The sequence below is a fragment of the Arthrobacter sp. MYb227 genome (assembly GCF_002975435.1).
GTDB lineage: Bacteria > Actinomycetota > Actinomycetes > Actinomycetales > Micrococcaceae > Paeniglutamicibacter.
Genome location: NZ_PCPT01000006.1, coordinates 115,112 through 213,158, shown reverse-complemented (window position 1 = coordinate 213,158; position 98,047 = coordinate 115,112). Strand labels below are relative to the sequence as shown.

Below are 98,047 nucleotides of genomic sequence, written 5' to 3'. Positions count from 1 at the left end.
GAGCGGGGAGGGGGAGAAGCGAGCACGCGGGGAGCCTCCGGCTGGGCGGGCCTAGAGATTAAACCCGCCCCTCCCCTCGGAGGCGGTTGGTCCGGCCGCCGGTTGAAAGGGGCAAAGCCACGGCGACCGGACCGGTCTGTTATTCCGCTACGGTGTTAACCTGGCGGATGTGGAAGGCATTGGCGCGCTCCACGCCGATGTCCACACGAGCGGTGACCTTCAAGGCAATGGCGTTGCGGTCGAAGGCGAAACCCTCGGAAAGCTTCACCGTGATTTGTGAACGCCAACCGATGATGAGGCGGCCGAAGTCACCCATAACGATGTGTGACTTATCCTCAGTGGTGGCCACCTTGCTGGTCGTAAGCATCGGCAGGTTATCGAGGGATGCCGGCGGCCGAATGAATTGGCCAAGAGTGTCGGCCTGCAGTGCCAGGAACTCCTCTACCAATGGGTTGGTGATAGTCGCTGTGGGCTCGTGGTTGGCATTGCGGATGATGGTCTGGGACCTCACCAGGTCAGCCCACCCTGGTGTGCCTGTTGCAGGCGCTGCGAGGATGGTGACACCTGGTGTGTTGAATAGGCCTGTGGGTTCCTCGGCGTTGGTGGCTGAGGAACCGAACAGGGCCACACGGTCGATCTCTGCAGCGATAGCCTGGGCAACTGCTTGGGAGACGAATCCCTCGAGGCTTTCCACGTCTTCAATGATCTCCTCGGAGAGCAGTGCGAAAGCGCGAACGGTGCGGGCCTTGAGCTTGATGGATCCGAAGGTGTTGGAGGAATCATCCTGCTTCTCGAGCTCGGCTTTCCATTCCACCGCCATATCCGATTCAAGGCGTGGAACGGTGACCTCCCGGGTATCCATGGGAACGGTCTGCGCCCCTGCCTGAGTGACCAAGGATTTGGAGCGTGCCAGGTCGATGATGCTGGTGCTGAGCTCTTCTGGCAGCAAGATTCCGCCGTCTGGTTGCGAAATTCCAGCAAAGGCCCGCTTTTCGGCCTCGTAGCCGCTCCATCCCTTCCCGGCCATGCCTCGGACGAACCCATCAAAGGAAAGTGCCGAGTCGGCCTTGTTGAAGGTGCCGCGGCTGCGGTAGACCTCTGCCAGGGACTCTGTGGGCTTGAGACGGGCAGGCCCGTTGTCCCTAGTCTGGTTACGTTGGTGGCCACCGCCTACAGGAGTGTCTCCGCTGGGAATACCAGCGTTGTTCATGGAGCGGGCGGTTATGGCCCCGCGCTGTTCACTGGTTTCTGCCTCGGAAATGGCGCGGGTCAGGTTGGTGAACCGCTGTTCCATGGCTCCGTATTGCTGCAGCTCATCTGCGAAGAGGTTGCGGTTCTCGCGTTCTGCCTTGCCGTTGATTTCTTTGAGGCTGTCGACGCACCGTGAGCGTTCCTGACGGAGCTCAATGGAGGTGCTGATGCCGTCCCACGGTTCTGCGGAGGTACTTACAGGGAAATCGCCGCTGCTTGCAGAGAGGGAGCGTTGAAGGATGTTATCGATGTTCTGCAGCACGAGTTTGTTGGCGTTTGCGTCGCGGGTACCGGCGGGCATGGAGATATTTTTGTTCATGAGAGTGATCCCTTTGAGGAAAGGTGGGTACACCGACTAGAGCGGTGTGATTATCTGATCGATCGGGAGGAACTGTGTCCGCTGGCGTGCCGCGTTGGCTTTGTCAGGGTGCCTCTACCGAACCGAAACCGTGAGTGGATGGCGTGCCGCTGTGGCTTGGCCGTTCCCCCGTGGTTGGGATCGATGCAAGCCTAACAGAAACCCGTTCTGTGATGGCACCGTGGGTGCCGGCGGTGCGTCGGTCCCTTGCCCAGGTAATTGCCTTGGGCCACATTTCCCGATCCGGAGTGCCTGGGAACCGTGCACGGCCCTCTTCTCGGAGTAAGAGCCGGCAGGAAATGGAACACCAAGGCTTAGTCCTGGCTTTATTGGATCCACATACCAGGCATTCATCCATTGGAAGCTTCCCAGCTCAGTAACAAGGCGTTGAGTCGGTTTAGTTCGGCCAGCGGCCCGTCTGGGGCGTTGTCTAGTGCTCCACGGAGCAGGGAAAGTGCCTGCATTGCAATTTCTGCCCATTTTTCGCCGGTTTGCGGAACGAGTTGGGCCCAGGCAGTTTCGTCGTGCTGGATGCTGGCGCGGAGCATGGCTAGGACAGTACTCCGAGTCTCGAACACGGCTATTTCACGCATGGTGCACCGAATTCATTTTTGCATTTGGTAAGTCAGCGACTTGCAGACTGTTCATCCCTAACCGTCGTTGCTTGTCTGAAACCTTTGTGTAGATCTGTGTGGTTGCCAACGATTCATGGCGCAATAGCTCTTGAACAATGCGAACGTCTACACCGGATTCGAGGAGTGTCGTTGCGTACCAATGGCGTAGCTGGTGGGCCGTTCCGTGGATCTTAGCCCGTTCCATTGTTCGTTGGATTGCTGCGCCAACAGCTTTCGGGATGACGGGTCCGCCATCTTTTTCGTAATTAGGGAACCAATAGCCAAAGGTGGGCCATTCCTGGCACTCAGTCAATAACACGTCATGGAGCGGAAGCACGGCGGTTTTCCCGCCCTTGCCGTTTACGGTCAAAGTTGCGCCGTACCGGTCGATGTCTTCACCACGGATTTTCGCTATCTCGTGCACCCGAAGCCCTGCGAATGCGGCCAGAAGAATCATCATTCGCGTGCGTTTACGGTTCGCGTACTTCAGAGTCTCCATCAACTGTTCCGTGCTGATGGGCCGCGGCACCGACTTTGGGCGCTTCGGCGAGGGAACTTTCAGCGTGGGATCATCATCCCTGATCCCGATCCGCACCATCCACACGCAATATGCCTTGATTGCGACAAAATAAGTTGATTTGCTGGTGCGCGACGTGGCTCGATTATTGAGAAACCGCACGATGTCATCGGCCGTAATTTCATCGATCTTCGAATCAACGACGCTGGCCAAACGGGTGAGGATGCTCGACCGTTCAACAATAGTCCGCTGTGAAAGGCCCTGGGCATTCTGCCAGTGTGTCCATCGCGCCAACACCGTCGATACCTCCAACTGCCGGGAAGCATCCATTATCCGTGTACTTCCAGTATTTCGGTTCTTGGTCACTTGGTTTCCTGCACTTCATAATTTTGGCCAGAGGGGACGATCTGTGGAAGAAATTCCGAAAAATGTATGACCGAAGAAATTGCCGGTGTAAAAATCGATTCACGTGGAATATTCAGCCCGAAATTATGCGCTACGTGCGTATTCTGTACACGCTGGAATTCTTCTAGTGTCCGGAGTACTCGCAATGTGGTGGCGAAGTCTTTTTTAGTGATCGGTACGAGGTCAGGCTGTTCTGGGTTACTGTTCATGGTTGAGTGCCGTTCTTCTATAGTTTGTAAAGTTTGTTTCGGGATGGGCTCCAGCCAACAGCGACTGCGTCGCCTGGATTGTCTAACATCTGTCGCGTGATAAACCCTCCGTTGGCTGTGATTTCTCCGGTGGCAACGACGTTGTCGTCAACTTCTAGGTTTCCGTCGATGTATGTTCCGCCGGCTAGTCGGGTGCTTCCGGTGGTTTTGAAGTTACCGTTGGCGGTCATGGGTCCGTTGGAAGTGATGGATCCGCCGGCGACGATGTTGCCGCCAGTGCTGATTGTGGTGTCACCGAAGGTTGCTGAGCCGTTGGGGTTCAAGTCGAAGGAACCGGCGGTGAGTCTTCCGTTGGAGGCGATGTCTAGTGCACCGAACTTTGCGGATCCATCGGGATTGATCTGAGTGTTCCCGGCTTTGATCATGCCGCCTGCAGCAATGGTCAGGTCGGCTTTGATGGTGGTGGCTCCGGTGATCTCGGTGATCCCCCCGAGCTTGGTTTTTCCCGTGACCTCTAGCGGACCTTTGACGAAGAGATCCCCATTGATGGTGGTCTCGCCGTCCAGGTTGGTTTTCCCGGTGACGTCGAAGAGTCCCTTGACCGTGGTGGCTCCGACGATGTCGGTGAGTCCGTTCAGCTCGGTAGGCCCGTTGACGATGAGGTTGCCATCGGTGGTGAAATCCCCGGTCACGGTCGTGGCTCCGACGATGTCGGTGATCCCATTGAGCATCGTGGGACCATTGACAATCAGATCACCATCGGTGGTCAGTAGTCCGGTGACCGTGGTATTCCCGGTGATGCTGGTGATGCCATTCAGCTCGGTAGGCCCGTTGACGATGAGATTTCCATCGGTGGTCAGGATTCCGGTGATATCGGTATTCCCTGTGATCCTGGTGAGCCCATTCAGCTCAGTGGGCCCGTTGACAATCAGATTGCCATCGGTGGTGAAATCCCCGGTCACGGTCGTGGCTCCGGTGATATCAGTATCCCCGGCAATGGTGAGCTTGCCCGTGATGCCGGTATCGCCCGCGATCGTAAGCAACCCGGTGATATCGGTATCCCCAGCAATAGTCAGCTTGCCCGTGATGTCCGTATCGCCAGCCACGATCAGCGGCCCGGTGATATCGGTTGTGCCGGTGAGATTGATAATCCCATCGGCCTGGAAGGTTCCGGTCACGGTGGCCGTGCCGGTGACCCGGAGGGCGGAGTTTTCAATGAGCAGCTCGGAGTTGTCATAAAAACGAACTCGGCCACGTCCCACTGACGAGCTCACTAAAGGGGTTTGAGTTTGTAGCTTGGTGATGTTCTTGCGGATATCGCTCTGGCTAGGACCGTTGAGGTTTCTGATTGCTGCCATGGGGTATTTCTCCATTTCGTGTTAACACCGGTAATCGGCGAGCGCTCATGCTGCGTTGTCCCATTTCCATCCGGCGAGTGTTGCGGCGTGGACTAGGCATTGGCTGAGGTTCGCGTCGTTTCCGAGTGCGTGTCTGGCTTGTTGCATGAATTCTGTGTGTTGTCCTGGTCGTTCGTTGAGGTATGCCCTGGCTGAGTCGCTTTGTGGTTCGGGGATCCTAATTTGGTTTTGGTCTTGTCTATCCACAGGCTTGGTGACGTACCCGGCTAGGTGATCTGATTTATCCCTCTTTTCTTCTAGTTGTTGTGGTCTCTCTATAGGCCCCAATGAATCGTTGGGGCTGTTTCCAACGTTTTGTTGGGGCTGAGCGGCAACGTTTTGTTGGGGCTGAGCCCCAACGTTTTGTTGGGGCAGATGCTCGCGTTCCATGGGTTCCCAGTTGATGACTGGGTGGCCATTTCGATAGCCGGCGATGGATGGTGCATATGTCACGGTTGGCTCAAGGGTCAGCGCGTATTCGGAGCGACTCCCACCGGTGCTACCACTGGAGACGATGGCGCCAGCTTGGCGAAGGGCGGCACTGGCTTTGCGGAATACCTCGGCCGCGCTGCGTTGGCGTTCGCCGTAAGGGTCAAGCCCCAGCGCTTCGGCTCCTGACTGCCACCCACCGAAATAGCGAGGTGGAAACGCATCGTCATTAGCCATGAGGGCAAAGAATGTCAGCAAGCGAACCTCACGGTGTCCCAAATGCCGCCAGTAGGTATAGACCTTGCTGACGTTCCTAAAACCCATGGCTATGCCTCGTTATCGTGTTCCCGGCGCTCGCCGATATCGTTCGCAATGTTCAATTCTTGAGCTTTGTTTTCGTCGCTTGAGGATTGAAGCTGCTCCAATGCCTGGATAACTTCGGGCAGGTACTCGATTGGGAATATTCCATCTCCATGTGCCCAGTCAGTCCAGAGGCTTATCAATTCATTCTTGGTACCCGAGTCATGTAGCGTGACGATAACTCGCTGGCGAGTAGGCAGGACAGCCCGCAATGCTTTGATGACCTCGGGCAGGTACTCTGCTGGGAATGTGCCATATCCGTGTGCCCAATCGGTCCATAGGTTTACTTCGCCAGAAGTGTCCGTGAGGCGGATGTCATGCAGGGTTGCGGTAACCCGCTTGCCGGCATCGGCTGAATTCTCATGGTTGGAATGTAGGCTGTTCATAGCGCCGTATCCTTTTGGTTGTTCGGTATGCTCGCGCCCTCGGTGGAATTCTTGGCGGAATAACCGGGGGCGCTTTTCGTTGCCCGGAAGCGGATGCGATGTCGAGTTCTAGGCACTCCAAACCTCACCGGTCTGCGAACGAGTCTGGTCGTTTAGCCATGTATCTACATCTGCAAGGCGATAACGCACTAGGCGTCCGAGCTTGATGAACTTCGGTCCTTGGCCCACGTAACGCCAATAAGCAAGTGTTCCAACGGTGCTGCCGATCTTTTCCGCCAGCTGTGTTGCATTGAGCAGATCCTCAGACATTTTTCCTCCTGTGTCATTTTGAATTAACATCTTACAAAATCTTCAAGTTTTGCTTCGATATGACTCATATAATCACGAGCTTCAACTTGAGTCAACATGAGCATCAATGAGTGATGTAAAGTGTCAACATGACACAATGGGGAGATGAAGTAGCGGCAGGAATTATGTCAAGAGTCCGTGAGATTCGAGGCAGACGAGGTTGGACCGCACAGGAACTCGCAGAGCACTGCACAGCCGCTGGCTTCCCAATGGCCAGAAATGTAGTAGCTAATTTGGAAAGTGGACGCAGAACTACACTTACCGTGGCGGAATTACTCGCTTTTGCTTCAGTGCTCGCTGTACCTGCCTCCGTCCTCATCGTTGATGCTCTCGATCTGAGCGGTGAGGCGATTGTGGATCCGAGTCGCAGGCTTTCTAACTACGAAGCAATATTCAGCGTTACCGGGCTTGGAGTACTAGAAAGCCCGGACCCTCTAAAAAGCTTCTTTGAGCATCGGCTCGAGGATCTCCTCAGTCTTCAAAAAGCTGAGTACCTTGCATGTATTTATGCGGCAGATACCGCACCAGCTATGCGTGATATCGAAATCGCTACGGAAGAGGAGTTTCGCGAACGTCACCGGATGGGGCCTCAAGAGTTCAAAAATTCGAGGCAGGAGAACCTTCGGTACTGGCTACTGCGAGCCCTATGGATTCGATACGACATCATGGTTGATTCTGACCCACATGGCACCGAAGGCGAATTGTTCAGAGGCCTGATCGGAACGCAGCCGCCTCTTGACGCCAGGACACACGAAACCTATAAGGAGGCACGCTTATCGAACCTTCTTGCTACCCTCTTGAGCGAAAACCCAGAAATCTTGCCTTCGTATGAGGAAATGAAAAGCTACGTTAGTAGTCCATCCATAGTAGGGATGAACGGCGGTATTCTTGATGGCGACGATTGAGGCATACGCGACGAAGTCGGGAAAACGGTACCGGGTCCGCTATAGGAAGCCTGACCGAAAACCCACGGATAAGCGTGGGTTCAAGACTAAGCGTGAAGCTGAGGCGTTCGCTGCCACGGTCGAGGTGTCGAAGCTCAAAGGTGAGTTTATCGATGCCACCGCCTCTCGGGCCACAATTGGCACATTAGGTCCGGCATGGCTCGGCCGGCAGTCCCATCTCAAGCCCTCGGCGTTGCGCCCTGTAGAGAGCGCCTGGCGCATTCACGTTGAACCTCACTGGGGGAAGATACCCGTTGCTGAGATCCGGAAGACTGGTGTGCAGCAGTGGGTTTCCAATCTGAGCAATGGTGACAAGTCAGCCACTCCGCCTCGCTCCCCCAAGGGAGCCACGACGGTAATCCGCGCTTACGGTGTCCTGGCGTCGATTCTTGATGAGGCCGTGGATGATCGGCGGATCCTGTCCAACCCTTCTCGCGGCGTGAATCTGCCCAGGAAGACGAAAAAGCCGCACGTGTACCTGAGCCATGAGCAAGTGCATACTCTGGCGGAAACATCCAAGTACCCTCTGCTCGTCCTTGTGCTGGCTTACTGCGGGCTGCGCTGGGGTGAAGTAACCGGGTTGCGAGTTAGGGATGTGAATATGATTCGTCGTCGCCTGCAGCTCGAGCAAAACGCGGTTGATGTTGGCGGAAAAATCATGGTAGGTACGCTCAAAAGTCACAAGAGTCGCGCTGTACCGTTCCCCAAGTTCCTCGAGCAGGCCATGGGCGAAGCTTGCAAGGACAAGCATCGGGATGATCTTGTATTCCCTGGGCCGTCCGGTAGCTATATGGGAATTGCGGCCAGCGGTGAAGAGCGCGGGTCCTGGTTCGCTTCTGCAGTCACCAGTTCAGGGATCCCCCGGGTTACGCCGCACGACCTTCGGCATACAGCTGCGAGCTTTGCAGTGAGTGCGGGTGCCAACGTCAAGGCTGTACAACGGATGCTTGGACATAGCAGCGCGGCCATGACTCTGGATATCTACGCGGAACTGTTCGACGACGATTTGGATGCAGTGGCGGTAGCTCTAGATAAGGCTGTTACTGAGAGCATTGTGGGCAAAAAATGGGCAAAACAGTAGTTTTGAGCAAAGCAAAGGCCCCTACTTCCCTATAAACAAAGGGAAGTAGGGGCCTTATTTCATGTACCCCCAGTGGGACTCGAACCCACAATCCTTTCGGCAGTTGATTTTAAGTCAACCGTGTATACCAATTCCACCATGGGGGCCTACCGATCTAGAATACGCGATCGGGGGCTGTGGTGCGAAACGAGGCGGCCAAAGAAGTACTCTTTGGCCGCCGCGTCACTAATCTTGTGGAAGCAGACCTGCGCCTATCACACGGTCAAACTCCACAAAGATCACATTTCCTTAAGCGCGAGGCTTCGGGGTCGCTGCCTCAACAAAGACACCGCGCGGGTTCTCGAGGTTGTTCAGCTCAAGGATGTCGCGTTGGAAGAACAGCGCAGCCATCCAGTCGCCAAGGACGCGGAGCTTGCGTTCGAAGGTTGGCATCGCCATGCCGTGGTAGCCGCGGTGTGCCATCCAGGCCGGCCAGCCCTTGAGCTTGATGCCCATGACCTTGGCGACGCCCTTGTTGGCACCGAATCCGGCAACCGCACCCATGTTCTTGTGCTTGTAGTTCTTCACGTGGCCCACGCCGTAGCGGGTTGCGTAGAGGTTGTGTGCCAGCAATTTGGCCTGACGTACTGCGTGCTGTGCGTTTGGCACACAGGTGCCATCCGGAAGTCCACCGGTCACATCCGGCACTGCCGAGACGTCGCCCGCTGCCCATGCACCCTCGATGGCAACGCCGTCTTCGCCGGTGATGCGCAGGTCGGTGCCGGTCATGACACGTCCGCGGGCCTCAATCGGGAAGTCGGTGGAGCGAACCATCGGGTTAGCCATAACGCCGGCGGTCCAGATCAGGGTGTCGGACTCGAAGGTCTCGGCCGCTGACTTGTCTGGCATGTTGATCAGGGCAAGCTTGCCCTCGGTAGCGTCGGCCAGTGAGGTGTTCAGCAGCACCTCGATGCCGCGGCTGCGCAGATGGTCAACGACCCACAGTGCCTGGTCCTCGGTAACCTCCGGCATGATGCGGCCCATGGCTTCAACTAGGACAAAGCGCAGCTCGTCCTTGCCAATGCGGTTGTTGAGGTTGGCCGCGAAGCGCGCCATATCTTCAATTTCCGCGATGGTTTCGATACCGGCGAAGCCGCCACCGACAACCACGAAGGTCAACGCACGCTTACGTTCCGCTGCATCGGTCATCAGTGAAGCCGACTCGATGCGCTCAAGGATGCTGTTGCGCAGGGCAATGGCTTCCTCGATCGATTTGAGGCCAATGCCGGTTTCGGCCAAGCCCGGGATCGGGAAGGTACGGGTGACGGCGCCGGCGGCCATGACAACGTCGCGGTATTCAAGTTCGAACGGCTCGCCAACAACAGGCACGATGACTGCCTTGTTGTTCTTGTGATCGATTGCCGAGACGCGGCCATTGATCAGTTCGGTGTGCTTGAGGTGCTGACGGTGCGAGACCACCACGTGGCGCGGCTCGATCTGGCCACCTGCGACCTCGGGGAGGAACGGCTGGTAAGTCATGTACGGCAGCGGGTCAACAACGGTGACGATGCCACCGTGATCCTTGACCTTCTTCTGCAGCTTCATGGCCACGTAAAGACCTACGTAGCCACCGCCAACTACAAGAATGCGTGGGCGATCAGAAAATTGTTCAGTGATAGGCATAGATCAATGATAACGCGGAAAGCATGGTTTGTGAAAATGTTCACGAGCGTTTGAGACGTGCCAGATTACCTGTCGATTTTCGACTCCGGCATATCGTCAAAGATATCCCTGGAACTTGCATGCTCGGCAAGTTTCAGACTTGCTACGGAACCCGCAACTGCCGTATCGGCACGCTGTTTTGCACGGGAGGATCGCACGAAATGCAAGGTTCCACCGGCCATCGTCAAGACCAACAATGACCCAAAGCCCAAGACCAACAATGGCGGCAAGAACGCGTCGTCGTCACTTGGCGTTTGCGGCTTGGGTGCAGCAATTGGCTCAATAGTGGATTTCTCGCGTGAGATCCCCGGATCCAGGCTGGGCTCGGCGCTTGGGGTGTCGCTCCGACGGTGAACACGAATCCATTCGGCAATGGTGTTCATTGGATTTGCCGCAACGTGGGGAACTGGTGCGGTCAATGCGGCATTCGCATCGAGAATTCCGTGCCCATAGAGGTTATCAACACCGGGTTTACCCGCATCTCGCGCCGTCACGAGAATCCGGTTAATTACTTCCGGAGCCTTCATGTGCGGATATTTGGAGCGGATCATTGCAGCAACACCTGAAACCAACGGAGCTGCCCCCGAAGTTCCGGCCCAGTCTGCATACCCTCCACCTGGGAGCCCACCAACTAATGGCTCGGCCGGAGCTGCGACTCCGATGCTGATACCTTCGGTTGAAGAATCAACGCTTGCCTTACCGTCTCTATCGATACCGGCAACTGTCAATACACCGGGAATTGTTGCCGGAGCACCAACTTGGCTCATGCCTCCGGCACGGTTTCCCGCAGCGGCAACCACAACAACGTCATGATCTTCAGCATATTTGAAGGCCCGATCCCAGCTCACCGGCCATTCGGGGCGTGTGGAACCCAATGACATATTAATGACCTTGGCACCCTGGTCTACCGCCCATATGACGGCCCGCGGAATCTGCTCCTCGATGCTGATACCCGCCGGGTTTTCGGTTCCCATCCACAAGGAAATTGAAAGTAGCTCTGCTTCGGGAGCAACCCCAATAACTCCATCAGGACCCGGACCGGGCTTAGGTACTGCGATGGGGTCGGGCGAAGGCGGTGGTGGTTCTTCGGCTTCTTCGGCGCTCTTCAAAGCATCTTCATAGGCATTTTTCTGAATATCAGCTTCGGCCCTGGCCTCGGAAATCGCCGAAGCATTATTTCCTCGCCCTGCCAACAACGTGGCCACAAGGGTCCCGTGCTCGGGCCGATTGCCCAGGGGCTCCGAGCCATCGGCTTTACCGGACCCCGAGACATCTTTGCCGCCCACTACCGCTCCGGCAAGATCCGGGTGGGAGGTATCGATTCCTGTATCAATGACAGCAACCTTGACTCCCTTGCCCTTGGAAACTTCCCAGACCTTGGTAATGCCCGAAGATTCAAGCCACCATTGGCTATCCCGGGCAGCATCCGCGTTTGCACTCGGTGCACCAGCAAACACAAAAGCAGCGCAAAGCCCAAGACTGAGCATCAGAACACCGGCTCGGTGCAGTCGTTGCCTCAAAAGCCCACCCATCAATTATTCAATCTGCGTTTCTTATGCGCCAAGGCCTAAAGCAATTCCATCAAGAATATCGTGTTCGGAGGCCGTCGCTGTACAAATAGTCCCGCCACTGGCTTGGTTGACCCGTTGCAAGATGCATCCATAGATGAGTGCTCCGGCGGCGATAACATCAACTCGTCCAGGATGCATGAAGCCTAATGAGGCACGAGTTTCCCGATCCATTGTAAGTATTTCTGTAATGCTTTCTTCCAGCTTTTCTAGGCTAAGTTCGGCACCATTAATTTTGTTTGAATCGTACCGAGTTAGACCCAGCGCGGCAGCGGTGAGCGTGGTGATGGTCCCGGCGACTCCAATGAGGCGATCCACCGCGGAGAAATCAATGTCTTTGGCCGCTTCGTCCAGCACCACGTTCACTTCGGCTCGCGCTTGGGCGATCAGCTCTGCAGTTGGCATTTCTTGGCCCCAGAAGCGCTCGGTGAGGCGCACACAACCCATGTTCATGCTGCGGGCAGCCACCGGACCCATTGCTCCCCCGAGCACAAATTCGGTAGAACCGCCGCCGAGGTCAACAACTAACACGGTGCTCCCAGAAGCCGGCGGGGCAATCGAAAGTGCACCAGCGAAGGAAAGCGCGGCTTCCTCATCCCCCGACACGACCTCGGGATCAACCCCGAGGCGCGTCCGAACCGCTGCAATAAATTCGTCGCGGTTCTTCGCATCCCGGGTAGCAGAGGTCGCAACAAACCGGATCTTGCTGGCTCCATGATCCTTGATCAAAGCCGCGTATTCGTCAATTGCCGCATAGGTACGTTCAAGCGCCTGCGGATCGAAAGAACCAGTTGCATCCACTCCCTGTCCCAGACGCACAATACGCATCTGGCGCACTACATCGTGCAGTACCGCACCATGTGGCCCTGGTTCGAGATCTGCAATGAGCAGTCGGATGGAATTGGTCCCGCAATCAATTGCTGCAACGCGTGTCATCAGGGAATCGTGCCTTACTTTTCGGTGTCGGTTTCGGCTCGCGCCGCTACCTCGCGAGCTGCGCGAGCTGCTGCACGTTCAGCCTGCTTGATAGCGGGATCCACTGCCTGTGTTTTCACGTGGCGGGAGCGGTCCTGGCTTGGCGCCGGACCCTCAATATCCCAGGCTCCCGCGCAATAGCATTTGTCCTTGGTCCACCACTGGTTAATGTCTTCAAGGGCTCGATCGCCCAGCGGGTTGATACCCGGTCCTGCGGCAAGTGAGTGCCCCACCAGCACGTGCAAGCACTTCACGCGGGTGGGCATGCCGCCTGCCGATACGCCAGAAATTTCTGGAACTGCTCCGGTACCCGAACGCTCACCAATGGCATCGCGAACGGCTAAGTATTCGAGGTGAGCCTGTTCATAGGCCTTGGCTAAGGACTCGTCGTGCCCCAGTTCCTCGTTCATCTGATTCATGAGTCCCGCCGCTTCAAGCCGGGATACGGCGGAGGTAATGACAGGGTGCGTGAGGTAATAGGTCGTGGGGAACGGAATTCCCGAGGACAGTCGCGGTGCCGTGGTAGCAACCAATGGGTTGCCGCATACGCAACGTGCTCCAATTTCAACAACGTCGCGCACCGGGCGATTCAACTGGCGTGAAAGCGTATCGAGGTCTTCGGCGCTTGGCACGCGAGCGGCGGCATCGAGTGCTTCATGGTTTGAGTTTGCGGCGTCCACGCTGGGGACTTCTCCTCTAATTGGGGTGAATTTCAATCGGTAGCTGCGCGCTGAACCGAGTCATAGAGCGCATCTACCCACGGTAGATCCGTGCGAATTTCATTGGGGCTATGATTTTCTTCGGCAAGCGGAATATCAGTGGGTTGGGTTCCAACAACCATGTAGTTCCGTTCACCGGGCATCACTAAGTTTATCCGGTCACGAGCCTGCTGTTTGATGTAGAGCGGATCATCCCAGCGGGCAATCTGGTCTTTGAGATTTTCTTGCTCGGATTCCTTGGCCGCAATTGAATCACGCAATACAGCAAGTTCTTCGTGTTGCCGCGCATAGGTACCAATGCTTGGGACCAAGAGCAACGCGAACACGGACATGGCAATGCTCAAGGCAAGGATTCGTCCCGAAAAGCTTCGAGCAGGAATCGGTTTTGCTGGACCCTGTGCTTCCTTGGGCTGCTGTTTTTTTGCGGTCTTGACATCTTTGCGCACGGCACCGGAGAGCAAGGCACGGTCTTCGATCCGGCGTTCGGAGTCAGAAGATTTTTGCTTCTTGGGTTTAGTAGTGCTCTTAGGCTTCGATTTAGTTTCGGCAGACTTCTTAGGCTTGTACGCGCTGACATGAGTTGCATCAGAACTCGTTCCCAGGTGCTTCCCCTGGCCAGTTTCGCTCTGAGCAGGCCGAGCTTCGGTAGCACCATTGGTATTGATTTTGCCTAAGGGGATAACCTTGGCAAGTGTTGGCTCCGGCGCACTACGTGCTCGCGTTACAGGCTCCTGGGGAGACTGCGCCGAGCGGGGCCGTGGTGTTGGCTGCGCCGCTGCCGGACCCTTGGCCGCGGCTTCGTGATCGGCTGCGGCAGGTCTACCACTTCCGGCGCGCGGCATGGGAGGACGTCGCTTAGTCATCTGGCCACTCCTTACCCTTGCGTTAGGGGCCTATCTCAACCACCTAAATATCATTTAGCCGAGAACTTATTCTAGGTGGAAACCACAAGGCTCGTGGGAGAACCTCTATTGGTTCTCCCACGAGCCTACGTGTTTTTAGTGCTAGTTATGCTTTGAAACGCGGGAAAGCACCGGCACCAGCGTAAACTGCTGCATCGCCAAGTTCTTCTTCGATGCGCAGCAGCTGGTTGTACTTGGCTACGCGCTCCGAGCGTGCCGGGGCACCGGTCTTGATCTGACCTGCGTTGGTGGCAACACAGATGTCAGAAATGGTGGTGTCCTCGGTTTCACCCGAACGGTGTGAGGTGATGGTGGTGTAACCGGCACGCTGGGCCATCGAGATGGCGTCCAGGGTTTCGGTCAGCGTACCGATCTGGTTCACCTTGACCAGCAGCGAGTTGGCGGTGTTGGATTCAATGCCGCGGGACAGGCGTTCCGGGTTGGTGACGAACAGGTCATCGCCGACCAGCTGAACCTTATCTCCGATGGCGTCGGTGAGAGTCTTCCAGCCTTCCCAGTCATCTTCATCCAGTGGGTCTTCAATGGAGACCATGGGGAAGTCGGCAACCAGGGTTGCGTAGTAATCGCTCATTTCTTGAGCGCTGATCGATTTTCCTTCGAACTGGTAGGTACCGTTCTCGAAGAACTCCGAGGAAGCAACATCAAGTGCCAAAGCAATGTCTTCGCCCGGGGTGTAGCCTGCACGGGTGATCGCTTCGATGATCAGTTCAAGGGCTGCACGGTTAGAAGGCAGGTTCGGGGCGAAGCCGCCCTCGTCGCCCAGGCCGGTGGAAAGGCCCTTTTCTTGCAGTACCGACTTGAGGTTGTGGTAGACCTCAACGCCCCAGCGCAGTCCCTCGGAGAAGGTTGTAGCGCCAATCGGAGCGATCATGAATTCCTGGATGTCAACGTCCGAGTCGGCGTGCGAGCCACCGTTGAGGATGTTCATCAGCGGAACCGGAAGCACGTGGGCGTTCGGGCCGCCCAGGTACTTGTAGAGCGGCAGGTTCGAGGACTCGGCTGCGGCGTTAGCAACGGCAAGCGAAACACCAAGGATGGCGTTGGCACCAAACTTGGACTTGTTTGAGGTGCCATCAAGATCCATCATGATGTTATCGATGGCGCGCTGATCGGTTGCGTCCATGCCTTCTACGGCCGGAGCGATGTCTTCGATAACTGCTTCGACGGCGCCAAGAACGCCCTTGCCCTGGTAACGCTTGGGGTCTTCGTCTCGACGCTCGGCTGCTTCGAAGGCGCCGGTGGAAGCACCGGAGGGAACGGCTGCGCGGCCCAGTGAGCCGTCGGAGAGCAGAACCTCAACTTCAACGGTTGGGTTTCCGCGCGAGTCAAGGATTTCGCGGGCGTGGATGGCATCAATCAAAGCCATGGGAAGGTGCTCCTTCAAGGTGTGGATTGTTAGTCAAACGTGTACTGCATGGATGCAGGCGCCGTTGCCTGCCTCTAGCCTAGCTTGGCTCAGGCCCAGTTCACGAAGTTATGTCATGCTCTGGTTCTTCGGTGGCAGCAACGTGTTGTTGCACCACGGTGCGCAGGGCTCGTTCGGCGTCGAGTCCCTGAGCTTCGGCCAGTGCACAGAGGGCAAACAGGTGTTCACCCAAATTCTGTTCATCGGGTAGATCAGTATTTTGCAATAGTTCTACCGGCGTCACAGAAAATTTTGGGGGTTGGCCCGCAATGTTTTCCAACGTGGCGTGACGTTGAGTGCGGGAAACAAATTTTTGGGCATAGAGCAATGCGGGAAGGTTTTTTGGTAAACCCGCAATTGCCGATTCGTTCAATGGCTTTTCTGCTCTTTTGGCTCGATCCCACGATTCAATGATTTCCTGGATCGAGTCGGGGAAAGAATCTTTGAGCGTGCCATCTTTATTGAAAATGTGGGTATTGCGGCGAATCATCTTATGTGTCAGATGTTCGGCTATTGAGTCGAAGGAAAACCCTTGGTGTTCGGCACCTATCGATGCGTGTAAGAGGACTTGGAGCAAAATATCTCCCAGTTCTCCCTCGAGCTCAGCATCAGGGGCATGTGTCTCGATGGCCTCGGTGAACTCATAAGATTCTTCAATCAGATACTCAACCAGGGAACTGTGGCTCAGGGCCGCGGTCCATGCGCAATGCTCACGTAGTTGGGAAATCACTTCGACAAGTCGGTCGACCTGTTCGCTCACTCGCGTTCCCTTTCGTGGGGCTGAGCCCTAGAGGACGGGTTTTGGCCGCATAACACTTGACCAAAATTCCCGTGCGGGCCTCATTGCCCACATGGTAAGTATATGAGATTTCTTTTGACTCCCCGAGCCGTGAAGTTATCCATGTTGCTCACATCTCTACTCGAGCAACGCTAAGAGGTCGGTGCGCGACATCCTTGAATGTGTTGCGCACCGACCCCTTTATAAATACTTGCTAACCAAACGCTAGCGTGGAGAAGAGATTAGTCTTCATCCTCGTAATCATCTTCGTCGTAGTCTTCATCATCTTCATCATCTTCATCATCGGCCATTGCCTCGTACGCCTCGTTGATGTATTCAACAAGTACCTCGCGTTCTTCCAAAGGCAAGAAGGATGCTTCGGCAGCGTTCAACGTCAGATCCAAGAGGTCCTCTAGGTCATAGTCGAAGGCTTCAACAAGTAGCTCGAATTCGTCGGAGATTGTGGTGCCACTCATCAACCGGTTATCCGGCGAGATGGTGACGTTAAATCCCGTCTGCACCAAAAGATCTACCGGGTGTGACTCGATGCCATCACCATATTCGGCGGTGGCACCGGTCTGCAGGTTGGAAGACGGGCAGATTTCCAAGGCGATACCGCGGTCACGAACCCAGTTAGCCACCGGGCCCAAGGCCACCAACCCGGTATCCTCGCCGACTTCCTCACCGTCGTCATCGAGTCCACCAAACTGGATTTCAATGTCTTCGGCGATGCGTACACCGTGGCCCAGACGCTGCGCGCGGCCAATGATCAATGCCTCACGGATTGAGTCAAGGCCAGCTGCTTCACCGGCGTGCACGGTGGTGGGGAAGAAATTTTCGGCCAAGAGGTCGAAGGCTTCCTTCATCCGCGATGGTGGGAAGCCTTCCTCCGCACCGGCAATGTCGAAACCTACAACACCGCGTGAGCGGTGGCGCAGCGCAAGCTCTGCAATTTCAACGCCGCGCTCGCCCTGGCGCATGGCAGTAAGAATCTGGCCCACCTGGATCGGGGTTCCGGCATCGGTCAGCTCATCGCTTGCTTCTTCCAGGCCGCGCTGTACCGCTTCAACAACATCGTCAAGGCTCAAGCCTTCACGCTGGTGCTGCTCAGGTGCCCAACGAACCTCACCGTAGACAACGCCGTCATCGACGAGGTCCGCAACGAACTCGCGGGCCACGCGGGTGAGCGCGTCCTTGGTCTGCATTACTGCGATGGTGTGTTCAAAAGTTTCGAGGTAGCGCTCCAGCGAACCGGAGTCTGCCGAGGCACGGAACCAAGCACCGAGCTCGTTGGCATCGGTGGAGGGCAGCTTGTGGCCTACAGCCGCAGCCAATTCAATGATGGTCTGCGGGCGCAATCCCCCATCGAGGTGGTCATGCAGCGAAACCTTGGGCAGCGCCCGGAAATCGAAGGAAGGGTCATAGGCAATGTGGATCATCTCGTCAGTCACCCGCTCAGCCTATCTGTCACACCCCGGTTCTAACAGTAAGCAGCGACCTTGTTGGAGCGAAAGTTCATGAGTTGCTCAACGCAGGTTCACTCGCTGAGCCCTGCGGGCCTCTCATCATCGGGGACTTTGACCGGTTCCGGTAGGGAATTTTCACGCAATAAATGAGTTGCGTGGCTCAACGGTTCGTGGCGTTTACGTCCAAAACGTTTCAGTAAAGTGTGCACAATTTTGTCAATTAGGTACCCCAAGCAAATAGCCAAGGCTACCGAGAGACCAATGCCCAAAAGCTTGTTGTCATGGAACCATCCACCGGCGACAACGCCAATGGCCACCGAATATCCGGCCCAAGTAATACAACCCAAAACATCAAGGAGAGTAAACCGTCTGATCGAATAACCGGTGGCTCCTGCGCTCAGATTGACTACCACACGCCCCACCGGAATGTAACGTGCGGTGAAAATCAGCATGGCACCGCGTTCGGAAAGTTCCTTGTGGGCAAAGGCAAACAGGGCCTTAGTTCGTTTGCGGCGCATCCACCCAAAACGTTCGGTCCCTACCCGACGTCCAATCCGATAAGCGATTTGGTCACCACTGATGGCTCCGGCGGCACCCACCAAGACCAGTAAGAAAACATTTGGTTCGCCGGTACTGGCTGCCACGGCGCCCAGGGCCACTAGGAGGGTTTCGCTGGGCAGTATCGGCATGAATCCGTCTATCAGGCAGAAGACATAAATGATCGGCAGAATCCACCAAGCATTCGCCGCATGGACGATTGCTTCATTAATCAGATCCACCACATACCGACTTTCCTTGTGAATAGCGCCGGCGCTCGTTTTCCCATGCGGATAACGGAAGTTTGACCGTGCGTTCTCCATTCTCCCGCACTCCGTAGCCGGTGTGCATCATTCCCGGGGATGAATCAGGGATCATTACCGGGTATCCCCTGATTCAGCTTCTACCGCGGTCAGGGTGCGGGGGGCTAAATCGATGGAGGTTTTCTCGCACGTGGCGATTAGGTGGCCGCGATTCGATCCAGGATGAGGCTCATTTCTGGTCGACTTCCCATAGGAGCAATTGTTGCTGCGCTTTCCAGTAACGGACGGGCGCGTTCAAAACGTTCGGGGGTATCGGTAAGCATTGTTGCAAGCGGTTGACCACGACGGACCACATCCCCTGGCTTTGCGTGCAGACGCACGCCGGCACCGGCCTGCACCGGATCTTCACGCCGTGCCCGTCCGGCACCCAAGCGCCAGGCCGCAACCCCAACATCCATAGCATCTAGGCCCGTCAGCACGCCGTCCGCCGGGGCATAGACAACATCGGATTCCTTGGCGACCGGCAGTGGCGCATCATTATCGCCGCCCTGCGCCGAAATCATTGCACGCCATTTATCCATGGCACGTCCATCCTTGAGTGCTGCTGCGACATCAACATCGCGAATTCCGGCCCCGGCAAGCATTTCAGTTGCCAGCGCGATTGTCAGTTCAACAACATCGGCTGGTCCGCCGCCGGCAAGGATCTCAATTGACTCTTCGACTTCGATGGCATTACCGGCGGTGAGGCCCAGTGGGGTATCCATATTGGTGAGCAGTGCCACGGTGTGTACCCCCGCGTCGGTGCCAAGGTTCACCATGGTGCGGGCCAATTCCAACGCATTTTCACGTGTTTTCATAAATGCACCGGAGCCCACCTTCACATCGAGCACCAAAGCCCCGGTGCCTTCGGCGATCTTTTTGCTCATGATGGAGGAGGCAATCAGTGGGATTGCTTCAACGGTTCCTGTGACATCACGCAGTGCATAGAGCTTTTTATCCGCTGGAGCCAGCCCGGCACCAGCAGCACAAATTACCGCTCCCACCTCGGAAAGCTGAGTCATCATCGCTTCATTGCTCAGCTCTGCTCGCCATCCGGAAATTGCTTCAAGCTTATCCAGCGTGCCTCCGGTGTGGCCGAGTCCCCGACCCGATAGCTGTGGGACAGCAACTCCAAAGACAGCAACAAGTGGAGCCAGCGGAAGCGTGATCTTGTCCCCCACCCCACCTGTTGAGTGTTTGTCGGTGGTCAGTTTCACCGAACCGTCGGAGTTACGGAGCGAGGAAAAATCCATGCGCTCGCCCGAGTTGATCATCGCGGTTGTCCATTGCGAGATCTCGGACCGATCCATGCCGTTAAGCAGGATCGCCATGTTCAGCGCTGCCATCTGCTCCTCGGCGATGACCCCGCGGGTGTAGGCGTCGATGGCCCAGTCGATTTGGGCCGGGCTCAGCGTGCCGCGGTCGCGCTTGATGCGGATAATGTCGACTGCGTCAAAGTTTTCCGTGCTCATCGGTTACTCCTGGATTATGCGGTTCCAACTTGTTGTTGATGCCGAGGGGTTCAGTGAGGTTTGGGTGCTGCTAGAGGTTGTGCGGCCCAAAAGCATCGGGCAGCACCTGATCCATGCTTCGGACCCCGCGTGGGGTCATGAGTTCCATATTTTCCCCGCGGTGTTCAGAAAGTAATTGCCGGCAACGCCCACACGGCATGATCGCGGAACCCGAGGCATCAACGCAATAGAAAGCACGCAGCTTTCCACCTCCCGTGGCAAAGAGTTCACCGATCATCGAACATTCGGCGCACAGGGTGACCCCATAGGCAGCATTTTCTACGTTGCAGCCCGAAATCAACCGGCCATCTGTGGTCAGCGCCGCGGCACCCACCTTGAAGTTTGAGTAGGGTGCGTAGGCTTTTTCCATGGCCGCGACCGCGGCCACCTTGAGGGTTTCCCAGGTGGTCGGGTCGATGCTCGTCGATTCCATGATCGAAACCTTTATTCCTTGACGTAGGGTTCGCCGTCCGCGGCAGGCGCCTTGGACTTTCCGACCAGTCCCGCCACGGCGAAGATGGTGACGGCGTAGGGCAGCATTTGCATGAACTGGCTAGGCACCGGAGTGCCCAGAATGGTCAGGACGAATGAAAGATTCAAAGAGAATCCGAAGAGCAGTGCAGCGAAGAATGCGCCGATCGGGTTCCAACGGCCAAAGATCAGTGCAGCCAACGCGATAAAGCCCTGGCCAGCAGTCATTTCCTTATTGAAGGATGATGAGGTGACGAGCGTGAAGAACGCACCGCCAATACCTGCAACAACACCGGCAAGCACAACGTTCCAGAAACGCAGCGCATTGACCTTAATGCCGACGGTGTCTGCTGCCTTGGGGTGTTCACCCACGGCACGTACGCGCAGACCCCAACGGGTTTTGAAAAGCCCAAACCAGACAAGGAAGACGGCGAGGTACATTCCATAGCCAAGAATCGTCTGTTCGAAGAAGATGGGGCCAAAAATTGGAATATCTGCAAGTAATGGAATTCTAATGACATCAAATGCCGGTGGTGAGTTGTACTTGCTTGAGTCGCCAACCATGACAGTTGAGAAGAAGAAGCTTGTCAGCCCCGCGACCAGCACGTTGAGCACCACACCAACGATTACCTGGTTAACCAGGTACTTGATAGCGAATACCGCAAGCACCATTGACACCAGTACGGAACCAACGATTGCTGCCAAGACACCAGCGATCAGTGAACCTGTCATTGAACCCACGATTGCCGCACAGAAAGCACCAGCAAGCAGCTGACCTTCGATAGCAATGTTCACAACGCCTGCGCGTTCGGAGAGCACACCGGAAAGGGAACCAAAGATCAGTGGGGTTGCAAGGGTGAAGGAACCAGCAATCAACCCCGAAAGGTACACATTGGGGGTATTCGCACTACCAATGACCCAGACCAGGAACGCAATGACAAATACCGTCGCAAATACCGGCATCATCCAACGCGCAAGTTTGCGTCCAGCCCGTACCAACACAAATGCATAGGCAGCGATGCCCAGCATGATGATGGCACCGGCCCAACCAATGAATGTAGTTCCTAGGACGAGATCCGGAACCGAGATTTTCTGTGAACCGTCGGTGATTCGAAAGGTTGCCTCGGCATGGGGCGAACCAATGGCAAATCCCAGTAAGGCTACAAGCCCCAAAACCAGGTAAGTAAGGGGGGCCGCCCAGGAACGAATGACAGCAATATTCCGTGTTGCGTTGCCGGGGGTTTCGGTTGCTATTGATTGGCTCATGCCGCACCTCCGGTGGCTGCCTTGGTGGCTGTTTTCTTGTTTTTAGGCTTGGACGTGCCAATCCTAAAGATCGAACGTACAAGTGGTGGTGCCGCAATGAACAGCACGATGAAGGACTGAACCACCAACACGATATCGATAGGGATACCTGTATTGGCCTGCATGCCCACGCCGCCGGCGCGCAGTGCACCAAAGAGTAGACCAGCAAAGAGTGTGCCGATCGGGTTGGAGCGGCCCAACAGGGCCACGGTAATTGCATCAAAACCGAAGCTTGCGGCAATACCGCCGGAAAGCGAGCGTTCGGTCCCCAGGATCTGTGCGGTACCGGCTAGTCCGGCAAGAGCACCGGCAATGACCATCGAGAGCAAGTACGCCCGTCCCACATTAATACCGGCGGTCTTGGCGGCTACCGGGTTAGCACCCACCGCACGCATTTCAAAGCCGGTGGTGGAACGGTTCAGCAACCACCAGGTGAAGGCCACTGCACCAAGGGCAAGGACAAAGCCCCAGTGCAGGCGGAATGAGTCACCAAACATCAGTGGGTAGGCAGCCGACTCGGCCACCGGTTCACTGAGCGGGTTATTGGATCCCGGACGCTGGAATGCGGGGGTGGAGAGCATGTAAAGCAGCAGGTAGACGGCAATGTAGTTGAGCATGATCGTGACGATCACTTCGTGTGCGCCGCGGCGCGCCTTGAGGAACCCGGCAATGCCGCCCCAGATGGCACCGCCAATAATGCCGGCAAGCACCGCAACGATCAGGTGAATGCCCACCGGAAGATCGAGCGTGAAACCCACCCAACCGGCAAGCGTGGCACCAAGAATAATTTGACCCTGCGCACCAATATTGAATAGGCCAACTCGGAAGGCCAGTGCAACACCCAGACCAGCGAAGATCAGCGGTGTGGCAATGGTCAGGGTTTCGGTCAGCGGGTAAATAGCATCGGAGAAACTAGCCGCCGAGGTGTTGATGATGCTGGATTGGAACAAGGCAATATAGGCTTCCGAGACCGAATCCCAGATCGCCGTGAGCATGTCGGCCGGACGGGAGAAGAAGTAACTTGCCGTCGAGGTGACACGTTCATCGGTGAACGCGATAAGGATGGCACCAACAACCAGTGAGAGGAAGATTGCCAATACCGAGACCAGACCGTTGCCGGTCATGATCTTGGTGATCAGCGACTTTTCGGGCTCGTCATGGTGCTGGCTGGTGGGTGCCACCGGTGGGATCACAGGAGTTTGACTATGTTCTGCCGGAGGCATATCTGCTGTGTTACTCATGCGTCTTCCTTGCCCTCGGTGCTGCTCTGGGATTCGGCTTCTTCGTTACTTGCCCCGGCCATCATCAGACCAAGCACATCTCTGGGGGTGTCCCCCGGGACTATTCCCACAAGTTTTCCCTTGTAAAGAACTGCAATACGATCGGCAAGATCGGTAACCTCGTCAAGTTCGGTTGAAACTATCATGACCGGGGTTCCGGCATCGCGTTCGGCAACAATGCGTCGGTGGAGGAACTCAATGGAGCCCACATCAACACCGCGAGTTGGTTGGGAAGCAATAAAGAGTTTCAGAGGGCGGGATAGTTCGCGCGCCATGACGACTTTTTGTTGGTTGCCACCCGATAGTGTTCCGGCCTCGGAATCTGGACCTTGGGTTCGCACATCAAATTCGGTGATTTTCTTTAATGCATTCTTGAGCATCACCACAGGGGACATGTTCAGTCCGCGTGCGTACGGTGCCTTGTCATATTGATTCAATATGAGGTTTTCGGCAACGGTGAAGCTGCCGATCACACCATCGGTGCTGCGATCTTCGGGAACAAACCCAACACCGGAATTAATGATTTGCTTAACCGAGCGGCCCAGCAATTCTTTGCCCCCGAGCTTGATCGATCCGCTGACGTGATCGAGCAGACCCATGATCGCTTCGGTGAGTTCGGTTTGACCGTTGCCTTGGACACCGGCAATGGCAAGGATTTCCCCCTGGGAAATTCCAAAGCTTACCGAGTCAAGAAGCAATTGGCCATTGGGTGCCAACACGGAGAGGTCCTTGATTTTAAAAGATTCCTCACCAAGTTTTGGTGGATCTTTTTCCAAGGTCAACGACACCGCACGGCCCACCATCAACGCTGCAAGTTCTGCCGCGGAGGCACCGGGGTCGGCCTTGCCAACTACTTTGCCGCGGCGGATCACCGTGATGATATCGGAGATCGCTTTGACCTCACGTAGTTTGTGGGAAATGAACACCACTGCGGTTCCGGAATCACGTAACTGACTAATAATGGTCAGCAATTCGTCGGTTTCCTGTGGGGTCAGCACCGCTGTTGGTTCATCAAGGATCAAGACTTTGGCGTTACGCACCAGGGCCTTGATGATTTCTACGCGCTGCTGGACACCTACCGGAAGGTCTTCAACCAGGGCATCGGGATCAACACCGAAGCCGTAGCGGTCGGAAATTTCGCGGATACGGGCACGAGTTTTTTCTAGGTGCAGGATCCCACCCACACCGGTGTCCTCGTTACCTAGGGCAACGTTTTCGGCGACAGTAAACACCGGGACAAGCATGAAGTGCTGGTGCACCATGCCGATGCCTGCTGCCATGGCATCCCCGGGGCCACTAAACTTTACGGGTTTGTCATCAATGAGGATGGTGCCCTCGGTTGCCTCATAGAGGCCAAAGAGCACGTTCATGAGGGTCGATTTTCCGGCACCGTTTTCACCGAGCAGGGAATGGACCTGACCGGATTCGACAATGACGTCGATGTGATCGTTGGCGGTGAAGGTGCCAAACCTTTTGGTGATGCCCCGAAGCTCGAGTTTCACGTTGCTACCCGTTTCCCTTCTTATCCGGCCCGGTAGGGGTCGAGGGGGTCGTGTTGGTCAGGCCCCCGCGCTCCCCAGCCTAGTCACAACGGGGCTGGTGCGGAATGCCGAAAGTGGGCACAACCAAACGCGCCGTTTAAATCATTTCCAATAGAAGGAAATAATCGCAATAAACGGCGCGCTTGGCTGGCGTTACTTCTTGGTTACTTGGTCTTCGGGCTGGAAGGGGATTCAACCTTCACTGCACCGGAGATGATATCTGCCTCCAGCGCGTCAAGTTCGCCCTTGAGCTCGTCCGATACCTTGGAATCGAAGTCGTGGAAAGGAGCAAGCGCTACGCCACCGTTTTCGAGGGTTCCAACGTATGGGGTGGAGTCGAATTTGCCTTCAACATCGGAGCGTACGACATCCTCGACGGACTGGCCCATCTCCTTAACCACGGAGGAGAGCACAAACTGGTTGCCCGAAGCCAAGGACTCGAAGCCATCTGCATCGACCCAGATGACCTTGACGTTCTTCCCACTTGCGTTCAGTTCCTTGACCGCATCCATGGTGCCCAAGCCAACCGGGCCAGCAACCGGCATGATCACGTCGGCACCTTCATTAGCGAAGGTCACGGTGGTGTTCTTGCCCTTGCCCTGGTTATCGAAGTCACCGGTGAAGGTGCCCGACTGCTTGGCAACGTCCCAGCCTAGGACCTTGACGTCCTTGGACTTCTTCTCGTTGTAGTAAGCAACACCATCTGCGTAGCCATCCATGAAGATGGAAACGGTTGGGATGTTCATGCCGCCGTAGGTGGCGACCTTTCCGGTCTCGGTCATGCCTGCTGCAAGGTAACCAGCGAGGAAAGCTGCCTGAGCCGTGTCATAGATGATCGGCTTGACGTTCTTGGCATCGATGGCATTATCGTCAACGATCGCAAAGTGCTTGTCCGGGTTAGCGGCGGCGGCCTTCTTGGTGTCATCCGAGAGTAGGAAGCCAACGGTAACCGTGAGATTACAGCCGCCCTTAACCATGGCATTCAGGTTCGGTGCAAAGTCGGTTGCAGCCTTGGACTCTGCCTGCTTCACGTTGATGCCCAAATCCTTCTTGGCGGCCATCAGACCCTCGTAGGAGGACTGGTTGAAGGAGCGGTCATCGAATCCGCCCGAATCAGAGACGATACATCCGGTGAAGTCGGATGCCCCGGCCGGAGCCGAGCCACTGGCCGAGCCTGACGGGGTTGCTTCCGGCGCGGCGCCGCAGGCAGTCAAAACGAGTGCTGAAATGCCGAGCATGGCCGCGGCCATTCCGGTCTTGCGCTTGATGTTGCGCATGTGGGTTCCCTCCATTGGGTTACGAGCTACGTTTCACGATCCAGCGGGCGCAAAAGGTTTTTGCGTTCCACATCGAACCAAGTATGTCGCGTTGCCTTTAGGCACCGGTCGATCCATCGGATTTTCCTGACACCCGCTTTAGTAACTATCGGGCGACGAGAAAGAACGGTTTCACGTCGGTCTAGCCTATCGCGCAAAACGCTTAACTCAAGGGAGAAAATGTTACAAGCGCATAACTCTAAGCGCTTGACGTGCGTTAGTTATCCTCTGTCTGGGACTGAAAAATTGCCCGAACTGCCGCTGCCGTCATCACCGTAACGCCAACCTCAATCGCGGATTCATCTGGAATATAATCACCACGGTGTAGGTCGTAGGTCTCGCCTCCGGGGGTCCTTGTGCCCAAACGCATCATGGAACCAGGAACTTTATTGGTCATCCAAGCAAAATCTTCGCCACCCATTGATTGCGGGGTCAAGACAATTGCCGGCGACCCAAGCTCGGCTCGTGCCGAGTCTTCAATCAGGTCGGTTTCGTCCTCGTTGTTGATCACCGGCGGCACACCGCGGGTGTGTTCGAGCTTAATTTCAACGCCATAGGGTGCAGCAACCTGACGAACTACCTCATCAAGCAGATCTCCCGCGCCTTCCCAGGCCTCACCGTCAAGGCAACGCATGGTGCCGGCCAAATAGCCGGTTGCTGGAATCGCATTCGGTGCGCTTCCGGCATGGATCTGTCCCCAGACCACCGAGACCGCCGAGCGCACATCGATACGACGGCCCAGGACTGCTGGAACATTGATAGCAATCTGACTCATCGCAAAGACCAAGTCTTCGGTCAGGTGTGGGCGGGAAGTGTGTCCGCCACGGCCGATCAGTTCAATCTTGATGGTGTCGGAGGCCGAGGTAATGGCACCAATACGGGTGCCGATCTTTCCCGCATCTATGCGTGGTTCGCAGTGCAGGGCAAGAATACGAGGAACATCGTCAAGCACGCCAGCAGCAATGACGGCTAGGGCGCCACCTGGCATTTTTTCCTCGGCGGGCTGGAAGATCACCCGGATACGTCCGCCGAGTTCTCCTGCATCATCCATTGCCTTGAGGGCCTTGGCAACGCCTAGCATGACGGTTGTGTGAATATCGTGGCCACAGGAGTGTGCAACTCCATCAACCACCGAGGCGTAGTCAAGTCCGGTCTCTTCAAGGATGGGTAGCGCATCAATATCGGCGCGTAACCCTAAGGCAATGGGACCGCTACCAATATCAACGTAGGCACCGGTTTCCTCGAGAGCAACCGGGGCAAGGCCCACCGCGCGAAGCGCAGTGAGGATCCGCTCGGTGGTTTTATACTCGACAAAAGATAGCTCGGGATTCGCGTGAAGCTCACGTCGAAAGTCGACGAGCTCGGCAAGCAGCGGGGCTACCCAAGGCTGCACCGATGGGATCTGCAGATTCTTTTCATTACTCATGCGCACAGCATCGACAATACTTCTTTCCCCTACGGAGAGCCGACTTTTTGCCCAATTGTTGCCTTGAGCAATTTTTTCCCGCCAGCTCAAAGTACTATGACCGACCCTTGTGAAAGCACCCTAAAGGTGCCCACAGAGGGCCGGTCACTAGTCTTGCCGGATCAACGAGCGTTTAAGCGTTCTTGATTAATTCCGCGCAACGTTCACCAATCATCATGACAGTGATGTTTGGGTTCACGGTGACCAAGGCGGGCATCACCGAGGCATCTGCAACGCGTAGCCCGGAAACCCCCTTGACCCGTAGTTCCGGGTCAAGCGGGGACATTGCATCGTCAACTGCGCCCATGCGAACCGACCCTGCCGGGTGGTAGACGGTGTTATGGGTGCGGGTGATGTAGTCGGCGATCTGCTCATCAGACTGCACCTCAACGCCCGGGTAAAGTTCTGTCCCTGCCCACTGCTCCATGGCAGGTTGGGCAACAATCTCACGAGCCTGCCGGATACCGGCGATCATGACGCGCATGTCATGACCTTCGGCATCGGTGAAGTAACGCGGGTCAACTCGCGGCTTATCGCGGAAATCCCGGCTACGCAGACGCACCGTGCCACGGGACTTAGCCCGCGTGACGTTGGGGGTCAGGCAAAATGCGTTATCCGAGGTCGGGTAGCCCTGACGCAACGTGTGCATATCGAAGGGCACCGAACCGTAATGCATCATCAGATCCGGGCGATCAAGTCCCTCAACGGTAGTGGCAAAGATGCCAATTTCCCACCACTGAGTTGATTCGGTGACCATGGGTTTTTTGGCTTCCCATTGGATCACACCCTCCGGATGATCCTGCAGGTTTGAGCCAACACCCGGTGCATCAACCAAAAGTTCAATACCGTGCTCGGCCAGGTGCGCAGCCGGGCCAATGCCCGAGAGCATCAAAAGCTTAGGCGTATCGATGGCGCCGGTTGAAACGATGACTTCGCGGCGTGCAGCCAGGTGGCTGGTGCGTCCAAAGCCACCATCGACAACGAACACACCGGTACATTTCTTATCTTCGTCGAAAGAAAGCTTTCGCGCGCGCAGCCCGGTGAGCAGCGTGAAGTTTTTCCGCTGTGAGATCGGGTGAATGTAGGACACCGAGGACGATGAGCGGGTGCCATCTTCCAGGCGGTTGATCTGGAAGAAGCTGGCTCCCTTGAGCACAGTCTGGTTGCTATTGAACGTAGCGCGCGGAATTCCTGCCTGCTCGCAGGCATCCAAGACCGCAACACCACACGGGTCCACGGGAGGCACGTTCATTAGCTTCACCGGGCCGGAGTCGCCATGGTGCGGGGCATCCGGGCCAGCATTCTCATTGGTTTCAAGCTGCTTGTAGAGCCGGAAGCCCATCTCGGCGTTCCAGCCGGTGGCGCCGTGTTCGGTTTCCCAAGCGTCAAGGTCCTCGGCCGGAGCCCAGAACGCAATACACGAGTTGTGGCTCGAGCATCCGCCCATGACCTTGGCACGCGAGTGGCGCATGAACGAGTTGCCGTTTTCCTGCTCTTCAATGGGGTAATCCCAGTCGTAGCCGGATTCCAGAAGTTCCATCCAGCGATCAAGCTGCAAGACTTCCGGGATTCCGCGATCGTCAGGGCCGCCTTCAACGAGTGCAACACTCACCGTCGGATCTTCGGAGAGGCGTGCCGCAACCGCGGCTCCCGCCGAACCGCCACCGACGATGATGTAATCAAATTCTGTTTCCTGGCTTGAGTTTGATTCGGTTCCCACGTGAGTTTCCTCCATTGCTCTTACTCCTGATCCTGTACAGAGTTTTCAAACCAACCGGTGACCTGTGGGTCAAGGTTTTGATAAATGTGTTTTGCTTCCTGGTATTCGGCAAGGCCGGTGGGGCCCAGCTCGCGGCCGACACCCGAGAGGCCAAAGCCTCCCCATTCTGCTTGCGGCAGGTAGGGGTGGAAGTCATTGATCCAGACGGTTCCGTGGCGCAGGCGTGCGGCAACGCGCTGGGCGCGTCCTGCATCCTGGGTCCAGACCGCCCCGGCAAGCCCGTAATCTGTGTCATTGCCAATCGCTACTGCTTGATCTTCGGTGACGAAGGTTTCCACGGTGACCGTCGGGCCAAAGGCCTCGTCCTGGGCGACCGACATGGATCCGGTGACCTGGTCCAAGATAGTTGGCAGGTAAAAGTGCCCGGCCTCAAGGTTGGGTCCATCGGCGTTGGTTGCCTTCCTGCCACCGGTGCGTAGGCGTGCTCCCTCGGCAATGCCGCGCTGCACGTAGGCATCGACCTTGGCCAGGTGATCGGCGGAGATCAGCGGGCCGGTCTCGGCGTTTTCATCAAATGGCCCACCCAAACGAATGTTCTTGGCTCGGCGAACCAATTCATCGACGAAGGCCTCGGCAATTGACTCCTCGACTACCAGACGAGCGCCGGCCGAGCAGACCTGACCGGAGTGGATGAAGGCGGCGTTGAGCGCGTTGTCTACAGCCGCATCAAAATCGGCATCCGCGAAAATGACGTTGGGATTTTTGCCGCCGAGTTCCAGCGCAACCTTTTTCACGGTTCCCGCTGCGGAGGCTGCAACGATCTTGCCAGTGGCCAACCCGCCGGTGAAGGAAACCATATCAACATCGCGATGCGTGGAAAGTGGGGTGCCTACCGCGGCGCCGGCACCGGTGACGAGGTTGGCCACACCCGCCGGCAGCCCCAGCTCCTGGAGCACATCCATCATCAGCACCGAGGTGGAAGGGGTCAGCTCCGCGGGCTTGAGAATAAATGAGCAACCCGCGGCCAGAGCCGGAGCGATCTTCCAAGCAGCCTGGAGCAGCGGATAGTTCCACGGGGTGATCATGGAGACCACACCGACGGGTTCATAAACGATGTTGGAGACAACGTTTGAATCCCCCGCATCAACTACACGGCCGGCGTTCTGCCCCGAGAGCTTGCCAAAGTAATTGAAGCTGTCAACGATCGCATCAATATCGGCACGCGCCTCGTACATGCGCTTACCGGTATCCAAGGCTTCAGCTCGCGCAAACTCTTCCTTGCGTTCGGTCAGCCGGGTGGCAACCTTGAGCAAAAAGTCACCACGATCGGAAGCCGAAACCGATGACCAGATACCGGAGTCAAAGGATGCACGGGCCGCGGCAATGGCGCGTTCGGAGTCTTCGGCACTGCCCTCGGAAATGGTGGCGACGAGTTCACCGGTGCCCGGGCAAATAATCTCCCTAGTGCCGCCTTGAGCGGCAGGAGCCCATGCCCCGTTGATGTAGATGGTGTGCTGGCTCATGCCTTGTCCTTTTCCTTGGCCCGGTCCGTTGTGGACTCGGTGCTGATGGTGGGAATCATCCCGGTATCAAAGTCTGATTCCCAATCGGTCTTGGGAATCGTGGTTTCGGCGATCTGGCTCAGACCGTCGGTGTTTGCCTGCGCTCGCAGGAACGACATGTGGACCTCGTATTGATCGAGCACATCGGAGATGATCTGTTCGCGGGTGCAGCCCATCAGGTCATAACCGTGGGAGCCTTCCTGGGAGAAGACTTCCATGCGGTAGTACTGTTCTCCGGTTGAGGAATCGCGTGCATACGACGGCACCTTGAGCTGTATCGGGTACACCTGGTATTTGAAGGGACGTTCTTCACCGTGCGGAACCACGAGGTCAACGGATCTAACCCCAAGTTTGCCTACGGGTTCAATAGCTAGCTCGCCAATGACCCCGGAGCGGGCGAACTCGGCGTTGACTTCTTCGAGGGCCGGGGCAACTACATCATCAACAAAACGTTGTGCGTGGCGTTGCCCCGGATAGGCCATGGTGCGGGCCAAACGTTGGCGCCAGCCGCGACGGTGCTCAATTCCGCTGGGGCCGGATCGCGAGGTCAAAACCGAATGCAGGGTGTTCTTGTAGCTGCCGGCCAGTGCGCGTTCAACGCGCAATGCCTTGTAGAGCCCCAACATGATGAATACCAGCACCACCGAGAACGGTAGCCCCATGATCACCGTGGCGCTTTGTAATGTTGGCACCCCATCAACCATCAGCATGGCCAAGGTCAGCAGGCCCGTGGCCACAGCCCAGAAGACGCGGACCCATTTAGGTCCATCCGATTCTGCGTCCTTGAGGTGTGAGGTGAAGTTGGCCATGACCAAGGCACCGGAGTCGGCACTTGTCACATAGAACAGCAGGCCGGTAAAGGTCGCGATGGCGGCGACCAGCGGAACGGCCGGATATTGCTCAAGCAGCGAGTAGAAGGCACGTTCCGGGTAGTTCATCGCTACCTCGCCAAAAGCGGCGTTTCCGTTCATGACCAGTTCTAGTGCGCTGTTACCGAAGATTGAAATCCACAGCAGGATGAAGGCGAAGGGAACCACCAATACGCCGGTGATGAATTGGCGGATGGTGCGCCCACGCGAGATTCGTGCCAAGAAGAGCCCAACGAATGGTGCCCAGGCAATCCACCAAGCCCAGAAAAACAGCGTCCAGCCGTTGAGCCAATCATCGGGACGGTCGTAGGCCATGGTGTCCAGAGCCATTCCGGGGAAGCGGGAGAGCATATCGCCAACATTGAGGATGATTCCATCTAAGAGGAATCGAGTTTTTCCGGCAAAAAGCACAAAGAGCATTAAGACAATGCACAGGATCACGTTGAGTTCGGAGAGCCGGCGGATGCCTTTTTCTACTCCGGTGAGCACCGAGATGGTGGCCATGATGACGGCAATGACGATCAAGGCGATTTGTACCGAGATGTTTTCTTCAATGCCGAACATGAAGTTCAACCCGAAGTTCAGCTGGGCTACACCGATACCCAAGGAGGTGGCGATGCCAAAGATGGTACCCAAAACGGCGGCAATATCTACACCGTGGCCAATCGGGCCGTGGATTCGCTTGCCCAGAATCGGGTAGAGCGCCGAGCGGATGGATAACGGTAGGTTGTGGCGGTAGGCGAAGTAGCCAAGGGCTAGGCCGATCAGCGCGTACAGACCCCAGCCGAGCAGTCCATAGTGAAAGAGCGTCCAGGTGAGCGCCTGCCGGGCGGCTTCAACGTTGGAGCCTTCCCCGGTGGGTGGAGCCAAGAATTGGGCTACAGGTTCGGAGACCGAGAAAAACATCAGGTCAATGCCGATACCTGCGGCAAAGAGCATTGCCGTCCAGGTGAAGAGGTTAAAGGTCGGCCGCGAGTGGTCGGGGCCGAGTCTGGTTTTTCCGACCTTGGAGATTGCTATTGCAATGACAAACGCCAGGACGGCCACGACAACCAGTGAATACCACCAGCCAAAGGTCTTGCCGACCCAGCCAACTACAGCATTAATAACGGTGTCTGCACCGCTTTGATCGAGCATGGCCCACAGCGTAAAGGCTAGGATCGCCGCCGCGGAGCCGAAGAAAACAACCTTGTTGATGCGGTTGGGGCCAGCATCGGGAGGCACTGAACTTTCTGGATCGCCGATGGGTATTGCCGGATCTTCTGGAAATTTGACGGCACTCATGAGTTCAGAGCCTAGCAATTTCTTGTGTGAGCTTGGCGACTCAGGCGCGCGTATCACACACAAATCAGTGAAATTGATCACTAACTTTGCGTTAGTCCAAAATTGTTGTTAGCCCGCAGGATTCCGCGGGTTTTGGGGTGCAAAAAAGCCCCGTGGTGAGTGGATCAAAACCGAGCACTTTACTGTGTTAGGTCTTGTGGCGTGTCCCACTCGCCCGACGGGGCTTTTTGACCCCCTCCCGGTGTGCTGCTGGGGGGGCTGTTGGTTAGAGGACGTCCATGATGCCTTCACTCTTGAGCTTTTCCACGGTGTTTTTGACCGACTGAGCGTGCTCCTTGGTGGTAACAAGCAGTGCATCCGGCGTGTCAACAACGACGACATCATGGATACCAACCAAGGCAATCACGCGCTTGGAGTCGGTCACCACAACTCCGCTAGCTTGGTCCGCGTAAACACTCTTGGAATCTCCGATGACCGTCACTCCGGTTTCTTCGCTTGCCGGGTTCAACCGACCAATGGCGGCGAAGTCTCCAACGTCATCCCAATCAAAGACACCAGGGATCACTGCAACATCTCCGGCAGCGGCCGCAGGTTCCGCCACGGCATAATCAATTGCCGTCTTGGGCAGCGTGGGCCAGATACGCTCCATTGCCTCTTCACCGTTGCCGGATTCCCAAGCTTCGGCAATTTCCATCAAACCGGCGTGCAGTTCTGGCTCACTACGCTCCAGGTGCTCAAGCATCAGCGACACCGGAGCGACAAACATTCCGGCATTCCAGAGATAGCCACCGTCCGCAAGGTATCCGCGTGCAGTATCTTCATCAGGCTTCTCAACAAACTCGATGACATCACGTGCCGTGGGGGCCCCGGAGACCGATAAGCGTTCCCCGGCACGGATATAGCCAAACCCCGTGGACGGGAGGGTTGGTCGTATGCCAATGGTCACAATCTTGCCGGTGGCGGCAGTATGGATAGCTTCACGCACCGCATCTTGGAATACCGACTCGGGGCGAATCACCTGATCGGCAGCAAAAGAACCCATAATAATTTCGGGGTTCCGGCGGTACAGGATTGCCGCTGCTAGGCCAATTGCCGCCGCGGAATCCTTGGGGCTCGGCTCAAGGATTAGGTCAATGTCAGTGAGCTCGGGAAGCTGCGCTAGAACCGCAGCACGGTGGGCCTGACCTGTAACAACAGTGATATTGTCGCCGGCCAGCGGGATCAGACGTTCGTAGGTTGCACGGATCAAGGTTGAGCCGGAGCCGGTGAGGTCGTGTAGGAATTTTGGGGCCGCAGCGCGCGAGAGCGGCCACAGACGTGTTCCGACTCCACCTGCCGGGATCACACCATGGAATCGAGCCAAGAGTTCAGCATTCATTCGACTAACGGTAGTTGATAGAGGCTGGGAATACCCTGTTTAGGCGAGTATGAAATAGGTCATTAAAACATAATGTATTTGCTATAACCCCTAAGAAATCCTGAAATCAACCACACACTCCGGTGACCCTAATCACACAACACGCGTAAACAATGGGCACGCACGCCGCAGGTGGTCTAAGATCGGGCAAGGAACGCTCGCACTCCGGCGTCAATTTATTGTGTGGAAGATACACATGCGCCATTGTGAGTCATGGAGGTTAATTCAGTGTCGAAGACTTCGTCAGGCACCCTCTACCGCGGCCGCGAAGGCATGTGGTCTTGGGTGGGGCATCGTATAACGGGTGTCGTTATTTTCTTATTCCTGTTGGTACACGTGCTAGACACGTCGCTGGTTCGGGTTTCCCCGGGTGCCTACGACGCCGTTATGGCCACGTACAAAAACCCGCTGATGGCACTGGGCGAAACCGCTCTGGTAGCCGCCATTGTCTTCCACGCGTTCAACGGCTTGCGCCTGATCCTGGTTGACTTCTGGAAGCAGGGTACTAAGTACCAGCGTCAGATGCTCTGGAGCGTTATTGGTCTCTGGGTCATCACCATGGTGGCATTCTCCATCCGCCACCTGTCACTTGCTTTTGGAGGTAACTAAGCCATGTCGGCAGAAATTGCTGCACCACGCAGCCAGCGTCTAGATCCGAAGTACACCCGCGCACGCAAATCACGCGGTAGCTTCGAGATGATTGCATGGCTCTTCATGCGCCTCTCCGGTGTTGTACTGGTAGTTCTGATCTTCGGACACCTCTTCACCAACCTCCTGGTCGGCGGTGGCGTCAAGGCCATCGACTTCGGCTTCGTTGCAGGCAAGTGGGCAGACCCGGTATGGATGTTCTGGGATCTTGCAATGTTGTGGCTTGCCATGTTGCACGGCACCAACGGTGTTCGCACCATCATCAATGACTACGCGGAGAAGCCTGCCACTCGTCAGTGGCTCAAGGGCATCCTCTACGTTGCAACCGCTGCCATTGTCATTCTTGGCACCATGGTGATCTTCACCTTCGATCCGTGCATCCCTGGTAGCGACCTTCTAGTTTGCAAGTAACCTTCGGCACCGTTCGCTGAAGTAAAGAATTCAAGAAAAGAGAGCATCAGGTATGCAGGTACATAAGTACGACGTCGTGATCGTCGGAGCAGGCGGCGCAGGCATGCGCGCGGCCATTGAATCCGGCCAGCGCGCACGTACGGCCGTTCTCACCAAGCTTTACCCAACCCGTTCGCACACAGGTGCAGCGCAGGGTGGCATGTGTGCAGCACTGGCCAACGTTGAAGAAGATAACTGGGAATGGCACACATTCGACACCATCAAGGGTGGCGACTACCTGGTTGACCAGGATGCAGCCGAGATCATGGCGAAGGAAGCCATCGACGCGGTACTGGATCTGGAAAAGATGGGCTTGCCCTTCAACCGCACCCCGGAAGGCAAGATTGACCAGCGTCGCTTTGGTGGTCACACCCGCGACCACGGCAAGGCAGCAGTTCGCCGTGCCTGCTACGCAGCAGACCGCACCGGTCACATGATCTTGCAGACCCTGTACCAAAACTGTGTCAAGCACAACGTTGAGTTCTACAACGAGTACTACGTGCTGGATCTGCTGATGGTTGAAGAGGATGCCTTCCGCGAAGATGGCACCGCTTACAAGCAGAAGCGCGTAGCGGGCGTTGTTTCTTACGACCTAGCCACCGGCGAACTTCACGTTTTCCAGGCCAAGTCCGTCATCTTTGCATCCGGCGGCGCCGGCAAGGTCTTCAAGACCACGTCCAACGCTCACACCCTCACCGGTGATGGCATGGGCATTGCCTTCCGTAACGGTATCCCGCTGGAAGACATGGAGTTCTTCCAGTTCCACCCGACCGGCCTAGCCGGTCTGGGCATCCTGCTCACCGAGGGTGCACGTGGTGAAGGCGCGATCCTGCGTAACTCGGATGGCGAACGCTTCATGGAGCGCTACGCACCGACGATTAAGGACCTCGCCCCGCGTGACATTGTTGCTCGTGCCATGGCAAATGAGGTTCGTGAAGGCCGTGGTTGTGGCCCGGACAAGGATTACGTACTCCTTGACCTGACCCACTTGGAGCCGGAGCACATCGAATCCAAGCTGCCGGACATCACCGAATTTGCCCGCACCTACTTGGGTGTCGAGCCGTTCACCGATCCGGTGCCGGTCTACCCGACCGCGCACTACGCCATGGGCGGTATCCCGACCAACGTCGAGACCGAGGTCCTGCAGGATAACGACACAGTCATCCCGGGTCTGTTCGCAGCCGGTGAAGTTGCCTGTGTTTCGGTCCACGGTTCAAACCGCTTGGGCACCAACTCGCTGCTGGACATCAACGTGTTCGGTAAGCGTGCAGGTATCTCCGCCGCCAAGTACGCACTGGGCGCCGACTTCGTTGAACTTCCAGAAGATCCGGAAGCGTTCACCCGCGGCCAGATCGATTCGATGCTCAACTCCACGGGTACCGAGCGTGTTGCGCCGATCCGCAAGGAACTGCAGGACACCATGGATGCAAACGTTCAGGTGTTCCGTACCGAGAAGTCCCTCCACGAGGCACTCGAGGTCATCGAAGACCTGCGCACCCGTTACAAGAACGTATCGGTCCAGGATAAGGGCAAGCGTTTCAACCTTGATCTGCTCGAAGCCATTGAACTTGGCTTCCTGCTGGACATGGCAGAGGTTATGACCACCGCTGCCATGCACCGCAAGGAATCCCGCGGTGGCCACTACCGCGAGGACTACCCGGATCGCGACGACGAGAACTTCATGAAGCACTCGATGTCCTACAAGGACGATTCGGCAACCACCGAGGGCATTTCCGGCATCCGCATGGAAACCAAGCCCGTTGTCTTTACCCGTTACCAGCCGATGGAGCGTAAGTACTAATGAGCACGGAACTTCCGGAACCAGCATCGAAGATTGAGCTGAAGCCCGGTGTTGGCGGCGGCGGAGAAATTCCGCAGTTCAACATCACCTTGCGTGTTCGCCGGTACCTGCCGGAGACCACAGCAGACGCGTACTGGGAAGACTTTGAGCTGACCATGTACGGCACCGACCGTGTGCTGGACGCCTTGCACAAGGTCAAGTGGGACATCGATGGATCGCTTTCGTTCCGTCGCTCCTGCGCCCACGGCATTTGCGGCTCCGATGCCATGCGCATCAACGGCCGCAACCGCCTGGCCTGCAAGACCCTGCTCAAGGACTTGGATCACTCCAAGCCGATCACCGTTGAAGCCATCAAGGGTCTGCCCCTTGAAAAGGACCTCATCGTTGACATGGAGCCATTCTTCCAGTCCTACCGCGAGATCATGCCGTTCTTGATCAACAAGGGCCACGAGCCGTCGACCGAGCGCTACCAGTCAGCAGAAGAGCACTCGAAGTTCGAAGACACCACCAAATGCATCCTGTGCGCCGCGTGTACCTCTTCCTGCCCGGTGTTCTGGACCGATGGGCAGTACTTCGGCCCGGCAGCAATCGTCAACGCACACCGCTTCATCTTCGACTCGCGCGATGATGCAGGGGACATGCGTTTGGAGATCCTCAACGATAAGGAAGGCGTGTGGCGTTGCCGCACCACCTTCAACTGCACCGAAGCATGCCCGCGTGGCATCCAGGTGACCCAGGCTATTGCCGAGGTCAAGCAGGCTATCTTGGCTCGCTCCATCTAGTTTCTAACTAGTTTCTATGACTGTGGCCGGTTTCCCGATAAGGGAAATCGGCCACAGCCCTTTTGACGAGAGGCCTTAGTCCCCCCTCCAAATGAAATTTCCAGCTACCGCGCATTGTAGTTACAGAATTGGCTACGTATGGTCTTACCCTGCACGAGCCACAGGTAATCGTGGTGGATGAGCTGGCGTTACGATTCTTCTCGTAGGAGAAGACCCATCATCTACTCGGCATTCATGCGCGTAGCAACTTCGTGGGAGACCGGGCGTTCATCGACCCTTGTCTCTAGGTAGATCGGTCGGCTATGGCACCCAGAATTGCTCAACAAAATTCACCCCACACATTTGTTAGCCGGACTTTATGGGTTCACTTTCGAGCATGAACCGTTTAGCTGAACTATGGATCCCACGTGCTCAGCATCGTTGGGGTTGCATTAGATGTTCTTGACGACGTAGCTCGCTTGAACGCTCGCCCTCAAGGATTACACCGGGCCGTAGCATTCATCGAGGGCCGTTGGCCCGGCTCGGGGCCGCAGCACAACCTTGCAATCGTCCTGGCACCTACGTAGTTCAGCTCATCGGTCTCGTGATAGCTCTGCTACGGCGAAGCTCAGCATTACCAGTACTTCAGCAGCTTTGGGCATCCGAGTACACCGACGCATGCCTAGGCGGTCCGGACGACCCCTTGCAGGTCGGCCGCGCGCACCGCAACCACCGCCGCGGAGACCAAGTACAGCTGGCTTAGCAGGTTAAACCAGACAAAGAGCCCAAGGATTACCGCAAAGGGCGCCAACAATACGTTATTCGTCAGCGAGGCAAGCAGCATCGCGGAGAAGAAACGTAGCGTTGTTGCACCAGCACCTGCCAGCATGACTCCTGGCCATAGCGACCCACGGATGGTGACGGCACGTGAGGCAACCCGTAGCAACACCCAAGCGGTTGCACAGTCCAGGATGAACATCGCGATAACGAATCCCACCCGAGTCAACGCACTGGTCCACATACCGCTAAAACCCAACCAGGCGGCCAGCGAATCGATCATCGACGAACTGGCGATCGCTAGGGCGCTCGAAGACACCAAGGCAATCGCGAGCACCACAAGCAACATCGCATCACGCAATTTTGAAACAACGGGATTGGATCTATCGCGGACCAGCCCAAAAATTGTACGGATGCCCTCACGTAAGCCGGTCAACCAGCCAAGAGAGGTAAAAACCAACGCACCGAGCGAGATGACAAGCGTAAGCCCAAATCCACCGAGCCCCAGGAGCTGTTCGGGCTTGGCTAATCCGCCATGTCCGGTGTCTATAAGGCCCGGCGTGCTCGCGGCAACCATGTCAATAATTCCGTCGCGGAGAACCGGGTTACCGTTGGCAACCATGCTCAGCACTGAAAAACCTGCAACAAGCATTGCTGCAATGGAGAAGAACATTCGGTATGCGCTACCTGCGGCGAGCAGGGGTCCCCGTCTGCGCAGATATAGGTTCCAAATTCGCACGGGGTACAGGGAATTGATAAAGGCCACCAGCAACCTAGACAGGGCACCGATGCGAGCGAAAATCGTACCTTGTGCCCGTTGGGCATAGAGCTCTTGAGTCTTGAGCCTTTTAAATGCAGCTAATGCCCGCGGGTCAAGTGGGCTTGGAGGCGGTTCAATCGGCGCCCCAACAAATTTGCGTGCGACAACTCCAGGGGCACGCGTACCAATTTCAGGAATGCTCGGATCGAGATCAAATGGGTCAGGTGAATGCTGCATCCGCGGATCATCGGCATCCGCGCTGATGAATATTTCTTGGAGTCGTTCGCGTTTAGGTTTGCTCTGGGCCAAGGTCTAGCTCCTCGCGCAGTGACCAGCGACCTGCCTCATCAATTCCGAAGAGGCCTATTGAAGTAACGTCAAAGTCCATTGATTCATGGGACAAATCTTTTTGGGCCGCATCAAGCAAGGAATCGGCAACATCATGGGCAATGGTTAGATGTGGGTGATAGCCGAAGGAAAGGTCATGCCCCAATGGGCCGGTGAGCAATGCATCATGTAATTCTGTGCAGGCGTCGGCGCCCGTGGTGACGTTGAGGTAGACAACATCTGTCACCGGTCGAAAGGTCCCGGTACCTTGCAAACGGATGGTGAAGGCTTTGGACCGGCGGGCTATCCTACGCACATGCGCCGCGGCTTGGTCCCACACACTGGTAGACCCGGATACCAAAGTGATGTGTGGGTCAATGATCGAAGCATCAGCGCCACCATAGCGCAGACGCCAATCACGGAGACGTTCACGAAGTGGGGAAGGTATCTCAATAACCACGCCTAGCGGCGTGGTATCCACGTCGCTAGGTGCGGTACTCTCCCCCACTCCGATGCTCATGGTTAGGAAATCCCACCCAGTGGAGCCATGAAACCAACGCGCTCATAAACATCTGCCAGTGTCTTTGAAGCAACCTCACGAGCCTTCAGGGCACCGGCAGCCAAGATGGAATCCAATTCTGCCGGATCTTCGAGCAGTTCAAGGGTGCGGGTGCGGACCGGAGTCAGTTGCTCAACGACAGCATCGGCTACCGCAACCTTCAGGTGACCATACATCTTGCCTTCAAATTCGCTGACAAGCGCAGGAACAGCGGTCCCGGTAACGGCCGAAAGAATCTCCAGCAGGTTGGTAACACCCGGTTTGTTGGCTCGATCGTGGGCAATGACGGTATCGGCATCGGTTACGGCGGACTTGATCCGCTTGGCAACCTGCTTGGGATCATCAAGCACGTTGATCAGCCCATTGGGGCTTGAGGCAGATTTTGACATCTTGGAGGTTGGGTTCTGCAGATCGTAAATGCGTGCCCCTTCCTTCTTGATGAAGGCCTCGGGAACCACGAAGGTCTCACCAAAACGGTGGTTGAAGCGGGTTGCCAGGTCACGGGCCAGTTCAACGTGCTGACGCTGGTCATCGCCCACCGGAACACCTTGCGGCTGATAGAGCAAAATATCGGCGGCCATCAGCACCGGATAGGTGAATAGGCCAACGGATGAGACATCGGCACCGCCTTTGGAGCTCTTGTCCTTGAACTGGGTCATCCGGCTGGCCTCACCAAATCCGGTAATGCAGTTCAATACCCAGGCAAGCTGAGCATGCTCGGGAACCTGCGACTGCACAAAGAGCGTTGACTTGTTTAGATCAATGCCCCCGGCAATGTACTGGGCAGCGGTCACTCGGGTGCGGTTACGCAGCTCGGCCGGATCCTGCGGCACGGTGATTGCGTGCATGTCGGGGATGAAGAAGAATGCCTCATATTCATCCTGTGCTTTGACCCAGTTGACCAGCGCGCCGAGGTAGTTACCTAGGTGCAGTGAATCGGCCGAAGGCTGCATCCCCGAAAGTACGCGGGGACGAGTGGTGCTGGCGAATGTTTCGCTCATGAATTCTGTGTTCCTTTAGAACTGGTAGTCGACGACCAGCGGTGCGTGGTCGGAGAAGCGCAACTCGTAGTCCGAGGCACGGTCAACGACTGATTTGGTCGCGAGGGCGGCAAGTTCCGGGGTGGCCATGTGGTAATCGATGCGCCATCCGGTGTCGTTGACGAAGGCCTGCCCCCGCCACGACCACCAGGTGAATGGTCCATCAACTTCACCGGCAAGCTCGCGCGCAACGTCCTTGTAACCGATTTCTTCACCAAAGAAACGGTCGAAGTAGGCACGTTCCTCGGGCAGGAAGCCCGAACGCTTCACGTTGCCCTTCCAGTTCTTAATATCCAGCGTGGTGTGGCCAACGTTCAGGTCACCAACCACCAGCACGTGATCCTTTTCGGCCTTGAGCGCCGGCAAATGCTCAATCATTCGGTCCAGAAAACGGAACTTATCTACTTGCTTGGGAGTATCGACCTCACCGGAGTGCACATAGGCGCTGATGACCGTCAGTACCTTGCCGTCGGCAAGCTTGAAGTCTGCCTCAACCCAACGTCCGGTAGTGGCGAAGTATTCATCGCCAATATTCTCGCGCGTAGCAAGTGGTTCGGCACGGGATAGCACTGCAACGCCGGCACGGCCCTTGTCCTGGGCCTCGGCATGCAGAATGTGCCAACCATCGCCAATGAGTTCGCGCAGGATCTTATCCGGTGCACGAACCTCTTGGAGGCAAAGAACATCAATGTCACGGGCTGCAATCCAGTCGGCCATGTTGCGCTTGTATGCTGCGCGAATGCCATTGACGTTCACCGAGGCGACGCGCAAAGCGCCATCAGCCTTGGTCAGGATCTCTTCTGCGGTAGGTATCACGCCATCCACCTTACAGATAATTAGTGCTGGGTTCTCGGGGAAATGCCGGAGGCTTCGCCTCCGTCAAAGGTATTAGTCGATAACCTCACCGGTCATGGGTTCATTACGTCCCTGTGGCTTCATCATGTCCCGTGCATTGGATGCCGTGATCTCGATGGTCTCCAGGGCACGGTCGACCATGCCTTGAGCTTCTTCGCCTGATTGCACGCGGTACTCGTTGACCACACCAACTTGCACCTGGATGATCTTGAATGAGTGATCAAGTTTCATATCTCGGTTGCGTGTAGCCTCATCAACGACCACTGCTACTGGCTCGCCGCCGTGTCCACGCGATGCAGCTGCAGCTGTTGCTGCCTTGAGCTGATCGGTCATTTTGGCTGCGCCACGCTTGAGCCCAAAGACCAAGAACGCCGAGAGTAGCAGCCAACCAAGGGAAATCACCACTACCAACCAGCCAACAACGGTGTTCTGATTTGCAGCAAAAACAACTGCCACCAAGAAGACGGTGACCATGACGGCCAGTGAAAGTGTTGAAGCATTTATCGTGACTTTTTTGCCCTGAGCTGGGGCCGGGTTACTACCAAGGGATTCCATAGCTATATTCTCTCAAATCCGTAGCCACGCATTCCAATCCGAGTATGAATTACGCTTGTTAGCTTAATCCGACTCCCCCTATGCTCGACGCAGTTACGTATAGCTGGGGCACCCAAAACGGGCTAGAGCTCCATCATCTTCTTGGGGAAACAGATGAAACGTGTATCGGATCCGGCAAGTTCTACTCATCGCACGTCAACGCGCGCAACTTCCGGAGGGAACAAAGCTTCATCGCGGAGCCGACGATCACGGAGTTGGTGGGCCTTGGCCTGTTCTCTGGCAATGGTTGCAGTGACGCTAACTGCGCCCAGTTCCGTAGCGGCAGACCCGTGCGCACCTGGCGCCAACAAAATCGTGTGTGAGAATTCCAAACCCGGTACCGATCCCAATCTATGGGACATCCAAGGAGCCGGCGACGCAAGTATCCAAGGTTTTTCCACCGATATCAGTGTGAACGTTGGTTCCAAGATCAATTTCAAGGTCGATACCAATGCTAGTGCCTACACCATCGATATCTACCGCACAGGCTGGTACCAAGGGCTTGGAGCTCGAAAGGTAGCTTCCGTATCCCCAAGCGCAACACTTCCCCAAATACAGCCAGCCTGTCGTAATGATGTAGCAACCGAATTAGTAGACTGCGGAAATTGGGCTATTTCGGCAAGCTGGAATGTTCCTGCCGACGCTGTCTCCGGCGTCTATGTGGCAAAACTACACCGAGCTGACAAGGATGACTCAAGCCATATTACTTTCATAGTCCGTGATGACTCAAGCCATTCCGATATCTTGTTCCAGACCTCCGATCCAACGTGGCACGCCTATAACACCTACGGTGGTTCAGATTTCTACCAAGGTGCAGCCAACGGCCGAGCCTACAAACTTAGCTACAACCGACCATTCAATACCCGTGGCGGAATCGAGGCCCGAGACTTCTACTTCGGGAATGAATACCCATTGGTTCGGTTCATGGAGCGCAACGGCTACGACGTTAGCTACTTCAGCGGGGTCGACACCGACCGACGCGGGAATCTTCTGACCAACCACAAGGTCGCGCTTTCGGTGGGCCACGATGAGTACTGGTCAGGCAACCAATGGAAGAATTTCGAAAAGGCACGTGATGCCGGAGTCAATATTCAGTTCCTCTCCGGAAACGAAGCATACTGGCGCACTCGGTACGAGGCCTCTGCAACCGACGGTACGGCTTATCGGACCATGGTTTCTTACAAGGAAACGTGGAGTTACGCCAAGATTGACCCCAGTAGCGAATGGACTGGAACCTTCCGCGACCCACGCTATGCACCGGCGAGCGCGGGCGCTGCCACACCAGAAAATTCGCTGACCGGCACCCTCTATATGGTTAATAACGGTGATCTACCGGTGACTGTTAGTGCTCAGGAAGGAAAAGGTAGGTTGTGGCGGGGCACCTCTTTGGCTTCCCTAGCTACGGGCACAAAGCGTGCCCTGGCGCCGCACACCATTGGTTACGAATCCGATGAATCGCCGGATAATGGGTTCAGACCGGCTGGGCAGATCTTCTTATCGACTACCACCGGGGCGGTACCCGAGTATTTACAGGACTTTGGAAACAATGTTGCAGCCGGTAATACGACTCATCACCTCAGCCTGTACAAAGCAGCAAGTGGAGCTCTAGTATTCTCGGCCGGCTCCATCCAGTGGACCTGGGGGCTCGACCAAGAGCACGATGGCGATGGTGCTGCGGCAGATCCAATCATGCAACAGGCTCAGGTAAACCTGTTTGCCGATATGGGCGCACAGCCTTCAACCCTGATGAGCGGACTTGTTCCGGCTACCAAATCAACGGATCTCACGGCTCCAAGCATCAATGTCACCGAGGCTCCCCCGGCCTCGCCTAAAAACGGTAAGACCTACACCGTTTCGGGAACCGCGCTAGATTCTGGTGGTGGAATTGTTGCTGGTGTCGAATATTCAACCGATGCCGGAGCTCATTGGCGTCCAGCAAATGGCACTTCCAACTGGACTTTTAGCTATGTCCAATCTGGTAAAGACAATGTTTCACTGCTGGTACGAGGTATCGATGACAGTGGAAACTACCCAAGTACGGCAACGGTGCTGCCGCTAAATGTTGGCGGACCATACAGCGTCTTTGGCGAGAAAGCGCCAAAGACCGCCGACTCTGGAGATAGTTCCGCCGTTGAATTGGGGCTGCGTTTCACCCCAACCAGCAACGGATTCATCACCGGCGTACGGTTCTACAAATCAGCTGCCAATACAGGAACTCACACCGGTACGTTGTGGTCGATGGCTGGCCAGAAACTTTCAACGCTCACGTTTAGTGGTGAAAGTGCTAGCGGCTGGCAAGAGGCTAAGTTCGACACCCCGGTAGAGGTACACGCCGGAACCGAATACGTGGTCTCATATTCAACGTCGAAGGGTCATTACTCGGCAGAAAACTATGCCTGGGCCTATTCAGGAATCGTGGCGGATCCCCTTCAGGTAGCTGGAGGATTCGGAGCTAATCCGGCAGGCGTCTATGACACCGGTGGAAACATGCCCACCAGTAGTTATGAGCAGGGCAACTACTTTGTTGATGCGATTTTTGATTCACAAGACAACTCACCCTTGCGTGCCTATGGCCAGTCACCGGTGGACACCGCAAAGAGTGTTCCGCTAGGCACCTCAATCAGTGCCACGCTGTCTCGGGCCGTGAAACCTACATCGGTCAATTTTCAGGTAAAAACTGCTTCAGGAACAATAGTTCCCGGTACCACTGCGTATGATGCGGCTACTCGACGTGGAACATTCACTCCCGCTGCCACTCTCGCCAAGGGAGAAACCTACCAAGTCAAAATTTCGGCACAAGATACCCAAGGAATCAGCCTTACTACTGGTTCCGAGTGGTCCTTCACCAGCGTGAAGCCCGATGTCATCGCTGGAGCTTGCCCCTGCGGGCTATACCAAGATTCAGTTCTACCCGGAACCGAACTGATCGACGATCGTGAACCACTAACGCTAGGAATGCGCTTTAGCTCCACCGAAGATGGAAAAATTACCGGAGTCAAATACTACAAAGCTCCGGGCAACGCCGGTGCACACACCGGACAACTCTTTTCATCCAGCGGTGTTCTGCTAGCCAGTGTTGCTTTTTCTAATGAAGGATCCTCCGGTTGGCAATCTGCTCAATTCTCAAACCCCGTAGCCATCACCGCGGACACCGAATACACGGTGGCCTATACCAGTGAAGGAACCTACTCGGTCACGGCTAATGCTTTGGGCGCTGCCAAAGTCTTTGGTCCGCTTAAGAGTCCTGCTAATGCAGGGGTGTACGTCTATCCTGGAGGCTTCCCAAATAATCAGACAAGTTCGGACTATCTCGTCGATGTTGCTTTCACTCCCGATGCATCGCAAACCATCAAGCTCGTCTCGCAAACTCCAGCTAATGGCGAACTTGATGTACCGGTAAATAGCTCGATCAGCGCGGTACTAAGTCAGGCTATTATTCCAGGCTTCACATTTACAGCACATGATTCGACGGGGAGCATCGCCGGGACAGTTTCAAACTCGGCCGATAGAAAGACACTTACTTTCACGCCCACCGCATCATTGAACACCGGAGCATTGATAACAATCCAGTTGAAGAGTGCAAAGTCTGCGACCGGTGCATTATTGCCCGACCAAGAATGGCACTTTAATACAGCTAATCCCAACGGTGCTCCGACCTCATTCTTAGGATCTTCCCAACCTGCCCAGCTAGACCCACACGACGTTGATTCCGTCGAACTAGGTTTGAAGCTTAAGACCTCCAAAGACATCGATGTCACGGCACTGCGTTTCTTCAAGGGGACCACCAGCAGCGGGACCCATACCGGAACTCTCTGGAATCAATCGGGAACAAAACTTGCAACCGCAACATTCACCGGCGAATCGAGTTCTGGCTGGCAAACTGTACAGCTCAGTACCCCCGTCCGTCTGCAAGCAAACCAAGTCTTCGTCATTTCCTACTTTGCTCCGAATGGAGGGTATTCCTACACCGCAAATGCCTTTGCACAACCCGTCACGGTAGGTGCATTGACTACTGAAGGAGATAACGGACTATTTGTTTACGGTTCCGGAAACACCATGCCAACAGGGACCTGGGGGCAGACCAACTACTTCGTAGATTTGCTCTACCGCGAAGTAGTTGAAACTACCGGGCAGTCGGAACCAACAGCACCTACCCAATCCCCGTCCCCGAGTAGCGAACCGACACCAACGCCAACTCCAACTCCAACTCTGCCAGCCCTTGCCAACTTGTTTGGGACTCTGCAACCATCGCTGCTTGACTCGGCAAGCTCACGGTCTATCGAGGTAGGACTGAGATTCAGCACCAACACTCAAATCAAGGCGACGGGAATCAGATTCTACAAGTCTCTGGCCAATACGGGAGCTCATACCGGAACTCTTTGGAATTCCAGTGGTCAGTCACTTGGCAAGGTCACTTTCACCGGAGAGACTGCTCAAGGATGGCAGAGCGCCAATTTTGCTACTCCCATAAATCTAGCTACGGGAACTTATACGATTTCTTACCTAGCCCCACGCGGACACGTTTCCACCACCGTTTCCTTCTTCACCAAGACCTTTACAGACGGAGTGATCACCGCTTCCACGAGTAACGGCCGTTATCGGTACGGAAGTGGCGGGACGATGCCTACATCAACGAGCAGAAACACTAACTACTTCGTCGACCTCATTTATTCGAAGTAGCTAAATGTGGGAGTCCAGTTGCTTTCTTCTCGTCTACTATTCAGCAGAGATTCAGCGCTGAATTGAAGGCGAGAACGCATGTTCAAGGAATAACCGTGGTTTGCTGTCATTTTGTAGTGTCAAAGAAAAGATGTCTGCATCTCCGGGGCTATCGGCCCGGGCCTGTCCAAAGAGCAAGGTTTCGGAGTCAAGCCATTCAAGTTGGTCATCGAAGCTAGTCTCCAATGGGTAAAGCGTCTCGGTTCCTTGAGAAAGATCTTGAACGGCAATATCCCAATGCACAGGTACCGAATCGGCACGCTTTTTCTTATACGCAATGAACTTCCCATTAGGCGAAATGGAGGGACACTCCGCATTCTCACTGACCGCTGTTAAAGTTCGGTCCGATAGTGAGCCACGCATCAACCAGGTCTGTTTCCCGGAAGCCGCTGTGGCATAAAACGTATTGGCGTCCTTGGCAAAACTGACACCCCAGACATTACGGTCTTCAGCGGTCAATGTTTTTCCATCAACCAATAGGGTGAAATCCTGTAAGTTTCCATAGTCTTTTCCGCCCGGGGCCGAGATCGTTGTCTTGGTGGAGAAACCCACTTGTTCATAAGACTCACCGGTGATGAAGGACGTTACCCCCACCATGCCCGTGGGTGAGACGCGGGTACGGCTAGGTTCACCCGGTAGCGATCCGGTAGCCAGCAATTGACCACCCACACTGTAGACCTGCGAATCGTAGGTGGTGTTCATGCCACGGTTGACGCTGAGGCAAGAGAGCATGCCTCCGGTGCGGTAGACCCTGTCACACGATAGAGACGTCATAGTTCGGGTACCCGGCAGATCTGCCAACTCCACCCAACCGACTTTCCCATAATCTTGGAAATCGCGGGTGTCTCGGAAAACCACAGCATTCGACAGTGGAATCTCTTTCAGCCCTGATGGGTTCTCCTGGATGGTAGAAGTTGGCGCGGCGGAACGTTGCATGTATCCGGTAATTGACACGGCAGCAATTCCGCCAGCAACGAGTACCGCAATAGAAGCCATCATCGCTACCGGCCACGTTTTACGTTTTGCCTGCTGCATAGCCTTACTTTCCTGCCACAAAACTACCAAAGGCGGCGACAACCGTAGCGCCAGTTCCGGCAGTTCTTACCGTTGCGACAGTCGTATCTTTCCCATAGCCAAGAGTAATATTCTTGGCCCCGTCTGCCCCTGTTCCTCGGGTAGCCAGCCAGCCCTTCTTTGTTGCCGCATGCTCATAAAAAGACAACACCTGTTCCGGGGTCTTCGACGTCCTGTAATTTACAGCTACCTGGATATTTTTTCCCTGCGTGCTGACAGAAGAATCAACAATATGTGCACCCTCCGGAACTGGCAGGGCTTCGGCGGGAAATCCCTGCGTTAGCTTCCCCGAGGCAGTTCCTTCTTGAGGCGTTTTTCCGGAAATTGCGGGAGCTTTTTCAACAGATTTCGGCAGCGTTGTCACGCTCGGCTGCGGAGTCGAGGGAACCTCAAGCCGAGGTTTTTCAATGGCTGAGGCAGAAGGGGGCGATGCTGACGATGTGGATTGGGGGGCCTCGGTACCGGTTTGTTTCGTGGCAGTGGTTGGGTCTATGGGTTCCGACACCACAGCTGAGCCCGAAGGCGCAGGAGAGTTTTCGTTTGAGTTTTTCGGAGTTTCAGACACAGTTGTTGGGGTAACACTGGGGCTGGACGCAGCGTTCGGGCTAGAAATTGCATTTGAGCGAGACGCAGGATCCCGCGAGGCAAGATTGAAAATCACTGCCACAGCCATCAGCACCACGACAAGTCCAGCGGCCACTAAAAGCCACAATTTGCGCTGCACGTTTCCCCCAAATGTTGATCGGCTGCCTGATTTACAGCGGCAGCTTTCCCCCCCTTATGATCGTTGGGTTTAGCCTACAGGTCGAGGTTGACAACAGACCATGGTGTTTCCATCTTTTTCCTCTTCGTCGCACCGTTCCCCGGTGAGTTGCCAAGGCACCATGTGCTCACTCGCCAACCGCAAATGAGCTCAATGAGCTATTTGAAGGGATTCCAAGCGGCGTAAGGAAAGAGGAAGGACAAAGAAGAGCGCAAGAGCAGAAAACCCATGATGCCAACCACCCATGCGAGAGTTTCGCCCGAAGCCTTGGCTAACCAATCCGAGAGTTTGTCGAAAAGTTTGCTCAGCCGTTGACCAGCAACGGCGCGTGCCCCAATTACCACCAGTGCTGGCACAATCATGACCAGCGCATACAGCACCAGCAAACTCACCTGTATGGATACCGGTTTACCACTGCTGGCCAGCAATCCGATGGCACCAAGATACGGGAGCATTGTTGGTAGTTCGAGTAGACCCGCGGTAATGCCCAATAACGCGACTCCACGCTTAGTTCCCATTGCTTTATCTAACCTAGAACCCCAGCGTCCCTGGGCCGGAGGAGTCGGCGATGGGACGTTGATAGTTGTTCCGCTACCCGCCGGGCTTGTTGCCGTTACCGTTTGCTGAATAGCCTGTTTGGGTTTCCTGTTCATGGCAAAAGATCCAATAAACATACAGAGCCCCAGTACAAGCAATGCCCAACGTAATGCTGGTATTTCAAGAATCTCGCCGGTAAAAAATGCATCAAGCCAGCTGGCGCCCATGAGAATCAGCAGACCTATAGTCAGATAAAAGCCGGCAAGCACCATCAGGTAGAACACTGCCGAACGAAGCGCTGCCCCATCGCGGGCACGCAGCACCAGCCATATCGGAATCACCAAAGTACCGATGCTTGTCGAATCAATCAGGGCCAATATACCCAAACTCAGTAATAATCCGGTGGTTCCTAATGTGATGCCAAATGTCATGAAACCAGTGTGATCGCTCGGCGAATACTTCCGCGTCAGGCAAAGGACCCACAATACTGTCCTACTTTCGGAGGATAAGCGTGTGCCGCCCTTGGCTTTATCTCCGGAAACCAGCACGATGAAAGGGTGTCAGCACTTACCCCGGTGGGGCGTTCGGCCCCCGCATTCCGATTGGGGAAGATCTTCGTGGAAGATCTGGTCCCCGCATTGCTCTATGCGGTCCTCACTTGGATTTTTTTCTCCGCTGGATTCTCCAATTATTCGCATTCGTTGCTCGAAGAATTCTCTTGGTGGTGGCCGCTTCCACTGGCCATTGGTTGCGTAGCAATCCTGCTGCGCCGAATTCAGGTTCCGGTGTTTGCAGCAATTATTGCGCTCTGTGGCATTTGGCTGTTTTTATTGGGAAATACGGCAGGGTTCTTCTTACTTTTTGAGGCCGTATTTACCCTAGTGCTCTTGGGCAGTGCACGTCTTTCTCGTTTTACCGAGCATGGTGCGCTGGTGCTGACCGGTCTGTTGGTGGTGCTTATGTACTTCGTTACCGGTTCGGTGGCATTAACTGTGACGACGGGCCTGCTGGCGGGCGCAACTATATGGATGCCAGCCGAATGGGCAGGGAATGTACGCAAAGCACGAGATCTGGCTGTCAGTGAACGACAAACAGCTGAAGCTACAGCCCACGCGGCCACCATTCAGGCCCAAGCCCAGGCGCGAGAACATGACATGTTACTGACCGAGGAACGCACCTCCATGGCACGGGAGGTCCATGATGTGCTCTCGGCACGACTCTCGGCAATCGCTTTACAAAGTGGCGCGGCGCTAAATTCACCAAATAACACCGAACTAAATTCCAAAGTCATGGAGGAGATTCGTGTCCAAAGCGTTAAAGGGATCGAAGAACTCAATTCAATGATTCGGATGTTGCATCAGGGGTCTCCCTTGACACCTGTTGGAACACTTGCCGATATTCCCGCTCTTGTTTCGACCTATACGGTTGCCGGGGAACAGGTGGAATACAGCAATGACTTACCCCAAAACGGAAAGAAACTTGGTGCCTCGATACAGGCCGCACTCTATCGCGCCGCGAATGAGTCACTTATCAACTTTTCCAAGCACGCCCCCAATAGCCAACTCAAACTGGAGCTAAAACTTGTTGACGATTCAGTGCAATTCACTGCAAGTAACCCGCTGGTCCATCTCGATCCCGGAAAAACTAGGATGACATCTGTGCTCGGCACGGGGACCGGGTTGCGCAGCATGCACGCCCGAAGTACCGAACTTGGCGGACGATTCCATGCAACAAACACGGGAAACCAATTCGTCCTAAATATGTTTCTTCCCGCAGAAGAACTCCTGCACTAGTCATCACTCTCGCAATTATTAGCCACCTCGCTACCCCCTGACCTAAGGATTATTTTCAATGCAGCAGACCATTCAGGATCCACCGGCCACAGCTATCACGGTGCTACTCGTTGATGATCATGCTGCTATCCGTGTGGGCATGCGCATGGTTGTTGAGTCTGCAGAACATTTTGTAGTTGTTGGCGAAGCGGAGAACGGGTCCTCAGCGATTTCAATGGCCCGCGCGTTGCGCCCGGATATTGTCTTAATGGATCTTCGGATGCCGGTCATGGACGGTGTTGCGGCTACCGAACAGATCACCGGGCAGGGCCTGGCAAAGGTTCTGGTGCTAACGACTTTTGATCATGATGACTATCTTTTTGGCGCCTTACGTGCCGGAGCACAGGGCTTCTTACTCAAAACAGCTTCACCACAAAGCATCATTGATGCTATGCACGCGGTGGTGAACGGCGATCAAGTAATTTCCCCAGAGGTCACTCGCAAACTTGTCTCTGCCGCGCTAGAATCCCAAATTCCCGAACCGTTAGTGGAGTCACAGGTCGACCCACGCGAGGTACTCACCGAACGCGAACTACAAGTATTGCGCCAATTGGGTGCCGGACTCAGTAACTACAGCATCGGCCGCACCCTAGGAATCGGTGAGACGACGGTAAAGACCCATGTCTCACGGGTACTAAGCAAACTTGGGGTCAACTCACGGTTGCAAGCTGCGCTGCTTGCCCAAGGGACATTCAGTGAGATTGAAAGCTAAACAACGCACCGACCTGTGGGCTTACGAAGTGACCAGCCTTGAGCTTCAACCGCCTCAGCACGCCTAATAGAGCCATGATTTCGGCTTGGCTTGCTCCGCAAACATCGCTGTCTTCGTCAACGTCCACCCGTTTCTTTCAACTTTTGCATTATACGCGATAGCACGCTGCGCCGTTGGCGACGTCATGAGGTGGAGCAAGCGCAAGTATCTTTGTCATTGGTACGATCTTTGCTCGTTTCGGAGCCGGACCGTTGATGCAGCGGTTGGTGTTGCTGACCTGCTTTGGTGTTCATCATCCGTCCACACTTTTATCTGGCAACGGATTCATTGGCACTCACAATGGTCTTGCGGATCATACATGGATTGGCAGGCGGGCTGGGCTCTTCGGTGCTCGCAATGCTTGCCGTCTCTGGCATCCCAGCACATCGATTAGCCGAGGGCACCGGATACTTTGCATCTTCAACGGTTCCGGGCCCGGCATTTGGACCGTTCACCGGATTGTTACAGTTAAACACCGAGAATTCTGATGCAGTGGTGTGGACGGGAACCATTACCTCGGCGGTGGGATTCCTGCTGGTTTTGACCACGCGAGCACCGGCCCTAGCCAAGTCGACGGGCACGAATGAACCACATGGTTTCCTTTTACGCATTGTTGAACCGGCTGCGCTGCCGATGGCGTTGCGTGGTGGTTTGTTCATGGTTGGCCATTCCACGGTGGTGGCCTTTGTTTCCACACTGGGTGTCGAACGAGGCTTGGGTTCCGCAGTCTCTATCCTCTTCCTGATTTACGCGGCAACAATTCTGCGCTCCCGAGCATTTACCGGTCCGCTCATGGATCGACGCGGATTCACTCTTATGATTGGTGCAGGGATTCTTACTCTTCGCCATGGGGCTCATTAAGCCTGGGCCAGAGCTATTCGGGAATGATTTTAGGGCTCGCTACAGTAGTAATCGGTTTGAGGCGGGGAAATATGGTCTCCGGTGACCAGACAACCGCCATCTCCCGGGTACCCTCGCGCAAGCGGGGTGTGGGAACCCCAACGTTTTTCTGGGTATCGATGTAGGAATGGGCCTTGGCCCATTCCTCGTGGGAATCTTGGCCCAAGTGCACGGCATCGGAGCCACCTATATGTGGTTGGGTACAGCAATGATTCCGTTGCTGGCCCTGCACTGGTTATGGCAGGGCCGCAAAGTTCGTAAAGTTACCAGCTAACTAGGCAAAATGGGTGACTCTGTGGGTCTAGATACACCCGGAAGGTCTTAGACCCGGCCCCCATCGAGGTTGCCCCCATGGCAAGAACCTGAGTTTCTGCCAAGTCAAGATCCTTGACCTTGACGTCGATGTGAGCCTGCTGCGGATGAACATGTCCTGGCCATTCAGGAGCAATATATGGATCTACACGTTGGAAAGCAATTGCTGGACGGTCGGGGGCATCGCCTATGCCAACCCAATCATCGTCATTTTCAACACGAACCATTCCCAAAAGTTGTTCATAGAAGCTAGCCAATTTATCGGGATTTTCGCAGTCAATAACCAGTGCCTGCCACGTTCCAATCATGGTGGTTCCCCTTGCTATTCGGCGCGGGGAATCGGGTGTACCCCCGTGTATCACCACACCAGTATGACTTGCTAGATCAAGCAGTTCTAGTACAAAATCAAAACGCTCGGGATCGTTGTTTTATTTCGCTAAGGGGTGCCGCCGGTTCGTGCAACGATGGAGTCATGAATAAGAACACGATGTGGCTCTCGGCAATCTTCTTTGTGGTCTTCTTCGTACTGCTTGTTGCTTGTGGCGGATTGATGTGGTTCTGGTCATTCGACTATCAGTGGTGGGTCATTGCCCTGACAGCCGTTGGTGCTGCCCTACTCACGGCCCTGACTCTTACCGCGTTCGGTTTCGGCAAAAGACGCCAACCGCACACCCCTCATAGATCATGACTTCACGGGCGAGGTTGAATCCAGTGCCAAGAGTGTCTTCTTTATTCGGTAGGGAAGGCAACGCCTTCACCAATAACCCGCAGGTTTAATTTCATCCCGGGTCTAGCCATTGCCGCGTTCCAGTGTCTAATGGTGATGATTTCTCCGCCTCCAATGACACCTTCAACCGGGGAAAGTTTAATGCGGACAGTTGTCTCTGGACCGAAAAAGACGGTATCCACCACGGTTCCCTTGATGGGCCCATCTGCGGTAATTCTAATCTGTTCGGGGCGCAGCATTAGCCGTACCTGACCTTGAATGGTTGCGTGGCGTACCGGGATCCAGCCAAGTGAACAGCCGGCCAGGGAGCCTTGCAGCATCGCGTCGAGGATTACCGCATCACCTAGGAATTCGGCTGTATCTCGATCTGCGGGACGCGTATAGACGGAGAATGGGCTACCGGTCTGTGCCAAGGTTCCACCGCGCATGACGGCCACTTGATCGGCAAACGATAGAGCTTCCCCCTGATCGTGAGTTACAAGAATTGTTGTCACTTCCGCCTTATGAAGCACATCTGCAACTGCCTTACGTGTGGCGACCCGAAGTCCTGCATCCAATGCTGAGAAGGGCTCATCAAGGAGCATAAGTTTGGGTTTACGTGCCAAGGCTCGGGCCAAGGCAACCCGTTGTTGTTGACCTCCGGAAATTTCGTGTGGTTTACGCGCGCCCATTGAGGATTCGAGCGAAACCATATCCAGTAATTCGGCAACACGCTTGGCTCGTGCCGTGCGTCCACCGCTTGCCCACTGGCGTTCAAGACCAAAAGCAATATTCTGGGCGATACTCAGGTGCGGGAACAGCGCTCCGTCTTGGGCCACATATCCAATCTCGCGTTTGTGCGCTGGTACCCATGCATTGCCGGCAACGCTATAACCATTGAGCTCGATAGTTCCACCATCGGGATTTTCAAAGCCCGCAATCAAACGCAGCAGAGTTGTCTTTCCTGATCCCGAGGGACCCACGATTGCTGTGGTTCCTCCTTCGGCAATGGCAAGATTCACGCCATTGAGCACTTGTTTGGCACCAAAGCTCTTCACTAATTCGGTGGTTCGCAAGAAAGTCACCGTGGGCATCAACCCGGTTATTTTGTGAGGTCTGGGTGCTGCTTCGGTCATTGTCCGGCTGCTTTCTTTGATTGCTGGAACAGCAGGTAAGTCATGGGGGCCGCGATCAGGATCATCAGCAATGCGTAGGGAGCAGCACCCGCATAATCGATCTCACTACTCTTGGCCCAGAACGCTGTGGCCAGGGTGCGGGTGCCATTTGGTGCTAGTAAGAGCGTTGCGGTTAGCTCGTTGACGATTGCTAAAAAGACAAGTGCTGCTCCACCGGCGGCTGCCGGGGCGGTCAGTCGCAGAGTTACCTTGACGAAAGCAATGGTTGGCGAACGTCCAAGTGACCTTGCGGCTTCCTCAAGTTCCCGAGGTGCCTGGGCCAGCCCGGAACGAAGATTCACCAAGGCGCGTGGCAAGAACAATAAAATGTAGGCGGCCAATAACACGTAGGCGCTCTGATAGATTCCCGGCACCAATCGAATGCTGACCGTGACAAAGGCAAGGCCAACCACGATTCCGGGTAGCGAGCTGGTGATGTAGTTGGAAAGCTCAAGAAGTTTACTGAACCAGTTTGGGTGACGAACCGCAAGAAAAGCCATGGGGAAGGCAACGATACACGTCAGTGACGCACCGGCTAGGCCATAGCCCATGGTTTGTGTCAGCGCAGGAATCAATTTTGCTGGTTCCCACACCTCAATTCCCCCGGCAATCAGCCAACGGGTCACCGAATACATGGGCACCCCGGCTGCCATTAGGGTGAGGCCCAAGAGCGAGCATTGAGCAGGGATCTCATAGCGCCCCAGATGTAGTCGGGTGGCCAATCCTTGGGCACCAAAGCCCACCCGGGCATACCGTGCATTTCCGCGGGCTTTGGCCTCGGCGAGAAGCAGGATCATACAGAGGAAGACCAACACACTTGCAAGCATGTTTCCGGCGGCGCCGTTAAAGGTGGATTGGAATTGCACCATGATGGCGGTGGTGAAGGTATCGAACCTAATCATCGCAAACGCTCCGTACTCGGAGAGCAGATGCAATGAGACAAGCAAGGCTCCGCCGGCCATGGGAATCCGTAATTGTGGCAACACCACGCGGAAAAATACCGCCCAGGGCCCTAGTCCTAGCGAAGCAGCCAATTGTTCGATCGCTGGGTCAAGTCTGCCAAGGGTTGCTGCCACCGGAATGTAGATCAGGGGAAAATACGAAAGGGTGGCTATCAATGTTCCGGCGCTAAGCCCAGCCAACGATGGAATCGCCGAGGCCCAGGCATAGCTGTTAACGAATCCATGAATCGCCAGTGGGGCGGCAAGTCCAAGGGCCCACCAGCGGTAGCCGCGCAGCGTGGTGCGTTCAACCAGCCAGGCTCCGCCAACCCCAAGCACCAGACACAATGGGACGGTCAGCAACACCAATAAGATGGTGTTCAGCAGTAGTTCGCCAACGCGTGGTCGGATCACTAGCTCAATGACGGTTTCCCACCCGGTGGTGGCTGTCATGTAGATGACATAGGCAAGTGGAATCAGTGAAAACGAGGCGATAAGGATCGCCAAAATGGCCAGGCTCGAAATGCCCCATGGCGGGCGGGGGGCTTGTGCCCCCACCCGCCATGTTCGACTCCCGTATGTTGGTGGGTGTCGGTTGAGTCTTGCTCATCGGTGCTAAAGCAGTCCTGCCTTGGTCATAAGTTCAACGATCTTGGCCGAGTTCAATTTGGCCGGGTCAATGCTCGGGGCCTGCAAATCCTTCAGTGGCACAAGTTTTTCATTGGCGGCAATATCGGAACCTACCGGGTATTCGCATGAGGTCCCGCTCTTCAAGACTTCTTGGCCGCTTTTGCCCGTTACAAACTTCAGGAATTGCTGGGCTTCGGCCGAGTGCTTTGATGACTCGAGGACTCCACCACCGGATACCGAGACGAATGCTCCAGGGTCTTGGTTCTTGAAGTAGTACGGGGTGACGTTTTTGGAGTTCTCTCCGGTCTTGGCTTGATCCCCATAGTAGTAGTGGTAGATCAATGCGGCGTCTACTTCACCGGCATTCACGGCCTTCATGGCGGTCGAGTTGCCCTTGTAAGCCATGAAGTTTTCTTTCATTCCCGCGAGCCACTGCATTGTGACTTCCTCACCCTTGAGCTCAAGCAGAGCGGCAACGATTGCCTGGAAGTCAGCACCGGTTGGGGAGGCCGCCCATTTGCCCTTCCATTCTGGCTTTGCCAGATCCAGCATCGACTTCGGCAACTGGTCTGCGCTGATCTTCTTGGCATCGTAGACCAGCACGGTGGAGCGTGCTGCAATTCCTGTCCACTTATTGGTGGATGGACGGAAGTCGGTCGGAACCTGCGCGATGGTTGCTGCATCAATATCGGCGAATAGGCCCGCGTTCTCAACCTGCGCCATGGCTGGGGAGTTTTCGGTCAAAAATACATCTGCGGGTGAGGCTTTACCTTCCTGGATGATCTGGTTCGAAAGTTCTGTGTCCGATCCGTTGCGCACAGTGACCTTGATGCCGGTTTCCTTGGTGAAGGCATCTACCCACTCCTGGGTCAGGCTTTCATGCTGTGCGTTGTAGACAGTAATCCCTGCGGCGTCCGATGCTGCGGGAGCCTTGTCACCGGTTGAACATGCGGTAAGACCAAGGGTCGCCGTGGCAATGATGGCTAGGCCTGTCAACATTTTTTCGAATCGTCATGTGACGAAACTTTCTCATAGGGGAAGGTTTCTTAGGTACAGCTCGGTGTGAGCGGCACCTCTTTGTCCAACCTTAGGTATAGCTAACCTAATTCGCCAAACAATCTGCGACGCTATTTTTGCCGGCGGGTGCATGATGTGCAAAAAGTGCCACGCACAAGGCCGCATCTCTGATATCGTGCGGGTTTTAGGTCGCGCTCGAGAGGTCAAGTTTCCGCTAGTGAGATAAGTATTCGGGTTTGCCGCAGATCGTGCGGCAGTCCTATCATTCGAGCACAAAAGGACTCATTGTGAAATGAGTCACCGAGCTAGCCTGCTTGAGAACAAGGCAAAAACATTGCAGCAACGCTTAACGAACGATGCCCATGACGCTCGCTGCTGCGAGCATCATGGGCGTCGTTAAACGTGTGGAAGCTATTCACAACCCTAGTATGGGCGGAATTCGCCAACCATCGGGCAGTCAAATGGATCTCGCGCCGAAAGGCCCACCTTGTTCAGGTAGACAATGACCTGAGCGTAGGACTGGGTCACCGAGGCCACCGTGTAGGGAACCTTGAGTTCGTGGCAGTATTCACGCACAATCTTTGCCACCGGAGCCAGGTTGGCACGTGGCATCGAGGGGAAGAGGTGGTGCTCAACTTGGTAGTTCAAGCCGCCGAAAACGTGGGACAGGACTCTGTTGCCAAAGGCTGTGCGAGCCATAACGTTACGGCTTGTCAGCACCTGACGTGAAAAGAAGTCAATGCGTGATTCCTTGGGGATCATTGGCATTCCCTTGTGGTTGGGCGCAAATGAGGCGCCCATGTAAACACCAAATACCGCTAGCTGCACGCCGATGAAGGCCGAAGCGATGCCCACGGGTAGGAAGATGTAGATGGCAGCCACATAGAGAGAAAGTCTAATGAAGATCGAAATTATCTCGCGACGACGGTCCTTGACTCGTTCACCGGTAAACAAGTAGACAATTGAGTGCCGGTGAAGATTGAGCCCCTCAAGGGTCAACAACGGGAAGAATAGGTAACCCTGGCGTTGCGTGATCCATTTCAGCAGGCCCGTTGCCTTCTTGGCATCCTCGGTCTGGAACGAAATCGTATCGAATTCGATGTCCGGGTCCTTGCCAACGGTGTTTGGCATGGCGTGGTGCTTATTGTGCTTGTTCATCCACCACTGATAGCTGATGCCAACTACGAAGTTGGCCAAGAATCGACCAATTTTGTCGTTGGCCGGCCCCGAGGTCAAGATCTGCCGGTGTGACGCCTCATGTGCAAGGAAGGCGAACTGAGTCAGAAGGATTCCTACCGCTGCCGCAATGAGCAATTGATACCAGCTATCCCCTAACAGGATGAATCCGGTGACGGCACCGCCGAGGAGAACTGCTAAGACAATCCCCATACCAAGGTAGTGGCCCTTGCGTCGACCCAGGAGGCCTGCGTCGCGGACTCGGACTTTCAGGTGGCGGTAGTTGTTTGACCCGGCAGTTCCACGTGCAACACGTTTTTCTGAAGCTGGGGGGGTCAGGGTGGAACTCGAACTGCTCAAGGGTCACTCCCGGGGAGCCAGTTGGGCGACAAATTCAGTCGAAAGAACTGAAAGTCTCGGTTCCTATGTAATTGAGCATACGGCTAGTCGATGTGAACCACCTGATCGTTGCGTGATGACACCATATTTTTGATGCTGAAATCGGCATGAACTTTTGCGATACTATCGGTCAATCTCCCGCAAATGCCTATATTTCAAGGATTTTTCTCACCTTGCCATAATGCCGACACATAAGATATTTGGAATATATGGCTTGCGTCACACGATAGTTTTGACTCGCCGAGTTGACTGAACTCCGTGTCACGATCCACCCGCAATCCAGCCAACCCTATCGTGCAGGGATCGCCGATTATTTAGTGTGTAACCTCAATACCTCGAGCCGTTGCAGGTACTCTGTTTCGTCTATTTCACCGCGCGCAAAACGTTCACGTAGCACTCCCTCTGCTGTATGCGGGTCACCTTGTACCCGGTGGCGCCAGAACATCCGGCGGCTGAAGAAAATGAAGAAACCAATCAGCAGGATCCAGAAGATCGGGATCAGGATGAACCAGCCCGGTCCGTAACCCGGTCCCCACCCGTGGGCGGGCATTGCTGCGGCCAGGGCCGGAAGAATCGTGGTTGTCATTTTGGGGTGCTCCTCAAAGCATTGATGGTGGATTCGAGGCGGTTCGCCTCATGTATCCATTTTCTTCCCCATCGAGTGTTGCCGCATCGGCCCTCGGGAGACACCTTGGGGCACCGGATGTACTCCCTGCGGTGCAGTCATAAGGAGCTTCTGGATTAGTTCGGGTTCCGGCGAGGCGCCTGCACCTTCGGCAACGCACCTGGGGTGATCAACCCGCTCTCGTAGGCGATGACCACCAATCCAGTCCGGTCTCGCACGCCCATCTTCCCGATGATGCGCGAGACATGGGTCTTGGCGGTCAGCGGAGCGATGAAGAGCTGCTCGGCAATTTCGGTGTTGCTTTTCCCGGTGCCGATCAGCAGCAGGACCTCGCGCTCACGATCGGTCAGTATCTGGAGTGCGCTGGGTTCGGTTGGTGTTTTCGCCGGCGTGCTGGCCGCGACCTGGGCCAGCAGTTTGCGGGTCACCGAGGGAGAGAGCAGCGAGTCGCCCGCGGCCACGATCCGCACCGCGGCAATCAACTCCTCCGGTTCGGTGTCCTTGACCAGGAACCCGGAGGCCCCCGCACGAATGGAGTCCAGGATGTAGTCATCAAGTTCGAAGGTGGTGAGCATGATGACCCGGGTGTGTTCCAGTTCCGGCTCCGCGCTGATCGCTGCCGCAGCGGTGATGCCGTCCCCCTGCGGCATGCGGATGTCCATGAGCACGATGTCCGGCTTCAGTGCGCGGGCTTGGGCTACCGCCTGCACTCCGCTGGAGGCCTGTCCAAGCACCTCTATGTCGTCCTCCGCGCCCAGCAAGGCCGAGAAACCTGCTCTGATCAATGACTGGTCATCGACGATGAGTATGCCGATCATGCACTTACCTGCGTTTCCTCAGCTGATTTTTTGGTGTGGTTCCTAGACATGCTGGCTTCCGGGCGCCGGTAGCCACGCCACGATGCGGGTGCCCAGTGTAGGACTTCCCGGTACCCAGGCCGGGGTGATCTCCAGCATTCCACCGTGGGTACCCAGACGTTCGCGCATGCCGCCGATTCCGTTGCCCTCGGCGGCGGCTCCCATGCCAACGCCGTCATCCGTGATGCCCACGGAGGCGTGTTCGCCATCGAGTTCCACGGCCACCATGACGTTCCTGGCATGAGCATGGCGTACCACGTTGGTCAGCGATTCCTGCACGACCCTGTAGAGGATGTTTTCCACTCGCTCGTCGACCCAATCCGGGGGCGGCAGCACCGGCGGGGTGAAAGCGATCGACAGATTGGCACCGCGGACCCGCTGGATAAGTTCACCGAGCTGTTCCAGCCGCTGGCTGGGAACTCGGGGCGCATCCTAGCGCAGGACGGCGAGCACCTCGCGGACCTCCACAAGCGCTTCCTTGGACCCGGCCTTGATGTTTTCCAACGCCTCGTACATGAGGTGCGGATCCTTGTTGTTCTTGGCCAGGTGGAGGGCCACCGAGGCTTGGACATTGATCATGGACAGCGAGTGGGCCACCACGTCATGGATATCTCGGGCCAACACCAGCCTCTCCTCGTCGCGTTGGTGCCTGGCCCGCTCGGTAGCCGCCTTGCGGTATTCGTCCCGCCGGGCCTTGGCGCTGCGCCCCAGCTCGCCGGCCAGCAGGACCACGATCAGCCACACCAGCACAAAGAAGACACGTGTGCTTTGTCCGTGTTGCAGGGCCGTGAGCAGGAACCCGAATCCTGCAGCCGCTGCACTCCCCCATGCCCACCAGCGGGCCCCGGCCAACACGGCCAGGACAAGGCCTGTGGCAAAGGAGAGGGGAAACGGGCCCCAGGGGAAGCCCGCTGCCATGTATCCCACCGTCACCGCGGCAATGCCCGCCACCATGGGTCCTGGAACTTTCCGACGCAGCAATAACAATGCTGGCCCTGCGAGCAGCAAGAGAGCTGCGGGCAAAGAAACCGTTTGCCCCACACGGTGTGCCGCAAAGTGGGTGCCAACTATCTGAATAACCGCCAGAACCACCGGCAAGATTCCCAGCGGCGGACGGCGTCGGTTGGTCATGAGTCGAGACTACTGCCTACTGAGCCTCACGGTCGTCCACCTGCGGCCGTAGTGTGCTGTACACCAACGGGAGTATCTGGCTCCGTCTGTGCCGCTCGGCCTATCTACACCGGAGCTGTTCCCGATTACTGGGTCGCTAGTCAAGCTCGTTCTTCAATACCGCGCCGGTCATCGCGTCAAGATAGATCTCTCGGGTCTGGGAATCTTCCTTGACCTCGGCCTCCCAGGTGGTGGTGCCACGCCAGGAATCTAAGTCAAGTTCGTCGATGAGTCCCTGCGGTGATTCCTTTTCCACCATCTGCGCCGCGGCAATGACGTCTATCTTCGCCGAATCCACCAAGGACCTGTACCGTTGCAGGACGTTGGAGCCTAGGCGCTGTTCACTCGGGCCGGATAGCACTGTTGTCCCATCGGCCGAGATATGCACCTCATGTTCGGTGTCTTGCTTCGTGAATACCGAGACTTCCCAGGTTCCGGCATCCTTGGATTCAATGGATGTCACGGTTCCCTCGATGGCGCTTTGGGCGCTTTGGGCGGCCTTGGCAAGTGCTGCGTACCGAGTACTGGCAGCTGTGGCTCCGGTGTCTTGGGATGAGCCTGCCGTTGGCGTGCTTGGTGCGGGGGTGCTTATTGTAGGGCTTTCGGGTACTGGTAACTGGCTTGGCGTGGCTGTCACCGTCACAGTTGACTGCGGTGGGGTCTGACCGCTGCAACCGGCAAGTGCCAATGCAGCCACACCCACCATGGTCAGGGCCGGGAGGAGGTGGAAACGCCGGGCACGAATTGCGGGTGTCATAGAAAAGCCTTTCATGGTGGCCCGTATCCGGCAGGAACTCCGGTGCACCACCTCTACAGCAAGGGAGTTCCGGGCTTCATCCCCCACCCTAGGCGGCATCCGATCCGGGACCAAGGGGCGTACACCTAAGCAAAACGGCCGTCGTGCCGAACCCCTTGGCAGGATCCGGCACGACGGCCGTTGTACGTTTCTGCTGCCGGACTAAAGTCCCGCGGCGCGCTCGGCTGATTCAACCACGTTGGCAAGCAGCATGGCACGAGTCATCGGGCCCACACCGCCGGGGTTCGGGGAGATCCACGAGGCAACTTCGTAGGCAGCGGGCTCAACGTCGCCCGTGACAACTGCCTTGCCGTTTTCGTCATTGACTCGCGACACACCAACGTCAAGCACGATGGCGCCTGGCTTCAGGTCCTTGGCCTTGATCATGTGCGGGGAACCTGCAGCTGCGATGACCACATCGGCGGTTGCCAGCTCGGCGGCTAAATCCTTGGTGCCGGTGTGGGCTAGGATCACCGTTGCGTTGATATCGCGGCGGGTGAGCAGCAAACCAATGGGGCGACCAATTGTCACTCCGCGGCCAACTACTAGAACGCGCTTGCCATTGAGGTCAATGCCGTGACGTTCCATTAATTCCACGCAGCCCTTAGGCGTGCAAGGAAGCGGGGAGGCCATCGGACGGTTTACGTTGGCCACCAGACGGCCCAGGTTCATTGGGTGTAGTCCGTCGGCGTCCTTGTTCGGGTCCATTGCCTCGAGGATGACGTCCTGGTCGATGTGCTTGGGAAGTGGCAGCTGAACGATATAGCCGGTGCATTCCGGGTTCTCATTGAGCTCGCGAACCTTGGCCAGCAAATCTTCCTGGCTGGTTTCTTCCGGAAGGTCGACACGGATGGACTTGATTCCAACTTCTGCGCAATCCTTGTGTTTGCCACCCACGTACCAGGTGGAGCCCGGGTCGGAGCCAACAAGGATGGTGCCAAGGCCCGGGGTAATACCCTTGCTCCGCAACACAGCAACGCGGTCGGTAAGTTCGGCCTTAATGGCGGCGGCCGTCGCCTTGCCATCTAGAATCTGTGCGGTCATGTAATGAAGCTCCGTTTCAAAAAATATTGCATGTCATCAAAAGTGTGAGCGCCGGGCCCGCTGGGGGTGCATTCCCCGCGCTCACACTCTCTGAGAGCAGTGATAAGTTCTTAGTTCCGATCTTGGCAGACCAAGAACCGTTTTGTTGCTTTGTGGTTTTTAGTCCAGGCCCGGGTACAACGGGAAAGCTGCGGCCAAGGCCTCGACGCGGGCACTCAGTGCCGCCTTGTCTGCGTTCTGTCCGTCGCGTAGCGCGATACCAATAATGTCGGCAACCTCGGTAAAGGCCGCAACGTCAAAGCCGCGAGTTGCCAGTGCCGGGGTGCCGATGCGCAGGCCCGAGGTGGTCATCGGCGGGCGCGGGTCAAACGGTACCGAGTTGCGGTTCACGGTGATGCCGATTTCATGCAGCAAATCTTCTGCTTGCTTGCCATCGAGCTCCGAGTTGCGCAGGTCAACTAGCACCAGGTGCACATCGGTGCCGCCGGTCAGCACAGAGACGCCTGCCTCGGTGACATCTGCTGCGGTGAGACGCTCGGCCAAAAGCTTGGCGCCTTCAAGGGTGCGCACCTGACGGTCGGCAAACTCTTCGCCTGCAGCAATCTTGAAGGCAACCGCCTTTCCGGCGATTGCATGCATGAGCGGTCCGCCCTGGTGACCCGGGAAGACATTTGAGTTGATCTTCTTGGCCAGCTCGGCATCATTGGTCAGGATCAGCCCCGAGCGTGGACCTGCGAGGGTCTTGTGCACGGTTGAGGTGACAATATCTGCGTATGGAACCGGGTTTGGGTGCAGACCAGCGGCAACGAGTCCGGCGAAGTGGGCCATATCAACCCAGAGCAGCGCGCCAACTTCGTCGGCAATCGAACGGAATGCCGCGAAGTCCAGCTGCCGGGGGTAAGCGGACCAACCGGCGATGATAACCTGCGGCTTTTCGGCAATGGTCTGAGCGCGTAGCTTGTCCATGTCCACGCGGAAGGTATCTGGCTCAACTTCATAGGCGGCAACCTCGTAGAGCTTGCCGGAGAAGTTCAGCTTCATGCCGTGAGTGAGGTGTCCACCGTGTGCCAGGGAGAGACCAAGGATCTTGTCCCCGGGCTTGATCATTGCCGAGAGTGCCGCGGCGTTGGCGCTGGCGCCAGAGTGTGGCTGAACGTTTGCAAACTTTGAACCAAAGAGGGACTTCACGCGTTCAATGGCTAGGTTTTCTGCAACATCTACGTGTTCGCAGCCGCCATAGTAGCGACGGCCCGGGTAGCCTTCGGCGTACTTGTTGGTCAGGACCGATCCCTGTGCTTCGAGTACTGCGCGCGGGGCGAAGTTCTCCGAGGCGATCATTTCTAGGGTGTCGCGCTGGCGGCCAAGTTCAAGTTTCAGGACCTCGGCAATTTCCGGGTCAAGCTCGGCCAGGGACATGTTGGTCACGGTGTTGTTGTTCATGTTGAACTCCATCGGGGTGAGGGTTGTGCTTCGGGCAGGGAACATACTGACGAAATCTTTCAACCCCCGGGCCCAGGCGCGCGGTCCGTGGTTAACTGCTTGTGTCGCTCCCCGGTGGTTCACCCCACCCAACGCCAGTTGCGACACCTTCAATCTTAGACGGAATACTCAGTCACCACAGACTGTTACACCTCATGACAGTTGAAGTTTCAATCATTTTAGTAGGGAGCGCGGGTTACGTGAGTGGCGTTGGACCGGACTTGAAGACCGTGATCATTGGGGCAGGGCAGGCTGGCCTTTCGGCAGCCCACCACTTGCTGCGCAAGGGACACAAATCTTTCGAAGATTTTATGGTCCTAGATGCCAATGATGGCCCGGGTGGAGCATGGCTTCACCGCTGGGATTCATTGACTTTTGACAGAGCCCACGGGCTTCATCCATTGCCCGGTTTTGCCCTGCAAAAACCAGATCCTAGTGAGCCAGCATCAGCGGTGGTTGCCCGCTATTACGGCGCCTACGAAGCCCACTTTAGACTCCCAGTGATCCGCCCCTTCAAGGTCAAAGCAGTGAACGGTTCCCTAGAAACCGGATTCACGATTCTAGCCGCGGATGGGAGGAAGCTCACTGCCCAAACCATCATCAACGCCACGGGAACTTGGGATAAACCCTATTGGCCGTCCTATCGGGGCCAACGCGAATTCACTGGGCGTCAACTACATACCCACAATTTTCGCTCTCCCGATGAATTCCTCGGAAAGCGAGTACTCGTGGTGGGCGGTGGAACCAGCGCTGCTCAATTCCTCTTGCAATTTGAAGCTCACGGTATCCAGACCCTTTGGTCGACCCGGCGTCCCCCTCAGTGGCGCACGGCACCCACCGAGAAGTCTTGGGGCATTGGCATTGAGGCAGAGGTCAATGAACGTACTCATGCCGGACTGCCACCGCGCAGCGTGGTGTCGGTCACCGGATTACCCATGACAGATTTCTATGCAGCGGGCATCGAATCCGGTGTCTTGATTTCACGTGGAAAGATCGCCAGCTTCGGCGAGCGCTCTGTGCGTTTTGCGGATGGGAGCAGTGAAAGAATTGATGTGGTGTTGTGGGCCACGGGTTTTAGGGCCTCGTTGGATCATTTGGCGTCACTGAATCTGCGGGAACCCGGCGGCGGGATCTTGATGGATACCGATTCGGTGTCGGTGGCGCGGGTGCCGGGTTTGTTTTTGGTGGGTTACGGGGCTTCGGCTTCCACTATTGGTGCAACGCGTGCCGGGCGTGCGGCAGCAGTGAGGTCCAGTGCTTTGCTTGATGTGCGTGTGCTGCTTCCCACTTTCTAGCTAGATTGCCCAGTTTTTGACGCAATGACGGCTTCATACGCTCGAAAAGCTTTACGTTCAACGGGTAACCTCATGCAAGTGAGCACCAACGAATTCATTGTGTCCCTGTCCTGTCCCGATCGTCCGGGAATCGTTCATGCAGTTTCCGGTGCCCTCTTGCAGGCGGGTTGTAATATCACCCAGTCGCAGCAATTTGAGAGCCCCGAAACTCATACTTTCTTTATGCGCATTGCCGTGGAAACCGACCAAGACCTAGCTTTCTTGCGTGATGCACTGGAGCCTATTGAGGCCGCGTTCTCGATGGACCTTTCGATTAGCGCCGAGGGAACATTGTTGCGCACGCTGATCATGTGCTCTAAGGAAGGTCACGCGCTCAATGATTTACTCTTTGCCCAGCGTGCTGGAACCTTGCCCATTGATGTTCCGGTGATCGTTTCTAACCACCTGGACCTGAAACCCATGGCCGATTTCTATGGCATTGATTTTGTGCATATTCCGGTCACCGCTGCCGGTAAGGCCGCCGCGGAGGCCCAACTGTTGGAACTTGTTGCTAAGCACCAGATTGACCTTGTGGTACTGGCTCGGTACATGCAGATTCTCTCCGATGATCTATGCCGAGCGCTCAACGGCAAAGCGATCAATATCCATCACTCGTTCTTGCCTTCCTTCAAGGGGGCTAAGCCCTACCACCAGGCACATGCCCGTGGTGTGAAGCTGATTGGTGCCACGGCACACTATGTCACAGCCGATTTGGACGAGGGTCCCATTATTGAGCAAGAGGTGATTCGCGTTGATCATGCTCGTACTGCAAATCAATTTGTTGCCATGGGCCGCAGCGTTGAAGGTCGCACGCTGACTCATGCGGTGCAGTGGCATGCCGAGCGCCGCGTCATGCTCGATGGTCACCGTACCGTCGTATTCTCCTAGGCACAGCGTCGCCACATCCATGAGACGGTTTCCGGGCCGGGAACCCGCCTATGACAGCCCAAGTGGCTCTCAAGAAGAACACCTTCGCGATGAAGCCGTGGGTGCTCGGCAGGATCGGCCGAGCGCGCACGGCTAGTTCCCTTGTACGGATTCGGCCATCACTGGTTTCCTCGCACTCGGAAGCGGACCGCTCCCCTTCAGTGCGCGCAGTGCACTGAGGATCGCCACTAGGTCAACAACTTCTTGGCTCAAGGCACCAAAGATTGCTGGTAATACGCCTGTTGCAGCGATCAGCATCAGGACTAGGGAGAAAATAATTCCCAACCAAATCGATTGCAAAGCAATGTGCACTGTATCGCGGCCTATCCGTACCGCGTTGGCAACCTGTGAAATATGTTCGGTCATGATCACTACATCGGCGCTCTGTGAGGCGGCAGTTGAACCGCGCGCGCCCATGGCAATACCAATTTCTGCTGCTGCCAACACCGGTGCATCGTTGATCCCGTCACCAACCATCAACACCGGACGGTGTGTAAGTTCACCGACTCTCCTCACCTTGTCCTCGGGCAGACATTCGGCATGCACCGTATCGAGTCCAAGTTCCTTGGCAATGTGATCCGCGGTGGCCTGTTGTTCACCGGTTAGCATCACCATTTCTTGCACGCCCAAGTCGCGTAGCCGGTCAAGCATCGTATGAGCATCTGGACGGAGCTCATCAGCTAGAACAATGGTCCCGGCAAAAACACCGTCAATCCCTACATACACCGAGGACTCCCCCGGCCCGGGAATATGGCGCCTCAAGCCTTGGACCTGCGGATCAATCCAGGCAGGTTTGCCCACCAGCACTCGTTTGCCTTCCACTACTGCGCTCACGCCATTGGCCGCGGCCTCGCTGGCTTCGGAAACTGCCGCTATGTGCAGTCCGCGCTGCCTGGCCTGAGCAACAATCGAGGCAGCTAGAACGTGGGTCGAGTATTGCTCAGCGGCTGCAGCAAGTGCCAATAGCTCGTCAGCCGTATAGCCACTGGCCAACTCGATGGAACGCAGCACCGGGGTGCCACGAGTGAGCGTTCCGGTCTTATCAAACGCCGCAGATTTCACGGCAGCCAGTCGCTCAAGGGTGCCACTGTCCTTGACGATCACCCCGTTCTTCGCTGCGCGGCTCATGCCACCCATGAAGGCGACAGGGGCTGCGATCAATAATGGGCACGGGGTTGCAACAACTAGAACCTCGGCAAAACGCACCGGGTCCCCACTGAACCACCAGGCAACTCCAGCAATCAGATAGGCTAGCAACGTAAAAGGCACAGCAAAGCGGTCGGCAAGACGGACCACCGGGGCTCGGGACGCCGAGGCCTCTTTGACTAGTTCTACAATGCGCGCGTACTGCGAATTAGCGGCATTGGCGGTGGCCAGCATGCGCACCGCAGTGCTGCCATTCACGGCACCGGACATCAAAGATTCACCTGCCAGTTTGTGGACCGGAAGAGAATCACCGGTCAGTGAAGACTCATCAAACTCGGCCGCAGCATCCAGCAGTACACCGTCGACGGGAAGAATTTCGGCAGGTTTCACCATCACTGTGTCACCCCGGGCCACCTCCGCAAGATCAACCTCGTTGATATTGCCCTGAGCATCAATGATTTGAGCTCGAGTGGGAACCCTGTTCATGAGCTCGGAAAGTGAACGAGTTGCCCGCTGCTGGGCATAATCTTCTAAGGCCCCACCGCCGGAGACCATCAGGCAGATAATCAGTGCAGCAATCCATTCACCAACAAATACGGTGGCGAGGATGGCGGTGAAGGCAAGAACATCGATTCCCCAGTGACCTTTGAGAATGTCCTTGAGCATCCCCCACCCCACTTGGGCGGCAACAAGCAAAGCAAAAATACTTGCAATCCACCGGGCCGGATCCCCCAGGTCGGCAGGGAGCATCAGTAACGTGCCTAGCAAGATCACAAGCGTTGCAACAACTACCGGATATCGTCTAAGCAAATTTGTTTTCATGCTGCTCACTTCTCCCCACATTTCCTGCAAATGCCCAAAAGCCCCTGCTGACTACCTCTCATACTCGACGGGTTAGGGTTTCTCCGCCAGCTTGGAAAGGCTTACCTGCGCCGGCGCCGAACCTCATGAGCCACTCCCTCTAACCACCTGGCAATGTTTGGCTTCGCTGTCCGCGAAGCCCCTGCTACCGGTGTTCTTAGCTACCAACGACTACAGTTGGTGCCATGGCTCACATCATTACCATTGACTCCATTACTCCTTCCGTTGATCCCAGCGTGTTCTTGGCACCCACCGCCACGCTTTCCGGCGATGTGCACTTCGGGGCAAATTCCAGTGCCTTCTATGGGGTTTCGGCCCGCGGCGACTCGGACACCATCACTGTCAAGGAGGGCACCAACCTGCAGGACAATGTTGTACTTCACGCAGATACCGGCTTCCCCTGCAGCATCGGCGAGCGCGTCTCGGTGGGCCACTCGGCAGTTGTCCACGGGGCAACCGTGGGCAATGACTGCCTGATCGGCATGAGCGCCACCATCATGAACGGTGCCGTCATTGGCGATAACTGCCTTGTTGCCGCCGGCGCCTTGGTCCTTGAAGGCACCCAGGTTCCCCCGCGTTCGCTGGTAGCCGGTGTCCCGGCCAAGGTCCGCCGCGAGCTCAGCGATGAAGAGGTCGAATCACTGAAAGAAAATGCTGCCCACTACCTAGTTCTTGCAGCAAAACACCGTGAGGCCAACGCAGCTCTGTAGTCTCATGCCCCTAGAGGTTCCACCAAAGTAATTCCACCAAGCCCAACTGATTAGGGAGCACACCAACGATGGTTAGTTACATCCAGGCACCACCTGCCGCCGCCGCAAGCGCCCCCTCGCCGATCAAGGCCACGGGCCGCTCGCTGAATTGGGGCGTAGTCTCGACCGGGCGCATTGTTTCAAAGGTCATTGCTGACCTGCAGTCGTTGGAAGATGCCAACGTGATTGCAGTGTCCTCACGCAACGAGGAACGAGCACGCGCATTTGCCGACGAACACGATATTGAGTGGGCTTACGGGTCGTATCAGGCAATGTTTGATGAACCAGAAATTGAGGCCGTCTACATTGCTACTCCGCACGGTCAACACTTTGAAATTGCCATGGCGGCTTTGAAGTCTGGCAAGAACGTAGTCTGCGAAAAGTCGTTGACCATCAACGCGGCAGAGGCTCGTGCATTGGTTGCCGAGGCAGCCGCGCAAGATCTATTCCTCATGGAAGCTGTTTGGTCACGCTTTACCCCTGCGTTTGCTAGGGCCATGGAAATTTTAGAGTCTGGAGAATTGGGCGAGCCTTCTTGGGTTCAGGCAGATCTTGGGTTTAAAGCCCAGTACGATCCTCAATGGCGACTCTTTGACCCGACTGCGGGAGGCGGCGCTCTGCTAGACCTTGCCGTCTACCCGTTGACTTGGGCCATTGGTACCATGGGTTTCCCGACCTCGGTCCAGGCTAGTGCGGACTTGAATGAAGATGGTGTGGATCTGCAGACGGCCATCACCTTGGGTTACTCCGGTGTACGTCATGCACAGCTGATGGTCTCGCTGAACAGTTCATCAACACGGGAAGCCCGGGTTTCTTGCACCGCTGGTTGGCTGGGCACCAACGCCCCGCTACACAACCCCACCAAGCTCTTCATCCATCCGGTTAATGGACCTGCACGGACCGAGGTCTTCGAACCGGTGGGCGAGAACTACACCTATGAGTTCCGTGAAGCGACCCGCTGCATCCAGGAAGGCCTTACTGAGTCTCCCACCATGACGTGGGAACACTCGATCAATACGATGGCTATCTTTGATGGCATTCGCCACCAGCTGGGCATTCGATACCCGAATGATTTGGCGCGAACCAGTAATTCGTAGTTCCTAGCAGCGGGGGGCTGCGCCGGTGATTCGGAAGAAATTCCGCACCCCAGCATGGCCCCCCGCTGCATCCCATTGCTCTTGCACTGAGGAAGGAAGAAGTATTGTTGGCCCGAAACTACATTGGCAAGGAATTTAATGCGCTGCGCATGCTGCGTCTCTTCCTTCCCGCCCGAGACAGCGCCGATCTTCCACTGAGCTGGTCGTCAATATTGCCTTTGGGTTTCGAGCTCACTGCTTCTACCGACTGCAACGAACTTGTCAGTGGTTACCTCGCGGAGCATCCCGGCGCGGTGCTACCGGCGGCTCCCTTGGGTCGTCTCGCTAGGGAAACCGCCAATGCGTTGCGTGAGATTCTAGGGTCGTGGGTGAGCACCAATTCGTTTTTACATACCCGAAGCTGGGTCGGCTACTCGCCACCATTCACCGATCAAGCCAGCACAAGTTTCTTTGTCGGCCGTGAGTACCTGCATGAGGAAATCGGCCTAGAGGAAATCATCTTCCATGGCGTGCGGGACCAGGTTCCGGCATTTGTTGAGGATCCATCCGGTTCCTTCGCATGGGGCACGGGCCTGTACCCGGATTCGCTGATAGTTGCCGCCGTACCGGAACTCTTCATGGCTTTGCATCAAGATCCACGATTAGAAATCATCTCCACTAATTCCAGCAGAGACGTGCTACCGGCTCCGTTCGAGGGTTGATCCACCCCAGTAATCCGATACGGCAAAATCGTTTAACCCCGGCATCTTTCAATCACAAGTGTGAACCTCGTTGCAGGTACCGTGTGCCGGTTTACCCTCACCGCTACTGCGTTCGCCATGGACCATGCAGCTAGCCACCGCACCCAATATCTCATGGCAGATATGTGTGTGTTGCCTAGAGCCGTATCCGAATATTTCGTTTGAGGATGTCTCAACAAGAAAGGTGCGCGGTAGTGCAGTCCATGCATGCCACGCGGATTAGGCTCATAATAACGGGACTCAAGCAACCAGAGGGAAACACCATGACGTGAACATGGACCCAGTCAAGGAAGAACGGAACGAAGAATCCACCTTTAATATCAGGGCCACCAGGAGCATCGATTATGGACACGGGTGCAGAATTGCTACATAGGCTCAATGCGTGGTGCAAGGATCACCGTTACGGGGTCCGGAACCCTCAACAATGGAATAGCTTGTCCCACGGTGCGGCACATGACATTTATCAAGAACTTCTCACCGCGGGGTTCACCCCGTTGCATGATAGCCAACTGCAAAGAATCGTGACTAACACCGAACAATGGTGGTGGAAGCAGAATTCACGCAGCCCATACGGCCGCGCACGCGCTAGCCATCACAAAGGTAACCCACTAAAACCGACAGCCTTGGACGACGGCATCGAGTAGGTGGCCCTTTCGGACCCACCCTGTACAACGGCCGAAGGCTCCCCGGTCGCCCACTATGTGGGCAACGAGGAAACCTTCGGCATGTGGATTCAACGGTTGACTACTTGGAAGCGAGCTCGGATTCGAGGGCTTCGCGCTCGGCGTTCTTCGCGCTGGAACGGCGCCAGTAGGCGGCGATCAACGCACCGGATAGGTTGTGCCAGACCGAGAACACCGCACCAGGTAGCGCGGCTTCCGGGGTGAAGTACTGCTTGGCCAGACCCGAGGCCAACCCGGAGTTCTGCATGCCGACCTCGATGGCCATGGTGCGGCGCGAGGCTATGGGCTGTTTGAACAGTTTGGCCGTTCCGTAGCCCAGCGCGATGCCGCCCGCGTTGTGCAGGATGACGGCCAGCAGGATCAGCGCACCGGCGCTGAAGATGGCCGCGGCACTACCTGCCACCACGATGACGACCACGCCGGTGATCGCGATGACCGAAACCCAGGGAAGGGCAGGAAGCAATTTGTCCACCAGAGCCGGCAGCAGCGCGCGCAGCACCAGTCCCAGCACCACGGGGATCAACACAATCTGCACGATGGTCTTAGCCATGGAACCGGCATCAACGGGTAAATATTGGCCCGCAAGCCAAAGAGTCAGCAATGGTGTGAAGACAGGGGCCAGCAACGTAGAAATCGAGGTCATTGTCACCGAAAGCGCAAGATCGCCCTTAGCCAGGTAGGTCACCACGTTTGATGCTGTTCCACCCGGTGCGCAACCGACCAAAATAACGCCAGCGGCCAGTGCCGGGGGTAATTGCAAAAGTAATGAAATTCCGAGACCCAATAACGGCATGATCAGGTATTGGGCCACAACTCCCAAAAGTACTGGAAGTGGCTTTCGTACCACGAGTGCGAAGTCCGGCAGGGTCAGGGTTAGACCCATGCCAAACATAATGATCATCAGTAGCGGGTTAATGGCTTTGGAATAGCCTGAAAACGATTCAGGTGTCAGCAGGGCAATGGCTCCGCCCGCCAATACGAGTAGCGGGAAAAGGGTTACCGCTATCTTGGCGCTACGCTCTTCGCCCGCTACTTCTGGTTTTTGTTGCACATTTTGATCGGAAGACATGCATTGATCATTGCAAAATGATCGACCATACTCCAAATGTTACGCCAAACCGGCCATTCCAAACCATTGAACGTATAAAAATCACCGCTTAGCGCCACGTTTCATGATCATTTTGATCAAAACGAGAACTAGTTGATTTGATCATTTTCGGCGATTGCTTTATTGACCGATTCCAATAACTCCTCAAAGACAGGCAGTCCAGCCAGGCCAGTGGGAGTTGGATAGACACGACAGCTCAGGGCGGGCTCCGCTGCCGATGCAAAAAGGTCCTGACCCGCTACCGCAAAGGTGGGCGATCCATGAAACCCCAAGGCCTGTGCTTCGGTTTCGGATCTCAGTTCGCGGATTTTTAGATCTGTTGCATTCAGATTCGCGGCTTCCATAACTTTCGTGAAGAGTTCGGCAGCTGGTGCACTGTTGGGGCAATCGGTAATGATCAGTAGTTCAAAATCCATGTCTCAATCTTCCTACGTTTGCGCTTCCCTTGCTGCCCGGTGACGAAATCTTGATGTCCACCCACAAAAAATGCGTTGGCCGTGTTGCAGTCCCCTCAGACTCCCCTTACACGGCCAACGCACATTTAGTACCCGGCACACGACCGGGAATTCTTTTAGACGGATGCCTCCGCAAGCGATGCGTTACGTGCCGCGCTAAGTCCTAGCTCAAGATCGGCAAGAAGATCTTCAACCTGTTCAATACCAACGCTCAGTCGCACCAGATCCTTGGGAATTTCCAGCTTTGTGCCGATAACCGAGGCATGAGTCATCTCTGAGGAATAGCAGATCAGCGATTCCACGCCGCCTAGGGAAACTGACAAGGCAAAGAGCTCGGTGCTCTCGGCAAAGGCGCGTGCCGCGGCCTCACCACCGGCAAATTGCAGCGAAACGATGCCACCAAACCCATCCGCTTGCGTCTTGGCCAGTTCATGTCCTGGATGCGATTCGAGCCCCGGGTAGAGAACTGCCGAAACTTCGTCACGATGCTGCAACCATTGAGCGATGACTGCGGCATTTGAGCAGTGTCTTTCCATACGCAACCCCAGTGTTTTCAATCCTCGGGCGGCGAGGAAACAGTCTTGTGGACCGGCGACGGCCCCGCCAGCAAATTGCTGGAATCCTACCGTTTCGGCCAATGACTGACCGCGGAAGATCTTGTCGGCAACAATGACGGCACCTCCCAAAACATCCGAGTGTCCACCAATGTATTTGGTTGTTGAATGCACCACGGCATCCGCGCCCAGGGTGATGGGCCGTTGCAGGAACGGAGTGGCAAAGGTGTTATCCACTACCAGTAGTGCCCCGGCCTCTTGGGCGATTTTGGCCCACCCGGCAAGATCTGCGATGCCCAGTAACGGGTTGGACGGTGTCTCCACCCACAAAAGTGCTGTCTTTCCTGGCTGTACCGCGGCGGCAACAGCGCCAAGGTCTGTGATGTCTACCGGAGTATTGGTGATCCCCCACTTACCGTGAAGTCGGTTGATCAGCCGATTAGTTCCCCCATACCCATCTGCACCCAGCACAATATGATCACCCGGTTCTAATACCGCACGCAGCAGTGCATCCTCGGCGGCAATGCCCGAGGCAAAAGCAAAACCTGCATGCCCTGCTTCCAGGGTGGCGAGTTGGGTTTCAAAGCCATTACGCGTGGGATTCGAACCACGTGAGTACTCGTGTCCATTGCGCAGCACATTGATGCCATCTTGAACAAAGGTGCTGGTCTGATAAATCGGAGGAATGACGGCACCGGTCAGTGGGTCGGGCGCTTGTCCCGCATGGATGGCCAGGGTGTTGAATGAATGGCTGTTCAAGGATTCGGTAGTGTTCTGTAGCTTGCTCATCATCGTTCTTCTTCTAGGCGCTAACGGATTCATGGAGAGAAATATTTGGCACCGTAATCAGGGATTCGAGTGCCGAGTAAAGATCGGCGATCAGGTCATCGGCATTTTCTAGGCCAACCGAAACACGCAGTGTGCCCTGCCGGATTCCAGCAGCTGCCAACTGGTCATCGCTAAGTCGACAGTGGGTCATGGCCGCCGGATGAACTACCAGCGAGCGAGCGTCCCCAATGTTTGCTGCCAGAGCAAAAAGCTTGAGCGAATCAACAACTGCCGGTACCGCGGTGGGGTCCAGCAGATCAAAGGAGAAAACACAGCCCGTTCCCCGAGGAAAATCCTTTTCCGCCAGCTCATAATCTTGATGATCCCGCAGCGAAGGATGATGAACCTTGGCCACGGCCGGGTGTACTTCCAAAGCTTGGGTTACGGCAAGAATATTTTCTTGAGCCTTGGCCACACGCAGCGAGAGCGTCTCAATACCCGTAAGAATCGCTGACGCGGAGGCCGGAGCCAGAGTCGGGCCCAGATCATGGAGGAATTTGGAGCGTGCAAGCATCAAGTAGGCCTGAACTCCATAGCGTTCAAGCAAGGAATCTCCATAATAACGGGCCTTCGCCGCGGCGATCTGTGGCCAACGTGCCGCATCCGAGAAATCAAAGGTTCCAGCATCAATAACCAGTCCCCCAAGAACCGATCCATGTCCGGCCAGCGCCTTAGTCGCCGAATGCACAACAACATCTGCGCCAAATTCGATCGGTTTGTAGGCTGCAGGGGTTGCCAAGGTGTTATCTACTACTACCGGGATGCCAGATGCGTGGGCAATATCGGTGATGGCTCGCAAATCTACAAGGGTAATCAGCGGGTTGGAGACGGATTCAAGCAGAAAGCCACGAGTCTTCTCAGTGATCGCTGCTGCCCACTGCGCCGGATCTTCCGGGTCTACGAAGGTGACAGTGATGCCGAAGTCGGCAAAGGTATCCGTGAGCAGATCAACGGTGCCACCGTAGAGCTTGTTTGAAGCAACCAGGTGATTGGGCCCCTGCAACAAGGCGAGCAGGGAGATGGCAACTGCTGCCTGGCCCGTTGCAGTGGCGATGGCACCCACACCGCCCTCGAGTGCCGCGGCCCGTGCTTCCAATACGGCAACAGTTGGGTTGCCGGTGCGTGAGTAGGTGAAGCCGGGCTTCTTCAGCGCAAAGAGTTCTGCTGCTGTTGCGTAGTTTGGGAATTCAAAGGCAGCCGAATTGTAGATGGGCACGGTCATGGGACGGTGGGGACCGGTGGGGCTGTAGCCAGTATGAATTTCGGTGGTGGCGTTGTTCCGGGTATTGATGTCCATGATCGTGCCTTTCGGACGGCTTGTTCAAAATTTGGAAGGTGGGTGTGGATTGGTGCTCTGGTGTCATTTGCGGGTGACAGCAGAGCACTCATCCCCCCCTATTTCTCACATCCAGATCCAAGACCAAGATTGGGACTCGAGGTAGTGGTCGGAAGGTGAAAATCTAGTGTCGCGCCGCGTTTAGACGCTTGCACCCAACGTGGCGCGGGCGCTGACTGCCGCCTGCACCACGTTCGCCAAAGAAGCTTCAGTCTCCGCGTAGCCACGAGTCTTCAGACCACAGTCTGGATTGATCCACAGCTGCTTGGCAGGCAACGAAGCCAAAGCGATGTCAATGAGCTCGGCGACTTCCTCGGTTGAGGGAATACGTGGCGAGTGAATGTCGTAGACGCCCGGACCGATACCGCGTGAGTAACCGAACTCGGTCAGATCCGCGGTGACTTCCATGCGAGAGCGGGCAGCCTCGATCGAGGTAACATCCGCATCGAGTGCGTCGATCGCGTCGATGATTTCACCAAATTCCGAATAGCACAGGTGGGTGTGGATCTGGGTTGCATCCTTGGCACCGGCGGTGGAGAGGCGGAAGGAATCAACCGACCACTTCAGGTAGGCGGCTTGGTCTTCCTTGCGTAGGGGAAGCAGTTCGCGCAGGGCCGGCTCATCAACCTGAATAATGCCAATGCCGGCATCTTGCAGGTCATCGATTTCATCGCGCAGGGCTAGTGCAACCTGATTTGCGGAAACCGAAAGTGGCTGGTCATCGCGGATGAAGCTCCAGGCCAGGATGGTGACCGGGCCGGTCAGCATGCCCTTGAGTGGCTTGTTGGTCAGCGAGGCTGCGTAAGAAATCCACGGAACCGTGAAGGCCACCGGGCGGGAGACATCACCCCAGAGGATTGAGGGGCGAGTGGCACGCGAGCCGTAGGACTGGACCCAACCGTTTTCGGTTTCCGAGAAACCCTCAAAGTTCTCGGCAAAGTACTGCACCATGTCGTTGCGTTCGGCCTCACCGTGCACCAAGACATCGAGGCCCAGGGACTCCTGAAGTTCTACAACGCGGGCAATTTCTGCCTTGAGGAAGCCCTCGTAGGCGGCATCGTCGATGCTGCCGTTGCGGTGTGCGGCACGTGCCGTGCGGACCTCGGAGGTCTGCGGGAAGGAACCAATGGTGGTCGTTGGCAGCGGTGGCAGATGCAGTGCTAGATCCTGTGCTTCGTCACGAATCACCGAATCCGAGCGAGCAAAGTCTGCATCATTCAGGGCCTCAAGGCGTTGGCGAACTGCAGGAACCGTGGTGCCGGCAAAGGAGGCCCGGTGGGTGATTGCTGATTCCGCTGCCGCAAGTTCTGCGGCAATCGCTGATTCGCCCCGGGCCAGGCCCTTGGCAAGGGTGATGACCTCGACGACTTTTTGGTTGGCGAAGGCCAGCCATTGAGGAAGGTGAGCCGGCAGGTTCTTTTCAAGGGCGACATCGTGTGGAACGTGCTGCAGCGAGGTGGCTGTGCCCACGGCAAGTACGCCACCGGCGTTCTGCACTTCGATACGCAATTGCTGTACGACGCCCAGCGAAGCAGCAAGGTCGTTGCGCCAGATATTGCGTGAGTCAACGATGCCTGCGACCAATGTGGAACCGGCAAGATCGCCCAAGAATTCTGCACTTGGATGCTGACCGCGGATCAAATCGGCATGTACCGCATCGGCTCCGGCGCGGGCCAAAATACCTTGGGCGGCACCCGGGCGGTTGATATCGCCCGCGGTTCCGTACCCCGTGGTGACAAAGAGCGCCGGGCGTGCGGTGGCAGCCGCAAGGGTCGTATAGACGGTCTCGACAAGTGCACCGGGTACCGCAAGTGCGGCGCCACGGTCCGTGACCAATGCCGGCTCATCAATCTGTACCCAGGGTGCTCCTGCGGCACCGAGTTCGGCAAGGATCGCTGCGTAGGCTGCGACAACTTCATCGATCCGGCTCAGTGGATCAAAGCCTTCCGCGGCTCCGTCTTCTGCCTTGGCCAGCAGCAGGTAGGTGAGGGGGCCAACGAGCGTTGGGCGGATGATATTCCCGGCCGCTTGGTGAGCCTTGAAGGATTCCACCAAATTACCTGCGTTGGGGATGATCTGGGTGGTTTCGCCGATTTCAGGAACCAGATAGTGGTAGTTGGTGTCGAACCACTTGGTCATTTCCAGTGGGGCACGGCTTTCATCGCCACGAGCCAATATGAAGGAGGCTGCTGTGTTGATTGAACCGTTTTTGCCGGCCAGGTCTGCGAATCGGGCTGGTAGGGCAGAGAGTGCAACTGTAGCGTCCAAGACCTGGTCATAGTAGGCGAAGTCGCCCGGCAGTGAGGCGTCTGTGGCATTTAGGCCAAGGGCGGTGAGCTTTGCGTTGTTCGCCTGCTGTAGTTCGAAAGCCGAGGCGTGCAATGCTGGTTCTTCGCTGCGTCCCGCCCAGTGCGATTCAAGTGCTTTTTTCAGTTCGCGGTTTGGCCCGATGCGTGGGTAGCCGAGGATGGAAACTGCGGGGAATGTTGCTTTCGACATGGTGATTCTCCTTGAATGTAAAAGTTTGTGGTGATGAAGTGTGCGGCTAGACAGCTGCGCGTTCGGCCCACATGTTGTTAGCCAATGCTCTGGTGCGTGGAAGTTCTAACTTTTCAATGACATCCAGTGAGCCTCTGTGGTCATTGAAGGTGTAAAGGTGAACTCCTGGTGCGCCGTCGTCAAAGGCGCGTTGGGCCAGGTTCGCTGCCGCATTAACACCGATCTTGTGGCGTTCGGCATCCGATGAGGCAGTTTCCAATGCGTGAGCTAGCAGTGGGTCCGGGGCTACTCCGACCATGGAAGCCAGTCGGTCGAATCGTTTAGGGCTCGACAGCGGAATAACTCCCGGGATGATCGGGATGCTCACCCCCGCCTTCCGTGCCGCGATGACAAGGTTCGTGTATTCCTCGGGACGGAAGTACACCTGGGTGATTGCGTAGTTAGCGCCGGAGCGCTCCTTACCCAGCAAGACTTCAACGTCGTGATCAAACGATGGTGATTCGGGATGTTGGATAGGGTAGGCAGCCACGCCAACCCCCAGCCGTCCACCTGCTAAGGCTGCCGAGTGGTCGGTTTCAACTTCACGAATGAGTTCAATCAGGTAGCGGGCGAAAGGGAATTCGCCACGCCATCCATCCGGATCCGTTGGCAAGTCTCCGCGCAGTGCTAATACGCCACGGACTCCCAACGAGATAAAGTGTCGAATCAGATTTTCCAGTGACTGCTTACTCTCTCCCACACAGGTGAGGTGGGCTAGGGGCCGCAGTCTGGTGTTCTGGATGAGGTGTTCGATCAAGTCCAGGGAAGCACGCCGACGGGTGTGCGTTCCCGAGTAGGTGACCGAGACGTAGTCGGGGTCGGTACTTTCCAGTGCCTCGATGCTTTTGAAGATACTTTCTGAAGCAGCTCGGTTCACCGGTGGGTACAGCTCGTAGGACAGTGACGGCGGGGCCGCAGACGCTGCAATACTCATGTGTTTCTCCTCGTCGATACGAGGGAGACTTCAGGGGGTCCGCAAATAAAGCCGCGAAAAACCGGTGACGGTTTTCTACGGCGATGATGAGCGGATGCTAAAGGTGCTCCATCGCTTCTGGCCTTAGCACCCTCACCGAATAGACGCCCCACATAAGGAGGAATCCATTCTTGGTAATGGTTGCTGCGGCGTCAACGAGCCAGATCTCTCAGCCGCTCTTGATGGTTGATGTATCTATCTTGTTCCCGGCAGATGCACCTTGCAAGGCGCAGGGCGGCAGGTGCGTCACGAAAGGCAAAAACACTTCATGTGACAGGGATTCGTCATGATCGCTGCCCGACGGCGTCACATTATTACGTGATGAGGTGCGCCAAATTCCGCGAGTTTATTGGAGAATTTGGCATCTTTGGTTACGTCGGGCACCGCTCGTGAAGCATTTGTGACGTTGCACTCCGGCACCAGCAGTTCTTCAGCACCATTGATAATTTCTCGGGGTGCCGATCGGTTTAGGAGGTTGGACCGGATAAGAGTGTGCGCATTTTTTCGTTCGTTGAAGTTCCAGGCACCGGTGCATACATCACTAGGTGCAGCTCCGGCGCATCAGAGGGCACCAAGCGGTGCTGTTCAAAAATCAGTTCCCCGGCCTCGGGGTGTAGGAAGATGCGCTGCCTAGAGGCAAAACGCTCAACTCCGCGGTCCGCCCAGAGTTTGGCAAACTCCACGCTGGCTTCACTCAACCGACCGATCAGTGCCGCGTGCGCCGCGGAACCGAGCCGGGCACCTGCCTCGGCACGGAATTCCGCCACGAAGTGCCGTGAGGTTTCTTCCCAGTCCGGAAGCATCTGACGCAGATGAGGATCGGTGAAAATCAGCCAGAGCAGGTTTCGCTCACTCGGGTCCACCGAGTCAATGCGTGAGTAGAGCCCGGCATAGGCACGGTTCCACCCGGCAATCCCCCAGTCCGGGGCCACCGCAAAGGCCGGGAAGTCAAGGGTGTCTAGCAATCGTTGCAGGTGATCGGGTGCCTGTTCAATGCTGGTGACCTCGGTGGCCGGAGTCGGCGTATAACCGCCCATGGCCAGCAGGTACGCGGTTTCGGCATGAGTCAGGGTGAGTACTCGGGCAATGGATTCTAGGACCTGACGGGAGGCGTTAATGTCGCGTCCCTGTTCAAGCCAGGTGTACCAGGTGACGCTGACCGCGGCGAAAGCGGCAATCTCTTCTCGACGCAAGCCTAGGGTGCGGTTGCGGCCAATGGGTGGAAGGCCTAATTCTGCGCGTACCAGGTTAACGCGCCGATCCCGCAGAAACTGCCCTAATTCCATTCTGCGTGCTTCACTCATGACTCTAAATCTATCACTGCCACTACTAGTATTAGCGCCGCCTTCCGATCTTTGGGAACTGCTGATTGACTTGGACTATGCCTGAATTACGTTCACGAACAGTCACCCACGGCCGCAATATGGTCGGCGCCCGCGCCCTACTTCGCGCCGCCGGAGTCAAGGGCTCCGACTTTGGAAAGCCAATCATCGCCGTGGCGAACAGCTTTACCGAGTTTGTCCCCGGCCACACCCACCTGCAGCCGGTGGGCCGCATAGTCTCAGATGCCATCATCGAAGCCGGCGGCATCCCGCGCGAATTCAATACAATTGCCGTCGATGACGGAATCGCCATGGGACACAGCGGCATGCTCTACTCGCTGCCTTCACGCGATTTGATTGCCGACTCGGTCGAATACATGGTCAATGCCCACTGCGCCGATGCACTGATCTGCATCTCCAACTGTGACAAGATCACCCCGGGCATGATGATGGCAGCCATGCGCCTGAACATCCCCACCGTCTTTGTTTCCGGCGGACCGATGGAGGGTGGCACCGCAGTGCTGGTGGATGGAACGGTACGCAAGCGACTGAACCTGATCTCCGCCATCGCCGATGCCGTGAATGACTCGGTCACCGATGAGGACCTGCTGAGCGTTGAAGAAGCAGCGTGCCCCACCTGTGGTTCATGCTCGGGCATGTTTACCGCCAACTCGATGAACTGCCTCACCGAGGCCTTGGGCCTCTCGCTGCCGGGCAACGGCACCACGCTGGCAACCCACACTGCCCGCAAGGACCTCTATGAGGATGCCGGACGCGCGATCGTGGACATCACCAAGTCCTACTACTTCGACGACGACGCCTCGGTGCTGCCGCGCGCCATCGCCAACCGGGCGGCCTTCGAGAACGCCATGACCATGGACATTGCCATGGGCGGTTCCTCAAACACCATCCTGCACCTGCTGGCCACCGCTCAGGAAGCGGAACTGGACTTCACGCTCGATGACATTGATGAGATCTCCCGCCGCACCCCCTGCCTGACCAAGGTTGCTCCCAACGGCGACTATCTGGTTGAGGACGTGCACCGCGCCGGTGGCATCCCCGCTATCTTGGGCGAGCTGGATCGCGGCGGGCGCCTGCGCCACGACGTCCGCTCCATCCACAGCACCGACCTGCGCTCCTGGCTTGATGACTGGGACATCCGTGGAGGCAAGGCCACCGAGACCGCCGTTGAGCTGTTCCACGCGGCCCCGGGCTGCGTGCGTTCGGCCGAGGCCTTCTCCCAGTCCGAACGCTGGGACACCTTGGATCTGGATGCCAAGAACGGCTGCATCCACTCGATGGAAAATGCCCACTCCGTTGAGGGCGGCCTGGCCGTGTTGCGCGGTAACATCTCAGTGGATGGCTGTGTAGTCAAGACCGCCGGTGTAGACGAGTCGATCTTCACCTTCTCCGGTCCGGCAGTGGTCTTCGAATCCCAGGATGATGCAGTCACCGCAATCCTGAGCAAGGAAATCGTTCCCGGCGATGTAGTTGTCATCCGGTATGAGGGCCCACGTGGCGGTCCGGGCATGCAGGAAATGCTCTACCCCACCTCATTCCTCAAGGGACTTGGCTTGGGTGCCAAGTGTGCATTGATCACCGATGGCCGCTTCTCCGGTGGCACCTCCGGTCTTTCGATCGGGCACATCTCCCCCGAGGCTGCCGCAGGCGGCGCCATTGCCTTGGTGGAGAACGGCGACACGATCTCCATCGATATCCCGACTCGCGCCATCACCCTTGAGGTCAGCGACGCGGAATTGGATCGCCGCCGCGAGGTCCTGGAAGCCACCATCGGCTACCAGCCACGTGACCGCGACCGCGTGGTTTCCCCCGCGCTGCGTGCCTACGCCGCCTTCGCACTGTCGGCGGATAAGGGTGCGGTGCGTTACGTACCGGAAATCAATGTACCGTTGCCGACCCCGGTGAAGACGCTCGTCTAAGCAAAGAGAGCTCTCATCCCCCACTAGCTGTGGCCGGTGCCTTGCATAGGTGCCGGCCATAGCTATTTGCATTCAAGCTAGCTCCTTGAACTGCTGTTTCTTGCCAATGATTCCGTGGTTCGCCACCACGGTTGAGCCAAGACAAACTAGGCTGGTGCGCATCATGGAATACAGGAACCAGACACATCTAACCGGCGGCCGGCAGCGCATGATCCCCGAAGCGCCGCGTCCGGACGAGGACGACTTCCGCGTCGATATTGAACGCATCCGCTTCTCCCCCTATTTTTCCAGACTTTCGGCGGTCACCCAGGTCATCCCGCAGGCAGGGGCAGGCACCGTGGTGCACAACCGGCTGACCCACTCACTGAAGGTTTCGGCCGTGGCACGCTCTATCGCCATTGGGCTGCGCACCTGCGATGAAGCAACTCGAGATTTGGTAACCGAGCTCGGTGGTTGCGATCCGGTGGTGGTCCAAGCCGCAGCCGCGGCCCACGACCTGGGCCACCCGCCCTTTGGGCACCTGGGCGAACAAGAACTGGACCGCGTGGCCCGCAAGGTCCTACGGCTCCCCGATGGGTTCGAAGGAAATGCCCAATCCTTCAGGATCCTCACCGCGCTCGATAGCTGCGATGCCAGCGCACGTGGATTGAATCTGACTCGCGCCGTCAAGGCAGCGGTATTGAAATACCCGTGGACCCGGAACCAATGGCGCAATTCCCCCGAGATTTCACCGGAACTTTTGCCGCGCGGTGTGGGTGAAAGCGTAGGCGGTGGAGCCATGAAGTATTCGGCCTATGACATTGAGGCCACCGAGATGCGTGACGCACTTTCGGTTTTCCCTCATATTGCGGCTAACCAGCAGACCCTTGAATGCTCGGTCATGGATATTGCCGATGACATTGCCTACGCGGTGCACGACCTCGATGATTTTTACCGCGCCGGGGTTCTGCAATATACAACGGTGTCCGCCGAACTCACCGCCTGGCTCAATGCAGGTTCTTCAATGACCAGACTTTCGGAACACGAACTTGATCCGCGCCGCCCGGGCCACGGGCTTGAGCGTGCCTGGCGCCGTGTGCTGGCCAAGGATCCATGGATAGCCAATGCGTTGGCCTTTCGTGAATCGGTGCAACGCATCCAACACGATCTTGTCGAGGGGCTGCTCTCGCTGCCCTATGACGGCGGCTTGGATGCGGATCGGGCCGTCACCGCGTTCACTAGGCGCTGGATCGATAGGCTGCAGGCTTCAATTACCGTTGAACGAAACCCCACGATTCGCAGCGGTCACGTCCGGCTCAGCGATGCCGCCTGGCACGACGTGGTCGTGCTGAAGTTTGTTCACTCCCGCTTTGTGCTGGACCGCTCGGATTTAGCCCTCTACCAGCGTGGACAAACCCGGATCCTGCGCTCACTAGCCGAGGGCTTTGCCGCATGGCTCGATGATAAATATGATGCCGCCCGTGCCCCACGCAGGCTACTGGATTCGGTCGAGGCCGCCACCGGGGAATACAGCCAGCTACATTCAACGGACAAGAGCGTGCTTGGCAATATCGATCATCAAGAAATCCAACGCTTGGGACGTGCCCGAGCCATTGTCGATTACATTGCCTCGTTTACCGATGCCCAAGCAGTATCGGTGAACTCGTTGCTCACCGGCACCTCCGAGGCCATCTGGGAAGGCGGCAGAGGGCTCTAGCCCCTACGATGTGAGCGCTGCAAGGTGGCCGGCGATCACGCTGGCCACCTGTTCTGCATTAAGCCTGCGGCTTTCCACCACGTGGGAGTTCGCGCGCAACCACTCACGGTTCTGTACATATGTTTCAACATGCTCAAGACGCCATTGTCGGGCACCTGTTTCAACGGTGTCGGACTCGATACGACGGATCAATTCCGCCTCGGAGACATCGAGCAAAATATGTTGGTATTCGATGCCTTGCAGCGTCAATCCGGCAAGAATCTCTGTCAAGTAGTCCTCACGCAGGATCGTCATGGGCACCACCAGAACTCCTCCATAGTGCCGAAGCATCTGTGCAGCGACTTCCGGAACCAATCCTCGCCATGCCGGCCAGTCCTGAAAATCCTTGATAGGTTCGGTGATGTAGTGACGGAGCATGAATCCCACTATCTCGGGATCAAAGAGACGAGCACCGGGCAGTAGCTCCAAGAGTTTTTGGGCGGTAGTTGTCTTACCGGAGCCAAATGCGCCATTGATCCAGAGTATTTGCGTCATGGGAACAGTATGCCGTCAAACAAGTTGATCCTCGGGTAACGAAGCTACAAATACAAACGGCGGGCCGCCTTTTCCCAAAAGGAGAGAAGACGGCCCGCCGTTGTGAACGGCAGAAACTACTTCTTGAGCAGTTCCAGCGCGGTGTTCAGCGTGGCGCTCGGGCGCATGATGGCCGAAACCTTCTCTTCAACCGGGCGGTAGTAGCCACCCAGGTCAACGGCAACACCCTGAACTGCTGCCAACTCGGAAACAATTGCTTCCTCGTTGTTCCCCAGTGCCTCGGATACTGCCTTGAAGGCTGCTGCCAGCTCGGCGTCCTTGGTCTGCGCGGAGAGCTCTTCTGCCCAGTATTTGGCCAGGTAGAAGTGGCTGCCGCGGTTATCCAGCTCGCCAACCTTGCGCTTGGGCGACTTGTTTTCCAGCAGGAAGGTGCCGGTTGCCGCGTCAAGGGTGTCGGCAAGGATCTGTGCGCGAGCGTTGCCAGCGGTGGTTGCCAGGTGCTCGAAGGAGACCGCAAGAGCCAGGAATTCGCCCAGTGAATCCCAGCGCAGGTGGTTTTCGCTTACCAGCTGCGAAACGTGCTTCGGGGCGGAGCCACCGGCACCGGTTTCGAATAGTCCGCCACCGGCGATCAGCGGCACGATGGAAAGCATCTTGGCGCTGGTGCCCAATTCGAGGATCGGGAACAGGTCGGTGAGGTAGTCACGCAGCACGTTGCCGGAGACCGAGATGGTGTCCTCGCCGCGGCGGATGCGCTCGATAGTGTACTTAGTGGCCTCGATCGGAGCCAGGATCTCGATGGTCAGACCCTCGGTGTCGTGATCCTTGAGGTACTCATTGACCTTGGAGATCAGCACGGTGTCGTGTGCACGAGAATCGTCAAGCCAGAAGACCGCTGGGGTCTGGCTGGCGCGGGCACGGTTGACGGCAAGCTTGACCCAGTCGCGGACCGGGATGTCCTTGGTCTGGCAGGCGCGCCAGATATCGCCTTCGAAGACCTGGTGCTCGATGAGTACGCCACCGGTTGCATCCAGGATCTGGACGTGGCCGGCTGCCTTGATTTCAAAGGTTTTATCGTGCGATCCGTATTCCTCGGCTGCCTGAGCCATCAGGCCAACGTTTGGAACCGTACCCATGGTGGTCGGATCGAAGGCACCGTTTGCACGGCAATCCTCGATGACGGCCTGGAAGACTCCCGAGTAGGAGGAATCCGGAAGGACTGCCAGGGTGTCGTGTTCCTGGCCATCTGCGCCCCACATGTGACCCGAGGTGCGGATCATGGCAGGCATGGAAGCATCGACGATCACGTCGGATGGCACGTGCAGGTTGGTGATTCCCTTATCGGAATCGACCATGGCCAATGCCGGACCATCTTCCAGACCCTTGGCGATCAGAGCCTCAACACCGGCGCGTACATCGTCGGTGAGTTCATCCAAGCCACCGAGGATTGCGGCAAGGCCGTTGTTGGGGTTCAGGCCGGCAGCGGCGAGCTGTTCGCCGTAGGTCTCGAAGAGCTCGGAGAAGTATGCCTTGACGACGTGGCCGAAGATGATTGGGTCCGAGACCTTCATCATGGTCGCCTTCAGGTGTGCGGAGAAGAGCACGTCTTCTGCCTTGGCACGGGCCACCGCGTCCTTGAGGAACTTGCTCAGTGAAGCGGCGTGCATGACGGTGCCGTCAATGATTTCGTCCTTGAGCACCGGAAGGGACTTCTTCAGGACCTTGACGTCTCCGTCTTCGCTGACAAAGCGGATGGAAAGGTTCTGGTCCTTATCGATGACCACGGACTTCTCGTTAGCGCGGAAGTCGTCTTCGGCCATGGTGGCGACGTTGGTCTTGGAGTCCGCCGTCCAGGAACCCATGGAGTGCGGGTTCTTGCGGGCGTAGTTCTTTACGCTCAATGGTGCGCGGCGATCCGAGTTACCTTCACGCAGAACCGGGTTCACAGCAGAACCCTTGATCTTGTCGTAGCGGGCTCGGATATCGGTTTCCTCGTCGGATGACGGGTTATCCGGGTAATCCGGCAGTGCGTAGCCAGCGGCCTGCAGTTCGGCGATTGCTGCCTTCAGCTGCGGGATGGAAGCCGAAATGTTCGGCAGCTTAATGATGTTTGCATCCGGGCTCTTGGCCAGGGCACCGAGCTCGGCTAGGGCGTCGGGAATCTGCTGTTCTGCGGTGAGGTAGTCACCAAAGACGGAAATGATGCGGCCGGCCAGCGAAATGTCGCGGGTCTCGATCTCTACACCCGCTGTCGAGGCGTATGCTTCGACAATCGGCAGGAAAGAGTGGGTTGCCAACATCGGAGCTTCGTCGGTGTGGGTATAAATAATCTTGGCCATAGGTGAGGCGTCTCCCTGAACGGTCTTCTCGGATATGAGTGGTCCGAATTGATCTCAACATCCCCAACTTACCCGAATTTGGCCCCAAATCCACCTTTAAGTAGCGAAGCAAACCGTTGAACAACACGGAACATGCACCCAATGTGAGTGAAGATACATTAACTCGACGATAAAGCACTTCAGTTACTGATGCGTAACTGAGATTCGGCGCAGAGCAGGTTCTAGCCATGGCTCGCCACGCACAAACCGGCCGCGGCCAGCCACCCCTCAGGGCTGCACGAAGAGCCCTCTGAGGGCAGAAGCGGCCCGGTCAAAATGCTCCAACGGGCTTGAAACGACGCTATCGAGCTCGGCCTGCCCAAAAGCCTGCCACGACACCCGCCAGATAGTAGCGGTCAACTCAGCTATGAGCACTGCCTGGACCGCCTGCACGAGACCACTTTTCACCAGTTCCGCACTCAAAAGCTGAACCAGCTCTTGCTCCTGCCCCGCCACAAAACTCCTGAGCCCCGGCTCCTTAATGAGTAGTCGGGAGATCCTGCGAAAATCTCGATGTTCGATCTCGAAGGCAAAATTCTCCCGGCACGCCCCGATCAGTTCCAGAAGGATTTCGGCAGCATTATCGGCAGCTGGCTCATAACGCCTGAGGGAATCCGCCAGCCCCGCTTGTCCCGGCATGAGTGCGTGCTCCTTGGACTGGTAATAGCGGAAGAACGTGCGTTCGGAGATTCCTACGCGCTCGGCAATCTGCCCGACCGTCGTGGCAGCCAAGCCCTTGGCTTCAATGAGATCCAGGGTCGCTGCCTGAATCTCATTGAGCATTTGGGTGCGGTGACGTTCACGAATACCCACAACAATTACCCTCCAAAAACCACTGGTACGGCAGCAGTCCCAAACCGGGCCGAATGCCAGCACCCCGTATGCATCTTGTCACATCGTGACATGTTTGGCTTACGAAAAGATGTCATGGTGTGACACTATTTGGTTGCTTCCCCCTGAAAGAGGTACTCATCCAATGGCCATTCCCGTCTCAGAAACACTTTCTGAATCCGCAGCCCCACCCCAAAAATCAGCCCCGGCGCTGCCGACCCGGCAGTTAGTCGGCATTATCGGAGCCATGGCTCTTGCCGCATTCCTCATGATCTTGAATGAAACGGTGCTCAGCGTCGCCCTGCCGGCGGTCATGGCAGACCTCTCGATCTCTGCATCCGCGGGACAGTGGTTAACCACCGGGTTCCTGCTGACCATGTCGGTCATCATCCCGATGACCGGTTACCTGCTGCAGCGCTTCAGCTCCCGGAGCCTGTTCACTTTCGCATTATCCAGCTTTATCCTCGGCACGGTTCTGGCCATTTTCGCGCCAACCTTCGCGTTCCTGCTGGTGGCCCGCGTGATCCAAGCCGTCGGCACCGCGATCGTGCTTCCACTGCTGATGACCACCACCCTACAGTTGGTGCCCAGGCACAAACGCGGGGCAATCATGGGCTTGAACGCCATCGTTATCTCCGTGGGCCCGGCCATCGGTCCGACGGTTTCCGGCGCCATCGTCAACTCTTTTTCCTGGCACTACATCTTCATCCTGATGGCCCCACTGGCCGTGATCATCCTTGCCCTAGGCATCATCTTCATCAAGGTCCCGTTCCAAGCCCGCAAGATTCCGCTCGACGTACTTTCGGTAGTGCTCTCCGCACTCGCTTTCGGCCTGCTGGTCTACGGCATTTCCACGCTTGAACACCTCGGTGACAATCCCGCGCTAACCATCTCCTGCTTCGTCATTGCTCTGCTCGCGCTGGCCTTGTTCATCAAGCGGCAGGTTCGGCTGACCCGGGACGGCAAGGAATTGCTGAACCTGACCCCCTTCAAATCCCGCACCTTCACCCTTTCCTTGCTACTGATCATGATCGCTTTTGGCACCCTGTTGGGCACCATCGTGATGTTACCGATCATCCTGGAATCCGGGGCGGGCTTCAGCACGCTGTCCATCGGCATGATGTTATTGCCCGGAGGTCTGGCCCAGGCGATCGTCTCACCAATTTTTGGTCGCGTCTTTGATCGCTTCGGCCCCCGACCGGTGCTGATCCCCGGTGCTGCAATGCTGGCCGCTGGCCAGTGGCTGTATGTCAGTGTGGATGCGGACACCGCTCTATGGATGTTCATGATCAACCACGTCATCTTCTCCATTGGCCTGGCGCTGCTGATGACGGGGTTGATGTCATCGGCGCTGTCCACCGTTGAGCCCCGCCTCTACGGCCACGGATCTGCACTATTCAATACCGGACAGCAACTCGGTGGCGCCATCGGCACCACCATCTTCGTGACCATCATGTCCCTGCTCTCCACCGCAAAGCTTGAGTCCGGATCGGATGTAGCTCACGCACTGTTCTCCGGAGCTCATGTTTCCTTCATCGTCGGTGCTCTACTGGCCACCGTCGGCGTGGTCATGGCGTTCTTCGTCAATCTCGACAAGCAGCACTGATCGGCCCCACGCCCAAATCCCATGGCTAAGGAAGGCGCGAAGTATCCGCAGTTAACGAAAAGGCTGCCTCCGGCGTTCCCCTTGCAGGGAATGCCGGAGGCAGCCTTTTCACTGGCTTAGCCAGTAGAGCTTTTCCTAGTGGAAGAAGTGACGCGCACCGGTGAAGTACATGGTGATGCCAGCTTCGTTGGCCGCGGCAATGACCTCTTCATCGCGCACCGAACCGCCTGGCTGTACAACGGCGCGCACGCCGGCGTCCAGGAGGATCTGCAGGCCATCGGCGAACGGGAAGAATGCATCGGATGCCGCAACGGCACCGTGCGAGCGCTGTTCGGAAACCGCGTCTCCGGTACCTGAGGCACCGCCGGCCGCATCAACCGTGGATTCGATGGTGACACCCAGGGTGTTTGCGCGCTCTACTGCGAGCTTGCAGGAATCCACGCGGTTGACCTGGCCCATGCCAATGCCTACCGCTGCACCATTCTTGGCCAGCAGGATGGCGTTAGACTTCGCGGCGCGCACCGCGGTCCAGGCGAAGGACAGATCGGCAAGGGTTGCAGCGTCTGCGGCTTCGCCGGCTGCCAGGGTCCAGTTCGCCGGGTTATCGCCGTCGGCGTCAACCTTGTCGCTCATCTGGACCAGCACGCCGCCGGAAACCTGACGAATTTCGCTCGGGTAGCGGCCGTAGCCCTCGGGCAGTGCCAGCAGGCGAATGTTCTTCTTCTTGGAAAGAATCTCAACTGCTTCCGCCTCAAAGTCAGGAGCAATAACAACTTCGGTGAAGATGTCCTTCACGGAATTTGCCATGCCCGCGGTGACCGTGCGGTTTGCGGCAATAACGCCACCGAAGGCGGAGAGCGGATCGGTTGCGTGTGCCTTGGCGTGCGCATCGGCGATCGGGTCTGCGGCATCTGCCGAAGCAACTGCCACGCCGCACGGGTTGGCGTGCTTGATGACTGCTACGGCAGGGGTATCAAAGTCGAAGGCTGCACGCAGTGCGGCATCGGCATCGACGTAGTTGTTGTAACTCATGGCCTTGCCGTGCAGCTGATCGGCCTGGGCGATGCCAGCCGGAGCAGACTTGTCCACGTACATTGCTGCCTGCTGGTGCGGGTTTTCGCCGTAGCGCAGAACCTCGGAACGCTCCAAAGCCAGACCGGTGTAGGCCGGCCAATCGATGAGTCCGTCGCCGTCTTCGTCAAGGAACTGGGCAGCGGTCCACGAAGCAACAGCGGTGTCATAGGCAGCGGTGTGCGCGAAGGCCTTCGCCGCTAGGCGCTGGCGGGTCTTCAGATCGAAGCCACCGGAGGCAGCAGCGGTGACAACCGCACCGTAGGCTGCCGGGTCAACAACGATCGATACCGCAGCGTGGTTCTTGGCCGCGGAGCGAACCATCGCCGGTCCGCCAATGTCGATCTGCTCAACAACGTCGTCGCCCTGCGCGCCGGAACGCACTGTCTCAACGAATGGGTAGAGGTTTACGACCACCAGATCGAAGGTCTCAATGTCCATCTCGGACAGGGTTTCCATGTGCGCCGGGACGCGACGGTCGGCAAGGATACCGCCGTGCACGCGCGGGTGCAGGGTCTTGACGCGACCGTCAAGCATTTCCGGGGAACCGGTAACTTCCTCGACCTCGGAGACCGGGATACCCGCTGCGGCAATGCGCTTGGCGGTGGATCCGGTGGATACCAGCTTGACTCCTGCTGCGTGCAGTCCGGCTGCAAGTTCCTCCAGACCGGTCTTGTCGTAAACGGAAATCAGGGCGCGACGAATCGGCACGCGATCAAGGACGGTCTGGCTCACAGAAGTCTCCCAGGGTGCGGTTGAGGGGGGTGTTTTCCCCATTCTACCGGCTCAGGGTGTGGGCCAAACCGTCTCCTTGAGCTAGCTCACACACGGTTACTTAATCATTTCGCCGGCAGGAGTTGAAAGGTACCAAACATCTTTGACGCCTTGGCCCAGCACATCACCGGGTTTGCTGTCCTGCACAAAGTTGTACAGCGGCATTCCATTAAGAGTCAGCTGCAACTTTCCATCCGGGCTCGTGATGGTTGAAACCGTCCCGGTCACGCCCTCAATCTTGGGGGTTGCGCTGCTGGCTACCGCAATGGGCCAGGCCTCAAGACACGCTCCGGTGCACGCACTGGTGGTGGTTCCCTTGGTGTCCAAGGTGTAGAAATACAGGCTCATTCCCTTGCCATCAACAACAATGTTCCCCAGGCTGCTCGTTGCAGTCTTCAAGTCAACGGCGGAGCTGTTCGGAGAAGCAGTTGTGGCCGAGCTGGAAGCGCTGGGGCTTGCAGCGCTGCTACTTGCCGCCGGCGTGCTGGAGGAATTACTCGGGCTATTGCCCGCACATCCCGAAAGCAACAGAGCCGCAGCGGTGATAAGCGCTGCGGATCCAGCAAAGTTTCTGCGTGTGTTCCGATTCATCGTATTCATCCTTCTTCGTTGTGGTTCTGGTGTCGGCTCTTGAAGGTAAGACGCAAATAGTTGGCCCTTGGTTCATTGAAAACCTAATTTTCTGCCCCATACTCTAAACAGCAGTGAACCACTCTCAGCTCTCATACGTCTTAGCGGGTTAAGGAAATGTCCTCAAACGAAAAAGATGGAGCCAAGGTGCCATTGGATGCCAGCGTTGTATCCGATATCTATCGGTTACATGCCCCGGAGCTGCGGCGCTTTCTCAATCGGGTGGCCGATGATCGGGATGCTGCCGAAGATATCTTGCAAGAAACTGTGATCAAGGCATGGCAGGCGGCACCGCACATTACCGGTTCGCTACGCAGCTACCTTTATGCCACCGCCCGGAACGTTCTCATTGATAGGTACCGGCGTGCCTCCAGCAGAATCAATGCCACAAGTCTCAGCGATTCCATGCAGGAAAGCACGTCGAATACGACAAGCTTCGATGCCGTTTTGGACAAGGTACTACTGGAAGAGGCTCTCAAGTCGCTGTCGCCGGACCATCGCGAGGTGGTATGGCAATTACACTATTTGGGCGCCACTGTGGCCCAAACATCAATCATGCTCGGAGTTCCCGAGGGAACAGTTAAATCTCGCGCCTACTATGCGATTCGGTCGCTACGCCAAACACTCGAAGAAATGGGGATCGAACGGTGAAAGAAAATACTGGAGCCAATGACACACATATATTATTGGGCGCTTATCTCCTCGGGGGTCTGCATGATTCCGAACGCCAGATTTTTGAAGAACATCTTGCCTCGTGTGCGCAATGTCAGGTAGAACTACACGCGACTTCAACTATCCCTTCAATACTGAATACCCTAGACACCAAGGAAGCACACCTAGCACTGATACCCGAGCCAGAACTGATTTCCGCTGCGCCAAGCCAAGAATCATTCCAAGAGCCTGCGGGAACCATCTCCTTACTCTCCAAGCTGGCATCGGTGCGACGGCGTAAACGTGCCGCCCTAGGTGCCATAGCGTTTGGAAGCATTGCGGCATCGGTAGTTTTAGGCGTTTTCATTGCCCCAATATTTGCCCCGGAGGCCAGACCGGATGTCAGCTACTCCGCGGTTAACGATATTGGTACCCAGATCAACATAGGAATGAACGCGAAAGCGTGGGGAACCGAAGTGCAGTTCAGGGGGAACAAGCTTCCCACTTCTGGTCTGCTTTCGCTCTGGGTTATCGACAGTCAAGGGGCAGCCGAAAAAGCCGGATCATGGCAAGCGACAACAACGGGAAGCACCAAACTTACCGGAGCAACTCCCACACCCTTGAAAGAAATCAGGAGTCTAGAGTTGCGTGATCCCGAGGCCAAGGTCCTAGTAAAGCTCGATGCGCGCTTATCGAAAGACTAGTGGGCAAGCTCCGGGAAATGTTTGGCTAGTTGATCTTCGGTGAGGCACCTGCGCAGAATTTCGTCTGCATGCTCATCATCCGAAAGATAAACGACCAAGTCCGCATTGCGTCCCGTGGCGAGGATGTGGCGTAGCGAATCGGTGACTCGGATCAACATTTCATAGTAAAGACGATTAGTTGTTTCCCACCCATGATGTTTGGCAACACCGGTCAAGGCCTGAGACCACAAGTCACTTGCCGATTCGTCGAAGAGCTCGATGGAACACCAATGCCAATCCGGTGGATTCCACTTTGATGAGTAGAATCCTTCCTCTTGGGCACGATTCATGGCTTCTAAATCTCGCAGGACTTCGTCGAGGTCAATGTCGTCCTCGTCGTCGTCTTGATCCGATTCCTCGTCATCGTCCTCGCCACGTGGCGAATCCTGATGTTGGTCTCTATCCGAACCATCGTCATCGGCATCGGGGCGTTCTTCGTAGCCTTCTTCTTCGTCCTCATCGAAATCCTCGATGGGGATGATTTCTTCGTCCTCTTCCTCTTTAGCGATCCGCTCGAGAGCCTGGATCGTATTGAGGGCAAGAACCGGAAGGTCAATATGATCGGTTTCATCGGCGGTGACCCCGTCAAGGGCTATCGCATAGAAAACCTCGTTCGGGTGACGGTCAATAATTTCTTCCGCCTGGCGAAGAGCCGACACCCGTATCGCCTCTTCGAGAGCGGTCCAATCTACTCCCATATCCAGAGCCTACCCCGTGATTCCTCACAGTGGAACAGCACCGGTTACCGTGAGTTATTCCCGCAGATTTGTTGCAGCACTCCAGAGGTTTTTCTGACCATAACTGCGAAAAAGTCAATGCTTTTGAGGGCGTCCAAGCATCTTTCTTTCACTAATTTTGTTTGCCGGTCATGTTTGAAAGCTGCGCCAGCTGATCAGAAATGAACTTAGCTCCCTGCACCGGGTCAACCTCGAGAAAACGAATATCGTTGAGCCCTTCGGCTTCTAAGGCAACCCGCAGCAGCCGCTGATAATCGTGTTGGTGCATGCCCAAACCTCCACCAATGATGACCGGACCCGTGATTCCCAAGAGCCCGGCAAGATTTGCTAGAACATCATTTACATAGCTCACCGCATCGTGAACAATTGCGGCGCTACCAGAATCCCCGGCGGCCAGGGCCTCAAAAACCACTGGCGATTGTTCAGCCCAATACCGACGGTCCGTAGCACCGTGGAAAAGCGCTATGAGCTCTTCGGGAGAAGAAACATTATTTGTGTCAAGCACCCGGCGCCCCAACTCCCCGGGGGCCTTTCCCCTGTTGAATTCCCGCAGTGTGTGGCGCACCGCCTCACGTGCCATCCAATATCCGCTTGCCTCATCACCCAGCAGATATCCCCAGCCGCCGGCCCGTGCCTCCTGTCCCGCAGTATTTACACCCCAGACAGCAGATCCGGTGCCCAAGATGACCGCCATGCCTTGCGTTGCTCGCCCCGCTGCCAAGATCAATTTGCTGTCATGAACTACAAGAATCTGTGCGGAAGGCGCATGCTCGGCAATCAGCGAGCGCAGGAACTGCGCATCGGCTTCGGTGTCGATGCCACCGGCTCCGGCAACCACCCGGTCAATATGCCCACCACCCAACACCGCAAATACCTCCGCGATGTTGGCCCGAGCGGTTGTGACACTGACGTTTTGTACATTGGCGCTGCCACTTTTTGCTTCGGCCACCTGTGCATCACCATTCCAGCGCATTGCGTGGGTCTTGGTACCACCAATGTCTAGGCCGATCAGAGCCAACTGTTTCTGTGGGGCGCTGCCCATGAGTGTTCCTGTCCTGCGTGATGCCAACGCATCGGATCGATGATATTGAGGCCGGCTCGGGAAGTTCTGCTGCTTTGACTCGGTGAGCTCACTGCCAGAGCAATACTAAGCTTCTCACCCCCGGTATCCGCAGCGGCCAAGTCATCCGAATTTTCATGTCTTGGTTTATCTTCCGGTGAGTTCCGCAGCGACTCCTTCGCGTTACATCCCGTTCTTATCGGGTGGCCGGATGCATCCTTCGGTTATCCTAGCTTCACAGGCAAGCCATATGACTTTTACGTCTGCACTCTGAAATACAACGGTGCTGACTTCTAGAAATATCATTGCCCGCAGTATCCACTGACTTTGGCCCACCGGGCCACGGCCCGGCGAAAGGCATTCATGCACGACGACATTCCCTTGACACTCGGACGTGTCAAGCGGGTCCTCGAAGAACGTATCCGCCCGGCGATCCACCCGGTTTCCGCCCCGCTACGGGTGCGGTGGCATGAACTCCCCGGCGAACCCATCGCACCGGCTCAGGCCATGGCCAAGGACTACACTGATTACTCGGTGGGCACCAGTTGGGGCGCCGCCTGGGGCACCACCTGGTTCCGTGTCCAAGGCACCATCCCCCAGGCATGGGCCGGCAAACGCGTCGAGGTCCTCGTGGACCTAGGCTTCGATAAAAACATGCCTGGCTTCCAATGTGAAGGTCTTGTCTACGGGGCAGATGGCATTACCGTGAAATCCATCAACCCACGCAACCAGTGGATCCCCGGTTCGGATAATGCCGCAGGCGGGGAAGAAATCGATTACTTCATCGAAGCCGCAGCAAACCCGGTGCTACTTGACTACCACCCGTTTTTGCCCACCGCCGAGGGAGACATCCAAA

The 98,047-nt window shown here is 56.4% G+C and carries 86 protein-coding genes, 1 tRNA gene and 2 riboswitches (1 of these 89 only partly in view); of the genes, 24 read left to right on the top strand and 63 right to left on the bottom strand.

The window, feature by feature from the left end; all coding sequences use genetic code 11:
- Positions 1–139 precede the first annotated feature (139 nt).
- The 7 genes from CQ018_RS13765 to CQ018_RS13730 all read right to left on the bottom strand — a co-directional run bounded on the left by CQ018_RS13765 (position 140) and on the right by CQ018_RS13730 (position 6,235).
- Entirely contained in the window at positions 140–1,570 is a 1,431-nt protein-coding gene (locus CQ018_RS13765) for a phage major capsid protein (RefSeq protein ID WP_105550568.1), read from the bottom strand.
- Between the two features lie 389 nt (positions 1,571–1,959).
- Positions 1,960–2,202, bottom strand: coding sequence for a hypothetical protein (locus tag CQ018_RS13760; RefSeq protein ID WP_105550567.1), 243 nt, complete (start codon positions 2,200–2,202; stop codon positions 1,960–1,962).
- Positions 2,195–3,106, bottom strand: a complete 912-nt coding sequence (locus tag CQ018_RS13755; RefSeq protein ID WP_219844061.1) for a tyrosine-type recombinase/integrase — start codon at positions 3,104–3,106, stop codon at positions 2,195–2,197. Before CQ018_RS13755 ends, CQ018_RS13760 begins: the two co-directional genes overlap by 8 nt.
- A gap of 265 nt (positions 3,107–3,371) precedes the next feature.
- The gene (locus CQ018_RS13745) at positions 3,372–4,712 is read right to left on the bottom strand and encodes a hypothetical protein (protein ID WP_105550565.1); all 1,341 of its coding nucleotides are present in this window, start codon (positions 4,710–4,712) and stop codon (positions 3,372–3,374) included.
- A gap of 45 nt (positions 4,713–4,757) precedes the next feature.
- Entirely contained in the window at positions 4,758–5,504 is a 747-nt protein-coding gene (locus tag CQ018_RS13740) for a hypothetical protein (RefSeq protein WP_105550564.1), read from the bottom strand.
- A gap of 2 nt (positions 5,505–5,506) precedes the next feature.
- Positions 5,507–5,926, bottom strand: a complete 420-nt coding sequence (locus CQ018_RS13735) for a hypothetical protein (RefSeq protein ID WP_105550563.1) — start codon at positions 5,924–5,926, stop codon at positions 5,507–5,509.
- 108 nt (positions 5,927–6,034) lie between these two features.
- Positions 6,035–6,235, bottom strand: coding sequence for an AlpA family transcriptional regulator (locus CQ018_RS13730; protein WP_105550562.1), 201 nt, complete (start codon positions 6,233–6,235; stop codon positions 6,035–6,037).
- Positions 6,236–6,363: 128 nt separating this feature from the next.
- Here CQ018_RS13730 and CQ018_RS13725 point away from each other — a divergent pair, with 128 nt between their 5' ends.
- Positions 6,364–7,179 carry a helix-turn-helix domain-containing protein gene (locus CQ018_RS13725; protein WP_146111913.1) on the top strand — a complete coding sequence of 272 codons (816 nt, stop codon included), beginning with the start codon at positions 6,364–6,366 and terminating at the stop codon, positions 7,177–7,179.
- Complete coding sequence (locus tag CQ018_RS13720; protein WP_105550560.1) at positions 7,166–8,299, top strand: site-specific integrase; 1,134 nt, start codon at positions 7,166–7,168, stop codon at positions 8,297–8,299. Before CQ018_RS13725 ends, CQ018_RS13720 begins: the two co-directional genes overlap by 14 nt.
- Before the next feature lie 64 nt (positions 8,300–8,363).
- On the opposite strand, the gene CQ018_RS13715 is transcribed toward CQ018_RS13720, so the two are convergent.
- From CQ018_RS13715 to CQ018_RS13615, 21 genes are all read right to left on the bottom strand, one after another.
- A tRNA-Leu gene (locus tag CQ018_RS13715) sits at positions 8,364–8,445 on the bottom strand.
- Between the two features lie 142 nt (positions 8,446–8,587).
- Entirely contained in the window at positions 8,588–9,961 is a 1,374-nt protein-coding gene (locus CQ018_RS13710) for an NAD(P)/FAD-dependent oxidoreductase (RefSeq protein WP_105550559.1), read from the bottom strand.
- A 65-nt stretch (positions 9,962–10,026) separates the two neighbouring features.
- On the bottom strand, positions 10,027–11,457 hold the full coding sequence (locus CQ018_RS13705; protein WP_374954205.1) for a S8 family serine peptidase: 1,431 nt from the start codon (positions 11,455–11,457) through the stop codon (positions 10,027–10,029).
- A gap of 96 nt (positions 11,458–11,553) precedes the next feature.
- Positions 11,554–12,504, bottom strand: coding sequence for a Ppx/GppA phosphatase family protein (locus tag CQ018_RS13700; protein WP_105550558.1), 951 nt, complete (start codon positions 12,502–12,504; stop codon positions 11,554–11,556).
- A gap of 14 nt (positions 12,505–12,518) precedes the next feature.
- Positions 12,519–13,223 (bottom strand): DUF501 domain-containing protein, encoded by a 705-nt coding sequence (locus tag CQ018_RS13695; protein WP_105550557.1) that lies wholly within the window; start codon positions 13,221–13,223, stop codon positions 12,519–12,521.
- Between the two features lie 32 nt (positions 13,224–13,255).
- Positions 13,256–14,125, bottom strand: a complete 870-nt coding sequence (locus CQ018_RS20560) for a septum formation initiator family protein (protein ID WP_258142614.1) — start codon at positions 14,123–14,125, stop codon at positions 13,256–13,258.
- Positions 14,126–14,270: 145 nt separating this feature from the next.
- Positions 14,271–15,551, bottom strand: coding sequence for a phosphopyruvate hydratase (gene eno, locus CQ018_RS13685; protein ID WP_105550556.1), 1,281 nt, complete (start codon positions 15,549–15,551; stop codon positions 14,271–14,273).
- Positions 15,552–15,651: 100 nt separating this feature from the next.
- On the bottom strand, positions 15,652–16,350 hold the full coding sequence (locus CQ018_RS13680) for a MazG nucleotide pyrophosphohydrolase domain-containing protein (RefSeq protein ID WP_105550555.1): 699 nt from the start codon (positions 16,348–16,350) through the stop codon (positions 15,652–15,654).
- Between the two features lie 260 nt (positions 16,351–16,610).
- Complete coding sequence (locus CQ018_RS13675) at positions 16,611–17,819, bottom strand: adenosine deaminase (RefSeq protein ID WP_374954204.1); 1,209 nt, start codon at positions 17,817–17,819, stop codon at positions 16,611–16,613.
- An 86-nt stretch (positions 17,820–17,905) separates the two neighbouring features.
- Positions 17,906–18,613, bottom strand: coding sequence for a DedA family protein (locus CQ018_RS13670; RefSeq protein ID WP_105550589.1), 708 nt, complete (start codon positions 18,611–18,613; stop codon positions 17,906–17,908).
- Between the two features lie 218 nt (positions 18,614–18,831).
- Positions 18,832–20,145 (bottom strand): thymidine phosphorylase, encoded by a 1,314-nt coding sequence (locus CQ018_RS13665; RefSeq protein ID WP_105550554.1) that lies wholly within the window; start codon positions 20,143–20,145, stop codon positions 18,832–18,834.
- Between the two features lie 70 nt (positions 20,146–20,215).
- Positions 20,216–20,617, bottom strand: a complete 402-nt coding sequence (locus CQ018_RS13660; protein ID WP_105550553.1) for a cytidine deaminase — start codon at positions 20,615–20,617, stop codon at positions 20,216–20,218.
- Positions 20,618–20,628: 11 nt separating this feature from the next.
- Positions 20,629–21,921 carry an ABC transporter permease gene (locus CQ018_RS13655; protein ID WP_105550552.1) on the bottom strand — a complete coding sequence of 431 codons (1,293 nt, stop codon included), beginning with the start codon at positions 21,919–21,921 and terminating at the stop codon, positions 20,629–20,631.
- Positions 21,918–23,201 (bottom strand): ABC transporter permease, encoded by a 1,284-nt coding sequence (locus CQ018_RS13650; protein WP_105550551.1) that lies wholly within the window; start codon positions 23,199–23,201, stop codon positions 21,918–21,920. Before CQ018_RS13650 ends, CQ018_RS13655 begins: the two co-directional genes overlap by 4 nt.
- Positions 23,198–24,742: an ABC transporter ATP-binding protein gene (locus tag CQ018_RS13645; protein WP_105550550.1), complete on the bottom strand. Its 1,545-nt coding sequence runs from the start codon at positions 24,740–24,742 to the stop codon at positions 23,198–23,200. The genes CQ018_RS13650 and CQ018_RS13645 overlap by 4 nt, the downstream gene beginning before the upstream one ends.
- A gap of 203 nt (positions 24,743–24,945) precedes the next feature.
- Positions 24,946–26,058 carry a BMP family protein gene (locus CQ018_RS13640; protein WP_105550549.1) on the bottom strand — a complete coding sequence of 371 codons (1,113 nt, stop codon included), beginning with the start codon at positions 26,056–26,058 and terminating at the stop codon, positions 24,946–24,948.
- Positions 26,059–26,314: 256 nt separating this feature from the next.
- Positions 26,315–27,523, bottom strand: a complete 1,209-nt coding sequence (locus CQ018_RS13635; RefSeq protein ID WP_105550548.1) for an amidohydrolase — start codon at positions 27,521–27,523, stop codon at positions 26,315–26,317.
- Between the two features lie 172 nt (positions 27,524–27,695).
- On the bottom strand, positions 27,696–29,297 hold the full coding sequence (locus CQ018_RS13630; protein ID WP_105550547.1) for a GMC family oxidoreductase: 1,602 nt from the start codon (positions 29,295–29,297) through the stop codon (positions 27,696–27,698).
- A gap of 5 nt (positions 29,298–29,302) precedes the next feature.
- Positions 29,303–30,805 (bottom strand): aldehyde dehydrogenase family protein, encoded by a 1,503-nt coding sequence (locus CQ018_RS13625; protein WP_105550546.1) that lies wholly within the window; start codon positions 30,803–30,805, stop codon positions 29,303–29,305.
- Positions 30,802–32,997 carry a choline BCCT transporter BetT gene (gene betT / locus CQ018_RS13620; protein WP_105550545.1) on the bottom strand — a complete coding sequence of 732 codons (2,196 nt, stop codon included), beginning with the start codon at positions 32,995–32,997 and terminating at the stop codon, positions 30,802–30,804. The genes CQ018_RS13625 and betT overlap by 4 nt, the downstream gene beginning before the upstream one ends.
- Positions 32,998–33,262: 265 nt before the next feature.
- Positions 33,263–34,375 carry a mannose-1-phosphate guanylyltransferase gene (locus tag CQ018_RS13615; protein ID WP_105550544.1) on the bottom strand — a complete coding sequence of 371 codons (1,113 nt, stop codon included), beginning with the start codon at positions 34,373–34,375 and terminating at the stop codon, positions 33,263–33,265.
- 267 nt (positions 34,376–34,642) lie between these two features.
- Here CQ018_RS13615 and sdhC point away from each other — a divergent pair, with 267 nt between their 5' ends.
- Genes sdhC through CQ018_RS13595 form a run of 4 tightly spaced genes read left to right on the top strand, consistent with a single transcriptional unit; the run spans position 34,643 to position 38,095 of the window.
- On the top strand, positions 34,643–35,023 hold the full coding sequence (sdhC, locus tag CQ018_RS13610; protein WP_258142613.1) for a succinate dehydrogenase, cytochrome b556 subunit: 381 nt from the start codon (positions 34,643–34,645) through the stop codon (positions 35,021–35,023).
- 3 nt (positions 35,024–35,026) lie between these two features.
- Positions 35,027–35,473 (top strand): succinate dehydrogenase hydrophobic membrane anchor subunit, encoded by a 447-nt coding sequence (locus tag CQ018_RS13605; RefSeq protein WP_105550542.1) that lies wholly within the window; start codon positions 35,027–35,029, stop codon positions 35,471–35,473.
- 52 nt (positions 35,474–35,525) lie between these two features.
- Positions 35,526–37,313, top strand: coding sequence for a succinate dehydrogenase flavoprotein subunit (gene sdhA, locus CQ018_RS13600; RefSeq protein ID WP_105550541.1), 1,788 nt, complete (start codon positions 35,526–35,528; stop codon positions 37,311–37,313).
- The gene (locus tag CQ018_RS13595) at positions 37,313–38,095 is read left to right on the top strand and encodes a succinate dehydrogenase iron-sulfur subunit (RefSeq protein ID WP_105550540.1); all 783 of its coding nucleotides are present in this window, start codon (positions 37,313–37,315) and stop codon (positions 38,093–38,095) included. Before sdhA ends, CQ018_RS13595 begins: the two co-directional genes overlap by 1 nt.
- Before the next feature lie 661 nt (positions 38,096–38,756).
- Here CQ018_RS13595 and CQ018_RS13590 read toward each other — a convergent pair.
- From CQ018_RS13590 to CQ018_RS13570, 5 genes are all read right to left on the bottom strand, one after another.
- Positions 38,757–39,920, bottom strand: coding sequence for a YihY/virulence factor BrkB family protein (locus CQ018_RS13590; protein ID WP_105550539.1), 1,164 nt, complete (start codon positions 39,918–39,920; stop codon positions 38,757–38,759).
- Positions 39,901–40,458 carry a 2'-5' RNA ligase family protein gene (locus tag CQ018_RS13585; protein WP_105550538.1) on the bottom strand — a complete coding sequence of 186 codons (558 nt, stop codon included), beginning with the start codon at positions 40,456–40,458 and terminating at the stop codon, positions 39,901–39,903. The genes CQ018_RS13590 and CQ018_RS13585 overlap by 20 nt, the downstream gene beginning before the upstream one ends.
- 2 nt (positions 40,459–40,460) lie before the next feature.
- Entirely contained in the window at positions 40,461–41,498 is a 1,038-nt protein-coding gene (gene trpS / locus CQ018_RS13580) for a tryptophan--tRNA ligase (RefSeq protein WP_105550537.1), read from the bottom strand.
- 15 nt (positions 41,499–41,513) lie between these two features.
- A complete protein-coding gene (locus CQ018_RS13575) occupies positions 41,514–42,353 on the bottom strand; it encodes an exodeoxyribonuclease III (protein ID WP_105550536.1) in 840 nt (279 codons plus the stop codon).
- 72 nt (positions 42,354–42,425) lie between these two features.
- Positions 42,426–42,947 (bottom strand): hypothetical protein, encoded by a 522-nt coding sequence (locus CQ018_RS13570; RefSeq protein ID WP_105550535.1) that lies wholly within the window; start codon positions 42,945–42,947, stop codon positions 42,426–42,428.
- Positions 42,948–43,301: 354 nt separating this feature from the next.
- Here CQ018_RS13570 and CQ018_RS13565 point away from each other — a divergent pair, with 354 nt between their 5' ends.
- Positions 43,302–47,666, top strand: coding sequence for a DUF4082 domain-containing protein (locus CQ018_RS13565; RefSeq protein ID WP_181149895.1), 4,365 nt, complete (start codon positions 43,302–43,304; stop codon positions 47,664–47,666).
- A gap of 51 nt (positions 47,667–47,717) precedes the next feature.
- Here the strand turns inward: CQ018_RS13565 and CQ018_RS13560 are convergent, their stop codons facing one another.
- Together CQ018_RS13560 and CQ018_RS19890 are read right to left on the bottom strand one after the other, a co-directional pair.
- On the bottom strand, positions 47,718–48,740 hold the full coding sequence (locus CQ018_RS13560) for a hypothetical protein (protein ID WP_105550533.1): 1,023 nt from the start codon (positions 48,738–48,740) through the stop codon (positions 47,718–47,720).
- Positions 48,741–48,744: 4 nt separating this feature from the next.
- Positions 48,745–49,143, bottom strand: coding sequence for a hypothetical protein (locus CQ018_RS19890; protein WP_146111912.1), 399 nt, complete (start codon positions 49,141–49,143; stop codon positions 48,745–48,747).
- Between the two features lie 43 nt (positions 49,144–49,186).
- On the opposite strand from CQ018_RS19890, the gene CQ018_RS19885 reads away from it, so the two are divergent.
- Positions 49,187–49,576 (top strand): hypothetical protein, encoded by a 390-nt coding sequence (locus tag CQ018_RS19885; RefSeq protein ID WP_146111911.1) that lies wholly within the window; start codon positions 49,187–49,189, stop codon positions 49,574–49,576.
- A 124-nt stretch (positions 49,577–49,700) separates the two neighbouring features.
- Here the strand turns inward: CQ018_RS19885 and CQ018_RS13550 are convergent, their stop codons facing one another.
- Positions 49,701–50,510: a GAP family protein gene (locus CQ018_RS13550; protein ID WP_105550531.1), complete on the bottom strand. Its 810-nt coding sequence runs from the start codon at positions 50,508–50,510 to the stop codon at positions 49,701–49,703.
- A gap of 126 nt (positions 50,511–50,636) precedes the next feature.
- Here CQ018_RS13550 and CQ018_RS13545 point away from each other — a divergent pair, with 126 nt between their 5' ends.
- The 4 genes from CQ018_RS13545 to CQ018_RS20095 all read left to right on the top strand — a co-directional run bounded on the left by CQ018_RS13545 (position 50,637) and on the right by CQ018_RS20095 (position 53,836).
- A complete protein-coding gene (locus tag CQ018_RS13545; RefSeq protein ID WP_105550530.1) occupies positions 50,637–51,872 on the top strand; it encodes a sensor histidine kinase in 1,236 nt (411 codons plus the stop codon).
- A gap of 58 nt (positions 51,873–51,930) precedes the next feature.
- Positions 51,931–52,623, top strand: coding sequence for a response regulator transcription factor (locus tag CQ018_RS13540; RefSeq protein ID WP_105550529.1), 693 nt, complete (start codon positions 51,931–51,933; stop codon positions 52,621–52,623).
- A gap of 285 nt (positions 52,624–52,908) precedes the next feature.
- Positions 52,909–53,523 carry an MFS transporter gene (locus tag CQ018_RS13535; RefSeq protein WP_105550528.1) on the top strand — a complete coding sequence of 205 codons (615 nt, stop codon included), beginning with the start codon at positions 52,909–52,911 and terminating at the stop codon, positions 53,521–53,523.
- Positions 53,524–53,689: 166 nt separating this feature from the next.
- The gene (locus CQ018_RS20095) at positions 53,690–53,836 is read left to right on the top strand and encodes a hypothetical protein (RefSeq protein WP_181149894.1); all 147 of its coding nucleotides are present in this window, start codon (positions 53,690–53,692) and stop codon (positions 53,834–53,836) included.
- On the opposite strand, the gene CQ018_RS13530 is transcribed toward CQ018_RS20095, so the two are convergent.
- Positions 53,826–54,182 carry a VOC family protein gene (locus CQ018_RS13530; protein ID WP_105550527.1) on the bottom strand — a complete coding sequence of 119 codons (357 nt, stop codon included), beginning with the start codon at positions 54,180–54,182 and terminating at the stop codon, positions 53,826–53,828. The genes CQ018_RS20095 and CQ018_RS13530 overlap by 11 nt on opposite strands.
- 164 nt (positions 54,183–54,346) lie before the next feature.
- Between CQ018_RS13530 and CQ018_RS13525 the strand changes: the two genes are divergently transcribed.
- Positions 54,347–54,562, top strand: coding sequence for a hypothetical protein (locus CQ018_RS13525; RefSeq protein ID WP_105550526.1), 216 nt, complete (start codon positions 54,347–54,349; stop codon positions 54,560–54,562).
- A gap of 41 nt (positions 54,563–54,603) precedes the next feature.
- Here the strand turns inward: CQ018_RS13525 and CQ018_RS13520 are convergent, their stop codons facing one another.
- The 11 genes from CQ018_RS13520 to glyA form a co-directional block, all read right to left on the bottom strand.
- The gene (locus CQ018_RS13520) at positions 54,604–55,674 is read right to left on the bottom strand and encodes an ABC transporter ATP-binding protein (protein ID WP_258142617.1); all 1,071 of its coding nucleotides are present in this window, start codon (positions 55,672–55,674) and stop codon (positions 54,604–54,606) included.
- Between the two features lie 38 nt (positions 55,675–55,712).
- Positions 55,713–57,254 (bottom strand): iron ABC transporter permease, encoded by a 1,542-nt coding sequence (locus CQ018_RS13515; protein ID WP_258142612.1) that lies wholly within the window; start codon positions 57,252–57,254, stop codon positions 55,713–55,715.
- Between the two features lie 57 nt (positions 57,255–57,311).
- On the bottom strand, positions 57,312–58,325 hold the full coding sequence (locus CQ018_RS13510; protein ID WP_105550524.1) for an iron ABC transporter substrate-binding protein: 1,014 nt from the start codon (positions 58,323–58,325) through the stop codon (positions 57,312–57,314).
- Positions 58,326–58,766: 441 nt separating this feature from the next.
- Positions 58,767–59,879 carry an acyl-CoA desaturase gene (locus CQ018_RS13505; protein WP_181149893.1) on the bottom strand — a complete coding sequence of 371 codons (1,113 nt, stop codon included), beginning with the start codon at positions 59,877–59,879 and terminating at the stop codon, positions 58,767–58,769.
- A gap of 349 nt (positions 59,880–60,228) precedes the next feature.
- A complete protein-coding gene (locus CQ018_RS13500; RefSeq protein WP_105550523.1) occupies positions 60,229–60,504 on the bottom strand; it encodes an SHOCT domain-containing protein in 276 nt (91 codons plus the stop codon).
- A gap of 155 nt (positions 60,505–60,659) precedes the next feature.
- Positions 60,660–61,361 (bottom strand): response regulator transcription factor, encoded by a 702-nt coding sequence (locus CQ018_RS13495; protein WP_105550522.1) that lies wholly within the window; start codon positions 61,359–61,361, stop codon positions 60,660–60,662.
- Positions 61,362–61,403: 42 nt separating this feature from the next.
- Positions 61,404–61,736, bottom strand: a complete 333-nt coding sequence (locus CQ018_RS19880; RefSeq protein ID WP_219844060.1) for a sensor histidine kinase — start codon at positions 61,734–61,736, stop codon at positions 61,404–61,406.
- A 96-nt stretch (positions 61,737–61,832) separates the two neighbouring features.
- Positions 61,833–62,531, bottom strand: a complete 699-nt coding sequence (locus CQ018_RS13485; RefSeq protein WP_105550520.1) for a histidine kinase — start codon at positions 62,529–62,531, stop codon at positions 61,833–61,835.
- 136 nt (positions 62,532–62,667) lie between these two features.
- Positions 62,668–63,327, bottom strand: coding sequence for a PepSY domain-containing protein (locus CQ018_RS13480; protein WP_181149891.1), 660 nt, complete (start codon positions 63,325–63,327; stop codon positions 62,668–62,670).
- Between the two features lie 201 nt (positions 63,328–63,528).
- The gene (locus CQ018_RS13475) at positions 63,529–64,410 is read right to left on the bottom strand and encodes a bifunctional methylenetetrahydrofolate dehydrogenase/methenyltetrahydrofolate cyclohydrolase (protein ID WP_105550518.1); all 882 of its coding nucleotides are present in this window, start codon (positions 64,408–64,410) and stop codon (positions 63,529–63,531) included.
- Positions 64,411–64,569: 159 nt separating this feature from the next.
- Complete coding sequence (gene glyA, locus CQ018_RS13470) at positions 64,570–65,850, bottom strand: serine hydroxymethyltransferase (protein ID WP_308729183.1); 1,281 nt, start codon at positions 65,848–65,850, stop codon at positions 64,570–64,572.
- A gap of 63 nt (positions 65,851–65,913) precedes the next feature.
- Positions 65,914–66,002: riboswitch (ZMP/ZTP riboswitch) on the bottom strand.
- 87 nt (positions 66,003–66,089) lie between these two features.
- Here glyA and CQ018_RS13465 point away from each other — a divergent pair.
- Together CQ018_RS13465 and purU are read left to right on the top strand one after the other, a co-directional pair.
- Positions 66,090–67,184, top strand: a complete 1,095-nt coding sequence (locus CQ018_RS13465) for an NAD(P)/FAD-dependent oxidoreductase (protein WP_258142611.1) — start codon at positions 66,090–66,092, stop codon at positions 67,182–67,184.
- Between the two features lie 72 nt (positions 67,185–67,256).
- A complete protein-coding gene (gene purU / locus CQ018_RS13460) occupies positions 67,257–68,111 on the top strand; it encodes a formyltetrahydrofolate deformylase (protein WP_105550516.1) in 855 nt (284 codons plus the stop codon).
- A gap of 132 nt (positions 68,112–68,243) precedes the next feature.
- Here the strand turns inward: purU and CQ018_RS13455 are convergent, their stop codons facing one another.
- The gene (locus CQ018_RS13455) at positions 68,244–70,118 is read right to left on the bottom strand and encodes a heavy metal translocating P-type ATPase (RefSeq protein WP_105550585.1); all 1,875 of its coding nucleotides are present in this window, start codon (positions 70,116–70,118) and stop codon (positions 68,244–68,246) included.
- 224 nt (positions 70,119–70,342) lie between these two features.
- Between CQ018_RS13455 and CQ018_RS13450 the strand changes: the two genes are divergently transcribed.
- The 3 genes from CQ018_RS13450 to CQ018_RS13440 all read left to right on the top strand — a co-directional run bounded on the left by CQ018_RS13450 (position 70,343) and on the right by CQ018_RS13440 (position 72,704).
- Positions 70,343–70,867, top strand: coding sequence for a gamma carbonic anhydrase family protein (locus CQ018_RS13450; RefSeq protein ID WP_105550515.1), 525 nt, complete (start codon positions 70,343–70,345; stop codon positions 70,865–70,867).
- Positions 70,868–70,935: 68 nt separating this feature from the next.
- A complete protein-coding gene (locus CQ018_RS13445) occupies positions 70,936–72,003 on the top strand; it encodes a Gfo/Idh/MocA family protein (protein WP_105550514.1) in 1,068 nt (355 codons plus the stop codon).
- 104 nt (positions 72,004–72,107) lie between these two features.
- A complete protein-coding gene (locus CQ018_RS13440) occupies positions 72,108–72,704 on the top strand; it encodes a hypothetical protein (RefSeq protein ID WP_105550513.1) in 597 nt (198 codons plus the stop codon).
- Positions 72,705–73,487: 783 nt separating this feature from the next.
- Here CQ018_RS13440 and CQ018_RS13430 read toward each other — a convergent pair.
- From CQ018_RS13430 to CQ018_RS13400, 7 genes are all read right to left on the bottom strand, one after another.
- On the bottom strand, positions 73,488–74,495 hold the full coding sequence (locus CQ018_RS13430; protein ID WP_105550511.1) for a bile acid:sodium symporter family protein: 1,008 nt from the start codon (positions 74,493–74,495) through the stop codon (positions 73,488–73,490).
- A gap of 128 nt (positions 74,496–74,623) precedes the next feature.
- Positions 74,624–74,950, bottom strand: a complete 327-nt coding sequence (locus CQ018_RS13425; RefSeq protein WP_181149890.1) for a hypothetical protein — start codon at positions 74,948–74,950, stop codon at positions 74,624–74,626.
- Positions 74,951–75,105: 155 nt separating this feature from the next.
- Entirely contained in the window at positions 75,106–76,332 is a 1,227-nt protein-coding gene (locus CQ018_RS13420; RefSeq protein WP_105550584.1) for a cystathionine gamma-synthase, read from the bottom strand.
- 13 nt (positions 76,333–76,345) lie between these two features.
- Positions 76,346–77,668, bottom strand: a complete 1,323-nt coding sequence (locus tag CQ018_RS13415) for an O-acetylhomoserine aminocarboxypropyltransferase/cysteine synthase family protein (RefSeq protein ID WP_105550510.1) — start codon at positions 77,666–77,668, stop codon at positions 76,346–76,348.
- A gap of 180 nt (positions 77,669–77,848) precedes the next feature.
- Positions 77,849–80,206, bottom strand: coding sequence for a 5-methyltetrahydropteroyltriglutamate--homocysteine S-methyltransferase (metE, locus tag CQ018_RS13410; protein WP_105550509.1), 2,358 nt, complete (start codon positions 80,204–80,206; stop codon positions 77,849–77,851).
- Between the two features lie 46 nt (positions 80,207–80,252).
- Entirely contained in the window at positions 80,253–81,179 is a 927-nt protein-coding gene (locus tag CQ018_RS13405; protein ID WP_105550508.1) for a methylenetetrahydrofolate reductase, read from the bottom strand.
- Positions 81,180–81,284: 105 nt separating this feature from the next.
- A riboswitch (SAM riboswitch) is annotated at positions 81,285–81,407 on the bottom strand.
- A gap of 278 nt (positions 81,408–81,685) precedes the next feature.
- Positions 81,686–82,522 carry a helix-turn-helix transcriptional regulator gene (locus tag CQ018_RS13400; protein WP_105550507.1) on the bottom strand — a complete coding sequence of 279 codons (837 nt, stop codon included), beginning with the start codon at positions 82,520–82,522 and terminating at the stop codon, positions 81,686–81,688.
- 77 nt (positions 82,523–82,599) lie between these two features.
- Between CQ018_RS13400 and ilvD the strand changes: the two genes are divergently transcribed.
- Complete coding sequence (ilvD, locus tag CQ018_RS13395) at positions 82,600–84,480, top strand: dihydroxy-acid dehydratase (protein ID WP_105550506.1); 1,881 nt, start codon at positions 82,600–82,602, stop codon at positions 84,478–84,480.
- A gap of 163 nt (positions 84,481–84,643) precedes the next feature.
- Entirely contained in the window at positions 84,644–86,176 is a 1,533-nt protein-coding gene (locus tag CQ018_RS13390; protein WP_105550583.1) for a deoxyguanosinetriphosphate triphosphohydrolase family protein, read from the top strand.
- 3 nt (positions 86,177–86,179) lie between these two features.
- On the opposite strand, the gene CQ018_RS13385 is transcribed toward CQ018_RS13390, so the two are convergent.
- The 3 genes from CQ018_RS13385 to CQ018_RS13375 all read right to left on the bottom strand — a co-directional run bounded on the left by CQ018_RS13385 (position 86,180) and on the right by CQ018_RS13375 (position 89,901).
- Entirely contained in the window at positions 86,180–86,710 is a 531-nt protein-coding gene (locus CQ018_RS13385) for an AAA family ATPase (protein WP_105550505.1), read from the bottom strand.
- A gap of 116 nt (positions 86,711–86,826) precedes the next feature.
- Positions 86,827–89,049 (bottom strand): NADP-dependent isocitrate dehydrogenase, encoded by a 2,223-nt coding sequence (locus CQ018_RS13380; protein ID WP_105550504.1) that lies wholly within the window; start codon positions 89,047–89,049, stop codon positions 86,827–86,829.
- Between the two features lie 267 nt (positions 89,050–89,316).
- Entirely contained in the window at positions 89,317–89,901 is a 585-nt protein-coding gene (locus CQ018_RS13375) for a TetR/AcrR family transcriptional regulator (RefSeq protein ID WP_105550503.1), read from the bottom strand.
- Positions 89,902–90,064: 163 nt separating this feature from the next.
- On the opposite strand from CQ018_RS13375, the gene CQ018_RS13370 reads away from it, so the two are divergent.
- On the top strand, positions 90,065–91,525 hold the full coding sequence (locus CQ018_RS13370) for an MDR family MFS transporter (protein WP_105550502.1): 1,461 nt from the start codon (positions 90,065–90,067) through the stop codon (positions 91,523–91,525).
- Positions 91,526–91,660: 135 nt separating this feature from the next.
- On the opposite strand, the gene purH is transcribed toward CQ018_RS13370, so the two are convergent.
- Positions 91,661–93,373: a bifunctional phosphoribosylaminoimidazolecarboxamide formyltransferase/IMP cyclohydrolase gene (purH, locus tag CQ018_RS13365; protein ID WP_105550501.1), complete on the bottom strand. Its 1,713-nt coding sequence runs from the start codon at positions 93,371–93,373 to the stop codon at positions 91,661–91,663.
- Positions 93,374–93,427: 54 nt separating this feature from the next.
- Positions 93,428–93,961, bottom strand: coding sequence for a hypothetical protein (locus CQ018_RS13360; RefSeq protein ID WP_105550500.1), 534 nt, complete (start codon positions 93,959–93,961; stop codon positions 93,428–93,430).
- Between the two features lie 156 nt (positions 93,962–94,117).
- Here CQ018_RS13360 and CQ018_RS13355 point away from each other — a divergent pair, with 156 nt between their 5' ends.
- Together CQ018_RS13355 and CQ018_RS13350 are read left to right on the top strand one after the other, a co-directional pair.
- The gene (locus CQ018_RS13355; protein WP_308729179.1) at positions 94,118–94,651 is read left to right on the top strand and encodes a sigma-70 family RNA polymerase sigma factor; all 534 of its coding nucleotides are present in this window, start codon (positions 94,118–94,120) and stop codon (positions 94,649–94,651) included.
- On the top strand, positions 94,648–95,355 hold the full coding sequence (locus CQ018_RS13350; RefSeq protein ID WP_181149888.1) for a zf-HC2 domain-containing protein: 708 nt from the start codon (positions 94,648–94,650) through the stop codon (positions 95,353–95,355). The genes CQ018_RS13355 and CQ018_RS13350 overlap by 4 nt, the downstream gene beginning before the upstream one ends.
- Here CQ018_RS13350 and CQ018_RS13345 read toward each other — a convergent pair.
- Positions 95,352–96,092: a DUF4303 domain-containing protein gene (locus CQ018_RS13345; RefSeq protein WP_105550498.1), complete on the bottom strand. Its 741-nt coding sequence runs from the start codon at positions 96,090–96,092 to the stop codon at positions 95,352–95,354. The two genes, CQ018_RS13350 and CQ018_RS13345, sit on opposite strands and share 4 nt — an antisense overlap.
- A 151-nt stretch (positions 96,093–96,243) precedes the next feature.
- On the bottom strand, positions 96,244–97,173 hold the full coding sequence (locus tag CQ018_RS13340) for an N-acetylglucosamine kinase (protein WP_105550497.1): 930 nt from the start codon (positions 97,171–97,173) through the stop codon (positions 96,244–96,246).
- Positions 97,174–97,554: 381 nt separating this feature from the next.
- Here CQ018_RS13340 and CQ018_RS13335 point away from each other — a divergent pair, with 381 nt between their 5' ends.
- A protein-coding gene (locus tag CQ018_RS13335) for a glycoside hydrolase family 38 C-terminal domain-containing protein (RefSeq protein WP_105550496.1) crosses the window boundary here: on the top strand, positions 97,555–98,047 show its start. The gene runs 2,540 nt beyond the window's last position; 493 of the gene's 3,033 nt are visible here — the first part of the coding sequence; its start codon is at positions 97,555–97,557; its stop codon lies beyond the right edge, outside the window.

What these genes read in the sequence shown, in the direction of transcription:
- CQ018_RS13765 (WP_105550568.1), bottom strand. Translation starts at nt 1,570, where the DNA reads ATGAACAAAAATATCTCCATGCCCGCCGGTACCCGCGACGCAAACGCC.
- CQ018_RS13760 (WP_105550567.1), bottom strand. Translation starts at nt 2,202, where the DNA reads ATGCGTGAAATAGCCGTGTTCGAGACTCGGAGTACTGTCCTAGCCATG.
- CQ018_RS13745 (WP_105550565.1), bottom strand. Translation starts at nt 4,712, where the DNA reads ATGGCAGCAATCAGAAACCTCAACGGTCCTAGCCAGAGCGATATCCGC.
- CQ018_RS13740 (WP_105550564.1), bottom strand. Translation starts at nt 5,504, where the DNA reads ATGGGTTTTAGGAACGTCAGCAAGGTCTATACCTACTGGCGGCATTTG.
- CQ018_RS13735 (WP_105550563.1), bottom strand. Translation starts at nt 5,926, where the DNA reads ATGAACAGCCTACATTCCAACCATGAGAATTCAGCCGATGCCGGCAAG.
- CQ018_RS13730 (WP_105550562.1), bottom strand. Translation starts at nt 6,235, where the DNA reads ATGTCTGAGGATCTGCTCAATGCAACACAGCTGGCGGAAAAGATCGGC.
- CQ018_RS13725 (WP_146111913.1), top strand. Translation starts at nt 6,364, where the DNA reads ATGACACAATGGGGAGATGAAGTAGCGGCAGGAATTATGTCAAGAGTC.
- CQ018_RS13720 (WP_105550560.1), top strand. Translation starts at nt 7,166, where the DNA reads ATGGCGACGATTGAGGCATACGCGACGAAGTCGGGAAAACGGTACCGG.
- CQ018_RS13710 (WP_105550559.1), bottom strand. Translation starts at nt 9,961, where the DNA reads ATGCCTATCACTGAACAATTTTCTGATCGCCCACGCATTCTTGTAGTT.
- CQ018_RS13700 (WP_105550558.1), bottom strand. Translation starts at nt 12,504, where the DNA reads ATGACACGCGTTGCAGCAATTGATTGCGGGACCAATTCCATCCGACTG.
- CQ018_RS20560 (WP_258142614.1), bottom strand. Translation starts at nt 14,125, where the DNA reads ATGACTAAGCGACGTCCTCCCATGCCGCGCGCCGGAAGTGGTAGACCT.
- eno (WP_105550556.1), bottom strand. Translation starts at nt 15,551, where the DNA reads ATGGCTTTGATTGATGCCATCCACGCCCGCGAAATCCTTGACTCGCGC.
- CQ018_RS13665 (WP_105550554.1), bottom strand. Translation starts at nt 20,145, where the DNA reads ATGAGCACGGAAAACTTTGACGCAGTCGACATTATCCGCATCAAGCGC.
- CQ018_RS13660 (WP_105550553.1), bottom strand. Translation starts at nt 20,617, where the DNA reads ATGGAATCGACGAGCATCGACCCGACCACCTGGGAAACCCTCAAGGTG.
- CQ018_RS13655 (WP_105550552.1), bottom strand. Translation starts at nt 21,921, where the DNA reads ATGAGCCAATCAATAGCAACCGAAACCCCCGGCAACGCAACACGGAAT.
- CQ018_RS13650 (WP_105550551.1), bottom strand. Translation starts at nt 23,201, where the DNA reads ATGAGTAACACAGCAGATATGCCTCCGGCAGAACATAGTCAAACTCCT.
- CQ018_RS13640 (WP_105550549.1), bottom strand. Translation starts at nt 26,058, where the DNA reads ATGCGCAACATCAAGCGCAAGACCGGAATGGCCGCGGCCATGCTCGGC.
- CQ018_RS13635 (WP_105550548.1), bottom strand. Translation starts at nt 27,523, where the DNA reads ATGAGTAATGAAAAGAATCTGCAGATCCCATCGGTGCAGCCTTGGGTA.
- CQ018_RS13630 (WP_105550547.1), bottom strand. Translation starts at nt 29,297, where the DNA reads ATGGAGGAAACTCACGTGGGAACCGAATCAAACTCAAGCCAGGAAACA.
- CQ018_RS13625 (WP_105550546.1), bottom strand. Translation starts at nt 30,805, where the DNA reads ATGAGCCAGCACACCATCTACATCAACGGGGCATGGGCTCCTGCCGCT.
- betT (WP_105550545.1), bottom strand. Translation starts at nt 32,997, where the DNA reads ATGAGTGCCGTCAAATTTCCAGAAGATCCGGCAATACCCATCGGCGAT.
- CQ018_RS13615 (WP_105550544.1), bottom strand. Translation starts at nt 34,375, where the DNA reads ATGAATGCTGAACTCTTGGCTCGATTCCATGGTGTGATCCCGGCAGGT.
- CQ018_RS13605 (WP_105550542.1), top strand. Translation starts at nt 35,027, where the DNA reads ATGTCGGCAGAAATTGCTGCACCACGCAGCCAGCGTCTAGATCCGAAG.
- sdhA (WP_105550541.1), top strand. Translation starts at nt 35,526, where the DNA reads ATGCAGGTACATAAGTACGACGTCGTGATCGTCGGAGCAGGCGGCGCA.
- CQ018_RS13595 (WP_105550540.1), top strand. Translation starts at nt 37,313, where the DNA reads ATGAGCACGGAACTTCCGGAACCAGCATCGAAGATTGAGCTGAAGCCC.
- CQ018_RS13585 (WP_105550538.1), bottom strand. Translation starts at nt 40,458, where the DNA reads ATGAGCATCGGAGTGGGGGAGAGTACCGCACCTAGCGACGTGGATACC.
- trpS (WP_105550537.1), bottom strand. Translation starts at nt 41,498, where the DNA reads ATGAGCGAAACATTCGCCAGCACCACTCGTCCCCGCGTACTTTCGGGG.
- CQ018_RS13570 (WP_105550535.1), bottom strand. Translation starts at nt 42,947, where the DNA reads ATGGAATCCCTTGGTAGTAACCCGGCCCCAGCTCAGGGCAAAAAAGTC.
- CQ018_RS13560 (WP_105550533.1), bottom strand. Translation starts at nt 48,740, where the DNA reads ATGCAGCAGGCAAAACGTAAAACGTGGCCGGTAGCGATGATGGCTTCT.
- CQ018_RS19885 (WP_146111911.1), top strand. Translation starts at nt 49,187, where the DNA reads ATGGCTGAGGCAGAAGGGGGCGATGCTGACGATGTGGATTGGGGGGCC.
- CQ018_RS13550 (WP_105550531.1), bottom strand. Translation starts at nt 50,510, where the DNA reads ATGACATTTGGCATCACATTAGGAACCACCGGATTATTACTGAGTTTG.
- CQ018_RS13540 (WP_105550529.1), top strand. Translation starts at nt 51,931, where the DNA reads ATGCAGCAGACCATTCAGGATCCACCGGCCACAGCTATCACGGTGCTA.
- CQ018_RS20095 (WP_181149894.1), top strand. Translation starts at nt 53,690, where the DNA reads ATGGGCCTTGGCCCATTCCTCGTGGGAATCTTGGCCCAAGTGCACGGC.
- CQ018_RS13530 (WP_105550527.1), bottom strand. Translation starts at nt 54,182, where the DNA reads ATGATTGGAACGTGGCAGGCACTGGTTATTGACTGCGAAAATCCCGAT.
- CQ018_RS13525 (WP_105550526.1), top strand. Translation starts at nt 54,347, where the DNA reads ATGAATAAGAACACGATGTGGCTCTCGGCAATCTTCTTTGTGGTCTTC.
- CQ018_RS13520 (WP_258142617.1), bottom strand. Translation starts at nt 55,674, where the DNA reads ATGCCCACGGTGACTTTCTTGCGAACCACCGAATTAGTGAAGAGCTTT.
- CQ018_RS13510 (WP_105550524.1), bottom strand. Translation starts at nt 58,325, where the DNA reads ATGTTGACAGGCCTAGCCATCATTGCCACGGCGACCCTTGGTCTTACC.
- CQ018_RS13500 (WP_105550523.1), bottom strand. Translation starts at nt 60,504, where the DNA reads ATGACAACCACGATTCTTCCGGCCCTGGCCGCAGCAATGCCCGCCCAC.
- CQ018_RS13495 (WP_105550522.1), bottom strand. Translation starts at nt 61,361, where the DNA reads ATGATCGGCATACTCATCGTCGATGACCAGTCATTGATCAGAGCAGGT.
- CQ018_RS13485 (WP_105550520.1), bottom strand. Translation starts at nt 62,531, where the DNA reads ATGACCAACCGACGCCGTCCGCCGCTGGGAATCTTGCCGGTGGTTCTG.
- CQ018_RS13480 (WP_181149891.1), bottom strand. Translation starts at nt 63,327, where the DNA reads ATGACACCCGCAATTCGTGCCCGGCGTTTCCACCTCCTCCCGGCCCTG.
- CQ018_RS13475 (WP_105550518.1), bottom strand. Translation starts at nt 64,410, where the DNA reads ATGACCGCACAGATTCTAGATGGCAAGGCGACGGCCGCCGCCATTAAG.
- glyA (WP_308729183.1), bottom strand. Translation starts at nt 65,850, where the DNA reads ATGAACAACAACACCGTGACCAACATGTCCCTGGCCGAGCTTGACCCG.
- purU (WP_105550516.1), top strand. Translation starts at nt 67,257, where the DNA reads ATGCAAGTGAGCACCAACGAATTCATTGTGTCCCTGTCCTGTCCCGAT.
- CQ018_RS13455 (WP_105550585.1), bottom strand. Translation starts at nt 70,118, where the DNA reads ATGAAAACAAATTTGCTTAGACGATATCCGGTAGTTGTTGCAACGCTT.
- CQ018_RS13450 (WP_105550515.1), top strand. Translation starts at nt 70,343, where the DNA reads ATGGCTCACATCATTACCATTGACTCCATTACTCCTTCCGTTGATCCC.
- CQ018_RS13445 (WP_105550514.1), top strand. Translation starts at nt 70,936, where the DNA reads ATGGTTAGTTACATCCAGGCACCACCTGCCGCCGCCGCAAGCGCCCCC.
- CQ018_RS13430 (WP_105550511.1), bottom strand. Translation starts at nt 74,495, where the DNA reads ATGTCTTCCGATCAAAATGTGCAACAAAAACCAGAAGTAGCGGGCGAA.
- CQ018_RS13425 (WP_181149890.1), bottom strand. Translation starts at nt 74,950, where the DNA reads ATGGATTTTGAACTACTGATCATTACCGATTGCCCCAACAGTGCACCA.
- CQ018_RS13420 (WP_105550584.1), bottom strand. Translation starts at nt 76,332, where the DNA reads ATGAGCAAGCTACAGAACACTACCGAATCCTTGAACAGCCATTCATTC.
- CQ018_RS13415 (WP_105550510.1), bottom strand. Translation starts at nt 77,668, where the DNA reads ATGGACATCAATACCCGGAACAACGCCACCACCGAAATTCATACTGGC.
- metE (WP_105550509.1), bottom strand. Translation starts at nt 80,206, where the DNA reads ATGTCGAAAGCAACATTCCCCGCAGTTTCCATCCTCGGCTACCCACGC.
- CQ018_RS13405 (WP_105550508.1), bottom strand. Translation starts at nt 81,179, where the DNA reads ATGAGTATTGCAGCGTCTGCGGCCCCGCCGTCACTGTCCTACGAGCTG.
- CQ018_RS13400 (WP_105550507.1), bottom strand. Translation starts at nt 82,522, where the DNA reads ATGAGTGAAGCACGCAGAATGGAATTAGGGCAGTTTCTGCGGGATCGG.
- ilvD (WP_105550506.1), top strand. Translation starts at nt 82,600, where the DNA reads ATGCCTGAATTACGTTCACGAACAGTCACCCACGGCCGCAATATGGTC.
- CQ018_RS13390 (WP_105550583.1), top strand. Translation starts at nt 84,644, where the DNA reads ATGGAATACAGGAACCAGACACATCTAACCGGCGGCCGGCAGCGCATG.
- CQ018_RS13385 (WP_105550505.1), bottom strand. Translation starts at nt 86,710, where the DNA reads ATGACGCAAATACTCTGGATCAATGGCGCATTTGGCTCCGGTAAGACA.
- CQ018_RS13380 (WP_105550504.1), bottom strand. Translation starts at nt 89,049, where the DNA reads ATGGCCAAGATTATTTATACCCACACCGACGAAGCTCCGATGTTGGCA.
- CQ018_RS13370 (WP_105550502.1), top strand. Translation starts at nt 90,065, where the DNA reads ATGGCCATTCCCGTCTCAGAAACACTTTCTGAATCCGCAGCCCCACCC.
- purH (WP_105550501.1), bottom strand. Translation starts at nt 93,373, where the DNA reads ATGGGGAAAACACCCCCCTCAACCGCACCCTGGGAGACTTCTGTGAGC.
- CQ018_RS13360 (WP_105550500.1), bottom strand. Translation starts at nt 93,961, where the DNA reads ATGAATCGGAACACACGCAGAAACTTTGCTGGATCCGCAGCGCTTATC.
- CQ018_RS13355 (WP_308729179.1), top strand. Translation starts at nt 94,118, where the DNA reads ATGTCCTCAAACGAAAAAGATGGAGCCAAGGTGCCATTGGATGCCAGC.
- CQ018_RS13345 (WP_105550498.1), bottom strand. Translation starts at nt 96,092, where the DNA reads ATGGGAGTAGATTGGACCGCTCTCGAAGAGGCGATACGGGTGTCGGCT.
- CQ018_RS13340 (WP_105550497.1), bottom strand. Translation starts at nt 97,173, where the DNA reads ATGGGCAGCGCCCCACAGAAACAGTTGGCTCTGATCGGCCTAGACATT.